Source organism: Stenotrophomonas sp. 05L413 (assembly GCF_056397945.1).
This window is the reverse complement of the sequence record NZ_JBFTOL010000005.1, coordinates 56,716-171,244: the sequence shown is the minus strand read 5'-3', so window position 1 is coordinate 171,244 and position 114,529 is coordinate 56,716. Positions and strand designations below refer to the sequence as shown.

94 protein-coding genes (1 of these 94 cut by a window edge) are annotated in these 114,529 nt (G+C 67.5%); 36 read left to right on the top strand and 58 right to left on the bottom strand.

The genetic code is table 11. The features are described from left to right. The 3 genes in view from AC1DIQ_RS12780 to AC1DIQ_RS12770 are tightly spaced (each overlapping or abutting the next) and all read left to right on the top strand, a layout consistent with a single transcriptional unit that may run on beyond the window. Positions 1-532: the final stretch of a BatA domain-containing protein gene (locus AC1DIQ_RS12780; protein ID WP_478050167.1), read on the top strand. It extends 587 nt beyond the left edge of the window; the window shows 532 of its 1,119 coding nt (coding positions 588-1,119); its start codon lies off the left edge, out of view; its stop codon occupies positions 530-532. Further along, entirely contained in the window at positions 529-2,706 is a 2,178-nt protein-coding gene (locus tag AC1DIQ_RS12775) for a hypothetical protein (RefSeq protein ID WP_478050166.1), read from the top strand. Before AC1DIQ_RS12780 ends, AC1DIQ_RS12775 begins: the two co-directional genes overlap by 4 nt. After that, on the top strand, positions 2,703-4,532 hold the full coding sequence (locus tag AC1DIQ_RS12770) for a hypothetical protein (RefSeq protein WP_478050165.1): 1,830 nt from the start codon (positions 2,703-2,705) through the stop codon (positions 4,530-4,532). The genes AC1DIQ_RS12775 and AC1DIQ_RS12770 overlap by 4 nt, the downstream gene beginning before the upstream one ends. Positions 4,533-4,575: 43 nt before the next feature. Here the strand turns inward: AC1DIQ_RS12770 and AC1DIQ_RS12765 are convergent, their stop codons facing one another. Then, on the bottom strand, positions 4,576-5,013 hold the full coding sequence (locus AC1DIQ_RS12765) for a hypothetical protein (protein WP_478050239.1): 438 nt from the start codon (positions 5,011-5,013) through the stop codon (positions 4,576-4,578). 228 nt (positions 5,014-5,241) lie between these two features. Between AC1DIQ_RS12765 and AC1DIQ_RS12760 the strand changes: the two genes are divergently transcribed. Genes AC1DIQ_RS12760 through AC1DIQ_RS12750 form a run of 3 tightly spaced genes read left to right on the top strand, consistent with a single transcriptional unit; the run spans position 5,242 to position 9,224 of the window. Next, positions 5,242-7,722 carry a DEAD/DEAH box helicase gene (locus AC1DIQ_RS12760; RefSeq protein ID WP_478050164.1) on the top strand — a complete coding sequence of 827 codons (2,481 nt, stop codon included), beginning with the start codon at positions 5,242-5,244 and terminating at the stop codon, positions 7,720-7,722. After that, positions 7,719-8,840: a ribonuclease H-like domain-containing protein gene (locus tag AC1DIQ_RS12755; RefSeq protein ID WP_478050163.1), complete on the top strand. Its 1,122-nt coding sequence runs from the start codon at positions 7,719-7,721 to the stop codon at positions 8,838-8,840. The genes AC1DIQ_RS12760 and AC1DIQ_RS12755 overlap by 4 nt, the downstream gene beginning before the upstream one ends. Before the next feature lie 48 nt (positions 8,841-8,888). Next, entirely contained in the window at positions 8,889-9,224 is a 336-nt protein-coding gene (locus AC1DIQ_RS12750) for an I78 family peptidase inhibitor (RefSeq protein ID WP_478050162.1), read from the top strand. A 53-nt stretch (positions 9,225-9,277) separates the two neighbouring features. Here the strand turns inward: AC1DIQ_RS12750 and AC1DIQ_RS12745 are convergent, their stop codons facing one another. Both AC1DIQ_RS12745 and AC1DIQ_RS12740 read right to left on the bottom strand, forming a co-directional pair. Beyond that, positions 9,278-11,131 carry a M56 family metallopeptidase gene (locus AC1DIQ_RS12745; RefSeq protein WP_478050161.1) on the bottom strand — a complete coding sequence of 618 codons (1,854 nt, stop codon included), beginning with the start codon at positions 11,129-11,131 and terminating at the stop codon, positions 9,278-9,280. Positions 11,132-11,146: 15 nt separating this feature from the next. Next, complete coding sequence (locus AC1DIQ_RS12740; protein WP_019184134.1) at positions 11,147-11,533, bottom strand: BlaI/MecI/CopY family transcriptional regulator; 387 nt, start codon at positions 11,531-11,533, stop codon at positions 11,147-11,149. 207 nt (positions 11,534-11,740) lie between these two features. Between AC1DIQ_RS12740 and AC1DIQ_RS12735 the strand changes: the two genes are divergently transcribed. Next, positions 11,741-12,886 (top strand): serine hydrolase domain-containing protein, encoded by a 1,146-nt coding sequence (locus AC1DIQ_RS12735; RefSeq protein WP_478050160.1) that lies wholly within the window; start codon positions 11,741-11,743, stop codon positions 12,884-12,886. Here the strand turns inward: AC1DIQ_RS12735 and AC1DIQ_RS12730 are convergent. Next, on the bottom strand, positions 12,843-13,976 hold the full coding sequence (locus tag AC1DIQ_RS12730) for an SDR family oxidoreductase (RefSeq protein ID WP_478050159.1): 1,134 nt from the start codon (positions 13,974-13,976) through the stop codon (positions 12,843-12,845). The two genes, AC1DIQ_RS12735 and AC1DIQ_RS12730, sit on opposite strands and share 44 nt — an antisense overlap. Before the next feature lie 207 nt (positions 13,977-14,183). On the opposite strand from AC1DIQ_RS12730, the gene AC1DIQ_RS12725 reads away from it, so the two are divergent. Next, positions 14,184-14,525 carry a hypothetical protein gene (locus tag AC1DIQ_RS12725; protein ID WP_478050158.1) on the top strand — a complete coding sequence of 114 codons (342 nt, stop codon included), beginning with the start codon at positions 14,184-14,186 and terminating at the stop codon, positions 14,523-14,525. Positions 14,526-14,534: 9 nt separating this feature from the next. On the opposite strand, the gene AC1DIQ_RS12720 is transcribed toward AC1DIQ_RS12725, so the two are convergent. Continuing rightward, complete coding sequence (locus AC1DIQ_RS12720) at positions 14,535-15,599, bottom strand: DNA topoisomerase IB (protein ID WP_346468085.1); 1,065 nt, start codon at positions 15,597-15,599, stop codon at positions 14,535-14,537. A gap of 134 nt (positions 15,600-15,733) precedes the next feature. On the opposite strand from AC1DIQ_RS12720, the gene AC1DIQ_RS12715 reads away from it, so the two are divergent. The 3 genes from AC1DIQ_RS12715 (at position 15,734) to AC1DIQ_RS12705 (ending at position 22,333) form a co-directional block, all read left to right on the top strand. Continuing rightward, on the top strand, positions 15,734-16,135 hold the full coding sequence (locus AC1DIQ_RS12715; protein WP_478050157.1) for an I78 family peptidase inhibitor: 402 nt from the start codon (positions 15,734-15,736) through the stop codon (positions 16,133-16,135). Positions 16,136-16,306: 171 nt separating this feature from the next. Next, positions 16,307-20,761 (top strand): glutamate synthase large subunit, encoded by a 4,455-nt coding sequence (gene gltB, locus AC1DIQ_RS12710; protein WP_478050156.1) that lies wholly within the window; start codon positions 16,307-16,309, stop codon positions 20,759-20,761. A 126-nt stretch (positions 20,762-20,887) separates the two neighbouring features. Beyond that, positions 20,888-22,333 carry an FAD-dependent oxidoreductase gene (locus tag AC1DIQ_RS12705; RefSeq protein ID WP_121043910.1) on the top strand — a complete coding sequence of 482 codons (1,446 nt, stop codon included), beginning with the start codon at positions 20,888-20,890 and terminating at the stop codon, positions 22,331-22,333. 26 nt (positions 22,334-22,359) lie between these two features. Here the strand turns inward: AC1DIQ_RS12705 and AC1DIQ_RS12700 are convergent, their stop codons facing one another. Beyond that, entirely contained in the window at positions 22,360-22,656 is a 297-nt protein-coding gene (locus tag AC1DIQ_RS12700) for a hypothetical protein (protein ID WP_478050155.1), read from the bottom strand. 173 nt (positions 22,657-22,829) lie between these two features. Between AC1DIQ_RS12700 and AC1DIQ_RS12695 the strand changes: the two genes are divergently transcribed. After that, positions 22,830-23,702 carry a methylglyoxal synthase gene (locus tag AC1DIQ_RS12695; RefSeq protein WP_478050154.1) on the top strand — a complete coding sequence of 291 codons (873 nt, stop codon included), beginning with the start codon at positions 22,830-22,832 and terminating at the stop codon, positions 23,700-23,702. A 114-nt stretch (positions 23,703-23,816) separates the two neighbouring features. On the opposite strand, the gene AC1DIQ_RS12690 is transcribed toward AC1DIQ_RS12695, so the two are convergent. From AC1DIQ_RS12690 to ttcA, 3 genes are read right to left on the bottom strand one after another with little or no spacing between them, the layout of a single operon-like run. Next, on the bottom strand, positions 23,817-24,605 hold the full coding sequence (locus AC1DIQ_RS12690; RefSeq protein ID WP_478050153.1) for a M48 family metallopeptidase: 789 nt from the start codon (positions 24,603-24,605) through the stop codon (positions 23,817-23,819). 57 nt (positions 24,606-24,662) lie between these two features. Continuing rightward, positions 24,663-25,568, bottom strand: a complete 906-nt coding sequence (locus tag AC1DIQ_RS12685) for a recombination-associated protein RdgC (protein WP_121043899.1) — start codon at positions 25,566-25,568, stop codon at positions 24,663-24,665. A 50-nt stretch (positions 25,569-25,618) separates the two neighbouring features. Beyond that, positions 25,619-26,530 (bottom strand): tRNA 2-thiocytidine(32) synthetase TtcA, encoded by a 912-nt coding sequence (gene ttcA / locus AC1DIQ_RS12680; RefSeq protein WP_121043896.1) that lies wholly within the window; start codon positions 26,528-26,530, stop codon positions 25,619-25,621. Between the two features lie 96 nt (positions 26,531-26,626). On the opposite strand from ttcA, the gene AC1DIQ_RS12675 reads away from it, so the two are divergent. After that, on the top strand, positions 26,627-26,830 hold the full coding sequence (locus AC1DIQ_RS12675; protein ID WP_461769760.1) for a YdcH family protein: 204 nt from the start codon (positions 26,627-26,629) through the stop codon (positions 26,828-26,830). Between the two features lie 69 nt (positions 26,831-26,899). Here the strand turns inward: AC1DIQ_RS12675 and plsB are convergent, their stop codons facing one another. Both plsB and AC1DIQ_RS12665 read right to left on the bottom strand, forming a co-directional pair. Further along, positions 26,900-29,614 (bottom strand): glycerol-3-phosphate 1-O-acyltransferase PlsB, encoded by a 2,715-nt coding sequence (gene plsB / locus AC1DIQ_RS12670; protein ID WP_478050152.1) that lies wholly within the window; start codon positions 29,612-29,614, stop codon positions 26,900-26,902. Then, positions 29,614-30,582 (bottom strand): hypothetical protein, encoded by a 969-nt coding sequence (locus tag AC1DIQ_RS12665; protein WP_478050151.1) that lies wholly within the window; start codon positions 30,580-30,582, stop codon positions 29,614-29,616. The genes plsB and AC1DIQ_RS12665 overlap by 1 nt, the downstream gene beginning before the upstream one ends. On the opposite strand from AC1DIQ_RS12665, the gene AC1DIQ_RS12660 reads away from it, so the two are divergent. Next, positions 30,581-30,706 (top strand): hypothetical protein, encoded by a 126-nt coding sequence (locus tag AC1DIQ_RS12660; protein WP_282263404.1) that lies wholly within the window; start codon positions 30,581-30,583, stop codon positions 30,704-30,706. The two genes, AC1DIQ_RS12665 and AC1DIQ_RS12660, sit on opposite strands and share 2 nt — an antisense overlap. 26 nt (positions 30,707-30,732) lie before the next feature. Here the strand turns inward: AC1DIQ_RS12660 and pyrF are convergent, their stop codons facing one another. After that, positions 30,733-31,458: an orotidine-5'-phosphate decarboxylase gene (gene pyrF / locus AC1DIQ_RS12655; protein ID WP_282263405.1), complete on the bottom strand. Its 726-nt coding sequence runs from the start codon at positions 31,456-31,458 to the stop codon at positions 30,733-30,735. Further along, the gene (locus AC1DIQ_RS12650; protein WP_478050150.1) at positions 31,455-32,378 is read right to left on the bottom strand and encodes a 5'-nucleotidase, lipoprotein e(P4) family; all 924 of its coding nucleotides are present in this window, start codon (positions 32,376-32,378) and stop codon (positions 31,455-31,457) included. The genes pyrF and AC1DIQ_RS12650 overlap by 4 nt, the downstream gene beginning before the upstream one ends. 111 nt (positions 32,379-32,489) lie before the next feature. Here AC1DIQ_RS12650 and AC1DIQ_RS12645 point away from each other — a divergent pair, with 111 nt between their 5' ends. Then, positions 32,490-33,158, top strand: a complete 669-nt coding sequence (locus AC1DIQ_RS12645) for a YceH family protein (protein ID WP_121043881.1) — start codon at positions 32,490-32,492, stop codon at positions 33,156-33,158. Positions 33,159-33,237: 79 nt separating this feature from the next. On the opposite strand, the gene AC1DIQ_RS12640 is transcribed toward AC1DIQ_RS12645, so the two are convergent. Both AC1DIQ_RS12640 and AC1DIQ_RS12635 read right to left on the bottom strand, forming a co-directional pair. Continuing rightward, entirely contained in the window at positions 33,238-33,774 is a 537-nt protein-coding gene (locus tag AC1DIQ_RS12640) for a GNAT family N-acetyltransferase (RefSeq protein ID WP_121043878.1), read from the bottom strand. A gap of 73 nt (positions 33,775-33,847) precedes the next feature. Then, a complete protein-coding gene (locus tag AC1DIQ_RS12635) occupies positions 33,848-35,824 on the bottom strand; it encodes a UvrD-helicase domain-containing protein (RefSeq protein WP_121043875.1) in 1,977 nt (658 codons plus the stop codon). A gap of 162 nt (positions 35,825-35,986) precedes the next feature. Between AC1DIQ_RS12635 and AC1DIQ_RS12630 the strand changes: the two genes are divergently transcribed. Together AC1DIQ_RS12630 and AC1DIQ_RS12625 are read left to right on the top strand one after the other, a co-directional pair. Further along, positions 35,987-36,676, top strand: a complete 690-nt coding sequence (locus AC1DIQ_RS12630) for an SEL1-like repeat protein (protein WP_152153871.1) — start codon at positions 35,987-35,989, stop codon at positions 36,674-36,676. A gap of 45 nt (positions 36,677-36,721) precedes the next feature. Beyond that, positions 36,722-37,342 (top strand): thymidine kinase, encoded by a 621-nt coding sequence (locus tag AC1DIQ_RS12625; protein ID WP_282263414.1) that lies wholly within the window; start codon positions 36,722-36,724, stop codon positions 37,340-37,342. Here AC1DIQ_RS12625 and AC1DIQ_RS12620 read toward each other — a convergent pair whose 3' ends face one another. From AC1DIQ_RS12620 to AC1DIQ_RS12595, 6 genes are all read right to left on the bottom strand, one after another. Beyond that, positions 37,343-38,944: an OpgD/OpgG family glucan biosynthesis protein gene (locus AC1DIQ_RS12620; RefSeq protein ID WP_478050149.1), complete on the bottom strand. Its 1,602-nt coding sequence runs from the start codon at positions 38,942-38,944 to the stop codon at positions 37,343-37,345. Positions 38,945-39,036: 92 nt separating this feature from the next. Then, positions 39,037-41,868 carry a protein kinase domain-containing protein gene (locus AC1DIQ_RS12615; RefSeq protein WP_478050148.1) on the bottom strand — a complete coding sequence of 944 codons (2,832 nt, stop codon included), beginning with the start codon at positions 41,866-41,868 and terminating at the stop codon, positions 39,037-39,039. A 30-nt stretch (positions 41,869-41,898) separates the two neighbouring features. Further along, positions 41,899-42,462: an ECF-type sigma factor gene (locus AC1DIQ_RS12610; protein ID WP_088435324.1), complete on the bottom strand. Its 564-nt coding sequence runs from the start codon at positions 42,460-42,462 to the stop codon at positions 41,899-41,901. 65 nt (positions 42,463-42,527) lie between these two features. Further along, positions 42,528-43,340 (bottom strand): bifunctional DNA-formamidopyrimidine glycosylase/DNA-(apurinic or apyrimidinic site) lyase, encoded by an 813-nt coding sequence (gene mutM / locus AC1DIQ_RS12605; protein ID WP_121043860.1) that lies wholly within the window; start codon positions 43,338-43,340, stop codon positions 42,528-42,530. A 77-nt stretch (positions 43,341-43,417) separates the two neighbouring features. Beyond that, positions 43,418-43,795: an EF-hand domain-containing protein gene (locus tag AC1DIQ_RS12600; RefSeq protein ID WP_183073826.1), complete on the bottom strand. Its 378-nt coding sequence runs from the start codon at positions 43,793-43,795 to the stop codon at positions 43,418-43,420. 3 nt (positions 43,796-43,798) lie between these two features. Continuing rightward, positions 43,799-45,001, bottom strand: coding sequence for a DesA family fatty acid desaturase (locus tag AC1DIQ_RS12595; protein ID WP_176990302.1), 1,203 nt, complete (start codon positions 44,999-45,001; stop codon positions 43,799-43,801). A 150-nt stretch (positions 45,002-45,151) separates the two neighbouring features. Between AC1DIQ_RS12595 and AC1DIQ_RS12590 the strand changes: the two genes are divergently transcribed. Beyond that, entirely contained in the window at positions 45,152-45,982 is an 831-nt protein-coding gene (locus tag AC1DIQ_RS12590) for an ABC transporter ATP-binding protein (protein WP_121043854.1), read from the top strand. Between the two features lie 2 nt (positions 45,983-45,984). Here AC1DIQ_RS12590 and AC1DIQ_RS12585 read toward each other — a convergent pair whose 3' ends face one another. Beyond that, positions 45,985-47,190 (bottom strand): DUF4785 domain-containing protein, encoded by a 1,206-nt coding sequence (locus AC1DIQ_RS12585; RefSeq protein ID WP_478050147.1) that lies wholly within the window; start codon positions 47,188-47,190, stop codon positions 45,985-45,987. Positions 47,191-47,204: 14 nt separating this feature from the next. Next, the gene (locus AC1DIQ_RS12580; protein ID WP_478050146.1) at positions 47,205-48,086 is read right to left on the bottom strand and encodes a lipase family protein; all 882 of its coding nucleotides are present in this window, start codon (positions 48,084-48,086) and stop codon (positions 47,205-47,207) included. A gap of 257 nt (positions 48,087-48,343) precedes the next feature. On the opposite strand from AC1DIQ_RS12580, the gene AC1DIQ_RS12575 reads away from it, so the two are divergent. Next, positions 48,344-49,192, top strand: coding sequence for an acid phosphatase (locus AC1DIQ_RS12575; RefSeq protein ID WP_478050145.1), 849 nt, complete (start codon positions 48,344-48,346; stop codon positions 49,190-49,192). A 215-nt stretch (positions 49,193-49,407) separates the two neighbouring features. Here the strand turns inward: AC1DIQ_RS12575 and AC1DIQ_RS12570 are convergent, their stop codons facing one another. Next, the gene (locus AC1DIQ_RS12570) at positions 49,408-51,678 is read right to left on the bottom strand and encodes a TonB-dependent receptor (RefSeq protein WP_121043841.1); all 2,271 of its coding nucleotides are present in this window, start codon (positions 51,676-51,678) and stop codon (positions 49,408-49,410) included. A 239-nt stretch (positions 51,679-51,917) separates the two neighbouring features. Between AC1DIQ_RS12570 and AC1DIQ_RS12565 the strand changes: the two genes are divergently transcribed. After that, the gene (locus tag AC1DIQ_RS12565) at positions 51,918-52,913 is read left to right on the top strand and encodes a patatin-like phospholipase family protein (RefSeq protein WP_121044033.1); all 996 of its coding nucleotides are present in this window, start codon (positions 51,918-51,920) and stop codon (positions 52,911-52,913) included. 30 nt (positions 52,914-52,943) lie between these two features. Here the strand turns inward: AC1DIQ_RS12565 and AC1DIQ_RS12560 are convergent, their stop codons facing one another. Next, a complete protein-coding gene (locus AC1DIQ_RS12560; RefSeq protein WP_478050144.1) occupies positions 52,944-53,426 on the bottom strand; it encodes an Lrp/AsnC family transcriptional regulator in 483 nt (160 codons plus the stop codon). A 127-nt stretch (positions 53,427-53,553) separates the two neighbouring features. Here AC1DIQ_RS12560 and phhA point away from each other — a divergent pair, with 127 nt between their 5' ends. Further along, a complete protein-coding gene (phhA, locus tag AC1DIQ_RS12555; RefSeq protein ID WP_282264156.1) occupies positions 53,554-54,450 on the top strand; it encodes a phenylalanine 4-monooxygenase in 897 nt (298 codons plus the stop codon). Positions 54,451-54,562: 112 nt separating this feature from the next. Here phhA and AC1DIQ_RS12550 read toward each other — a convergent pair whose 3' ends face one another. The 10 genes from AC1DIQ_RS12550 to AC1DIQ_RS12505 all read right to left on the bottom strand — a co-directional run bounded on the left by AC1DIQ_RS12550 (position 54,563) and on the right by AC1DIQ_RS12505 (position 65,251). After that, on the bottom strand, positions 54,563-55,666 hold the full coding sequence (locus AC1DIQ_RS12550) for a GDSL-type esterase/lipase family protein (protein WP_478050143.1): 1,104 nt from the start codon (positions 55,664-55,666) through the stop codon (positions 54,563-54,565). A gap of 101 nt (positions 55,667-55,767) precedes the next feature. Beyond that, the gene (gene kduD, locus AC1DIQ_RS12545; RefSeq protein ID WP_019184096.1) at positions 55,768-56,523 is read right to left on the bottom strand and encodes a 2-dehydro-3-deoxy-D-gluconate 5-dehydrogenase KduD; all 756 of its coding nucleotides are present in this window, start codon (positions 56,521-56,523) and stop codon (positions 55,768-55,770) included. Between the two features lie 66 nt (positions 56,524-56,589). Then, a complete protein-coding gene (kduI, locus tag AC1DIQ_RS12540) occupies positions 56,590-57,438 on the bottom strand; it encodes a 5-dehydro-4-deoxy-D-glucuronate isomerase (protein ID WP_478050142.1) in 849 nt (282 codons plus the stop codon). Between the two features lie 268 nt (positions 57,439-57,706). Continuing rightward, on the bottom strand, positions 57,707-58,765 hold the full coding sequence (locus tag AC1DIQ_RS12535; protein WP_121044030.1) for a LacI family DNA-binding transcriptional regulator: 1,059 nt from the start codon (positions 58,763-58,765) through the stop codon (positions 57,707-57,709). A gap of 43 nt (positions 58,766-58,808) precedes the next feature. Continuing rightward, positions 58,809-60,389, bottom strand: coding sequence for a family 43 glycosylhydrolase (locus AC1DIQ_RS12530; RefSeq protein ID WP_478050141.1), 1,581 nt, complete (start codon positions 60,387-60,389; stop codon positions 58,809-58,811). A 38-nt stretch (positions 60,390-60,427) separates the two neighbouring features. After that, positions 60,428-61,585: a pectate lyase gene (gene pelA / locus AC1DIQ_RS12525; RefSeq protein WP_121043823.1), complete on the bottom strand. Its 1,158-nt coding sequence runs from the start codon at positions 61,583-61,585 to the stop codon at positions 60,428-60,430. Continuing rightward, a complete protein-coding gene (locus AC1DIQ_RS12520) occupies positions 61,558-62,841 on the bottom strand; it encodes a TRAP transporter large permease (protein WP_121043820.1) in 1,284 nt (427 codons plus the stop codon). Before AC1DIQ_RS12520 ends, pelA begins: the two co-directional genes overlap by 28 nt. A gap of 3 nt (positions 62,842-62,844) precedes the next feature. Next, positions 62,845-63,375, bottom strand: coding sequence for a TRAP transporter small permease (locus AC1DIQ_RS12515; protein ID WP_478050140.1), 531 nt, complete (start codon positions 63,373-63,375; stop codon positions 62,845-62,847). A gap of 12 nt (positions 63,376-63,387) precedes the next feature. Further along, positions 63,388-64,392, bottom strand: a complete 1,005-nt coding sequence (locus AC1DIQ_RS12510; RefSeq protein ID WP_121043814.1) for a TRAP transporter substrate-binding protein — start codon at positions 64,390-64,392, stop codon at positions 63,388-63,390. Positions 64,393-64,429: 37 nt separating this feature from the next. Further along, a complete protein-coding gene (locus tag AC1DIQ_RS12505) occupies positions 64,430-65,251 on the bottom strand; it encodes a 2-keto-4-pentenoate hydratase (protein WP_121043811.1) in 822 nt (273 codons plus the stop codon). A gap of 174 nt (positions 65,252-65,425) precedes the next feature. On the opposite strand from AC1DIQ_RS12505, the gene AC1DIQ_RS12500 reads away from it, so the two are divergent. The 5 genes from AC1DIQ_RS12500 to AC1DIQ_RS12480 all read left to right on the top strand — a co-directional run bounded on the left by AC1DIQ_RS12500 (position 65,426) and on the right by AC1DIQ_RS12480 (position 70,500). Next, complete coding sequence (locus AC1DIQ_RS12500; protein WP_478050139.1) at positions 65,426-66,394, top strand: alpha/beta hydrolase; 969 nt, start codon at positions 65,426-65,428, stop codon at positions 66,392-66,394. Continuing rightward, the gene (locus AC1DIQ_RS12495; RefSeq protein ID WP_478050138.1) at positions 66,387-68,009 is read left to right on the top strand and encodes a carboxylesterase/lipase family protein; all 1,623 of its coding nucleotides are present in this window, start codon (positions 66,387-66,389) and stop codon (positions 68,007-68,009) included. The genes AC1DIQ_RS12500 and AC1DIQ_RS12495 overlap by 8 nt, the downstream gene beginning before the upstream one ends. Further along, on the top strand, positions 68,009-68,872 hold the full coding sequence (locus AC1DIQ_RS12490; protein WP_478050137.1) for a rhamnogalacturonan acetylesterase: 864 nt from the start codon (positions 68,009-68,011) through the stop codon (positions 68,870-68,872). The genes AC1DIQ_RS12495 and AC1DIQ_RS12490 overlap by 1 nt, the downstream gene beginning before the upstream one ends. A 116-nt stretch (positions 68,873-68,988) precedes the next feature. Beyond that, positions 68,989-69,579, top strand: coding sequence for a cysteine dioxygenase family protein (locus AC1DIQ_RS12485; RefSeq protein WP_152152764.1), 591 nt, complete (start codon positions 68,989-68,991; stop codon positions 69,577-69,579). Between the two features lie 81 nt (positions 69,580-69,660). Beyond that, positions 69,661-70,500, top strand: a complete 840-nt coding sequence (locus AC1DIQ_RS12480) for a PhzF family phenazine biosynthesis protein (RefSeq protein WP_478050136.1) — start codon at positions 69,661-69,663, stop codon at positions 70,498-70,500. Positions 70,501-70,545: 45 nt separating this feature from the next. Here the strand turns inward: AC1DIQ_RS12480 and AC1DIQ_RS12475 are convergent, their stop codons facing one another. The 3 genes from AC1DIQ_RS12475 to AC1DIQ_RS12465 all read right to left on the bottom strand — a co-directional run bounded on the left by AC1DIQ_RS12475 (position 70,546) and on the right by AC1DIQ_RS12465 (position 80,732). Next, on the bottom strand, positions 70,546-74,364 hold the full coding sequence (locus tag AC1DIQ_RS12475; RefSeq protein WP_478050135.1) for a LamG-like jellyroll fold domain-containing protein: 3,819 nt from the start codon (positions 74,362-74,364) through the stop codon (positions 70,546-70,548). A gap of 151 nt (positions 74,365-74,515) precedes the next feature. After that, positions 74,516-77,695 (bottom strand): TonB-dependent receptor, encoded by a 3,180-nt coding sequence (locus tag AC1DIQ_RS12470; RefSeq protein WP_478050134.1) that lies wholly within the window; start codon positions 77,693-77,695, stop codon positions 74,516-74,518. A 262-nt stretch (positions 77,696-77,957) separates the two neighbouring features. Next, on the bottom strand, positions 77,958-80,732 hold the full coding sequence (locus AC1DIQ_RS12465) for a TonB-dependent receptor (RefSeq protein WP_121043795.1): 2,775 nt from the start codon (positions 80,730-80,732) through the stop codon (positions 77,958-77,960). 271 nt (positions 80,733-81,003) lie between these two features. On the opposite strand from AC1DIQ_RS12465, the gene AC1DIQ_RS12460 reads away from it, so the two are divergent. After that, the gene (locus AC1DIQ_RS12460) at positions 81,004-82,020 is read left to right on the top strand and encodes a sugar kinase (protein ID WP_478050133.1); all 1,017 of its coding nucleotides are present in this window, start codon (positions 81,004-81,006) and stop codon (positions 82,018-82,020) included. After that, positions 82,007-82,645, top strand: coding sequence for a bifunctional 4-hydroxy-2-oxoglutarate aldolase/2-dehydro-3-deoxy-phosphogluconate aldolase (gene eda, locus AC1DIQ_RS12455; RefSeq protein ID WP_088435287.1), 639 nt, complete (start codon positions 82,007-82,009; stop codon positions 82,643-82,645). Before AC1DIQ_RS12460 ends, eda begins: the two co-directional genes overlap by 14 nt. 19 nt (positions 82,646-82,664) lie before the next feature. On the opposite strand, the gene AC1DIQ_RS12450 is transcribed toward eda, so the two are convergent. Then, positions 82,665-84,548 (bottom strand): sigma-54-dependent Fis family transcriptional regulator, encoded by a 1,884-nt coding sequence (locus tag AC1DIQ_RS12450; protein WP_478050132.1) that lies wholly within the window; start codon positions 84,546-84,548, stop codon positions 82,665-82,667. 238 nt (positions 84,549-84,786) lie between these two features. On the opposite strand from AC1DIQ_RS12450, the gene adh reads away from it, so the two are divergent. From adh to AC1DIQ_RS12430, 4 genes are all read left to right on the top strand, one after another. Further along, positions 84,787-86,316 carry an aldehyde dehydrogenase gene (gene adh / locus AC1DIQ_RS12445; RefSeq protein ID WP_282260119.1) on the top strand — a complete coding sequence of 510 codons (1,530 nt, stop codon included), beginning with the start codon at positions 84,787-84,789 and terminating at the stop codon, positions 86,314-86,316. Positions 86,317-86,402: 86 nt separating this feature from the next. Next, positions 86,403-87,431, top strand: coding sequence for an alcohol dehydrogenase AdhP (gene adhP, locus AC1DIQ_RS12440; RefSeq protein WP_046272245.1), 1,029 nt, complete (start codon positions 86,403-86,405; stop codon positions 87,429-87,431). 81 nt (positions 87,432-87,512) lie between these two features. Next, positions 87,513-87,890, top strand: a complete 378-nt coding sequence (locus AC1DIQ_RS12435) for a DUF779 domain-containing protein (protein ID WP_461769740.1) — start codon at positions 87,513-87,515, stop codon at positions 87,888-87,890. 56 nt (positions 87,891-87,946) lie between these two features. After that, on the top strand, positions 87,947-88,342 hold the full coding sequence (locus AC1DIQ_RS12430) for a hypothetical protein (RefSeq protein WP_152152778.1): 396 nt from the start codon (positions 87,947-87,949) through the stop codon (positions 88,340-88,342). Here the strand turns inward: AC1DIQ_RS12430 and ligD are convergent, their stop codons facing one another. From ligD to AC1DIQ_RS12415, 3 genes are all read right to left on the bottom strand, one after another. Then, positions 88,343-90,904, bottom strand: coding sequence for a DNA ligase D (gene ligD / locus AC1DIQ_RS12425; RefSeq protein WP_478050131.1), 2,562 nt, complete (start codon positions 90,902-90,904; stop codon positions 88,343-88,345). Between the two features lie 6 nt (positions 90,905-90,910). After that, the gene (gene ku, locus AC1DIQ_RS12420; RefSeq protein ID WP_152152782.1) at positions 90,911-91,852 is read right to left on the bottom strand and encodes a non-homologous end joining protein Ku; all 942 of its coding nucleotides are present in this window, start codon (positions 91,850-91,852) and stop codon (positions 90,911-90,913) included. A 95-nt stretch (positions 91,853-91,947) separates the two neighbouring features. Next, positions 91,948-92,343 carry a hypothetical protein gene (locus tag AC1DIQ_RS12415; protein ID WP_121043771.1) on the bottom strand — a complete coding sequence of 132 codons (396 nt, stop codon included), beginning with the start codon at positions 92,341-92,343 and terminating at the stop codon, positions 91,948-91,950. A gap of 144 nt (positions 92,344-92,487) precedes the next feature. Between AC1DIQ_RS12415 and AC1DIQ_RS12410 the strand changes: the two genes are divergently transcribed. Continuing rightward, a complete protein-coding gene (locus AC1DIQ_RS12410; RefSeq protein WP_102788774.1) occupies positions 92,488-92,829 on the top strand; it encodes a hypothetical protein in 342 nt (113 codons plus the stop codon). 16 nt (positions 92,830-92,845) lie between these two features. Here the strand turns inward: AC1DIQ_RS12410 and AC1DIQ_RS12405 are convergent, their stop codons facing one another. Beyond that, positions 92,846-94,975, bottom strand: a complete 2,130-nt coding sequence (locus AC1DIQ_RS12405) for a TonB-dependent receptor family protein (RefSeq protein WP_478050130.1) — start codon at positions 94,973-94,975, stop codon at positions 92,846-92,848. A 176-nt stretch (positions 94,976-95,151) separates the two neighbouring features. Between AC1DIQ_RS12405 and AC1DIQ_RS12400 the strand changes: the two genes are divergently transcribed. From AC1DIQ_RS12400 to AC1DIQ_RS12390, 3 genes are all read left to right on the top strand, one after another. Continuing rightward, on the top strand, positions 95,152-96,354 hold the full coding sequence (locus AC1DIQ_RS12400) for an amino acid aminotransferase (RefSeq protein ID WP_282260103.1): 1,203 nt from the start codon (positions 95,152-95,154) through the stop codon (positions 96,352-96,354). Between the two features lie 131 nt (positions 96,355-96,485). Further along, positions 96,486-97,502 carry a class 1 fructose-bisphosphatase gene (locus AC1DIQ_RS12395; RefSeq protein ID WP_152152788.1) on the top strand — a complete coding sequence of 339 codons (1,017 nt, stop codon included), beginning with the start codon at positions 96,486-96,488 and terminating at the stop codon, positions 97,500-97,502. Between the two features lie 109 nt (positions 97,503-97,611). Then, the gene (locus AC1DIQ_RS12390) at positions 97,612-98,322 is read left to right on the top strand and encodes a 2OG-Fe(II) oxygenase (protein ID WP_478050129.1); all 711 of its coding nucleotides are present in this window, start codon (positions 97,612-97,614) and stop codon (positions 98,320-98,322) included. Here AC1DIQ_RS12390 and AC1DIQ_RS12385 read toward each other — a convergent pair whose 3' ends face one another. From AC1DIQ_RS12385 to dnaN, 15 genes are all read right to left on the bottom strand, one after another. After that, positions 98,323-98,688, bottom strand: coding sequence for a hypothetical protein (locus tag AC1DIQ_RS12385; protein ID WP_152152792.1), 366 nt, complete (start codon positions 98,686-98,688; stop codon positions 98,323-98,325). Between the two features lie 101 nt (positions 98,689-98,789). Further along, positions 98,790-99,881 carry a PA0069 family radical SAM protein gene (locus tag AC1DIQ_RS12380; protein ID WP_121043751.1) on the bottom strand — a complete coding sequence of 364 codons (1,092 nt, stop codon included), beginning with the start codon at positions 99,879-99,881 and terminating at the stop codon, positions 98,790-98,792. 285 nt (positions 99,882-100,166) lie between these two features. Then, entirely contained in the window at positions 100,167-100,910 is a 744-nt protein-coding gene (locus AC1DIQ_RS12375; RefSeq protein WP_478050128.1) for a pyridoxine 5'-phosphate synthase, read from the bottom strand. A gap of 4 nt (positions 100,911-100,914) precedes the next feature. Continuing rightward, entirely contained in the window at positions 100,915-101,175 is a 261-nt protein-coding gene (locus tag AC1DIQ_RS12370) for a hypothetical protein (RefSeq protein WP_070474188.1), read from the bottom strand. Positions 101,176-101,243: 68 nt separating this feature from the next. Next, positions 101,244-102,704 (bottom strand): cardiolipin synthase, encoded by a 1,461-nt coding sequence (cls, locus tag AC1DIQ_RS12365; protein WP_152152796.1) that lies wholly within the window; start codon positions 102,702-102,704, stop codon positions 101,244-101,246. A gap of 115 nt (positions 102,705-102,819) precedes the next feature. After that, positions 102,820-103,233: an ExbD/TolR family protein gene (locus AC1DIQ_RS12360; RefSeq protein WP_046272258.1), complete on the bottom strand. Its 414-nt coding sequence runs from the start codon at positions 103,231-103,233 to the stop codon at positions 102,820-102,822. 3 nt (positions 103,234-103,236) lie between these two features. Further along, positions 103,237-103,662, bottom strand: coding sequence for an ExbD/TolR family protein (locus AC1DIQ_RS12355; RefSeq protein ID WP_046272259.1), 426 nt, complete (start codon positions 103,660-103,662; stop codon positions 103,237-103,239). 57 nt (positions 103,663-103,719) lie between these two features. Next, positions 103,720-104,478, bottom strand: a complete 759-nt coding sequence (gene exbB, locus AC1DIQ_RS12350; protein ID WP_019184055.1) for a TonB-system energizer ExbB — start codon at positions 104,476-104,478, stop codon at positions 103,720-103,722. Positions 104,479-104,564: 86 nt separating this feature from the next. Beyond that, complete coding sequence (locus AC1DIQ_RS12345; protein ID WP_088435269.1) at positions 104,565-105,233, bottom strand: energy transducer TonB; 669 nt, start codon at positions 105,231-105,233, stop codon at positions 104,565-104,567. Between the two features lie 146 nt (positions 105,234-105,379). Next, positions 105,380-106,576 (bottom strand): heme biosynthesis protein HemY, encoded by a 1,197-nt coding sequence (locus AC1DIQ_RS12340; RefSeq protein WP_121043745.1) that lies wholly within the window; start codon positions 106,574-106,576, stop codon positions 105,380-105,382. Positions 106,577-106,718: 142 nt separating this feature from the next. Further along, the gene (locus AC1DIQ_RS12335) at positions 106,719-107,525 is read right to left on the bottom strand and encodes a M48 family metallopeptidase (RefSeq protein WP_121043740.1); all 807 of its coding nucleotides are present in this window, start codon (positions 107,523-107,525) and stop codon (positions 106,719-106,721) included. Positions 107,526-107,598: 73 nt separating this feature from the next. Next, on the bottom strand, positions 107,599-108,450 hold the full coding sequence (locus tag AC1DIQ_RS12330) for a CPBP family intramembrane glutamic endopeptidase (RefSeq protein WP_121043737.1): 852 nt from the start codon (positions 108,448-108,450) through the stop codon (positions 107,599-107,601). Between the two features lie 73 nt (positions 108,451-108,523). Continuing rightward, positions 108,524-110,983 (bottom strand): DNA topoisomerase (ATP-hydrolyzing) subunit B, encoded by a 2,460-nt coding sequence (gene gyrB / locus AC1DIQ_RS12325; RefSeq protein ID WP_121043734.1) that lies wholly within the window; start codon positions 110,981-110,983, stop codon positions 108,524-108,526. A gap of 113 nt (positions 110,984-111,096) precedes the next feature. Continuing rightward, the gene (gene recF / locus AC1DIQ_RS12320) at positions 111,097-112,194 is read right to left on the bottom strand and encodes a DNA replication/repair protein RecF (protein ID WP_121043731.1); all 1,098 of its coding nucleotides are present in this window, start codon (positions 112,192-112,194) and stop codon (positions 111,097-111,099) included. Positions 112,195-113,357: 1,163 nt separating this feature from the next. Next, positions 113,358-114,458 carry a DNA polymerase III subunit beta gene (gene dnaN, locus AC1DIQ_RS12315; protein WP_121043728.1) on the bottom strand — a complete coding sequence of 367 codons (1,101 nt, stop codon included), beginning with the start codon at positions 114,456-114,458 and terminating at the stop codon, positions 113,358-113,360. Between the last annotated feature and the right edge of the window lie 71 nt (positions 114,459-114,529).

Here is a 114,529-nt window from a genome sequence, read left to right as displayed (position 1 = left end):
AGGCGAGCAACGCGTGTTGGCCGCGTTCCAGCGCGCATGGTCCAACCAGGGGTTGTCTCCCGCACGCGGTGCCGGTACCGCCCCGGACGCCGGGCAGATCGGCGTGTGGCTCGCCGCTGCGCCGCTGCCTGCCGCCTGGCAAGCGTGGGTGCGCCAGGGCGGCAGCGCGCTGGTCGCGTCGGGTTCTACTGGGGAGGGTTGGACTCCCGCCCTGCGCGATGCGGACGGCACGTTGGTACTGGAACAGCGGCTCGAGGGCAGTGGTCGCCTGCTGCGTTTCACTGCGCCGCTGACGCCGACGGCGCTGCCGGTGCTGCGCGATCCCGGCTTCCCGCGCCAGTTGCTGGCGGTCGTCGCCGCACCCGCCACGCCCACGCTCGCAGCCGCGGCGACACAGCAGCCAGTGCGCGGTGGCGCCACGCCGCGTCCGCTGCCGCGTGAGCTGACCCCCTGGCTGCTGGCGCTGATCGTGTTGCTGTTTGCGCTGGAACGGGTGGTGGCCACCTCGCCGCGCCGTGGAGCAGGGGCATGAACGCCATCATCCAGCGCGGCTGGCAGCGCGCTCGCCGGCGCCAGTGGTGGATCACCGCCGTCGTCGCGGTACCGATCGCGCTGGCACTCAGTGCTGTTGCATGGCGGATCGCGGGGTTCAATGCGTTCACCGTGATCCTGCTGCTGACGTTGCTGGTCGGCGTCGGGCTGGCCACCTGGCGCGCGCGCCGCCTCGATCGCCACTGGCTGGTTCGCCGCCTGGATGAACACGCGGTGGCGCAGGACAGTGCCGACCTGCTGTTCGCGACCCCCGACACCTTGAACCCGTTGCAGCAGCGCCAGCGCTCGCATGTCGAGGCGGCACTGCAGTCGCGCCTGCCCGAGCTGCGGCCCCGCTGGCCGTGGCGCTGGGTACTGGCGCCGGCGGTGATGTCCTTGCTGGCCATGGCCCTGGCCTTCGGCTGGCCGCGCGACCAGAACGCGGCGCCACTGTTCCCAAGCGCCGCGGCACCGCCGGCCACACCGGCGCAACCGCCGCAGCTGCGTTCCACCCGGCTGGAGATCACCGCCCCTTCCTACACCGGGCAGCCCGCGCGCGTGCAGAGCGCGCTGGATGGCAAGGTCCCGCAGGACAGCCGCCTGCACTGGTCGCTGCGTTTCTCCGCGCAGCCGAAGACCGCGACCCTGCAGTTCCACGATGGCCAGCGCATCGCCTTGCAGCGCGATGGCGAACAGTGGACCGCACAGTGGACCGCAACACGTCCGGCGCTGTACCGCGTGGTCACCGAACCCGCCCTGCGCGACACCCGCCTGTATCGACTTGATGTGGTGCCCGATCGCCCCCCGGTGGTGCGTGTGATCGCCCCGGACCGCAGCCTCGTGCTGGGCACGCCCGGCCAGCGCCAGTGGCCGCTGCAGTTCGAAGCCAGCGACGACTACGGTGTGGTCGCCACCGCACAGTTGAAGGTCACGTTGGCCCAGGGCAGCGGCGAGAACATCACCTTCCGCGAGCAGACCTTCACCCTGACCGGCACCGGCCCGGCAACGCAGCGGCGCTTCGCCCGCACGCTGGATCTCGCCGCGCTGGGCGCCACCGAAGGCAACGACGTGATCGCCCAGTTGACCGTGCGCGACACCCACACGCCCACCGCGCAGACGGCTCAGAGCAGCAGCGTGATCCTGCGCCTGCCCAGTGCCGCGGAGATCCAGGGCACCGACATGGAGGGCATGGTCAAGAAAACCCTGCCGGCGTACTTCCGCAGCCAGCGCCAGATCATCATCGACGCCGAGGCGCTGATCAAACTGCGCGGCAAGCTGCCGGCCGAGGAATTCGTCAAACGCGCCGATGCGATTGGCGTGGACCAGCGCATCCTGCGCCTGCGCTACGGCCAGTTCCTCGGCGAGGAAAGCGAAGGCGGGGCCAAGCCACCGCCGACCAGCGATGCCCTGCCGACCAGCGACACGCCGCCGGCCGCGCACGACGACGATCACGGCCACGATGCCGACCCTGCCAAGGCCCAGGCGCAGGGCGGGCACGATGATCACGGCCACGACCACGGCGCCACGACCGACGGCAGCGCTGCGGTGTTCGGCAGCGCCACCGATGTGCTCGCCGAATACGGCCATACCCACGATCACGCCGAGGCGGCCACCCTGCTCGATCCCAAGACGCGCGCCACGCTGAAGGCGGCGCTCGATCAGATGTGGTCGTCGGAAGGCGAGCTGCGCCAGGGCCAGCCCGAGCGCGCCCTGCCCTACGCCTACAAGGCGCTGGGTTTCATCAAGGAAGTGCAGCAGGCCGAACGCATCTACCTGGCGCGGGTCGGCCCGGAGCTCCCGCCGATCGACGAGGGCCGGCGCATGACCGGCGAGCGCGCCGACCTGGCCAGCCGCACGTTGCCGTTGCGTGCGCTGGAAGCACCCGACCAGGCCATCGTGCAGGTCTGGCAGCAGCTTGCCGATCCCGCCAGCGCGCCGGATCTGGATGCACTGACCCAGTGGCTGCGGCGCAATGAAGCACGCCTGCCAGACCCGCTGGGCCTGGCCGCCGCCATCGAAACACTGCGCATCACCCCGGACTGCGCCGACTGCCATCAGGCCCTGCGTGCGCAGCTGTGGCGTGCGCTGCTGCGGCCGCTGCCGCAGGTCCCTCGTCGCATCGCACCGGATGCCATGGGTCAGCGCTACCTGGATGCCCTGGAGGCCTCACCGTGAGCGAACCGCGCTGGATCCTGATCGCGCTGCTCGCCGTACTGGCGCTGGCCAGTGCGCGTCTGTGCTGGCAGCAGTGGCGTGGACCGGCGCGGGCAAGCGGCGTGTTCGTCACCCTGCTGTTGTTGCAGGCCGTGGTGACCGTACTGCTCTACCTGACCCTGGTGCCACCGATGCAGCGCATGGCCGGTGGCCAGCTGAGCGTGCTGACTGGCGCGGCCGATCAGGTGCGCTGGTCGGCGGCGCCGGGCGAGACCGTGGTCGCGCTGCCGGAAGCGACGAAGGTGGCAGACGCCCTCGCAGCACCCGACCTGGCCACCGTGTTGCGCCAGCATCCGGGTGCCACTTCCCTTCGGCTGATCGGCGATGGCCTGTCGGCCCGCGATCGCGATGTCGCGCTGCCCCGTGGCGTGCGTATCGAATCGCCCAACGCGCCGCAGGGCTGGATCGCGCTGCAGCCGCCGGCGGTCACTGCGCCCGGTGCGGTGTTCACCGTGAGCGCGCGTACGCAGGGCGTGCCAGGCGCGCGCGCCGAACTGGTGGATCCCGCCGGTGTGGTCATCGACAGGGCCACGCCGGATGCCGAAGGGAAGGTGCAACTCAGCGGTGTGGCCCGCGTTGCCGGACAGAGCGTGTTCGGCCTGCGCCTGCTCGACGCCGAACAGCATGTGATCGATACGCTTGCCGTTCCCGTGGACACCGCCGCCGCCGCAACGCCTCGCCTGTTGCTGCTGGCCGGTGCACCCGGCCCGGAGTTCAAGTACCTGCGCCGCTGGGCCACCGATGCCGGGCTGCGGGTGCAGGCGCAGGCCAACGCGGGCGGTGGCGTATCACTTGGCGATGCACCGATCGCACTTACCGCTGCCACCTTGGCCGAGACCGATGTGGTGCTGCTGGATGAGCGCAGCCTGGCCGGGCTGTCGGCCGCGCAACGCAGCGCACTGCAGCAGGCGATCCGCGCCGGGTTGGGCGTGCTCGTCCGCACCAGTGCCCCCCTCAGCGACAGCGCGCGCCAGGCGCTGCGCGGCTGGGGCATGCCCGTCAGCGGCAACAACCAGGCCGCCCCCCTGACCCTGCCGGCCGACGCCGATGCCGCTCTGCTGCAGGCACGCCGTGGCCCCCAGCGGCCCGCGTCGGACACCACCGCCTACGTCGATGAAGCCGACACCGCCTCGCATCAGGCTGCGCTGCCAGTGTTGGAGCAGTTGACTGTCAAGGCCACCGATGCAGCCGCCCTGCTGCACGATGACAAGGGCGCTGCCGTCGGCGGCTACCGCGTTCTCGGACGCGGCCGCGTTGCGCTCCTGCCCATCACCGACAGCTATCGACTGGTGCTGGCCGGCCGCGACGATCGCCACGCTGAGGTGTGGAGCAGCGTGCTGGCCAGCGTGGCGCGCCCGCTTCCTGCCGCGGATGTGCCACGCATCGGCACCCACACGCCGTGGGCCGGCGAGCGCATGGCGCTGTGCCAGCTGCAGGTGACTGCACAGGTGCGTGCACCGGATGGCGCGCTCATCCCCCTGCAGCTTGATCCGGCGAGCGGTCCCGAGCGCTGCGCCGGCTACTGGCCGAACCAGCCGGGCTGGCATCAGCTGCAGCAGGGCGAACGCCGCCACGCGTTCTACGTGTTCGATCCGGCCAGCGCGCGACCGCTGTATCGTCAGCAGCTGCGCGATGCGACTGCCCAGCGCCTGGCCACCGGCGCCGCCGCTTCATCGGCTGTCGTGGTCGAGACGCCGGGCGCACGGTGGCCGTGGCTGCTCGCCTTCGTGCTGGCGGCAGGGTTGCTGTGGTGGCTGGAGCGACGACGGGGGGTGACAGCAGGCTGACGCGCGCACAGCGTTGAGTCCCACAGTGCGAGTGGGGTAACCGTCAGGGTGTTCCGCCGGGCTCCGGCAGCGCCGGGCACCCACCCTGCTGCACACACACCTCCTGCGCGCGACGCTGCTCTTCCTCGGTCAGCTCCGGCGGTGGGCGCGCGGTCGCGGACTGGATCTGATCGGGTCCGCCAGTAAGTTTGTTCACGCCCTGGGCGGCGGCGGCCAGCCCCTTGTTGATGCCCATCATCAGATAGCCACCGCTCATGCTGACCTGCTCGGGCGACGGGGGCTCGCTCCAGGTGCGGCTGAAGCGGTTCGGCTGCACCTGCACCGGATTCTTGAAGCGGTACAGATCCAGCGGTTCGTCGTCGGGCTTGAGGGCGCGCACCTCGCCCAGCGTGGTGACATCCCCCTGCGTTGTCGCGGGCGGCGGTTCCACGGGTTCAGGTACGGCGGCCTGCTGGGCCTGCCCGGCAGCGGCCAGCAGCAAACCCGCAAGCACTGCCAAGCCTTGATATTCACGTAATGCCACAGCGACTCCGTCCGTGTTGGTAGCGGGCTGCCACCAAGGATACGGATGCCGGTGTCAGATTTCGTTGCTGGCAGCTGTCCAAGCGACGCCGGCAGGCACTGAACCATTCACCCCGGCGCAGCGCAATGTCTCAGACATTGAGACGCGGTCATGTTTCCATAGCGCCCTTTGCAGACCGTTGTGACCATGGCTTACGAACTCGCCAAGCGCACCGAGGACGCCGAGCGCCGCCTCGCCACCACCGAAGGGCTGCCCTCGCGCGATGGTGCGCTGCTGACCTCGCGCCTGCAGCGCCGCTACCACGACCGCATCACCGGCAGCTTCACGATTCCCGCGCGCGAGGGCCGGTACGCGCCGATCCCGACCGATGTCCCCGATGCCTTGGTCAGCGCACTGAAGGCACGCGGCATCGAGCAGCTGTACAGCCACCAGGCGGAGGCCTGGGAGGCCAGCCAGCGGGGCGAGCACGTGGCCATCGTGACCCCGACCGCCAGCGGGAAATCGCTGTGCTATACCCTGCCGGTGGTCAGCGCCGCCATGCAGGGCAAGGCCAAGGCGTTGTACCTGTTCCCGACCAAGGCGCTGGCCCAGGACCAGGTGGCCGAGCTGCTCGAGCTCAACCGCGCCGGCGACCTGGGGGTCAAAGCCTTCACCTTCGATGGCGATACGCCGGGTGATGCGCGCCAGGCGATCCGCCTGCACGGCGACATCGTGGTCTCCAACCCGGACATGCTGCATCAGGCGATCCTGCCGCATCACACCAAGTGGGCGCAGTTCTTCGAGAACCTGCGCTACGTGGTGATCGATGAGGTGCACACCTACCGCGGCGTGTTCGGCAGCCACGTCACCAACGTGCTGCGCCGGCTCAAGCGGATCTGCGCGTTCTACGGGGTGGAGCCGCAGTTCATCCTGTGCTCGGCCACCATCGGCAACCCGCAGGCGCATGCCGAGGCACTGATCGAAGCGCCGGTCACCGCGATCACTGAATCCGGCGCGCCGACCGGGCCCAAGCACGTGCTGCTGTGGAACCCGCCGGTGGTCAATGCCGATCTCGGCCTGCGGGCCTCGGCCCGCTCGCAGAGCAACCGCATCGCCCGCATCGCGATCAAATCCGGGCTGAAGACCCTGATCTTCGCGCAGAGCCGGTTGATGGTCGAAGTACTGACCAAGTACCTCAAGGACATCTTCGACCACGACCCGCGCAAGCCGGCCCGCATCCGCGCCTACCGGGGCGGTTACCTGCCCACGGAGCGGCGGGAGACCGAGCGGGCGATGCGCGCCGGGCAGATCGACGGCATCGTCAGCACCTCGGCACTGGAGCTGGGCGTGGATATCGGCAGCCTTGACGTGGTCATCCTCAACGGCTACCCGGGCAGCGTCGCCGCGACCTGGCAGCGTTTCGGCCGCGCCGGCCGCCGCCAGCAGCCCGCACTGGGCGTGATGGTGGCCAGCTCGCAGCCGCTGGACCAATACGTGGTGCGGCATCCAGACTTTTTCGCCGAAGCCTCGCCCGAGCATGCGCGCATCGCGCCGGACCAGCCGTTGATCCTGTTCGATCACATCCGCTGTGCCGCCTTCGAGCTGCCGTTCCTGGCCGGCGATCCGTTCGGCCCGATCGACCCGCTGGTGTTCCTGGAAGCTCTGGCCGAGACCGAGGTGGTGCATCGCGAAGGCGACCGCTGGGAATGGATCGCCGACAGCTACCCGGCCAACGCCGTCAGCCTGCGCTCGGTGGCCGATGGCAACTTCGTGGTGGTGGACCGCAGCGACGGCAAGCAGCAGATCATCGCCGAGGTGGATTACTCCGCCGCCGCGCTGACGCTGTATGAAGGCGCCATCCACATGGTGCAGTCCACCCCCTACCAGGTGGAGCGGCTGGATTGGGAAGGCCGCAAGGCCTACGTCACCCGCACCCACGTGGACTACTACACCGACAGCATCGACTTCACCAAACTCAAGGTGCTGGACCGCTTCGACGGCTGCATCGCCGGGCGCGGCGATTCACACCACGGCGAAGTGCACGTGGTGCGCCGCGTGGCCGGCTACAAGAAGATCCGCTATTACACGCACGAAAACATCGGCTATGGCCCGGTCAACCTGCCCGACCAGGAGCTGCACACCACGGCGGTGTGGTGGCAGTTGCCGCAGGCGCTGCTGCTGACCGCGTTCGACAGCAAGCAGGAAGCACTGGACGGTTTCCTCGGCGCGGCCTACGCGCTGCACATCGTCGCCACGGTGGCGGTGATGGCCGATGCGCGCGATCTGCAGAAGGCCGTCGGCAATGGCGATGGCGCGTGGTTCGCGGTGGCCGACCAGAGTGGGCGCGGGCAACTGCGTGGCGCCGAGTTCGATGCCAGCGCGATCGAGTTGCAGCAGCAGTTCGTGCCGACGGTGTATCTGTACGACAACTTCCCCGGCGGTGTGGGCCTGAGCGAGCCGCTGTGGGTGCGCCAGGCCGAGCTGCTGCTGCGCGCGCGCGAGCTGGTGCAGGGCTGCGACTGCAAGGCCGGCTGCCCGGCCTGCGTCGGCCCGGTGCTGGCCGGTCAGGAGGACGATGCCACCACGCCCAAGGCGCTGGCGTTGAAGGTGCTGGCTCTGTTCGACAGCGCCGCGCTGCCGTCTGCTGAAGAGCAGGAGCACCGTAGCGCCGAGGTGGTGAACCCGTGAGCCTGAGCCTGGACAAGCTGCGCCTGCTGCGCCGGCAGGCCGGTGATGCGACGGCGGCGCCTGCCTCTGGTCCGGCCATCGCCCCTGGGCGCGGATCCGCTGCCGCTGACACGGGCGCTCCCGGCGGCACGGGCAGCGCCCCGCTTCCGGCCGCCGCCAACGATGCGCGTGCGCGTACGCCCGCACCGGCCTCCGTCTTCGGCTGGGTCGAGCAGGAGATCCGCCACAAGCCAACCGGCGCGGCCGCACGCGAGACCGCACCGGCAGTTCCCGCTGTTCCTCCTGTTCCTGTTCCTGTTCCCGCGCTGCGCAAGCCGGAGATCGCTGGCCTGCGCCGTCTGCTCGGCCTTCGCGATCGCGGCCTCAGCACCGCCACCCCGCGCGAGAACGCCAAGGATCGGCATGTGCCCGGTGAGGAAATCGCGCCGGGCCTGTTCCTGATCGAATCGTTCGTTACCCAAGCCATTCCGACCGAGCCGTTGTCGCTGGCCTTCGCCAAGCGCGAAGGCGAGCAGGTGCAGCCGCAGGACCTGCTGTTCTTCGATACCGAAACCACCGGCCTGGCCGGCGGCACCGGTACCCGCGCCTTCATGATCGGTGCGGCGGACTGGCACACGCATCCCGACCGCGGCGACGGCCTGCGCATCCGCCAGCTGCTGATGACGACGATGGCCGCGGAAACCGCGATGCTGCGCGAGTTCGCCGGCTGGCTGCAGCCGAGCACGGTGTTCTCCAGTTACAACGGGCGCTGCTACGATGCGCCGTTGCTCAAGACGCGCTATCGGCTGGCCCGGCAGCGCTGCCCGATCACGCCACTGGATCACGTCGATCTGCTGTTCCCGACGCGCCGCCGCTATCGCGGCACCTGGGAAAACTGCCGGCTGGCCACGATCGAGCGCCAGCTGCTGCAGATCGTGCGCGAAGACGATCTGCCCGGCTCGGAGGCCCCGGCTGCGTGGCTGAACTACCTGCGCGGCGGCAGTGCGGTGAACCTGCGCCGGGTAGCCGAGCACAACCACCAGGACGTGGTGACCTTGGCGCTGCTGATGCGGCGGCTGGTGGCCGAGGAACAGCGCGACCGGGAGACGTTGGCGCTGCAGGCCATTGACGCGGTGTAAAGGCCGGCCCACGGACACTGCGGGTACTTACCGTGGGAGGACCACCACATGCGCCTGAACCTTCTGTTCGCCCTGGGCTGTGCCCTGCCGCTGGCCGCCTGCAGTCCTCCGGCCAAGACCGCCGCGACGCCGCCTGACAGCCCGACCTCGACCGCCCCACCCGCAGTAGCCGGCAGTGGCGGCCAGTGCGATCCGGAAAAGCTCACCGGCCTGGCCGGGCAGGCCGCCACCGAGGCGGTCATCCAGAAGGCGGTGAAGGACAGCGGTGCCCGCAACGCCCGCGTGCTCAAGCCGGGCATGGCGATGACCATGGATTACCGCGAAGACCGCCTCAGCATCGAAGTGGACGAACAGAACAGGATCGTGCGCGCCAACTGCGGGTGATCGGTTGCAACCGGCGGCCTGGCATGCAGGCCGCCGTGGCTGGCGTGTGCCGATCAGTTGCGTACGCGCTGCGCTTTTCCGTTGGCCAGCGCCTGATCGATCGCGGCCCGCACGTCGCGCACCGCACGCGCCGAGGCCACACTCTGCTGCTGTGCCAGGCGCGCCTGTTCCTTGCCGAGTTCAGCCTGCTCACGCGCCACCAGCGCAATCTGTCGGGCGTCTACGGCCCTGGCCGAGGCGGTACGTGCCTCGCGTGCGGCCTGGCTGGCAGCGGAGGCAGCGGCGCGTGACTGGCGGGCACCCTGGCGCGCCGCCCGGTCGGCTTCGACAGCGGCGTCGAGGCCGGCCTCGCGGATAGCGTTGTTGACCACCGCGCTGACATCCACCGAGGCCATTGCATCGGCCGTGATCTGCATCGATGCCGCCGCGATCTGTTGGCCGACCACCGCTTGGCGGTTGCCCAGCTCGGCCTGTGCCGTTCCCAGCTCGGCGACCTGCGTCTGGGCCTGCCCCAGCGCCTTGAGTACTGCGGGATCGCGGATCAGATAGCGATCCTGACCTCGGCGCACCCACAGGGCCGGTTGATCGTTGCCGGCATCGCGTCGGGCCTGTTTCAGATCAGCGACGGAGGCGTCGACGAAATTGCTCTCGCCACCGATCAACACGAAGGCCTGCGCGGGTTGCCGGCTGATGTCGAGTTTACCGTGGGTCACGAAGGACATCCCGTCATCCAGGTCCTTCGGCGGTTCCGGCGCAGCGGGCGCGGCGGGCGGTTCCGGAGCAGGCAACGGTTCTGGTGCCGGCATCGGCTCGGGCGCGGGGACCGGCGCAGGTGCCGGCCGGGCCACAGGTGCGGGCAGGGGTGTCGGCGCGGCCGGCGCGGTCGGCGCGACCGGTGCCTGGGGCGCGGCCGGCGGCGGCGGTGCAGCCACCAGACGCAACGGTGCAATACCGATCACCACGAACAACGCGGTGATTGCCAGCGAGGCCACCCGCGGGACGCTGCGGGTCTGCTGCAGCGTCCGCAGCCGGCGCTTGAGACTGCGCAGGTTCGGCGAAGCGCTGGCCACGCCGACGGCGGGACGGGGCGCCACACCCAACTGCACCAGCAGGCGACCGTAGTCATGGCGGCAGTGATCATGTCCGGCCACCACCGCACCATCGCAGGCTTCTTCGCGCGCCAACGCATATTCGCGGGCCGCCACGTGGACCAGCGGGTGGAAGAAGAACAGGTGCTGGGACAGCGCCGGCAGCAGGCCCCACCACAGGTCGCGACGCTGCAGATGGATCAGCTCGTGGGTCAGCGCCATGTCCAGATCGTCCGCCGACATGGTCGGCAGCTCGCGCGCCGGCAGCAGCAGCACCGGCCGCCACGGGCCGATCAACTGCGGCGACCGGATCTGCGCGGAGAGTTTCAGCTGCGGCGAGCGCCGCAGGCCATGCGCTTCGGCGGCCAACTGCAGCGCCTGCTGCAGGCCGGCGTCCGTGCACTCTGTGGCGCTGCGCACCAGCGCGCGGCTGGCGCGGTAGCCGCGCAGGCTGTGCACCAGCATCAGCAGCACACCGGCAGCCCACACGGCCAGCAGCAGCAAGGGCCAGGACGCTGTCATTGTCGCCGTCTCGACCGCATTGGCGGCGTAGGTGACCGGCGCAGCCTGCACGGCGGCATCGAACGCGGGCAGCGCCATCGCCGGTGCCGTCACGGCCGCCGGGGCCGGCAACACGGCCAGTTCCAGCGGGCTGCTCCAGACCAGGCCCAGCACGGCCTGCGCGGCCACCAGCCACCATAACCGGCAGCGGGTGGCCGCCGGCAGCTGCGGCACCAGCCGGCACACGCCCCACACCAGCGCCGCCAGTACCGCGCTCTGCACGCTGGTCCAGCCCAGCCGCATCAGCACTTCACTCATCATCATGTCCATCGCTCAGCCCTCCCGCTTGCGTGACTGCAACTGTGCGACCAGCGCTTCCAGCTCGGCCAGTTCCTGATCGCTGACATCCACCTTGTGCGACATGAACGCCACGAACGGCGACACCGAGCCCTGCAGCGTCTTCTCCACGAAGCTGGCCACGGCGCCCTGCACCACGCTGTCCTGGCCGCTGGTGGTGGCATAGCGGTAGACGCCGTCCACCTGCTTCCGGCTCAGGTACGACTTGGCGCGCAGGCGCTCCATCATGGTCAGCACGGTCGAGCGTGCCAGCCCGCGCGGCTCCCCGAAGCCAGTGGCGACCTCCCCGACACTGGGGCGGTCCTGTTCCGCGATGTACTGCAGCAGGGCCAGTTCCTGGTCCCCGATGGTCTTGCCGCGCATGGCGCACTCCCTATGACTACACGTGTCGCTACCGTGCCAGTGACTACAGGTGTCGTCAAGTGCCGGACGGACCGTGCCGACGAACGGTAGGCGCTGCGCGATGGGCATGCCGTGGGCCTTAAACCTTTTCGCCCCGGCCCGCATCCAAGCCTTCGAGCTGGGGCATTCCGCCCTGGCATCGCGCCCTCTTCGCCAAGGACCCGCCGCATGCGTTCCACCCATCGCGTGATCATGATCGTCGCCCTGTTGTTCCCGCTGGGCGTGCACGCGCACCCCGGCAGCGTGGAGACCGCCAACCAACAGACCCGGCAGTTCATCGGCCAGACCATGGACGCGCTGCGTATTCCCGGGTTGCAGATCGCCGTGGTCAAGGACGGGAAGGTGGTGCTGTCCGACAGCCACGGGCTGGCCAATGTCGAGAACGCGCTGCCGGCCACGCGCGCCACGCGTTTCCCGCTCAACTCGGCCACGAAGTCATTCACCGCGGTGGCGATGATGCAGCTGGCCGAAGCAGGCAAGGTGAACCTGGATGCGCCGATCTCGGCCTATCTCGCCGAGCTGCCCGACGCGTGGCGCAGCGTGCGGGTGCGCCAGTTGCTGGCGCATACCTCGGGACTGCCGGACATTCTGGATGCACAGGGCCTGCTCGGCGGCGGGACCGAGGCGGCCGCCTGGACCGCCGTGACGCAACGCCCCGTAGACGCTGCGCCCGGCACGCGCTTCACCTATAACCAGACCAACTACGTGCTGCTGGCACGAATCATCGCCGCACAGGCCGCGATGCCGTACGACCGGTACGTGGCCACGCGCCAGTTCGATGTGGCCAGGATGCCGTCATCCACGTTCGGCGACAGCTACGATCTGATCGCCAACAACGCGACCATCTACAGTTGGTTCCCGCGCCGCACCGATGCGCCGGACGCCCCGCCACGGCTCTCGCACTGGTTCTACGACATGACTCCCGGCCTGTGGGCTGGCGGCGGCATGCTGACCACTGCCGACGACGTGGCCAAGTGGCTGGTCGCATTGACCGGCAACCGCTTGGTCAACGCCGCCAGCACCCGCCGGATGTGGACCCCGGAACGGCTCAATGACGGCAGCGACGGCGCATGGGGCGCCGGCTGGGCGGTGCTGCAACGCGCACCACAGCGTCAGGTGGCCGGCATGGGCGGTGCACGCTCGGCGTTCATCGTGTACCCCGACCAGGGGCTGGCCATCGTGGTGCTGACCAACCTGGTCGGGGCCAACCCGCAGACCTTCATTCCGCAGATCGCCGCGTTCTATGGTGCCGGTACGCAGGCGCCGGCGGTCAGCCGCGCGGCCCGCCCATCACCGGCAGGATCACGCCGCTGATGTAACTGGCGGTGATCGGCGAGGCGAGGAAGACGTACGCCGGCGACAGTTCTTCCGGCTGCGCCGGGCGACCCATGTCGCTGTCCTGGCCGAACTCGGCGACATCCGGCGCCTTCTTGTCGGCCGGATTGAGCGGGGTCCAGACCGGGCCCGGCGCCACCGCATTGACCCGGATGCCGCGCGGCAGCAACTGGCTGGCCAGCGCCTTGGTGAAGGCATGGATCGCGCCCTTGGTGGCCGAGTAGTCCAGCAACGATTTGCTGCCGAACAGGCCCGTCTCCGAGCCGGTATTGATGATGCTCGCGCCTTCGCCCAGGTGGGGCAGCACCGCGCGCGCCATCTGGATGTAGCCGCCGATGTTGGTCTGCAGGGTTTCCTGCAGGTGCTCGTCCTCGAGGTCTTCCAGACGATCGCAATGCAGCTGGAAGGCCGCGTTGTTGACCAGGATGTCGACCCCGCCGAATGCCTTGACGACCTGCTTCACCGCCTTGTTGCAGAACGCCGGATCGCGCACGTCGCCCGCGATCACCACACAGCGGCCGCCTTCTTTCTCGACGTGCTCGCGGGTGATCTTCGCGTCCTTCTTTTCATCCAGGTGGAGCACCGCCACATCCGCCCCTTCGCGGGCAAACAGCACGGCCACCGCGCGGCCGATGCCGGAGTCGGCGCCGGTGATGATCGCGCGCTTGCCCTTGAGCTTGCCGCTGCCCTGGTAGTCCGGCGCGAGGAAGCGTGGGGCCAGCTGCATCTCGTGTTCGTAGCCGGGTTTGGCCAGCTGCTCGGCCGGCATTTTCTCAGGCTGGCGACGCGTGCCGGCCTGGGTGGCCTTCTTGGCGGCCTTCGTGGTGGTCGCCTTCGCAGCCTTCTTCGCCGCACGCGCGTCCTTGGCCTTTTCCTGGTCCTGCAGACGGCGCTGACGGGCCGCCACGCGCGCAGCGCGCGGATCGGTGGCGGCGGCCTTGCGGGTCGCGGTTTTGACGACCGGGGTACGGGTGCGCGGTTCGGCCGCCGCAGCAGCCGCCTCCGCCGGACGCGCACGCTTGCGGGAGGTGGGGGTCTTGGTGGTCTTACGGGTTTTGGCCGTGGCCATGCTCGACTCCTGTTGCCGGATCAGATGCGTGGAACAAACTCGAATGCGCGCCGTGTGGGGAATCCCGGGTCGGCCGTGCGCACCTCCACTATGGTCATCCATGCGGCCAGGCACGGTGAATGGAGCGTGCCCATACCGTGTAGAGGATTCATGCGCCGCATACGGCCACCGATGCACCCTGAGCGCAATTCCCATGGAGTGCGTCGCATGCTTCGTTACCTGTCCGCGGCTGTGGCCGTCCTTGCTCTTTCCGCCTGCAGCAGCACCCCCGTCGCGCAGGTCCAGCCGATCGACGGCGTCATTTCCGGCCAGTGCCACGTGGATAAGGTCCGCGGCGCCGTGGGCCTGGCGGCATCGCAAGCCACGGTCGAACGTGCCCGCGTGGACAGCGACAGCTTGCAGGTCCTCGTCGTGCGCAGCGAGCGTGCCGCAAGTGGCGCCACTGCCAGTGGCGCGGCCAATCCCACCCCGGGTGCAGAGCAGGGCGGCGAACGGCTGACCATCGAAACCGGTCGTACCAACAACATCACCGCCCTCTACTGCGGCTGATCGCTGCGCTCATCCCGCGCGGGCACGCCGGACGGTGCGCCGCGCGGCTTTGAGTACTTTCAGCGTGGCCAGTTCCCACTGGCGCTCGCCACGCAGGCCGGCAAGGGCCTTCAATGAGCCGGCCCGCCAGCCATCGAATACGCAAGGATCGATATAGGCCTTGCGGCACACCGACGGTGTGTTGCCCAGCAGGTTCGCGACCTCGCATACCACCTGTTTCTGCAATGCCGCCAGCGCGCGCTCACTGGAGGGTTCGGGCAGCTCGGTCACGGCAAGCTGACGGATCGCCTCCAGCGTGCCGCCCCAGGTGCGGAAGTCCTTGGCGCTGAAATCCTCGCCCATCGCATCGTGCAGATAGTCATTGACCATGCCCGAATCCACCGGTTGGACCGCGCCATCATCATCGCGGTACTGGAACAGCGCCTGCCCGGGCAGCTGCTGGCAGCCACGGATCAGCTTGACCAGTTCGCGGTCATCCACGTCCACCTCATGCGCCTGCCCGGACTTGCCCCGGAAGCGCATCTGCGCCCGGCCGCCCTTGACCAGCGCGAGGTGGCGGTTGCGTAGCGTGGTCAGCCCGTAAGAGCGGTTGTCACGTGCATAGACTTCATTGCCAACGCGCACCAGCGTCTGCGCCAGCAGCGCCACCACGATCGCCAGCACCTTGTCGCGCGGGAAGCCGGGCAGCTTCAGATCGCGGCGCAGGCGCCGGCGCAGCGTGGGCAGGGCGGTACCAAAGGCAATGATGCGATCGAACTTGCCATCGCCCCTCACCCGCGCCCAATCAGCGTGGTAGCGGTACTGCTTGCGCCCGCGCGCGTCACGCCCAGTGGCCTGCAGATGACCGTTGGGCAGTGCGCAGATCCACACATCAGTGTAGGCCGGCGGGATCGCCAGCGCGCGGATCCGGGCCAGGGTGGCGGCATCGCGGACCGCCGCACCATCGGCATCGCGGTAGGCAAAGCCCTTGCCGGCCTTGCGGCGGGCAATGCCGGGCAGTTCATCGCTGACATAGCGCAGGCCGGCCTGGCGGGCGGCGGCGACTTCGGGGGTGGCGGTGCGGCTCGGGCTCATGGAGGCGACGCGGATCAGGGAAGCGCAGTGTTACCGGTCCCGGTGCGGCACCGCGTCAATAACGCAACACAAACACCTCACACCGCGCTTGGCGATATCCTCCAGCGTTTACTGGCTCGCTCTCTGGAGTACTGATGTCGTCCCTGTCGTTCCGCCGCGCGCGGCGTCCTTTCGGGCTGATTGCCCTGTTCCCCGCCCTGTTGGTCCTCGGTGCGTGCAGCGCTCCGCCCATGGACGAGCAGGAAGCGGTTGCCACCCATGCACAGAAGGCGGCCGAAGCAGCTGCCGCACCGACCGACGAGGCCGGCAAGGCAATGGAAGCACCGCCCGTAGGCAGCTGCGATGCGACCCAGGTGCAGAGCCTGGTCGGTCAGCCCTACACCGACCAGATCGGCAGCCAGGCCCAGCAGGATGCCGGCGCCACCACCCTGCGCGTGCTCAAGCCGAATGACATGACCACGATGGAGTTCATCGGCGAGCGTCTGAACGTTGAAGTGGATGCCAAGAACGTGGTCGCCGGCGTCCGCTGCGGCTGAACAGGCGGCGGGGAAACCCCTGAAACACAAGGGTTTGGTTGCGGCTGCAACCGTGTATTGCGGCGTTGCAACAACTGTGATCTAGTCGGGTCATCCGGTGCTTCGACCCGCGCTGCAAGGACTGAGCGGGGACGAGTGTCGCCGCTCACCTGACATCGCATCGAGGCACAGATGGCCCCCCGCAACCGCCAAGGGCTTTACGACCCGCAAGATGAGCGAGATGCCTGTGGTTTCGGCATGGTCGCCCAGCTCGACGACCAGCCGTCACGGCTGCTGGTCGACACGGCCATTGCCGCACTCTCGCGCATGACCCACCGCGGTGGCGTCGCCGCCGACGGTATCACTGGTGACGGCTGCGGCCTGTTGCTGCGCCGCCCCGATGTGTTCCTCAAGGCGCTTGCCGCCGAGGCGGGCCTCACGCTTGGCGCGCGTTTCGCTGCCGGCGTGGTGTTCCTGCCGCATGACGCCGCCGCCGCACAGGCCTGCCGCGACACGCTGGAACAGCAACTGCGCAACGCCGGCTGCCAGCCGGTCGGCTGGCGCGTGGTGCCGACCGACCCCAGCGTCTGCGGTCAACTCGCCCGCGACACCCTGCCGCACATCGAGCAGCTGTTCGTCGATGCCGGCGCCGCGCAGGACGAGGCCGCCTTCACCCTGGCCCTGTTCCTGGCCCGGCGCCGCAGCGAACAGCTGCTGCGCGAGCACGCCGATTACTACGTCACCACGCTCAGCCCGAATGCGATCAGCTACAAGGGCATGGTGCTGCCGGACAAGCTGAGCCGCTTCTACGTGGATCTGCAGCGCAACGATCTGGCCTCCAGCGCGATCGTGTTCCATCAGCGCTTCTCCACCAACACGCTGCCGCGCTGGCCGCTGGCGCATCCCTTCCGGATGCTCGCCCACAACGGCGAGATCAACACCATCGAGGGCAACCGCCGTTGGGCGCAGGCGCGCAGCAAGGTGTGGAAGACCCCGCGCTTCGACATCGGCGAGTTCGATCCGGTGATCTCCATGCATGGCTCGGACTCGCAGAGCCTGGACAACATGCTCGAGCTGATGGTCAGCGCCGGCATGGACCTCATCCAGGCACTGCGCATCCTGGTGCCGCCGGCGACCCAGTCGCTGGAGTTCAAGGATCCGGACCTGGCCGCGTTCTACGAGTTCTACGGCCTCAACAGCGAGCCGTGGGACGGCCCGGCCGGGATCGTGGCCTGCGATGGGCGCTATGCCGCCTGCACGCTGGACCGCAACGGCCTGCGCCCGGCGCGCTGGATGCTGACGTCCGACCGCCACTTCCTGGTCGCCTCCGAAGCCGGCGTGTGGGAAGTGCCGGCCGAGCGCGTGGTGCGCAAGGGCAAGCTCGGCCCGGGCGAGATGATGGCCATCGACCTCAAGCGTGGCGACCTGCTCGACTCGGACGCCATCGACCGCATCAACCGCGGCCGCGCGCCGTACAAGCAGTGGCTGCAGCAGGGCGTGACCTATCTGCAGACCGAGCTGATCGATCCGTCGCTGGTCGAGGAGCCCTTCGACGAGCGCACCCTGCGCAGCTACCACAAGCTGTTCCAGCTCAGCACCGAGGAAGTGGAGCAGATCCTGCGCCCGCTGGCCGAGACCGAGCAGGAAGCCACCGGCTCGATGGGCGATGACACCCCGATGGCGGTGCTCAGCCAGCACAGCCGTCCGCTCTACGATTACTTCCGCCAGGCGTTCGCGCAGGTCACCAACCCACCGATCGATCCGCTGCGCGAAGACTGCGTCATGTCGCTGTCCACCCAGCTCGGCAAGGAGACCAACATCTTCCATGCCGGCGCGGAAACGGTGAACCACGTCATCCTCAACTCGCCGGTGCTCAGCCAGCGCAAGCTGCGCCAGCTGATCAAGATGGAGCAGTACGCCGACAAGAACCGGCTGATCGATCTGTCCTACAGCCTGGACGAAGGCCTGAAGGCCGGCATACAGCGCATCTGCGCCGAGGCCGAAGCCGCTGCGCGCGAAGGCATCGTCATGCTGCTGCTGAGCGACCGTTACCCGGTCGCCGACCGGCCGATGGTGCATGCGCTGCTGGCCACCAGCGCGGTGCATCACCACCTGTCCAACGCCGGGCTGCGCTGCGACGTCAACCTGATCCTGGAAACCGGTACCTCGCGCGACGCGCACCACATGGCCTGCCTGCTCGGTTTCGGCGCCACCGCGGTGTACCCGTACCTGGCCTACCAGACCCTGTTCGATCTGGGCCGGCGCGGCATCCTGCAGCTGAGCAAGGGCGGCGAGCAGTCGCAGATCGGCCGCCGCTACCGCAAGGGCATCTACAAGGGCCTGTCCAAGATCATCTCCAAGATGGGCATCTGTACGGTGGCCAGTTACCGCGGCGCGCAGCTGTTCGAGATCGTCGGGCTGGATGACGAGGTGGTCGACCTGTGCTTCCCGGACACCGCCTCGCGCGTGGCCGGTGTCGGCTTCGCGCGTCTGGACGACGAGGCCCGCGAACTCACCGTGCGCGCCTGGAACGACCTGCTGCGCCCGGATGTGGGCGGCGTGCTCAAGTACGTGCACGGCGGCGAATACCACATGTACAACCCGGACGTGGTCATGACCCTGCAGCGCGCCGCGCGCAGTGGCGATGCCGCGGACTGGCAGCGCTACTGCGAGGCCGTGCACGGCCGCCCGGTGTCGGCGCTGCGCGACCTGCTGCAGCTCAAGGCCGCGCCCACGCCGACCCCGTTGGACGAGGTGGCTCCGGCCGAAGACCTGTTCCGCCGCTTCGATACGGCGGCGATCAGCCTCGGTGCGCTGTCACCCGAAGCGCATGAAGCGCTGGCCATCGCCATGAACCGGCTCGGCGGGCGCAGCAACTCCGGCGAAGGCGGTGAAGACCCGGTGCGCTACGGCACCGAGAAGCGCAGCAAGATCAAGCAGGTGGCCTCGGGCCGCTTCGGCGTTACCGCCGAGTACCTGGTCAATGCCGAAGTGCTGCAGATCAAGGTCGCGCAGGGCGCCAAGCCCGGCGAAGGCGGCCAGCTGCCCGGGCACAAGGTCAACGAACTGATCGCGCGGCTGCGTTATGCCAAGCCGGGCATCGGCCTGATCTCACCGCCGCCGCACCACGACATCTACTCCATCGAAGACCTGGCCCAGCTGATCTATGACCTCAAGCAGGTCAACCCGACCGCGCTGGTCTCGGTGAAGTTGGTCAGCCATGCCGGTGTCGGCACCATCGCCGCGGGCGTGGTGAAGGCCGGTGCCGATCTGATCACCGTCTCCGGCCATGACGGCGGCACCGGGGCCAGCCCGGTCAGCTCGATCCGCTATGCGGGCGTGCCGTGGGAGCTGGGCGTGGCCGAATCGCACCAGGCACTGGTGGCCAACGACCTGCGCGGGCGCACCCTGCTGCAGACCGATGGCGGCCTGAAGACCGGCCTGGACGTGATCAAGGCCGCACTGCTGGGTGCGGACAGTTTCGGCTTCGGCACCGCGCCGATGATCGTGCTGGGCTGCAAGTACCTGCGCATCTGCCACCTCAACAACTGTGCCACCGGCGTGGCCACCCAGGACGAGCGCCTGCGCGCGCAGTACTTCACCGGCCTGCCCGAGCGCGTGGAGAATTTCTTCCGGCTGCTGGCCGAGGAAGTGCGTGGCTGGCTGTCCTACCTGGGCGTGCGCTCGCTGGACGAGATCGTCGGCCGCACCGACCTGCTGCAGCAGCTGGAGGTCTCCCCGCGCCCGGGCGTCAAGGTGGATCTGTCGCGCCTGCTCAACCCGGCCGAGTACGCCGGCAGCCACTGCGCCGCGCAGCGTCTGTACGAATCGCCGGACAGCCTGGCCACGCAGATGGACGGCCTGCTGGCCCCGGCGATCGCCGGCAAGCTCGGCGGCGAACACCGCTTCCTGATCCACAACACGGACCGCTCGATCGGCACCCGCCTCTCCGGCGAGATCGCGCGCACGCACGGCAACCAGGGCATGAGTGATGCGCCGCTGACCCTGCGCTTCCGCGGCACCGCCGGTCAGAGTTTCGGCGCGTTCAACGTGGGCGGCCTGCAGCTGGAGGTCGAAGGCGAGGCCAACGACTACGTCGGCAAGGGCATGGCCGGCGGCCGGCTGGTCGTGCGCCCGCCGCGTGGCGCGCGTTTCGAGGCGCGCAACACCGCGATCATCGGCAACACCTGCCTGTACGGCGCCACCGGTGGCGAGCTGTTCGCCGCCGGCCGTGCCGGCGAGCGCTTCGGCGTGCGCAACTCCGGCGCGCTGGCGGTGATCGAAGGCGCCGGTGACCACTGCTGCGAATACATGACCGACGGCATCGTGCTGGTGCTGGGCAAGGTCGGGCTGAACTTCGGTGCCGGTTTCACCGGTGGGCTGGCCTACGTGCTGGATATCGACCGCGACTTCGTGGACCGCTACAACCACGAACTGATCGACATCCACCGCATCTCGGCCGAAGGCTTCGAGAACCATCGCCAGCACCTGCATACGCTGATCAGCCGCCACCGCGAACTGACCGGCAGCATCTGGGCGCAGCAGATTCTTGATGAGTTCCGCGATTACGTCGGCAAGTTCTGGCTGGTCAAACCCAAGGCCGCCAGCATCGAATCGCTGACCGACTCACTGCGCCGCGCTGCGTAAGCGCGGAGAAGCGCCGGTATCGACCGGCGCCTCGTGTTCCCACCGCTGTAGTGCCGGCCGCTGGCCGGCAACCTCACATTGTAGTGCCGGCCGTTGGCCGGCAACTCACCACCGCAGGGCCCACCCATGAGCCGCAAGCAAGCTTTCCAGTTCCTCGATCTGCCCCGGACGATGCCGCAGCGCATCCCGGTCGAACTGCGCACCTCCGGCGACTGGGGCGAGCTGTACGGCAAGTTCGGCAAGGAAGACGCGCAGTTCCAGGCCGGTCGCTGCCTGGATTGCGGCAATCCGTACTGCAGCTGGAAGTGCCCGGTGCACAACGCGATCCCGCAATGGCTGCAGCTGGTGCAGGAAAACCGCATCCATGAAGCGGCCACGCTGTGCCATTCGACCAACCCGCTGCCGGAAGTGTGTGGCCGGGTGTGCCCGCAGGACCGGCTGTGCGAAGGCAGCTGCACGCTGGAGGAATTCGGCGCGGTCACCATCGGCGCCGTGGAGAAGTACATCGTCGATACCGCGCTGGCCACCGGCTGGCGACCGGACATGAGCGCGGTGGAAGCCACCGGCAAGCGCGTGGCGGTGATCGGCGCCGGCCCGGCCGGGCTGTCTTGCGCCGACAAGCTGGCGCATGCCGGCATCCAGGCCGTGGTGTACGACCGCTACGAACAGATCGGTGGGCTGCTGCAGTTCGGCATCCCCAGTTTCAAGCTGGACAAATCGGTGATCAGCCGCCGCCGCAACGTGCTGGAGGGCATGGGCGTGCAGTTCCGCCTCGGCGTGGAGATCGGCCGCGATGTGAGTATCGATGCGCTGCTGGCCGAGTACGACGCGGTGTTCGTGGGCACCGGCGCATACCGCTATACCGATGGCGGCCTGCTCGGCCAGGACCTCAAGGGCGTGCTGCCGGCGCTGCCGTTCCTGGTGCAGAACAGCCGCATCGTCAGTGGCAGCGATGCCCATGGCCGGCCGATCGCTGGCTGGGAGGACCAGATCGCCCTGCCCGATCTGGAGGGCAAGCGCGTGGTGGTGCTGGGCGGTGGCGATACCGGCATGGACTGCGTGCGCAGCGCGATCCGGCTCGGCGCGGCCAAGGTGACCTGCGCCTACCGCCGTGACGAAGCCAACATGCCCGGCTCGGCACGCGAAGTGGCCAACGCCCGCGAGGAAGGCGTGCGCTTCCTGTTCAACCGCCAGCCGTTGTCGATCGAGGCGGGTGCCGATGACGAAGTGATCGGGGTGATGGTGGTCGAGACGACCCTGTCCGATCCGGATGCCCAGGGCCGCCGCAGCGCGGTGCCTATCGAAGGCAGTGAATCGCTGCTGGAAGCGGACGTGGTGATCATCGCCTTCGGCTTCTCGCCGAGCGCACCGGGCTGGCTGACTGACCACGGCGTAGAGGCCGGCAACAACGGTCGCATCGTGGCCGGCGGCAGTGGCCGCCTGCCGTTCCAGACCGCGCACCCGCGCCTGTTCGCCGGTGGCGATGCGGTCCGCGGCGCGGATCTGGTGGTGACGGCGGTGGCCGAGGGCCGCGATGCGGCCGGCAGCATCGTGCAGCTGCTTTCGGCGTAACGGCGGGCCCTACCCAGGCGCGCCTCTCAAGCGGCGCGCGCTACCGCGGGTACCGGCGTGTGACGCACGYCGGCCCGCTCGATCTCCAGCGCCATCAGCAGCTCGATGTTGTCGAGCTGGTCGCGGATGCAGCGGTTGCTGACCACATCATCGTGGCCGCGCCCGATATGCGCATCCAGCATGCGCGCCAGCCCGGCCAGCAGCATCTCGGCATCGGCCTGGGGTGCCTCGCGCAGCACGGCGGCCAGCGCGCGGATGCGGCGGCCCGTCTCCGAGGCAGCGGGCGGGGATGAGGTGGTGACGGGGGAAGGGAAGAGAGTCATGGCAGGGGTTTCCTGATTGACGGGCGACCACCACTGTCGGATACGGCCCCTGTCGACACCATGCAACAACTACGAAAATGCGTGAAGGCGCGTGAACCACATCACATTTTGCAGCTTGCATCGATGCAACCTGAACGGCTTACACTGGCGACGACTCCCTTTGGACTGCCCCCATGCGCATCGGCCTGGCCGCGAACCGCCTGCACCACCATGACAAGCACGCCGCGTTGTTCCGCTGGCTGCGCGCCAGCGACACCGGCCTGCGCGAACTGGGCGTCGAGCTGCATGCGGTCGGGCGCACCTTCGATGCGATCCAGCGGCTGGGCTTCCTGCAGGACTTCGCCCCGCTGCGGCGCTACCCGAACGGCCGCGAGGGCGGCCTGATGAAGCTGGTGGCCGAGGTGGTCGGGATGGGCACGCCGGAGCGCACGCTGGACGGCGCGATCTACCTGATGGACCCGGTCGATCCTTCCTCGGTCTTTCCGGAAGCCACCGCGCTCAAGCGCCAGTGCGTGATCCACGGTAAACCCTTCATCTCCACCGTCGCCACCGCGCGCGACTGGGTCGAGGTGGAGCGCCTGCATGCCGGCCTGGCGCCGGACCCGGGTGCCGATGACCTGCATGCCTTCGAACAGCACACGCTGGCCCTGATCGCGCATGACGCGATGAAGCCGGCGATGCTGGCCTTCGCCGATGAACACTTCGCGGTGCTGTCGCGGTTCCGCAGCCGCATCGGCACCGGCACCACCGGGCAGCGCCTCAACGAGCTGGCCTGGGGCCGCGGCTGGCCGCAGGGCGAGGAATGGGTGACGCGCTACCAGAGCGGCCCGATGGGCGGCGATGCGCAGATCGCCGACCGCGTGCTGGAAGGGCATTGCCAACGCGCGATCTTCTTCGAAGATCCGCACGTCGCCCGCCAGCACGAAGCCGACATCCAGCTGCTGGAGCGTGCGGTCACCACCGTGACCGATCAGGCCGTGTGCATCACCGCGCCACGGGTGGCGGCGCGGTGGGCGCAGGCTGCGGCGGTGCGGATGGGTAACTGACGGCACACCGCTCCGGTAGTGCCGGCCGCTGGCCGGCTCCTCATCAACTCACCCTCGCGTGATTGCCGGCCAGCGGCCGGCACTACCGATCAGGAGCGAGCGTTGCCGCCACCGTTACGGTGCCGGGGTCAGCAGCTGCCGCAGCATCGCCTTGAGCCGCCGCCCTTCGAGCTGGAAATAGTCCCGCTCGGCATGCCACGCCGGGAAGCGCTTTTCCACCTCCGCCCAGAACGCCGGCGAGTGATTGGCCTGGATCAGATGGCAGAGCTCGTGCACCAGCACGTACTCGAACGCCGAAGGCCGCCCCAACACCAGGGCCAGATCGAGCGCCATGCTGCCATCCGGCGCCAGCGAGCCCCATTGCGAGGACATCACCTTCAGCCGCAGCCGCGCTGGTGCACGTGGCAGACCAGACAGATAACGCGGCAGCCACTGGCCGACATCGGCACGGGTCTGGGCTTCGTAGAACTCGCGCAGGGTACGGCGCAGCGTGGCATCGGTGCCGCGTGTGGGCCAGTGCAGGCAGGCGCCCTGCTCATCCACGTGCATGTGCGCGTAGCGGCCGGATTCCCAGCGCAGCGGCAGCAGCGCACCGCGCAGTGGCAGCACCCCCGGCTCGCCGATCACCAGCGGTGGCGGCAGGTTGGTGGCCTGGTAGCTGCGCAGTTGTTCGGACAACCAGCCGCGATGCTGGTCGAGAAAACGCTCGCCCATCACCAGGCTGGCGCGCGGTGGCAGGGTCAGGCGTACACCGCGCTCATCGACGCTGAGCTTGATCCGGCGCGCACGCGGATCGCGCACACGCAGGACATCGATCTCGGCATCCTCCAGGCGCAGCCGTACCGTATCGCGCTGCAGCGTGCTGACAGCCGGCGAAATCAGGCGGCGGAGGAATCCGGACATGGGTACAGCATAGCGCCGGCCGTGACCGGCGCATGACTGGGGACTGATCGGAACCGATCAGTCCGCCTTGCTCAGCTTGAAGGCCTCTTCCAGCAGCAGGAACAGGCGGCGCACTTCGCCGCTCTGCAGGGCGAAACGGGCATCCAGTTCGGCGCGGCGGCCGTCATCGTCGGCGTGCTCGAGCTGGTCCAGCGCGCCATCCAGGAACTTCAGCTTGCGCACGATCAGGTCGTCGCCCAGCACGAAGGACAGGTTGTCCTCGAAGACCAGGGCCAGCTTGGTCACCTGCTTGCCGGCGTCCAGATGCTTGTCGATCTCGTCGCAGCGCAGTTCCTGGTGCTGGCACTTGACCACTGCACCGCCCTCGGCCGGGTCCTTCATCTCGCACTCTTCGCCCAGGCTCAGCCCGGTCGGCAGGGTTTCCCCGGCGATCCAGCCGGTCAGGATCGAGCGCGGCGCCACTTCGGCATTCAACGGCATCGCCGGGAAGCTGCCGAGCAGGCCACGGATGTCGGACATCATGTTCTCGCCCTTCTTGCTGCTCGAGCAGTCCACGGCGACGTACCCGTGGGTCAGGTCGATCAGCGCGTCGGTACGCGAGCTCTTCACGAAGGCGCGCGGCATCAGTTCGTGCAGCAGATCGTCCTTCATGCGCTTGCGCTCGCGGCCACCGGGCTTGCGGCCTTCCTTCTCTTCGATCTCCTCGAGCTTGCGCGCGAGCAGATCGTTGACCACCGCGCCCGGCAGGATCTTGTCCTCACCGCCCACGGTCAGCCACAGCGCATCGCCCACGCGGTGCGAGAACACGGCCTTTTCTTCACGGCCGAACGGCGAGATGAAGCCGCGCGAATTCATTTCAAGCGGACCGACCGGCTTGAGCAGCACCTGCGGCAGCAGGGTGTCTACGTCGGAGAAATCGGTGGCGGTCGGGAAGCGGAACAGCGTCAGGTTGCGAAAGAACATGGACGTCCAGAGTAAGAGCGTGAAAGGGAGGGCGGGCGCGCCGGCGTGGCTCAGGCCGGGCCGGGGGCGTGGCCGGGGTCGTGGGCAGTGCCGGCCCAGGCCGGCGGGTCGGGCAGCGGGGCCGCAGTGGCGCGCCCCAGTGCCATGAAATCAAACAGGGCCGGATCGGCCAGCTGCGAGGGATGGATGTTGCCCAGCGCGCGGGCGATCTGGTCGATGCGGCCGGGCTGCTCGCGTTCCCACTGCTGCAGCATCTGTTCCACCTGGCGGCGCTGCAGGGTGTCCTGGCTGCCACACAGCGTGCAGGGAATGATCGGGAAAGCGCGCGCCTGCGCGTAGGCGCTGATGTCTGCCTCGCTCACGTAGGCCAGCGGGCGGATCACGATATGCTGGCCGTCGTCGCTGCGCAGCTTGGGCGGCATCGCCGAGAGCTTGGCGTGGTGGAACAGATTGAGGAAGAACGTGGCCACGCTGTCATCGCGGTGGTGGCCCAGCGCGATCCTGGTGAAGCCGTGTTCGGCCGCATGCCGGTACAGCGCGCCACGGCGCAGACGCGAGCACAGCGAACACATCGTGCGGCCTTCGGGAATCACCCGGCTGACCACCGAATAGGTGTCCTGCTCGATGATCTGGAACGGCACACCGATCGAGGCCAGGTAGGTCGGCAGCACGTGCTCGGGAAAACCCGGCTGCTTCTGGTCCAGGTTCACCGCGACCAGCTCGAACGGTACCGGCGCTTTTTTCTGCAGCTGCAACAGGATGTCGAGCAGGGTGTAGCTGTCCTTGCCACCGGACAGGCACACCATCACTTTGTCGCCGGCCTCGATCATGCCGAAGTCGGCGATGGCCTGGCCGACCTGGCGGCGCAGTTGCCGCGCCAGCCGGTCCTGCACGCCGCCGGGCGCGCGCGGATCGCGGGCGCGCGGGACGGGATCGGGCAGGCGGATGACAGCAGCGCTCATGCACGCATTCTACCGGCTGCAACGCGCCCTCACAGGGGCCGGGAAGTGACTGCGTTCACTCCCGGCGGTCATCGGGGATGTGTATGCTCGGAGCCTGTGGACACCATGACACCCGCCGATATCACTGCCCGCCTTGCCGTCCTTCGGCAGGAGCATCGTGCGCTGGATGATCAGATCCTGCGCATGGCCGCCAACGGCGACGATGAGCTTGAAGCCAAGCGCCTGAAGCGGCGCAAGCTGCAGTTGAAGGACTGCATCGCCAAGCTGGAAGACATGCTGATTCCGGACGAGCCGGCCTGAGCCAGCCACGCATCGCGTGGCTCTACCCGTAGGCAAGGACGGTGCGTCCGGATTGACGACGTGCCGTCGTCAATCCGTGGCGACCGGCTCTTCCGGCTTTGCCGCTTCCGGGCTGACACGCTCGATGGTATGGCGCAGCTCGCGGCCGAGGATGAACTTCGCATCCTTCGCCCACGCGTCCAGGCGCGCATCGAACAGCAGCTTGCTGTTTTCATCCGGCCACACCAGGCGCAGTTCGCGCAGCTTCTGGATGAAGCCGCGGAACAGCGTGCGGTCGAAGAACTCCGGCGCGGCCGGCGCATAGAGCAGGCTCAGGCGCTGCGCGGCCTGCTGGCACAAGCTTTCCAGCTCGGCCGCGCCCAACGTGCCGGGGCCGTTCTTCACCAGCACCGAGATCGCGATGTAATAGCGCTCGAACGCCTGCTGCAGCGAATGGCCGATCGCGCGCAGGCGGAAGACTTCGTCGGTCTGCCCGGTGTTGCGCGCCAGAATGCCGCCGTCGTCATCATTGATGTTCTGCAGCAGCCCTTCGCGCACGAACACGTTGATGGTCTGCTCGATGCGCTGGGCGAACTCGTCTTCGGTCCACGGCAGGAACAGCTCGGCCTGCAGGAACGGATACACCGTGCGGCCCAGCTGGACCAGCCCGGTGCGGCTCATGCGGCGGTTGTTCTGGAAGCAGCAGGCCACCCACGACGAGGCCGTGAACAGGTGGATGACGTTGTTGCGGAAGTAGCTCAGCAGCACCGCGGTGTCGCCACTGACGCTGAGCACGTCACCCAGCGGGTGCTTGATGCGGGTGAGGACGTTGATTTCCTCGGCGTGGGCGATGATCCGCTCCGGCGAGTGCGGGGTCACCGTCACCCGGTCCGAGTACGGCATCTCGACCAGCAGGGTCTTGCACAGTTCGATCTGCGCGATCAGGTCCGCCTCGCCCATCGCATGCTTGGGCGTGGACAGCAGCGCCAGCGCGAGCAGGTTGATCGGATTGACGTCGGCAGCACCGTTGATATGCACCTGGATGCGTTCGGCCAGGTGATCCACCGTGCCGGACAACCACGAGGGCTTCTCGTCTTCGCCCACCGGCTGGCCATTCCAGTCCGGTGCACGCTGGGCGAGCACGTCGTTGAGCGCGATCGGCTCACCGAAGTTCACCACGACCTGGCCGTAGTTCTGCTTGAGCACCTTCGGGATCGACCACAGCAGCGACCAGATCGATTCCTTTTCCTTCGGCCGGCCGGACAGTTCGTCCAGGTAGCTGCCGCCCTCCATCAGCTTTTCATAGCCGATGTAGACCGGCTGGAACAGCACCGGCTTGCGCGGCTGGCGCAGGAAGGCGCGCAGCGTCATCGAGATCATGCCGCCCTTGGGCTGCAGCAGGCGCCCGGTGCGCGAGCGGCCACCTTCGACGAAATACTCGATCGAGTAGCCGCCGGCGACCAGCTGCGCCACGTATTCGCTGAGCACCGCCGAGTACAGCGCGTTGCCGCGGATCGAGCGGCGGATGAAGAACGCACCGCCCTTGCGCAGCAGCGTGCCGACCACCGGCAGGTTGAGATTGATGCCGGCCACGATGTGCGGCGGCACGATGCCGCGGTCGTACAGCAGGTAGGACAGCAGCAGGTAATCCATGTGGCTGCGGTGGCTGGGCACATAGACCACTTCATGCCCGGGCGCGGCGGCCTTGAACTTGTCCAGGTGGTGGACCAGCACGCCGGCGTAGATGCGGTTCCAGACATGGCTGAGCATGAAGCTGGCCGAGCGCACCACCGGACTGGAGTAATCCGCGGCGATTTCCCACGCGTAGGCGTGGGCTTTTTTCCAGGCATCGGCCGGCTTGGAGTTGTCGCGCTTGGCCTGCGAGGCGATCGCTTCGCGCACGGTGTCCGCGTCGAGCACCTTGTCCACCAGCAGGCGGCGGGTCGACAGATCCGGCCCGATCACCGATTCGCGGATGCGGCGGAAATGGGTGCGCAGCACGCGCTGCAGCTTGCGCACGGTGCGTTCGGGGTCCAGCCCCTCATCGACCGTGGTGCGCAGCGAGATCGGCGGGGCGAAGCGCACGATCGTGCTGCGGCCGTTGAGCAGCACCGCCAGCAGGCGACGGAAACGACCCACCAGGGCCCAGTTTTCCGAGAACAGCACCGCGAACCAGCCGCTCTGCTTGTCCGGCGCGCGGCCGACGAAGATCGACACCGGCACCAGGTGCACGTCCAGCTCGCCGCGGGCGCGGTGCGCCTGCAGCACCTTGGCCAGCGAGTCCGAGTGGGTCTTGGCGCCACGCTGCTCGGGGATCAGCGAGTTGCTGCTGCTCCGGCGCGACAGGGCCAGGTAGGCGCGCCTGCGCCCGGTCGGATCGCCGGCGATCGGCACCAGCGGCGAGGGCAGGCCGGCTTCGCGGCAGGCCTTGTCCAGGATCAGCGCGTTGGACAGTCCGTAGTCCTCCAGCACGTAGACCACCGGGCGGCCGTCGTTGTACTGGCCGGGGTGTTCGGGCTCGATCTTCAGCGACAGCCACGGCTCGACCAGGCGGCCGAGCAGGCGCGCCCACCACGGCGGGCGGCCACTGGGCGGACGGGTGCCGGGCACGATCGCGGACGGCACGACGGTGGCAGGCTCCGCATCGACGGCAACGGCCTCCACGGGCGCGCCAGCGGCCGGCGGAACCGGGGCGGCAGCACCGTCGGACGGCACGGTAGCGGGCGACGAGGACATGGCGTCCGGCGTCTTGGGCGGCTCTTCGCCGGGGAAAGGCAGGGGATTCTGGTTCGGCATCGGCTTCATTATGGCTTAGGCGGTGCAGAAGCACCGTCCTTGACCGTCGCCGCCGCMTCTGCTTCAGCGGCTTGGCGGGCGTCATGTTCAGCTTGTGCGGCGTCGGCGGCCTGCAGCAGCGCATCGGTGTCTTCCAGCGTGCGGGTCACGTACCAGTGACCGTCGCGCCGTGTCATCCGCACCTGGGCGTCGATCTGTTCGCCGGCCAGCGTGTACTGGATCCGCACCACCGCGTCGTCGCCCAGCGCGGACGTCAGCTCGCCGCGCAGCTCGGTCAACGCCGCGTCCAGCGACAGCCCGTAACTGGCCAGGGCCGTCTTGAAGGCTTTGATGAAGGGCCCGAGCCGGCGCAGGCTTTCTTCCATGCCCGCGGCCTGCAGTTCGGCATCCGTGGACAGCCCGGCAGTGCGCGCAGTAGCGGTGAGCAGGGTGATGGTCGTCTTCGCCCGCTGCTTGTCAGTCAGTGGCGCCGCGGCGGCCCAGCGGCTGAGCGCGTTCACCACCTGGGTGTAGTGGGCGCGCTCGCTGTCGCTGTACTCGCTCTGGTTGCGCAGGTACTGCTCGCCGAACAATCCCATCGAATGGGCCGCCTGGCGGACCTGCGTGGCCTGGCCGGCGATCTGGGTATCGAACGAACGCTGCAGCCGCTGTGGCGCGTCCGGCCGCGACAGCGCAGTGAGCATCGGCAGCAACTGCCCATCCAGCGGCAGCTCGGTCAGCGGCCAACGGCTGTGGCCCTGGCTCCAGGCGCCCTGCAGGCGCGCGTACTGGGCCGGCGGCACCGCTGCCTTCGCGTAGCCGACCAGATCGTTGTCGGCGACCCGCTGCGCCAGCTGCTGCAGGGCCGCGACCGGCTCGGACGCCGGTGCATCGGGGTTGATCTGCTTGTCCTTGCAGGCACTGAGCAGCACCAACCCGCACAGGGCCAGCGCCAACGCCTGCCCTCGGTACTGCCACGGCTTCAACGACATGGACATGAATTCGGACTCCCCGGACCGGTCCGCATCTTGCGGCCTGTTCGGTGACAGCGGCAAGCCGGCAGACCTGCCGACCCTGCGCTCCGTGCGCAAGCCCTTGAATGTACAGAAAAACCAGCTGTGACGGGGCGGTGCCGCCCCGTCACCGCCTCAGCGCGCGGCGAGCGCCTGGGCGATCTCGGCCTGGATGGCGCGCGCGGCGGCCTGCGGGTCGCTGGCGAGCCGGATCGGGCGACCGACCACGATCGCATCGGCGCCATCGGCGAACGCCTGGGCCACGCCCACGGTGCGCTTCTGGTCATCCCCGACCGGGCCGCCGGGGCGGATGCCCGGGCAGACGATCGAGAAGCCGGCGCCGGTGGCGGCGCGGATCGGCCCGGCCTCCTGGCCGGAGGCAATGACGCCATCGATGCCGGCGGCCTGGGCGGCCAGCGCGCGTTCGACCACCACCTCGACCGGCTCGCGGTCGATGCCCATCTGGGCCAGGTCGCTGCGCCCCATCGAGGTCAGCACGGTCACCGCCAGCAGGCGCATGTCGCTGCCGTTGGCGGCCGCGCAGGCCTCCATCATCGCCGGGTGCCAGCCATGGATGGTGGCGTAGCTCACCGGCCACTGCGAGAGGCGCTTGATCACCGCCGCAGCGGTGGCCGGGATGTCGAAGAACTTGAGATCGACGAACACCCGCTTGTCGCGTGCGGCGAGTGCGTCAAGCACCTGGAAGTACTCGCCGGAGGCCAGCAGTTCCATGCCGATCTTGTAGAACGACACGGCATCGCCGAGGCGATCGACCCAGGCCAGCGCGTCGGCGCGGCCGGGCACGTCGAGCGCGAAGATCAGGCGCTCCTCGTCCCGCAGCGGCAGCGGCGCGCGGCTCACGGTGCGTAATCCAGCGCGGCGCGCTTGGCGTCGTGGCGGGCCTGGCGCGACTGGCTGTAATCGTTGTTGAACTGTGCCGGCTCGAAGCCGCCGTAGGTCGGGTTGGGCAGCATCCACCAGCGCTCGCCGAACCAGTCGTGGTACTGCTGCAGCAGCGCATCGCGGCCATCGTTGGTGTTGGCGGTGACTTCCACGAAGTCGCCCAGCTGGTCGCCGAACTGCATCAGCACGCGGTAGTTCTGGCCGGCCAGGCGGCGGCGGCAGTTCTTCTCGCTGCCGGCCTGCTCGCAGCCGTCCACCACGGTGCCCAGGCCGAGGAACACGCTGTCGTCGGCCACCGGCAGGCCCTGCTCGCGCAGGTTGGCCAGGGTGGCGTCCTTGAGATGCACGGCGCGGTTGGAGATGTACAGCAGGGTCACGCCCTTGGCGTTGGCGGCCTTGGCGAAATCGACCACGCCCGGGATCGCCTTGGCCTTCTTTTCTGCCACCCACTGGTCCCAGCTCACCTCGTCGTATTCCTTGCCATCGCGCACCAGGCGCGCCTGGTAGGGCGAGTTGTCCAGCACGGTTTCGTCCACATCCAGCACCACGGCCGGCTTCAGGCCCTTGGCGGCATTGCCGCGTTCTTCAGGCACCAGCGCGTCCCAGTTGGGTTCCTTGAGGGCCTTGTCCAGGTGATCGGCGGCCGAACGGTAGGTCTGCTCGGTGATCGCCCGGTACTCCTGCGAACGCTGCATCCACAGCACGGCATTGAGGTTGTCGTTGGCAGCCACGGCGGCATCGCCGGTGGCGGCCGGCGCACTCGCCGCGGCAGCGGCGGCCGGCGGGGCGGCATCGGCCGGGGTTTCAGTGCGCTTGCAGGCACTCAGCGCCATAACGGCGCAGGCAAGCACGGACAGGGAAACAGCACTAAGACGCATGGCATTCACCGGCAACAGATTCGCGCCAGTTTACCGGCTTGTCCCGCGGCATTCATGCCGCAGGCGGGGCTCGGCTATGCTGCACGCCCCTGAAACACCCCGGAGCGCCCCATGACCGACGACACCCAGACCCCTGCCCTGCCCGTGCTCAGCGCGGCCCAGGCCCGCGCGTTGGGCTGCCTGATCGAGAAGGAGGCGACCACCCCGGACGCCTACCCGCTGACGGTCAACGCCGCCCAGGTGGCGGCCAACCAGAAGACCGCCCGCGAGCCGGTCATGGCCCTGTCGGCCGGCGATGTGCACCACGCGCTGCGCCAGCTGGAGACCCTGGGCCTGGCGCGCCAGCAGTACTCCTCGCGCGCCGAGCGCTACGAACACCGCGCCGGTGCCGCGCTGGACCTGACCCGCCAGCAGCTGGCGATCCTGGGCCTGTTGCTGCTGCGCGGCCCGCAGACCCTCAATGAACTGCTGACCCGCAGCGAGCGCCTGGTCCGCTTCCAGGACGTGGACGAACTGCGCCACCACCTGGAGCGCATGATCCAGCGCGGCATGGCGGTCCAGCTGCCACGCGCCAGCGGCCAGCGCGAAGACCGCTACATGCACCTGCTGGCCGGCCCGGTGGACGTGCAGGCCTTGGCCGAGCAGTACCGGTCGGCGCCGTCCGGTGCCGGCGGCGGCGGTGCCACTCCGGTACTGGAGTCCCGCGTGCAGCAGTTGGAGGCCACCGTGGCCGAGCTGCAGGAACAGCTGGCAGAGCTGCGCGCACAGTTGGGGGGCTGAGAGCAGCCGACCAACGGTCGGCTCTACCCAGTGGTGCTGATTGGCTGGCTTGCGGAGCGCAGCCGAGCGACGGTCGGCTTTACCGTTGGGGGGCCGGCGCGCCCGGCGTGGCAAACAGCAGCACCACTTCTTCGTGTGGCGGCGGCAGCAGCAAGTCGCCGCGATCCTCCATGCCCAGCTTGCGCAGCAGCGCGGCGGAGCGCACGTTGTCCGGCGAGACGATGCCGTACAGATCGGCATGGCCGAGTACATCGCGCGCGTAATGCAGCACCCCGCGCGCGGCTTCCAACGCGTAGCCGTGGCCTTCGTACTGCGACAGCAGTGCATAGCCGATGTCCGGTGCCGGCAGCCCGGCGCGGCGGACCAGACCGGCGTTGCCCAGCCATGCGCCGTCCTCGCGGCGGATCACGGCGTACATGCCAAAGCCATTGAGGGTGTAGCTGCCGAGCACGCGCTCGGCGGTGTAGTCACGCGCCTGCGCCAGGGTGCGTACGCCGCGGTCGGCGATGTTGCGGATGAAACCGGGCTCGTTGAGCAGGGCCAGCATGTCGGCCGCGTCATGGTCGGGGTCGATCAGGCGCAGGTGCAGGCGGTCGGTCTGGATCACGGCGGACATGCGGGTACCGGTGAAGGGTGATAGGCCGATTGTGCCGTAGAGCCACCCATGGGGTGGCTCTACCCGACGATGCTCAGTCGAACAGTGCCTGGATCGCCGCCAGGCCCGCGCTGGCACGCTCTTTCTTGCGCGCGGCATCGGCGACGGGATCTGCACCATCGCGCTGCATTTCCTCGGCCGGTATCTCATCGAAGAAGCGGCTGGGCTTGAGCCGCACGTGCTCGCCGAACTTGCGGGTGAGCTTGCTGTAACTCATCCACAGCTGCACCTTGGCGCGGGTGATGCCCACGTACAGCAGGCGCCGCTCTTCCTGCAGGTTGCCTTCGTCCAGGCTGACCTGGTGCGGCAGCACACCGTCTTCGCAGCCGATGATGAACACGTACGGGAATTCCAGGCCCTTGGAGGCGTGCATGGTCATCATCCGCACCTGGTTGCCGCCGTCGTCCTTGTCGTTGCGTGAAAGCAACGCCAGCTGCGCGGCCAGATCCGCCGTGGAGGCACCCCTCGGGCCGCCTTCGAACCATTGCGCCAGTTCTTCCAGGTTGCCAAGGCGGCGCTGGTAGACAGACTCTTCCTTGCATGCACTGCGCAGGTCCGAGACCAGCCCGGAGTCCTTCACCAGCTTGCGCACCAGATCACCGGAGCTGAGCTTGGGCATCTCCGCGCGCAGGTCGCGCAGGATGTCGGTGAAGCGGCTCAGCCCGTTGGCCGCGCGCGGCGGCAACTGCGAGAGCGCACCGATCGCTTCGGCCGCATGCGCCATCGGCAGATCTTTTTCCGAGGCCAGCTCGGCCAGCTTGGCCAGCGTACCGGCGCCCACTTCGCGCTTGGGCGACTGCACCGCGCGCATGAACGCCGTATCGTCATCCGGGTTCACCAGCAGGCGCAGCCAGGACAGCGTGTCCTTGACCTCCTGCCGTTCCAGGAACGCGGTGCCGCCGGTGATGTGGTACGGCGCACGCACCAGCTGCAGCGCTTTTTCCAGCGGCCGCGACTGGAAATTGCCGCGGAACAGGATGCAGAAATCGCTCCACGGAATCTTCTTGGAGGTGGCCAGGAAGGCGATTTCCGCCGCGACCTTTTCCGCTTCGTGCTCGCTGTTGCGGCACTCCCACACACGGATGCGCTCGCCGTCGGCCTGGTCGCTCCACAGCTTCTTCAGATGCTCGTGCGGGTTGTTGGCGATCAGCGCGTTGGCCGCGCGCAGCACGCGGTTGGAGCAGCGGTAGTTCTGCTCCAGCTTGATGATTTCCAGCGCAGGATAATCGCGCGCCATCTGCTGCAGGTTTTCCGGGTTCGCACCGCGCCAGGCGTAGATCGACTGATCGTCATCGCCCACGCAGGTGAAGTTGCCCTTGCTGCCGGCCAGCTGCTTGAGCAGCCGGTACTGCGCATCGTTGGTGTCCTGGCATTCGTCGACCAGCAGGTAGCCGATGCGTTCGCGCCAGGCGATGGCGATCTCCGGATTCTCTTCCAGCACCTGCACCGGCAGCCGGATCAGGTCATCGAAATCGACCGCGTTGAACGCGGTCAGGCGCAGCTGGTACCGCTCGTAGACGCTGGCCGCTTCCTTCTCGCGCGTGCTGCGCGCCGCGGCCATCGCCTGCTCGGGTGAAAGGCCGGCGTTCTTGGCGCGCGAGATCAGGTTCTTCACGTCCTCGATGTCGTCCGGCTTGGCCCCGTACATCAGGTCCTTCACCTGCGCGGTCGAATCGTCTGCATCGAAGATCGAGAACCCGCGCTTGAGCCCGACGGCCGCATGTTCAATCTGCAGGAACTTCAGCCCCAGCGCGTGGAACGTACAGATCGTCACTTCATCGGCGTCGCCACCGCGCAGGCGCTTGGCCACGCGCTCGCGCATTTCCTTGGCCGATTTGTTGGTGAAGGTGATCGCCGCGATCCGCCGCGCCGGGTAGCGCTTGCTGGCGATCAGCTGGCCGATCTTCTCCACGATCACGCGCGTCTTGCCGCTGCCCGCGCCCGCAAGCACCAGCAGAGGACCTTCGCAGTGCATCACTGCCGCGTGTTGGGGAGGATTGAGACCGTGCATGCCATCTCCAGGGGAGGGGCATTGTACCGGCCTTGCTCGGCCTGCATCGACGCGCGACCGCGCGGAGTTGACGCCTTCACATCAGTGGATCGAACATGGCGCCCATCGACGCAACGGAGGCGACGTGACGTGACTATCAGGAAGGCGTGGCAGATGGGGGGCATGATCGCCGTACTCGTGACCGTTCCGGCATGGGCGCAGTCCAGCCAACCGGATCTGCGCGCCCAGGACGCACAGGAGACCGATGCGTTCCTGGTCAGCCACCCCGACCTGCGCTACCGCAAGCACGGCAAGGAGGCCCAGGCCCGCGGCCGCTTCGAAGACGCACGGCGCTACTACCGCCTCGGTGCCCGCTACGCCGACAAGTTGTCCCAGGCCGCGCTCGCCGAGATGTGGTGGAACGGCCAGGGCGGCGCCCAGGACCGGGCCGTGGCCTATGCGTGGATGGACCTCGCCGCTGAACGCGGGACCGGATTTCTGCTTGGGCTGCGCGAACGCTACTGGGCCGGGCTGGAGCCGGCCGAACAGGCCCGTGCTCTGCAGGTGGGCCCGGCGGTGTACGCCGAGTTCGGGGACAAGGCGGCCCAGCCGCGGCTGGAGCGCGAGTTGCGTCGTGGTCTGCTCAACGTCACCGGCAGCCACACCGGCGCGGTCGGCGGCATGCGCATGGTGGCCCGGGATGCGCGCGGCCTGCGGTACCTGGAGCCGGATGTGTTCTACCGCGACGAATACTGGCAGCCAGCCCAGTACTGGCAATGGCAGGACCGGCAGTTGGAGGCGGCTGGCCGTGCCATCGGCACCGGTTCGGTCGAGGTTGGCCTGCCGGCCACGGTGCCGGGTCATCAGGACTGAGGCGACAAGGGCATGCCGGGACCGCCGAAGGGATAAAATCCCGGCATGGCCAAGCTCTATTTCTATTATTCGGCGATGAACGCCGGCAAGACCACGACCCTGCTGCAGTCGGCGCACAACTACCGCGAGCGGGGCATGCGCGTGGCCATCCTGACCCCACGGCTGGACGATCGCGCCGGGCGCGGCGTGGTCGCCTCGCGGATCGGCCTGAAGGCCGACGGGATCGCGTTCCAGCAGGGCACCGACCTGCAGCAGCTGATCGCCGAGGACATCGACACGCACGGCCCGCTGGGCTGCGTGCTGGTCGATGAAGCGCAGTTCCTGACCCGCAGCCAGGTCTGGCAGCTGAGCGAAGTGGTCGACCAGATGCGCATCCCGGTGCTCTGCTACGGCCTGCGCACCGATTTCCGCGGTGAGCTGTTCGAAGGCAGCCAGTACCTGCTGGCCTGGGCCGATGAGATGCAGGAGATCAAGACGATCTGCCACAGCGGCAAGAAGGCCACGATGACCGTGCGCGTGGACGAGCACGGCCACGCGGTGCAGGACGGCCCGCAGGTGGAGATCGGCGGCAACGAGCGCTACGTGTCGGTGAGCCGCGCGGAGTTCAAGAAGATCACGCGCGGCGAGGGAAGAATCGACCCGGCACAGGTCCCATTGCCGCTTTGATCAATACAACGTGCGCTCCGGCGCACCCTTCGGCGGCGGGCTGTACTGATACAGCCAGGTTTCGGTCAGGGTCTTGCCGCCGCTGCGCAGGTACAGGCGGATATCGATCTGCTCGGTCGAGTCATCCGGTGGCACCACGTCGAACATCGCGCGGTAGCCCTTGATCTCGCGCAGCGGGCGCGCCGAGACGATCTCGGTGCGGCCACGGCTGACCTGGACCACGGCTTCCACTTCGTCCTTGTCGATCAACGCGGCCAGTTCGCCGCCTTCGAAATCGACCGCGAAGCGCCACGAGAAGTACTCGCGCTTCTTGCCGATCACCCCGCCCAGGCCGGTACGGCTGGCCACGCAGTGCGCCAGCGGGGTACGCGCCGGCGGCTGCGCGCCCCAGTACAGGCGGTAGCCGAGCAGCAGCTCCTGGCCCGGCTGCGGCTTGGCCTCGGGATTCCAGAACGCCACGATGTTGTCGAAGGTCTCATCCACGGTCGGGATTTCAACCAGCTGCACCGAGCCCTTGCCCCACTGCCCTTTCGGTTCCACCCACAGGCAGGGGCGCTTCTCGTAGAAGACGCCGTCGTCCTGGTAGTGGTCGAAATTGCGGTCGCGCTGCAGCAGGCCGAAGCCGCGCGGGTTGTTGTCCACGAACATGTTGAAGCGCAGGTGGTACGGGTTGCACAGCGGGCGCCAGATCCATTCACCGGCCCCGGTCCACATCGACAGGCCGTCGGTATCGTGGATCTCCGGGCGCCAGTCCCAGGCCATGCGGCGGTCGTTCTCGCCCACCTGGTACATGCTGGTGCACGGGGCGATGCCGAGCCGCTCGATCGCCTTGCGCGGGTACAGCGCGCAATCGATGTCCATCAGCAGCACATCACCGTTGGTGATCGCGAACCGGTAGGCGCCGGTGGTGCTTGGCGAATCCAGCAGGGCATACACCACCAGCGTGTTGGAGTCGGCCGCCGGCTGCTCCAGGTAATAGGCGATGAAATCCGGGAATTCCTCGGGCTTGCCCATGCCGGTATCGATCGCCAGGCCGCGCGCGGACTGGCCGTACTGGCCCTCCTTGCCGACCGCGCGGAAATAGCTGGCACCGAGGAACGCGGCGAAATCGCGGTCGGTGTCCTTGCGGGTATTGAGCCGGAAGCCGGCAAAGCCCAGGTCGGCCGGCAGATGGCTGCCCTTCAGGCCACTCTTGCCGTAGTCGAACGCCGCGCCGTCGTAGGCCAGTTCCTGCGCCTTGCCGTCGGTCACGTCGAACATCCGCACCGGCGAATGGAAGTACAGGCCGAGGTGGAAGAACTTGGCCTGGTAGCGGCCGGGCTGGTCGGCCCACAACGCATGGTCCTGGCGGTACTGGATGGACTGGTACTGGTCCCAGTCCAACGCTTCGACCGGACCCGGCAGGGTCCGCTTGTGGCTCTGGTAGGCGGCTTGGGACAGCGCGCGGGCCTGCCCTTTCAGCGAGGCGAAATCGAACGGCTGCGGCTCGCCCAGCCGGCGCAGGCCGACCTGGTTGCCCTGCGCGGCACAGGCCGGCAGTGCAGGCAGGCCGAAGGCGGCCAGGGCCACGGAGGCATTGCGGAGGAAGTCGCGTCGTTGCATGCAGGCAGCGATGGCAAGGGAGGGCCGGCCATCATAGGCACGCAGACGTTAATTCGCCGAGGTGAATGCGGGGCGGCGTTCAGCCAGCGTGCTCACGGGCTGGCCGCGATCTGCGCCGGTGCGCACGCCTCCCGCACCCGGTTCACCTCCTGCAGCAGTTGCCCACCCTGCGGCCACTGCGCCTGCAGTTCCTGCTGCAGCTGCACCAGCGCCTCACGCGCACGCGCCGGTGCGCTCGTGCAGTCCAGCTGCGCCATCGCGGCACGGGCGCGCCAGCGCAGGACGCGGCTGCCCTGATCCGCGGCGTCGCCCACCAGCAACGGGGCCAGCGCGCGGCGTGCTTCCACCGCCTGGCCCATGCGGCCCAGGTTCCGGCCCCAGGCCAGTTGCAGCGCGCGCTGCAGCGCCGGGCTGGACGGCCCCGCCCGGCCCACCCGTCGCATCAGCGCCGCCAGCTGCTCGCCCGCCTGATGCGGGTCGCCGAATGCGCTGACCAGTTCGGCCATGCGCCGATCCGCCTGTTGCACCGACGCATCGTCGTCGCCCCGTTGCGCGGCCTGCCACTGCCGTCCCTCGTGCAGGGCAGCCAGCGCCGCCTGCCAGCGCCCCGCCTGGGCCAAAGCTTCGCCCAGGTCATACAGGCCCTGCGGCAGCAGCCCCACGCAGTCGGGTTGCCGCCAGATCGCCACCGCCCGGGCGAAGTCGTCGATCGCCAGGGTGCTGTCACCGCGCTCCAGTGCCGACCTGCCCAGCGCGTGCCAGGTCAGCCCGGTGTCGCGGTGTTGCTCGCCCAAGGCCTGCCGGGTCAGGTGATGGACCTGCTGCAGCTGGGTGTCGGCCTGCTGCAGATCACCGCGCTGCATCGCCAGCAGGGCACGCAGCCGGCGGATCGACAGGGTTTCCGGGTGATCCGGCCCATACATGCCCACCGCATCGGCGCTGGCGATCTTCAGGGCCCGCTCGGCCGCCTCCAGATCGCCCTGCGCAGCCAGGGTCTCGCCCATGTGCCGGCGCAGCGCGATCAACTGGGGATACCGCACGGTGTCACCGGCCTGCAGCAGCTGCAGCGCTTGCTGGTAGCCGGCCAGTGCCGCCGGGCCGCGGCCATCGTCGCTGTCCAGTGCGGCCAGGTCAGCCAGGCTCTCCGACGTGCCGGGGGTATCGCGCAGTACATCGCGCCGCAGCACCAGGGCCTGTTCGAAGGCGGCGCGGGCGTTGTCGCGGTACCCCAGGAGTTGTTGGCAGCGCCCGAGCTGGGTGTGGTACTCGGCCACGGCCGCCGGCAGCCGCAGGCGATACTCGGCGGCCAGCGCCTGCATCGGGGTGAGGTGGGTCACGCAGTCGCGGGAGCGGCCGAGCATGCGCAGCGCACGGCCGCGCTGGGTCACCGCTTCCAGCTGCAGGGTCGGCGGCACCTCGCCGGCCTCCTCCAGCAGCGCGCGCTGGCGGTCCAGCGTCTGCAGCGCCAGCTGGTAGTCGCCCATACCGATCCGCAACCGGCCGATCACGCCTTCCAGCTCGGCCAACGACAGCGGTTGATCGCGCAGTTCCGCCTCACCGCGTTGCTGACCGGTGGCCAGCAGCTGGCGCAGATCGAAGCTGCCATGGCGCACGCTGGCGGCGCGGTCGAACAGGCCCACGGTGAAATCCTGCATGGCCTGCGCACGCGCGATCTCGCGCCGCGCCTGCTGCATCTGCCACAGCGCGGTCAGTGCCAATGCGAGCAGCGCCAGCACCGCCATGGTGCCCAGCGCGACGCCCCAGCGATGCCGGCCCAGGTATTTGCGCAGCCGGTAGCCCACGTGCTGGGGGCGGGCGTGGATCGGGCGGCCCTCGAGGAAGCGACGCAGGTCCTGCGCCAGCGCTTCCACCGAGGCGTAACGCTGCGCAGGCTCCTTCTGCAGGGCCTTGAGCAGGATCGTATCCAGATCGCCACGCAGGCGCCGCGACAGGCGCCTGGCCGCCCCGGCCGGCTCGCCGCCGGCGGCGGCCACGCGCGCCATGACGGCCGAGGCGCGCGGTGCCTGCACCTCCAGGATCGAGCGTTCCCACTCGGCATCACTGTGCCGGCGCAGCCGATAGGGCTTTTGCCCGGTGATCACCTCGAACAGCACCACCCCCAGCGAGTACACATCGGTCAGCGTGGAGACCGGCTCGCCGCGCACCTGTTCCGGCGCGGCGTAGTGCAGGGTGAACGCCCGCGCTTCGGTGGGGGGATGCACGGGCGGTTTGCCCTCGTCATCGTCGAGCAGTTTGGCGATGCCGAAGTCCAGCAGCTTCACCTCGCCCTCGGCGGTGACCAGGATGTTGGAGGGCTTGAGGTCGCGGTGCACGATCAGGTTGGCATGCGCATGGCTGACCACCGCACAGACCTGCAGCATCAGCTGCAGACGCCGCTCCAGCGGCAGCGCCAGGCGCTGGCAGTGCTCGGTGATCGGCTCGCCTTCCACATAGGCCAGCGCAAGGTAAGGCTGCCCCTGCAGATCCACGCCGGCATCCAGCAGATGGGCCAGGTTCGGGTGCTGCAGCCGGGCCAGGATCTCGCGCTCGCGGCTGAAGCGCTGGCGCAGGCCGGGATCGGCGTAGCCGCTGCGCAGCAGCTTCAGCGCGACCTGGCGCTCGTACAGGCCATCGGCGCGCTTGGCCAGCCAGACCTCGCCCATGCCGCCCTCGCCGAGAGGCCGGAGCAACCGGTACGGGCCGACCCGTGTGCCCACCCGGCTGTCTTCCGGCGCAGCGGTCCACAACGGCTGGGCGAGGAACTCGTGGCTGTCGCGCTCATGTGCGAGCAGGCGCTCCACATCGTCGGCCAGGCTCGGATCGTCCTCACGCAGGCGCAGCAGCCGCTGCTCTCGCGCCGGTTCGGGCAGTTCCAGCAATTGATCCAGCAGGCAGGACAGCTGCCGCCAGCGTGACGCCTCCATCGGTCCTCTCCCCGGACGATGCGTGGCCTTTCAGGGCTCCCCGACCGAGGCCAGCAGGAACATACGCGCCTTCTGCCAGTCGCGGCGGATGCTGCGCTCCGAGCGTTGGCATAGATCGGCAATCTCCTGCTCGGACAGGCCAGCGAAGTAACGCAGTTCCACCACCTTGGCCAGGTGTGCATCCACCGCATGCAGCTGGGCCAACGCCACATCCAGCGCCAGCAGGTCTTCATCCAGACGCACGCCGCTGCTGCTGTTTTCGGGCAGCTCCACCCGCTTGAGATCACCGCCGCGTTTGCGCGCCAGCCGGTTGCGTGCGTAATCGACCACCACGCTGCGCATTGCCGAGGCGGCGTAGGCGAAGAAATGCGCGCGGTCTTCGAAGCGGGCCGCGCCGCGGGAGCCGAGCAGCTTCAGGTAGGACTCGTGCACCAGCGAGGTGGCATCCAGGGTGCGCCCCTGCTGCCCGGCAAGCTGCCGGCGGGCCATGCTGTGCAGCTCGTGATAGAGCAGGGTCAGGACCCGGTCGAGCGCGGCGCGGTCGCCCGCCCGGGCTGAATCCAGCCACACGGTGATATCCGGTCCTTCGTCCATCGCACACCCCCGCCGGTGACGTTGGGCGGACTATACCGCCGGGCAGGCGACAGGCGCGCGACGATTCAGCGCTGGCAGTGCCCGCACCAGACGCTGGCGCGCTGGCCGATGGTGGCGTGGCGGAGCAGCCGGCCACACTGGCGGCAGGGCTCGCCTTCACGCCCGTAGACCAGCAACTCCTGCTCGAAGTAGCCCGGCGCCCCGTCCGGATTGATGAAATCGCGCAGGGTGGTGCCGCCGCGGGTGATGGCATAGGTCAGGATCTGTTTCACCGCATCGGCCAGGCGCTGGTAGCGCGCGCGGGAGATCTTGCCGGCCTCGCGCAGCGGGTTGATCCCGGCCATGAACAGGCTTTCGGCGGCGTAGATGTTGCCCACCCCGACCACGATGCCTTGGTCCATGAGGAAGGTCTTCACCGACGCGCTGCGACCGCGGCTGCGGGCGAACAGATAGTCGCCATCGAAGGCCTCATCCAACGGCTCCGGGCCGAGTCCGGCCAGCAGCGAATGGGTTTCTCCGGCCGGCTGCCAGAGCAGGCTGCCGAAGCGGCGCGGGTCGTTGAAGCGCAGCAGGCGCCCATTGTCCAGGCTGATGTCGACGTGGTCGTGCGCGCGCACCGGGGTGTCGCCGGGCAGCACGCGCAGGCTGCCGGACATGCCCAGGTGCAGCAGTGCGCTGCCCACGGCGGTATCGAGCAACAGGTACTTGGCACGCCGGCGCACGCCTTGGATGGCCTGCCCGGGGAGCAGCGTGCTGATCTCCGGCGGGATCGGCCAGCGCAGGTCGGGCCGGCGCAGGATCACGCCGTGGACGTTGCGGCCTTCCAGGTGCGGGGCTAGGCCGCGGCGGGTGGTTTCTACTTCAGGGAGCTCGGGCATGGGGGAATTCTAAGGGGTCCGCCGATGAACCACGGTGTAGCGCGGGGCGCTGCCTCGCGGCGGTCCGAGCGCGACGCTCAGCGCGGCGGCGCAGCCAACTCGCGCGCACTCAAATACCCGTCGCCATTGGCATCCTGCTTGTGGAACCGCTGGATCAGCGTCTGCCGCTGCTGCTCCCGCGTGATCGGCGGACCTTTGCCACCGGGCAGCTCATCGGCGCTGAGCACGCCATCGCCGTTGCGGTCCATGCGATCGAAGGCGTACAGCAGCCACTGCACGTATTCCTCCACGCTGACCCGGCCGTCGCCGTCGGTGTCCATGCGCTGCAGGTAACTGCCGGTATCAGTGACCTGGGCCTGTGCCGTCGTGCCCAGCACGCCAACGGCCAGGCCCAGACACGCAAAACGCCGCACAAGGCGGCGTTTTGCGGATGCGTTCCCGGTCGGGAAGCGCATCGATCAGTGCGCCGTCAGCGCGTAGCCCTTCAGGCGCGCGGCGTAGTTCTGCAGCGCGGCGATGCCACTGGCTTCGGCTTCGTGGCACCAGGCCTGCAGCAGCTTCAAGCGCTCGGCGGCGTCGTTGCCGCGCGCTTCCAGCAGGGCGGCCAGACGGGCGCGGTGTTCCACCAGCACGCGGATGCGCGGGCGCTGCTCGACCCAGGTACTGAGCTGGGCGCGGCAATCCGGCTTGAGCCAGCGGCCGTCGTTGACCAGGCCACGGCGCATGCGGCGCGGCAGCAGCTTGCGCAGCTTGGCGCCCGCCATCGCAGCTTCTTCGCGCAGGGCCGGGACGAACACATTGCGCTGGTAATCCGTCATCGCCTGGAAGCGGTGCGACAACAGGGCCTTGAGCGTTTCCGCATCCGGCACGGCGATGTTCGGGCGCACGTCCATGCTTGGCGCCACGCGCAGCACCTTGGCCAGGCGCAGGGCCTGCAGGCCGCGGATCACGGCCCAGCCGATATCGAACTCCCAGCGGCGCATCGAGAAGCGCGCCGAGCTCGGAAAGGCATGGTGATTGTTGTGCAGCTCTTCACCGCCCACCCAGAACGCCCACGGCGTCAGGTTGGTGGAGGTATCGGCAGATTCGAAGTTGCGGTAGCCCCACCAGTGGCCCAGGCCATTGATGACGCCGGCCGCCCAGAACGGGATCCACGCCATCTGGATCGCCCACAGGGCCACGCCGGGCAGGCCGAACAGCACGCTGTTGATGACCAGCAGTGCGACCGGGCCGAGGTTGGCGTGCGGGGTGTACAGGTGGCGCTCGATCCAGTCATCCGGAGCGCCGCGGCCGTACTGCTCGATATCCGCACGCATCGCGCGGGCCTCGCGGTACAGCTCCACGCCCCGCCAGAAGACCATGCCGATGCCCTTGGTCACCGGGCTGTGCGGGTCCTCATCGGTTTCCACCTTGGCGTGGTGCTTGCGATGGATCGCCACCCACTCCTTGGTGATCATGGAGGTGGTGAGCCAGGTCCAGAACCGGAAGAAGTGCGCGATCACCGGGTGGAAATCCACCCCCCGGTGCGCCTGGCTGCGGTGCAGATACAGGGTCACGGCGAAGATGGTCAGCTGGGTGAACACCAGCAGCACCAGGCCCATGCCCCACCAGCCGAGGCCGACGACACCGCCGGTCAGGAAGTTGAGGAGCGTATCGAACATCGCAGGACTCCGGGCCGCACTCGGCCGTCAAGGAAACAGGGATACCTTCGGACATGATGGGGCCTGACGTTGCAAACTTCATCCCTTCGATGCCATTTTTGCGCAGTCATTCAGTTCTTCCCTTACCTTCGTGAGCATGCCCCCGCATTCATGACAGTCGCAGCCTCGCCGGCGGTGCCGGCCTCCCCCGTCCCCCTGATCGAGCTCGACCGCGCCTGCGTCATCCGCGGCCAGGTCCGGGTCCTGCACGATCTCAGCCTGCGCATCGAACAGGGCCAGCACACCGCCCTGCTTGGCCCCAATGGCTGCGGCAAGTCGTCCTTCATCAAGCTGATCACCCGCGAGCTGTATCCGCTGGCGCACGGTGATGGCACGGTGGCGGTGCGCGTGCTCGGCCAGAACCGCTGGCAGGTGGACCGGCTGCGCTCGCAGCTGGGCATCGTCACCGGGGACCTGAGCAGCAATCTCTCCGACATGCCCGGGCTGACCGTGGAAGAGGCGGTGCTGACCGGCTTCTTCGCCAGCTTCGTGGTGCCGGCCTTCCGCGAGGTGAGCCCGGAGATGCGCGAACGCGCGCGTGAAACCCTGGCCATGACCGGTGCCCTGCCGCTGCTGCAGCGCGGCTATGCCGAACTCTCGGCCGGCGAAACCCGGCGCGTGCTGATCGCCCGGGCGCTGGTGAACCGGCCGCAGGCCCTGCTGCTGGATGAACCCTCCACCGGGCTGGACCTGATCGCCCGCGAGCAGCTGATCGCCACCATGCGCGAGCTCGCCCGCCAAGGCATCACCCTGGTGCTGGTGACCCACCACATCGAGGAGATCATTCCCGAGATCGAACGGGTGGTGATGCTGCGCGGCGGCAAGATCCTCGCTGACGGCCCGCGCGCGGCGCTGCTGCGCGATGCACCGTTATCCGAGCTGTTCGGCGGCCCGATCCGCGTGGTGGATCAGGCCGGCCGGTTGAGCGCGTTCGCGGGTTGAACTCAGAACCTCACCGCCACCGCACGTGATTCGATCGATGCCATCCGGCTCTGGTCCTGCAGCTGCAGGTCACGCACCTCGAACGGGGCGGCATAGCCGCTCGGCAACGCCACGCTGGCGAACGGCAGCCGCAGCTCACCCGCCCCTACCGTCGCGAACCACGCCGCACTATGTGCCTGCGCTACGGGCCGCAGCGTCCCGTCCGGGCCGGTGGCATACAGGGTGCCACGCGCCTCATAGCGGCCCGGCGCACCGATCTGCAGCGGCAGGCGCACCTCGCGGCGGCTGGCATCCGCCTCGACCTGGCCCTGGAAGCGCGCCGTCGCCTGCGCCACCGCGAACGCCACCTTGGCATCGCGCTGCACGCCGTCGGCACTGACGAAGGCCTGCAGTTCCCACAACCCCTGCGCCGTGCCGATGTCCTGCGGCACCGTCACCTGTGCACGCAGACCGTCTCTGGCGGCGACCAGCGGAACCGGCCAGCTGCGGCCATCGGGCGCCACCAGCAGGGCCTCGCCTACGGCCGGCAGCGGCCGCGGCCGCGCACGGGCGGCCTGCGCCGCTGCCAAGCCACCGTCGTTGACCAGCCGCGCGCTCAGCGCCAGCGTGCCACCGGCCAGCACGCGGTCGCTGCTCGCCTGCAGCTGCAGCGCGATCGGGCTGTTGGGTTCGAGTACCTGCACCACGTAGCGGCCTTGGGCCTGCGTGCTCTGCAGCCGGTAGCTGCCTGCCGCGGAGGTGGCGCCCGTGCGGACCATCGCCGTGCCCGGGCCGACCGACATCCCCGCCGCACGCAGTTGCTGGTCATCGACCACCTTGTCCACCGCCAGCGCACCGGAAGCATCACGCACCTGCCATTGGGTGGTATCCAGCGCACGGGCGCCCTGCACGGGGCTGACCTGGATCACCGCATCGGGCGCGGTCAGCGGCAACGCCAGGCCCCGTTGCAGCGCCGGTGCATCCACCATCTCCCAGTAGCTGCGGCTGCTGGCCATGAAGGTCGGTGCGGGGGTCAGTACCTGGCCTGGATCCAGCGCCCAGGCAAAGCTCAACGGCGCCTGCTCCACCGGCCCGGCCGGCAAGGGCGCACGCTCTACCGCGCGTGGCACCTGGTCACTGGCGCGGGCGGCCAGCAGCGGCTGTGCCGCCTGCAGTGGCAGCGCTGCCAGCGCGGCGAGCAGGGCCGCCGCGATCGTCGTCTGTCGCATCATTGGGGGGCTCCTCACAGGGTCAGGTCGTTGCGCAGGATCGTGCCCAGGCCGAAGCACTCGCGCCGGCTCTGGTTGTGGCTGAGTGGCTCGGCGCCTTTGGTGCGCTGCGTGTCGGTGAACCAGGTGGTGCCGGCCGCCTTCTGGCTGCTGCACTCCAGGAAGCCGTCCGAGCAGCTGCTCAACCAGTTCTGGGTGAACTCCAGGCCCACGTTCTGCGCATAGCCACCGCAGTAACTGTTGCTGTCCCACACCGCCGATTCCACATCCGAGCCGACCACCGCGCGGAACGGCCTGGGCAATGCGGGGCGGCCGGCCGTGCCGTACAGGTTCTGCGCGTTGTAGGTGGCCATGTGGCCCACCTGCTGCTGGCGAACGGCATCGCTCTTGTAGCCCAGCAGCCAGCCCACCGAGGTTTCGAACACGTTGCCGTTGAGCACCGCGTCGGCCAGCGGTGTACCGGCCGAGGACGGCGCCAGTGCGGTGACCTTGCTGACCGTCTGGATGATCTTCGGATAACGGCTGTCATAGGTGGGGTTGGAGAGGATCCAGCGCACCACGTTGCCGCCGTTGGAATGGGTGATCACCACCAGCCTGGTGATGCCACGGCCGTTGATGAAGCTGGTCAGCTGCCCCGCCAGACAACCGGCCGCTTCGGGCGTCCACATGTACTGCTCGAAATCGCAGTTGATGACGGTGTAGTTGCTGCTGTTGGGCAAGCCCTGGCGCACCGTATCGATGATGCCCGGCTGCCAGTAGTCCGCGCGCGCATCGGTCTGTTTGCCGGTGCCGTGCACGAACGCCACCCCCACTACATCGGCCGCGTGCACCGTGCCGCACGCCAGCATCAGACCCAGGGCGAGACTGCCCCCCCACCTTCCCGCGCTGCTTCGCATCCGCTGTCTCCTTGCAGGTGATCCCCCTGATGACCGGCGCTGCCGCGTTGCCATGGGTGCATGTATCCATGGAGATATGACGAACGATGGCGCCTGCGATGACGCTATGTCGTGCCACCCATGAAATCCGTGAACCAGTCGCGGGTTTCCGTCATCCGGGGCACGGCCATGCCGGATCTGGCCGGATCACCAACCGCCGCTGTCGTCGCCATAGGAAGCTGCGATCATGCGGCTCCCCCCCTTTTCGAGACCTGCCGATGTCCTCGTCCCTGCGCTCCGCTGCCGTTCGCCCGATGCTGGCGACCGCCCTGCTCGCCGCCCTGGCCGGCTGCGCGTCAACGGCCGAACCGGGCACCACGCCGGTGGAAGCCTCGGTCACCACCAAGGCGGTGGGTTACCTGCAGGGCAGCGCCGTGCCGGACAGCCTGGCACTGGTACCGGCACCGCCGGCCGCCGGTTCGGCCGGCTTCGCACTGGACGAACAGGTCAGCCGTGAAGCCCGTGCCCTGCGCGGCAGCCCGCGCTTCGAACAGGCACACCGCGACGCCGAACTCGCCTTCCCGGCCGGCGCCAACCAGTTCTCCTGCGCGATCGATGTCGACGTGGATGCGGTGAAGACGCCGGCCCTGTACCGCCTGCTGGAACGCAGCCGGATCGATGCCAGCGCGGCCACCCGCACGGCGAAGAAGCACTACCAGCGCGCGCGGCCGTTCATGGTCAATGGTGAGCCCACCTGCTCGCCCGAAGACGAGCAGGACCTGCGCGGCAACGGCTCATATCCGTCCGGCCACACCTCGATCGGTTGGGCCTGGGCCCTGATCCTCTCGGAGATCGCCCCGGACCGCGCCGATGCGATCCAGGCACGCGGCCGCAACTACGGCGAGAGCCGCCTGGTCTGCAACGTGCATTGGCAGAGCGACATCCTGGAAGGCCGTTTCATGGGCGCCGCCGCCGTGGCACGCCTGCATGACAATGCCGCGTTCAACAGCGACCTGCTGACCGCCCGCAGGGAGATCGCCGCGGCACGCAAGTCGGGGCTGCATTCCGCGCGGGATTGTGCGGCTGAAGAAGCGGTGTTGAAGGTGCGCCCGGCGAGCGCGTTGTAAGGCGGCGCCACCTGTCGATGGCATTGTGGGTAGTGCCGGCCGCTGGCCGGCTCTCCGCGATCTCGATCAGGACGATGCAGAGCCGGCCAGCGGCCGGCACTACCCATCCGCGTTCAACAACATCAGCTCAGAACAGAAAACGGCGCGGATCTCTCCGCGCCGTTTTCGTTTTTCAAGATGCCCACCTACGCTGGGCACCTACCGCACGTCGTGGATCAGAACTTCGCGGTGAACTCCAGACCGAACGTGCGCGGCTCGTTGAGGAAGCCGGTCAGGTTGTTGAAGTCGATCGCGCCGACTACACGGACCTGGTCGGTCAGGTTGCGGCCGTACGCGGCCACGTCGTACTGGCCGTAATCCCAGTTGTAGCCCAGGCGCAGGCCCCCTTCCAGCGAGGAGCGGCTGCGGAACTCCGGCGACTCGTACAGGAAGAAATTCACCGGGCTGCGGTACGCCCAGTCGGTGTAGACGTAGAACTCGCTGGCATCGTTGACCGGGAAGCCGGCGCGCAAGGTCAGGTTGTGGATCCACTTCGGCGCCTGCGGCAGCGGGTTGCCGTTGACCAGCGCGTAGGTACCGCCATCGATGACCGTGGTCGGGTCAGTGATGGTGCAGCCGCCGCCACAGATCGCCACCGCCAGATCCTTGTCCTTGATCTCGGTGTCGTTGTAGCTGCTGCCCAGGGTCAGCAGGACGTGGTCGGTCAGGTAGGCCTCGAAGTCCAGCTCCGCGCCCTGGCCGAGGGTCTTGTCGGCGTTGAGCAGGGTCGCGGTGTTGTTGGTGCCACCCACGGCGATCAGCTGCTGGCCGTCGACGTTGTAGCGGAACACGTTGAAGCCCAGGCGGGCGCGGCGGTCGAACAGGTCGGCCTTGATGCCGGCCTCGTACGAGATGACCTTCTCCGAGTTGGCCTGCGACAGGCCGGGCGAGAATGCCAGGCGGCCCTGGATCGACGGGGCGCGGAAGCCCTTGGCCACGCGGGCGTACGCGTTGAGGTTGTCGGTGATCTGATAGACGCCGCTCAGGTCCCAGCTGACGTCGTTGACGTCGGTCCTGGCGATGTACGGGCCACTGACCGGGGTACCGAACGGCACGGCCTGCAGCACGCTGGCGCTGAAGTCCTTCTTGTCCTGCGTGTAACGCACGCCACCGCGCAGCTTGAAGCGCTCGGTCACGTCAAAATCGCCGGAGGCGAACGCGGCCCACGCCTTGTTGCGCTGGTTCTGCACGACGTGGCCGGTCTGCGGGTTGCCGGGGGTCAGCGAGTCGTAGTTGAAGTTGTCGATGGTGACGTCTTCATCGAAGTAGAACACGCCGGCCTGCCAGTCGAAGCGGCCCCACTCGTTGGATTCCACGCGGAATTCCTGGGTCCACTGGCGGTGGTGCGGCAGGCCATCGGCCGATTCGGACGCGAACGGGATGTTGCCCGGGCCGTAGTTGCCGGCGCCCAGGAAGCTGGCACCGTAGCCGCCGTCGATGTCGCCACGGTTCAGCGATTCAGCGGTCTCGTACCCGGTGATCGAGTGCAGGGTGACGCGGCCCAGATCCCACTTCAGCCGCGCGCTGCCGCCCCAGGTTTCCAGGTCGGAGAAGTTCTGGCCATCGGTGGAGACTTCATCGCGGTCGAAGTTTTCGACCAGCTGGTTGGTGCCCGGCTTGAGGATGTTGGCGCGGAACAGGCGCGCGGTGCCGTTGAGCTTGCGCTTGTGCAGGTTGAACAGCGCTTCGACGTCGTCGCCTTCGTACAGGAACTGCACGCGGGCGGCGGCTTCGTCATAGCCCTCGAAGCCCTGCGCCGGGGCGCCCTGGCGGGTGTTGGTGACCCAGTCGTCGCGGCGCTGGTACAGCGCGGACACGCGCGCCGACCAGCGGTCGGTCAGCGGGCCGCCGTAGGCGCCCTGCGTGTTCCAGGTGTTGTAGCTGCCGTAGGCGACCTTGATGTACCCGTCGGCATCCTGCGAGGGACGCGCCGAATCGAACTTCACCACGCCGGCCGGGGTATTGCGGCCGAACAGCGTGCCCTGCGGGCCGCGCAGCACTTCCACACCGGCCAGGTCGAACAGCGGGAAGCCCTTCAGCAGCGGGCTTTCCTGCACCACATCGTCATACACCAGCGACACCGGCTGCGAGGCATTGAGGTCGAAATCGGTGTTGCCCAGGCCGCGGATGTAGAAACGCGGGAAGGCACGACCGTAGGACGATTCAATGTTCAGGCTCGGCACACGCGCCGACAGGAAGCGGATGTCATCGCCAGCCGAACCGAGTACGTCGAGCTTTTCACCCTGGATGGCCGAGATCGAGACCGGCACGTCCTTGGCGTTTTCGACGCGGCGTTGCGCCGTGACCTGCAGCGTATCGAGGGCGACCGGATCCTTGGTGGCGGGAGCGTCCTGGGCTGCGGCCGTCAATGGCAGCAGGGCGGCGAGGGCGACAACGAGCGGGTGCACGGACGGGAAACGGCCGTGGGCAGTGCGGTTCGGGAACATGGCGTTTAGGCTGTGTTGGGAGGGGTGGTGGACCGGCGCTACCAGACAATTGTTGCAGTACAGCAACAGAGCCGCAAACAACCGCTATTCATTACCCCCTTCCGGGAGCGCGCGTTGTGACGGCGGTCGCGGCCCGGCATCCCCGGTCATGGCCTGAATGCCCTGCCCCGCCGTCCTGCCGGGCTCGCCACCGCTTCGGTATGCTGGCGGCCCTCGATGCCCATTCAGTTGCCACGCCGATGACTTCACTGCGCCGTACCCGCCTGACGCTGTCCGTTGCCCTGCTCGGCCTGCTGGCCGGCTGCGGCGGTGATCCCGTGCGCCCGACCCCGCCGCCGGCGGCGATCCCGGTGACTCCGGCCAAGCCGGTCAAGATCGGCATCGCGCTCGGCGGCGGCGCGGCCAAGGGCTTCGCGCACATCGGGGTGATCAAGATGCTGGAGGCCAACGGCTTCGAGCCGGTGGTGGTGTCCGGCACCAGTGCCGGCAGTGTGGTCGGCGCGCTGTATGCCAGCGGCATGGACGCGTTCCAGATGCAGTCCAAGGCGGTCGCCCTGGATGAAGCCAGCATCCGCGACGTGCGGCTGTTCTCCGGCGGTCTGGTCCAGGGCCAGAAGCTGCAGGATTACGTCAACACACAGGTCGACAACCGCCCGGCCGAGAAGCTGAGCAAGCCCTTCGCTGCGGTTGCCACCCAGCTGGAAACCGGCGAGCGCACCGTGTTCGTGCGCGGCAACGTCGGCCAGGCGGTGCGCGCCTCCAGCAGCATCCCCGGCGTGTTCGAACCGGTGAAGATCGGCAAGTACAACTACATCGACGGCGGCGTGGTCAGCCCGGTGCCGGTGGATGCGGCGCGCCAGCTCGGCGCGGACATCGTGATCGCCGTGGACATCTCCAGCAAGGCCAGCGGCAAGGCGCCGACCGGCATGCTCGGCATCGTCAACCAGTCGATCTCGATCATGGGCCAGCGCCTGGGCGAGCAGGAACTGGCGCGCGCGGACGTGATCATCCGGCCGAAGGTGCTGGACATCGGCGCCGCCGATTTCGGCCAGCGCAACAACGCGATCCTGGAAGGCGAGAAGGCCGCTATGGCGGCGATGCCGCAGATCCGTGCCAAGGTGCAGCAGCTGCAGAAGGCGCGTGCCGCCGCGCTGGCCCCGCCGCCGGCCGCGCCCAAGTGCGATGAGCCTTCGCGCGTGGGCAAGCTGATGGGGCGCAAGGAAAAGTGCGTGTAACCCGGTAGTGCCGGGCGCTGCCCGGCGGCCTTACTCCAGCTGCGACAGCGGCAGCGCGCGGAAGTCCTTCACCGTGCGCAGCACGAAGCTGGAATTGACGTCGGCCACGCCGGCGGCATTGAGCAGCTTGTCGAGCAGGAAGCTGGAGAAGTGCTCCAGGTCGCGCACGTAGATGTGCAGCAGGTAATCCATGTCGCCGGTGAGCGCATGGCAGGCCACCACCTCATCCCATATCAGCACGCTGTCGGCGAACACGCCGATGGCGTGCTGGTCGTGCTTCTCCAGCTGCACCCGGACGAAGGCCTGCAGGCCCAGGCCGATCTGGCGCGGCTCCAKGCGGGCGCCATACCCGGCGATCACGCCCTCGCTTTCCAGCCGCTGGACGCGCCGCAGGCAGGCCGACGGGGACAGATTCACCCGTGCGGCCAGCTCGGCATTGGTCGCGCGGCCGTGTTGCTGGATTTCCGCCAGCAAGCGCAGATCCGTGCGGTCGAACTGGGTATCTCCGGCCATTGCTGCCCCGCAACATGAGGTGGACGCAATGATCTTGCGCCAGAAGCCCATATCCGCGCAACTTTGCAAACCTCTTGCGCGCACCCTGCCCTAGCATCGACAGATGACTTCCCAGGAGACCACCACGATGGAAACCGCCACCGCCCCCCGCCGCGTCGAACACCAGCAGACCGACAAGGGTTACGTGCCGGTCTATACCACCGCCATCGTGGAACAGCCCTGGGACAGCTACACCGCCGACGACCACGCCACCTGGAGCACGCTGTACCAGCGCCAGCGTGCGCTGCTGGAAGGCCGCGCCAGCAAGGAGTTCCTGCACGCGCAGGACGAGATGGGCATGAGCGCGCACATGATCCCGCGCTTCGACCAGCTCAACGAGGTGCTGGGCGCCGCCACCGGCTGGACCCTGGTCGGGGTGGAAGGGCTGCTGCCCGAGCTTGATTTCTTCGATCACCTGGCCAACCGCCGCTTCCCGGTGACGTGGTGGATCCGTCGCCCGGACCAGATCGACTACATCGCCGAGCCGGACATGTTCCATGACCTGTTCGGACACGTGCCGTTGCTGATGAACCCGGTGTTCGCCGACTACATGGCCGCTTACGGCCGCGGTGGCGTCAAGGCGCATGCGATCGGCCCGGAGGCGCTGCAGCACCTGACCCGCCTGTACTGGTACACGGTGGAGTTCGGCCTGATCAACACCGACGAAGGCCTGCGCATCTACGGTGCCGGCATCGTGTCGTCCAAGGGCGAGTCGCTGTACTCGCTGGAGTCGGCGGCGCCGAACCGGATCGGCTTCGATCTGGAGCGGATCATGCGCACCCGCTACCGCATCGACACCTTCCAGAAAACCTACTTCGTCATCGACAGCTTCGAGCAGTTGATGGCCGCGACCGCACCGGACTTCACCCCGATCTATGCCGCGCTGGAGGCCAAGGAGCATCTGCCGGCCGGTGAGGTGCAGGACGGTGACCGCGTGTTCCAGAAGGGCACGGGCGAAGGCTGGGAAGACGGCGGCGACGTGTAACGTCGTGACGCAATTCACCGGGGCGGTTGAAGTTTAGACACCTAACCTTCAAAAGCCTCGGGAGCTTTTGAAGGTTGGCAATGGGTGGAGCCGGGTCATGCGCTGCTGCTTTTCATCGCGGATACGCCAGCAGCACGACCAGATCCATCTCCCCCACCTGCTGCAGCGCATGCGAACTGCCCGTTCGCGCCAGCAGCGCATCCCCCGCCGCCACGTCGTACTGCGTCCCATCCAGCACGTAGCTGCCCTGCCCGCTGACGATGTAGTAGATCTCGTCCTTGTGCTGGGGATGCAGGCCGATGCCGGCCCCCTTGTGCAGCACGCGCTTGCGAAGCACGAACGGGAGGTCGGTGTCTTCGGCGAAAAACGGATACGCCGTGGTCGGCCCCGCTCCACCATGCGGGCCGGGCTGGGTCACCGCGATGTCACGCTCGTGGACCACGCGCGAGGGCCTGGCGGCCTCACCGCCCTGCCCCGCACTGCGCACCTCGCAGTCGATATCGCGCTTCAGCGCCGACGTGAGTCCGGGCTGCAACGCCACCCAGTCGCGCATCACCAGACACGCCACTGCGGTCGCCCCTGCCACACTGAAGTGCGTGCCATCGGCCTTGTTCTGCTCGGGCACGAACAGGAAGTACGGCTTGGCACCCTGCTCGCCCAGCCCGCGGATCCAGCGCGTGGAACTGTCGTTGAGATCGATCAGCGCGACCTGCTCGCGGGTGGCCAGCGCCTTCACCGCCTGGGTATACACACCGTGCGTGTCCAGCAGCGAACCGAAGTCATACAGCAGCCGCGCCACCGGGGTGATCAGCACCGGCGTGGCGCCCTTGTCGCGGGCCAGCTGCACGTAGCGCATCAGGAACTGCGGGTACGCGGTGGCAGGATCGGTGTAGCGCGTGGGGTCTTCGAACTTGGCGTCGTTGTGGCCGAACTGGATCAGCAGCACGTCACCGCGCTGAAGCTCGGCGGCGATCGCATCCAGGCGTTTCTCGTCGATGAAGCTGCGGGTGCTGCGGCCGCCCTTGGCGTGGTTACGGACCTCCCACACGGCGGGATCGAGATAGCTCTGCAAGGCCTGGCCCCAGCCGGCCTGTGGCGCGCGCTCCGGGCCGTACTCGGCGGCGGTGGAATCCCCGGCAATGAAGATGCGGTGCGGGGCACACAGCACGCTGGGGGCCGCGAGAAGCAGCGACAGGGACAACAGCAAACGCAGCATGGTCATGCTCCTGGGTGAAGAGCTGCCGGCCAGCGGCCGGCACTACCGGAGCCCACGATCTGCAGCGCAGATCGTGGGCGCGCCAGCGCGTCGCGATGGTGTTACCGGGCGAGCCAACCACCGTCGACCGGCAGCACCGCGCCGTTGACGTAGTCCGAGGCGCTGGAGGCCAGGAACACGGCGGTACCGCCGAGGTCTTCCGGGGTGCCCCAGCGTGCGGCCGGGATGCGATCGAGGATGGACTTGTTGCGGTCCTCGTCGGCGCGCAGCGCAGCGGTGTTGTCGGTCGCCATGTAGCCCGGGGCGATCGCGTTGACGTTGATGCCCTTGCTGGCCCATTCGTTGGCGAGCAGACGGGTGATGCCGGCGATGCCGCTCTTGCTGGCCGTGTACGACGGCACGCGGATACCGCCCTGGAAGGACAGCATCGAGGCGATGTTGATGATCTTGCCGCGGCCCTGTGCGATGAAATGCTTGCCGGCGGCCTGCGAGATGAAGAACGCGGACTTGATGTTGACGTTCATCACGTCGTCCCAGTCCTGCTCGCTGAACTCCACCGCATCGGCGCGGCGGATCAGGCCGGCGTTGTTGACCAGGATATCCAGGCCGCCCAGGCCTTCGATGGTTTCGCGGATGACGCGCTCGACCGGCTCGATGCTGATCAGGTTCGCTTCGATCGCCAGGCAGCGGCGGCCCAGCGCGGTGATCTTGGCGATGGTCTCGGTGGGCGGCGCGATGCCGGCCACGGCGACGTCGGCACCGGCCTGCGCCAATGCGACCGCGATGCCCTGGCCCAGGCCGGTGTTGCCACCGGTGACGAGGGCGACCTTGCCTTCCAGACTGAACGGATTAGCCATTGCGTATGTAGTCCTTGTCCAATGCGTAACAGACGCCGCCGGCGCGATGCCGGCGGCGCGTCGGGGTCACTTGAGCTGGCAGATGTCCAGCACGTGCATGTCGGTGTAATCCAGGTTCTCACCGCCCATCGCCCAGATGAAGGCGTAGTTGCTGGTGCCGGCGCCCATGTGGATCGACCACGGCGGCGACACGACGGCTTCGTTGTTCTGGATGACGATGTGGCGCTGCGCGTCCGGCTCGCCCATGAAGTGGTACACGCGGTCGTTCTGGCCCAGATCGAAGTAGAAATAGACCTCGCTGCGGCGGTCGTGAAGGTGCGGCGGCATGGTGTTCCAGACGCTGCCCGGCTTGAGCACGGTCAGGCCCAGCAGCAGCTGCGAGGACTGGCAGGTGGCCGGCACGATGTACTGGTAGATGGTGCGCTCGTTGCTGGTTTCCAGCGCGCCACGGTCCAGGGCCACGGCATCCTTGATCGACAGCGCCTTGGTCTCGAAGCGCGCATGCGCCGGGGTCGAGGCCAGGTAGAACTGGGCCGGAGTGGCGGCGTCATCGGACGCGAACACCACCTCGGTGCTGCCCATGGCCACGTACAGGCCATCCTTCGGCCCGAGCTTGAACACGGTGCCATCGACAGTGACGGTGCCGCCGCCGGCGCCGACGTTGATCACGCCCAGCTCGCGGCGCTCCAGGAAGGCATGGCCGGCGGCCGAGGCCGGTTCGGTCTGCTTGGGCAGCGAGACCGGGCCGTTGACCGGGGCCGCACCGCCGAGGACGAAGCGCTCGTAGTGGGTGTACTTCAGGGTCACCGCATCGGCGTTGAACAGACCGTCGAGCAGGTACAGATCGCGCAGGTCGTCATTGCTGGCGCCCTTGATGGCGTCGGGATGGGTGGCGTAATGGGTCTTGCAGTACATGGCGTCTCCAGAGCAGGGGTGGGGCGATGCGTCGGCCCCGGCACGATTCCAGGTGATTGTAGCCAGTTGGTAAACCGGTGTCATTTTGCAGCGCACGATAGGCCGGTTGGCCCGCGGACGGGGTCGGGACAGAAGGCGACACGACAGAACAGGGGGGACGACAGAACAGGGGGGACGACAGAACAGGGGGGACGACAGAACAGGGGGGACGACAGAAGAAGCGTCACGACCAACGGTCGTAACCTACCGAGGGTTGACGCCTTGGGCGTCAATCCTCGGGGGGCTGGCAGGAGTCGCGCACGATCAGGTGCGGGCGGACGCTGGCGTGCTGCATCACGGCTTGGCCGTCGGGCTGGATCAGCATCGCGGCCGCTGTGCGGCCGGTGTCGCGGGTATGCCGGCGCACCGAGGTCAGCGACGGCCACAGGCGCGAGGCCAGCGGGCTGTCGTCGTAGCCGATGATCGAGAGCTGGCGCGGGATGTTGATACCCGCGCGCAGCGCGACCTTGTAGATACCGGCGGCCATTTCATCGTTGCCGGTGAAGATGGCGGTCGGGCGCTGCTTGCCCAGCAGCAGCTTCTCGGCCGCGGCCACACCGGATTCGAAGGTGTAACCGGCCTCCACGATGCGTGCCGGGGGAAGCTCGATGCCGCGCTTGGCGAGGGCATCGATGAAGCCGGCGGTGCGTTCGTGCGCAGAGCGGTAGGCACTCGGGCCGGTCACCAGGGCGATGTCGCGGTGGCCCAGCGAGAGCAGGTAATCGGCCGCTTCGGCGGCACCGTCGCGGTCGTGGGTGACCACCATCTGCGAGGTATCGTCCAGCGGCAGCGAGGCGATCCGGGTGAAGCGGCAGCCGATTTCATCGAGCATGTCCACCAGCGCTTGGTCTTCGGAGGCACGTGGCACCAGGATCACGCCGTGCAGCTTCTGCTGCTGCACGAAGCGGCGCACACCGTCGATGTAGCCGGGGCTGCGCGAATCGCAGGGGTGCACGACCAGCTCGAAGCTGGAGCCGCGCAGCGCATCCAGCGCGCCGTACTGCATGTCCACGATGTACTGGGCGGTCGGGTTGTCGTACACCATGCCGATCAGGAACGAGCGCCGGAAGGCCAGCCCGCGGGCCAGCGGATCGGGCGTGTAACCGACCTCGCGCATCAGTGCTTCAACCTTCTCGCGGGTGTCCTTACGCACCAGCGGTGAGTTGTTGATGATGCGCGAAACGGTCTTCTTCGATACCCCGGACAGACGCGCGATGTCGTTGATCGTGGCGGCCTTGCCTTTGGTCAATCCGTGCGGCGACGGATCGGTTTTGCTGCGCAATGACATGTCGTTCAAACCGGGGATGAGTCAAGGGATTCTAGCGGGGAGCTCAATCGAGGGCGCGGTAGCGGAAATTCCGGAACTGGACCTTGCCGTCGCCAGCAGCATAGATCGCCGGCTTCAGGGCCAGGAACTTGCCTGCCACATTGTGATGGTAGCCGGAGACTTCCATCTGAACCGGGTACTTCTGCCAGGTTTTACCATCCGTGCTGGAGTGGATGGTGACGATATGGCGGTTGTTGGTCACCCGCAGCCACAGCGTGCCGCCGGTGGCGCTCGGGGTCAGCCGGGTGGGGCGCTCCTCGCCGTAGCGGTGCATGATGAACTTCTCGCCGTTGCTGCCCACGCCCACATACAGGCGGTCGCTGTAGTAGAGCAGGGCACCGCCCACCGCGCCCGGGGCGATCTCCATCTCGACCTCGAACTGGTAGGCCTTGTCGCCGGCGATGGCGGTCAGCGGCGAGCTGTCGCGCGGGGTGCTGCCCTTGCCCTGCAGCACCATGCCCTTGCCGGTGAAGGCCAAACGCTTGTACTCGTCCTGGGCCGGGTTGAAGAACGACCACTGCGCACCGAGCGTGCTGCCGCGGAAATCGTCGGACAAGGCCATGCCGTGCTGGCCGACCGAGGTGCCCGACGGTTTGGCGAGCGGCTGGCCGAGGTCACCGCCCTTGGCCACGAACCAGCCATCGGCGGTCCATTCGATCGGCTCCAGCAGCGCCTGGCGGCCCAGCGTCCAGTACCCGTTCTCGTAGCCGTGATACATCATCCACCAGCGCCCGTCGGTGCCTTCGATCACCGTGGCGTGGCCGCGCGACCACCACGGCTCGGCGGCCGACCGGGTGCGCATGATCGGGTTGTTCGGCGCATTCACCCACGGGCCGTGGATCGAGCGCGAGCGCGCGGTGATCACCATGTGCCCGGTCGGCGGGCCGGCGGTGCCGCCCACAGCAGTGGTCATGTAGTACCAACCATCGCGGAAATTGATCTTCGGGCCTTCCTGCGCATAGGCCTCCACGTCCCAGCTTTCCGGGTATTTCCAGCCGTCGTAGACGTGCTTGGGCGTGCCGACCACGCTCAGGCCGTCATCGGCCAGCTGCACGTAGTCGCCACCGCTGAGGAACAGATAGCGCTTGCCGTCTTCGCCCACCGCATGGCCGGGATCGATGTAGCCGCCCAGGCCGATGTCGATCGGCTCGCTCCACGGGCCGTTGATGCTGTCGGCCCAGACCACGAAGTTGCTGCGGGTTTCGCCGGTGCGGGCCGGGAAATAGACGTAATAGCGGCTGCCGTGCTTGACGATGTCCGGGGCCCAGATCGCACCTACGTTCTTGGTGATCGCGTGGCCCAGCGGCTGCCAGTTGACCAGATCGCGCGAGTGCCAGATCGGCAGGCCGGGGTAGGCATCGAACGAGGACAGCGTGAGGTAGTAATCCTCGCCATCCTTGAGCACGGAAGGATCCGGGCGATCACCGGCGAACACCGGGTTGAGGAAGGTGCCGTTGCCCAGATCGGCCTGGCGCTGGTTCTCGATCCCGCGCGTCCAGTTGGTGGCCGGCTCGGCGGCGTGGCCGGCGCCTGCCAGCAGCAGGCAGGCGGTGGCGAAGCTGGCCAGGGTCTTCCTCAGGTGCATCGTCTTTCTCCCTTGAACGTATCGTGGGCCGGCTGCGCTCAGCGCGCCCCGGTCCCGGCAAGACGCTGTTGCCAGCGTGGGTACTCGGTGGTGATCAGGGCCTGCGGCCAGGTGCCGTACCAGTGATAGCCGGTGCGGCGCTCGCGCGGGATGTCGTTGAACGTGGCGACGCGTTCGCCCTCGCGGTTGGCCAGCAGCACGCCACTGTCGTGCAGGTCGTGGAAGCGCCCCCACAGCGGCGGCGCGCCCGCATCGGCGACCAGGCGGCGGTCGACCGTGGTGCGGTGGAACGCGAACTGTTCCGGCGTCGTTTCGAAGGTCTCCAGCCGCCACCCGGTCAACGCGTGGGTCTGGAACCACGCCATCGCGGCGTTGACCGAGGCGACCACCTGCGGCGAAGGATCCGGGATCGACATCAGGTAGCGGACCACGCCGACACTCTCGTCGGTGACCAGCGCCGGCAGTTCGAATTTCCGCCCCTGCGCGGGCAGCAGGGTGGTGCGGTCGTACTGCCCGGCCCAGATCGTCGGCACGCCGTCCTGGCGCACCTGCAGGCGCAGCAGGCAGGCATCACCGGCGGTCACGGCCGCGTCCACGCGGGCACGTTGATCGGCGGTGATGAAGCCGAACGCCGGTTCACGCTGGATGCGCCGGAGCGTGGTCAGCACGCCGCTGGTGACGTCGTCAGCGAACGTGATGTGCCCGTGGTACGAGGTGCGCGAGGGCACCGAATGCGGCCAGCCGCCACAGCGGGGGACCTGCTCGGCGAGGATGAAATCCAGGCCGCGCACGGCCGCGTCGCGGTAGCGGGCATCGCCGCTGCGCGCGAAGGCCTCGGCCAGGTAGCTGACCTGGGTGTAGATGTTGCGGTTGTCGAAGCTGCCGCCCGGCGTGGCCTGGTCAGCCAGCACCTGTGCCTTGGCGGCATCGTCGAGGATCCGCTGCGGATCCTGGTTGACCGCCCAGCCGCCGCCATGGCGTTGCAGCGCCACCAGGGTGTCGGCGATCTGTCGGTACTGATCGGGGGCATAGCGCGGGTAGTCCGTGCCGTGCCCGCTCTGCCAATGGTTGATGCCGTCCTGGAAGCCGCGCAGCGGGATGTCCTGGCCCTGCGCCATGACGGCGCAGGGCAGGGCGATCCACAGCAGTACCGCGAGCCGCCGCACGCTTACGCGCGCAGCAGGGCGGGCAGCCACAGCGACATTTCCGGGAAGAAGGTGACGATCAACAGCACGCCCAGCGCAGCGAACCAGAACGGCCAGATCGAGCGCATGCTCTCACCGACGCTGATCTTGCCGATCGCGGTACCGATGAACAGCACCGAGCCCACCGGCGGTGTCACCAGGCCCAGGCCACCGGTCAGCACCAGCACCAGGCCGAAGTGGATCGGATCGATGCCGTAGGCCTTGGCCACCGGCAGGAAGATCGGCGTGCAGATCAGGATCATCGGCGCCAGGTCCATGAAGGTGCCCAGCAGCAACAGCATGACCACGATCATCAACAGCACCATGAACTGGCTGTGCGCGAACGACTGCAGGAAGTTGACCGCGGCCGACGGCACTTCCAGATACGCCAGCAGCCAACCGAACACGGCCGCCGTGGCGATCACGAACAGGATCACACCGGTGCTGCGCGCGGCATGGGTGACCGTGCCGAGGAACTCGCGCCAGTCCAGCTGGCGGTACAGCACGGTGGTCACCAGCAGCGCGTAGACCACGGCGATCGCCGCGCTCTCCACCGCAGTGAAGATGCCGGCACGGATACCGATGAAGATCAGCGCGACCAGGCCCAGGCCAGGCAGCGCCGAGACCAGGCGCAGCAGCACCGCACGCCAGCCCGGGAAGATCTCCACGCCGTAACCGCGGCGGCGTGCCACGAGATAGCCGGTGATCATCAGGACGACGGTCATCAGCAGCGCCGGCACGATACCGGCCGCGAACAGATCGGCGATCGACAGCCCACCACCGGCGGCGGCCGAGAACAGGATCAGGTTGTGCGACGGCGGTACCAGCAGCGCCACCAGCGCGGCGGTGATGCTGACGTTGACCGCGAAGTCGCGGTCGTAACCCCGCTTGACCATCTGCGGGATCATCGTGCCACCGACCGCCGAGACATCGGCGATGGCCGAGCCGGACACACCGCCGAAGAACAGCGAGGACAGGATCGACACTTGGCCCAGGCCACCGCGCATGCGCCCCACCAGCGAGGATGCCAGTGAGATCAGGCGCTCGGAGATGCCGCCGCGCATCATGATTTCACCGGCGAAGATGAACAAGGGAATGGCGATCAGTGAAGCCGAGCCGGTACCGGCGGAGATCTGCTGGACCAGCACCAGCGTCGGCAGATCCAGGTACCACAGGGTGGCCAGGGCGGCGGCGGCCAGCGCGAACGCGACCGGCACACCGAGCAGCAACAGCACCGCGAACACGGTGAAAAGAATCGTAATACCCATGACTCAGCGATCTCCCTCGGCAACGGCATCGGCCGGCCGTACAGCCAGCGCCATCTGGTTCGCGGCGAAGATCGCCATCAAGGCGCCACCGATCGACAGGGGCAGGTAGTTGATGCTCTGCGGCAGGTGGGCGCCGGCGGCCTTGATATCCAGGCCGTCCATCAGCAGCACGGCCGCCCACCAGGCGATGACCACGCCCAGCACGGCCACCACCAGCGCGGCGAACACGTCCACCGCACGGCGCAGGCCCGGGCCCATGTGCGCGGCCAGCAGGAAGAAGCCAAAGTGGCGGCGAGTATGCACGCCGGTGGCCGCACCCAGGCTCATCGCCGTGGCCAGCAGGAGCAGCGTGACCGGCTCGGTCCAGCTGGGCGAATCATTGATCACATAGCGGGCGAACACCTGCCAGCCCTGCACCACCACCAGGCCGAGCAGGGCGATGACGGCAATGTAGATCGCCACATCGGCGATCACGTTGAGCAGGCGCTGCGGCGCGGCGGGGGTGATGACGGTTTCGGAAGTCGAGTCGGACATCGCGTCGGAGCCTCAGGCGAAGTCGCGGATGCGACGGGTGAGGGCGGCCAGCTCCGGCTGCTGCAGGTAACGCTGCAGGAGCGGGTCGGCGGCCTTGCGGAAGGCCGGCATGTCGACCTCGTTGAATCTGATGCCGAAATCGGCCACGGCCTGGCGGGCGTTGTTTTCCGAGGCATCCCACTGCTCGCGCATCACCTGCACCGATTCACGTGCGGTCTCGATCACCAGGGTGCGGTCGGCCGGGCTCAGCGCATCGAAGCTCTGGCGCGACATCAGCAGCACGTCCGGTGCGTAGGAGTGATCGCTCTGCGACCAGTAGTGCGCGGCCTCGAAATGACGGCTGGAGTGGAAGCTGCGCATGTTGTTTTCCGCACCGTCGATCATGTGCGTTTCCATGCCCGAGAAGGTGTCGCCCAGCGACATCGGGGTCGGGTTGGCACCGAGCAGGCGCATCAGCTGGATGAAGATGTCCGAGGAGGCCACGCGCAGCTTGAGGCCGTGCAGGTCCTTGGGCTCCACGATGGGGTGCTTGGTGTTGTAGAAGCAGCGCGCACCGGAATCGTAGATGGCCAGGCCGACCAGATCGCGCGTTTCAAAGCCCTGCAGGACCGTATCGGCGACGCCGCCATCGAGCGCGCGGCGCATGTGCGCCACCGACTCGAACACATACGGCAGGCACAGGCCCTGGGTCAGCGGAAACGCGTTGTTGAGCGCGCCGGAGTAGACGCGGGTGATATCGATGGCGCCGAAGCGGGCCATGTCGATCGCCTCGGACTCACGGCCGAGCTGGCCGGAGTGGTACTGGCGCAGCCGCAGCCGGCCGCCGGTTTTTTCTTCCAGCGTTTTCCCGATCCATTTCACCGCGGTGACGGTGGGGTAATCGGCGACGTGGACGTCGGTGGCGGTCAACAGCTGCGCACCGGCCGGTGCGGCGTTGGATGACCGCGAACAGGCTGTCAGCGCGGGCGCGGCAAGCGCGCCCAGACTGGTAGCCAGGAAACTTCTGCGAGTGAACATCTGCGCCCTCCCAAGCGTGCTCGCCATGTCCGCGCGGTTATCCGGCGGCGATGGCCTTGCAGGTAATGTCGCCGTAGCCGACGAAACGGATCAATGCTTGCTGGCCCACGGCGATGTCGTGGATGCCGGTGGCGTTGCCACTGGCGATCAGATCGCCGGCCTTCAACGGCCGCCCACGCTGCGCCGAACGCCCCAGTGCGAACGCATAGGCGGTGCGCAGGCCACCGGGCAGCAGGGTCGCGCCACCGGTGCCGACCACCTCGCCTTCGATGCGGGTTTCCGCACGCAGGTCGGCGTCATCCAGGCGCGTCCAGTCCGCGATCTCGGTGCCGAGCACCAGGCCGTTGTTGTTGCCGAAGTCCGACACCACCACGCGCGGGCCGAGCTTGTTGATCGTCGCCAGCGGGCTGCTGGCCACTTCCACACCGATGAAAAGCCTGGCGGGCAGCGCCTCGGCCTCTTCGGGGGTCCAGTGCAGCTTGTCCGCCGGGGCGTCTTCCTGCAGCTGGATCACGTACTCGGCCTCGACCGCGCCGAACCCGCCGACGAACACCGGAATCTCGACTGTTCCACCGGTAGCATTCCAGAGCTGACGCGAGAAGATGGGGCCCAGCAGGCGATCATCGCCCGAGGCATCGCGGCGCTCGGCGGCGATGTAGCCGACTTTCCAGCCGACCACCTGGTCGTCCCACAGGCCGATGGCCTGGTCCTGTACCTGATAGGCGGTGACCAGGTCTTCCGGGATCGTTCCCGGGAAATCGGGCAGGGATTGGCCGTGTTGGCGGGCGCTGACGAAGTGCCGGGCGATCTCGCCCAACCCCTGGTCGGGCAGGTCCTGTTTGCCGTGGTCGTTGCTCAAGCGGGTCTCCCGGAAAAATTGTTGCACTGCCAATCGACAGCGGTTGGATGTGCTGTATATGGTAAACCGGTGTCATTGGCAATGTGCAGCGCATCAGAACGGCTGCCGGTCAGGCACGATGCCTGTTCCCATGCCCAAGGACGTACCCGGATGCGCCGCTTCCTCGCGTTGCCCATGCTGACTCTCCTGCTGCTGGCCGGCGGCCTGGCCCACGCGGCCGAGCGTGCCGTACCGGAAACCGAACCGGCCGCCGGCGCCCCCGATCGCATCGTGCTGTGGCCGGACGGCCAGGTGCCCGGCGAAGGCGGCCCGGCCACCGTGCCCAACGTGATCGAGCGCAGCCGCGATCCGGCGCTGCCGGACCGCTACATCGACAACGTCAGTGCGCCCTACCTGGTCGTATACCGGCCGGCGCGCCCGAATGGCAGCGCCCTGCTGGTGGTGCCGGGCGGCGGCTATCAGCGCATCGTGCTCGACAAGGAAGGCACCGCGCTGGTGCCGGCGTTCGTCGAGCAGGGTGGGGTGACCCTGTTCGTGCTGCGTTACCGGCTGCCCGCCGGCCGCAGTGATCGCCAGGCCGCACTGGCCGATGCCCAGCGTGCGATGCGGGTGATCCGCGCCGATGCCGCGCGATGGCAGATTGATCCGCAGCGCATCGGGGTGATGGGTTTCTCGGCCGGCGGGCACGTTGCCGCGCGGTTGAGCAACGGCTTCGATGCACCGGCCTATCCGCATCGCGATGCCATCGATGCGCTCAGCGCGCGGCCGGATGTCGCGCTGCTGATCTACCCGGTGATCGACATGGGCACGCATGCGCATACCGGCTCGCGTACCCGTCTGCTCGGGCCGCATCCGGATGCGGCGCTGCAGCGGCAGTTTTCGATGCAGGATCAGGTCCGCGCCGATACGCCGCCGACCTTCCTGGTGCATGCGCAGGACGACAACGTGGTCTCGGTGCACAACAGCCTGGTGTATTACCAGGCGCTGCTGCGCGCCGGTGTCACCACCGAAATGCATCTGTTCCCGTTCGGCGGCCATGGCTTCGGCGTGCGCATCCCGGCCGGTTTGACCGTCGCGCAGTGGCCTGAGCTGGCGCTGCGCTGGATTCCCTCGCGCCACACGGAGCCCGCGCGCCATGACTGATTCCCCCGCCGACCTGCAGCGGCGCCGTTTCCTGCGCGACAGCGCGCGCTATGCCGTGATGCTCGGTGCGACCAGCCTGCCCCTGCTGCCCGCCTTCGCGGGCGTGCCCGGCCCGCGCCACGATGCCGCGCCGCTGGCGCGCGTGCGCAGTGGCCGCGTGCGCGGGCAGCAGGAGCAGGGCATCCACGTGTTCCGCGGCCTTCCCTACGGCGCCGATACCGCCGCCCGGCGCTTCCAGCCGGCCGTGCAGGAATCGGCCTGGCGCGGCGTGCGTGATGCGCTGGCGTACGGCAATGCCGCGCCGCAGGGCGGCAGCGAAGGGCCGGGCAGCGAAGACTGCCTCTACCTCAATGTGTGGACCCCGGCGCTGCGCGATGGCGGCAAGCGCCCGATCGTGTTCTACATCCACGGCGGCGCCTACAACAACGGCTCGGGCAGCGACCCGCTGTACGACGGCAGCGCGTTGTGCCGGCGCGGCGACGTGGTGGTGGTCACGGTCAACCATCGCCTCAATGTGTTCGGCTATCTGTACCTGGCGCAGCTGGGCGATGCGCGTTTCGCCGATTCCGGCAACGTCGGCCAGCTCGATCTGGTCCAGGCGCTGCAGTGGGTGCGCCAGCATGCGCCCGAGTTCGGCGGCGATGCGGGCAACATCACCGTGGTGGGGCAATCCGGCGGCGGCGCGAAGATCGCCACGCTGATGGCCATGCCCGCCGCGCGCGGCCTGTTCCAGCGCGCGTGGACCATGAGCGGGCAGCAGGTGACCGCGGCCGGCCCGCGTGCCGCCACCCAGCGCGCGCAGATCGCGATGCAGGCGGTGGGCGCAGCCGATGCCGACGCGTTGCGCACGATGCCGATGGAAGCGCTGCTGGCCGCCACCCGTGCGCGCGACCCTTCGCGCGTGGAGAACAGCAGTCTCTACGTCGGGCCGGTGCTCGACGGGCGTTCGTTGCCGGTGCATCCGTTCTGGCCGGAGGCGCCCGCGCAGTCCGCCGGGATTCCGATGGTGATCGGCAACACCCACGATGAAACCCGCGCTTTCCTCGGCAACGACCCGGCCAACTTCGCACTGACCTGGGAGACGCTGCCGGCCAAGCTCGAAAAAGAGCAGTACGTGGACCTGCTGCCCTCGGTGGTGATCGCCGAGTACCGCCGCCTGTATCCGCATTACACGCCTTCGGAAGTGTTATTCGCGGCCACCACCGCCGGTCGTTCGTGGCGCGGTGCGGTGGAGGAACTGGAGGCGCGTGCGCGCCAGGGCGCCCCCACCTGGGCCTATCAACTCGATTGGGGCTCGCCGCTGGACGGCGGCAGGTTTGGCGCGTTCCACACGCTGGATATCCCGCTGGTGTTCGATACCACCGATCGGCCCGGCTCGCGCACCGGTGACAGCGAAGCGGCGACCCGCGTGGCGGCCACGATGAGCGAGGCCTTGATCGCCTTCGCCCGCCATGGCGATCCAAATCACGGCGGACTGCCACGCTGGCAGACCTATTCGCTGGCCCGCCGCGAAACGATGCTGTTCGATACCCCCCCACAGCAGGCCGACGACCCGCGCGGTGGCGAGCGTCGCCTCTATCAGCAGGCCCCCTTCATTCAACGAGGTACGTTCTGATGCGGTGTACGTCCTGGCTGCTGGGCAGCGCGCTGTTCGGCCTGATGAGCGCGGCGCAGGCCGCCGTGGATCCGGCGGTGCTGGATCGCCCGGCCCCGACCCCGATCCGGGCCAGCAAGATCGTGCTGGTCGGTGATTCCACCACGGCCGTGCAGGGCGGCTGGGGCCCGGCCTTCTGCGCGCGGCACGTGACCTCGTTCCTGACCTGCACCAACCTGGCCCGTGGCGGCCGCAGTACCTACAACTACCGCGCCGAGGGCTCGTGGGCGCTGGCCGAGGCGGAGATGCGCACGCCCGGCTATGCCACCACATGGGTACTGGTCCAGTTCGGCCACAACGACCAGCCCGGCAAGCCGGGCCGCTCCACCGATCTGCAGCGCGAGTTCCCGGACAACCTGCGCCGCTATGTGCGTGAGATCCGTGCCGCCGGTGCGCAGCCGGTGCTGCTGACCCCGTTGACCCGACGCCAGTTCGCCGATGGCGTGCTGATCGATGACCTGGCCCCCTGGGCCGAGGCGGTCCGCGCCGTGGCGCGCGAGCTGGAGGTGCCCCTGGTGGACCTGCACGCGCGCAGCCGCGCGGTGGTACAGGCGCTGGGGCCGGTCGCGGCCATGCCGCTGGCGCAGGCGGCCGCCACGCCCGCCCAGGTCAGCGCAGCGCTGGAGGGCACGACTGTGGGCGCAGCGCCCGTGGCTGGCGCACCGGCCGCGCAGAACAACGCCGTCACCGAGCCCATGGGGCAGGCCAAGGTCGCGTTCGATTACACCCACCTGGGCCCGGATGGCGCGGCGCTGTTCGCCACGCTGGTCACCGAGGAACTGGCCGGGCAGGTCCCGTCGTTGCGACCGTTGCTGATTCCCTGATCGATAGGCGGACCCTTCGAATTCTTTCGAATAGATTGCTACGTCGGGGATTGTGGGTCGATTGGATGTGATTCAGGTCAAACACGCTGTTCACCGGGATCGCCTAGACTCGGGGCATGCAAGACCAATGCAACCCGTTTCCTCCGTTCCATGGCCGTGATCGATTGATCGCCGCCGTCGACCATGCCGTCCAGCACGAGCACGCGCACCAGATCGCCGCCACGCTGCGCGCGGCGTTGCGCGAGGCGATCGCCGACAGCCGCATCCAGCTGCCGGCCTGCGTGCACCACCCGATCGAGGATCACTATGCCCGCCGCGAGCTGTATCGCAGCCCGGAGCACGGCTACAGCATCGTCGCCATGAGCTGGGGGCCGGGGCAGGGCACGCCGCTGCACGACCACAGCGGGCTGTGGTGCGTGGAGGGGGTCTGGCTGGGCCAGCTGGCGATCACCCAGTACCAGTTGCTGGAGCGCGACGGCGAACGCTTCCGTTTCCGCCCGGAGCCGCCCGTGCTGGGCGACTGCGGCAGTGCCGGCAGCCTGATCCCGCCGCACGAGTACCACACCATCCGCAACACCAGCGATGACGACCTGGCGATCTCGGTACACGTGTACCAGGGCGAGATGACCCGCAGCGCCGTCTTCGAACCCGAGGCCGATGACTGGTACCAGCGCCGCGTGCAGGTGATGGAAACCGACGCAGCCTAGGGTGCGACCGGGCGCAGCGCTCGACCCGACGCCGCGGTGCCGCGCATCATGCGCACTCCACCCGTTTCCCGACGTTCCGCCATGCCTACGCTGCCGTTCCAACAGGTCAATGTCTTCAGCCAGGATCCGCTGCGCGGCAATCCGCTGGCCGTGGTGCTCGATGCAGAAGGCGTGGACGACGCTCGCATGACCGCGTTCGCCCGCTGGACCAACCTGAGCGAGACCACCTTCCTGCTGCCGCCGACCGATCCGCAGGCGGATTATCGCGTGCGCATCTTCACCACGCTGGAAGAGCTGCCGTTCGCCGGGCATCCCACCCTGGGCAGCTGCCATGCGTGGCTGGCGCATGGTGGCGTGCCGAAGGGCGAGGAGATCGTGCAGGAGTGCGGGATCGGCCTGGTGCGGATACGGCGCAGCGCGTCCGGTCTGGCATTCCTGGCGCCGCCGCTGCTGCGCGGCGAGCCCTTGGCACCGGCACTGCGCGAACAGGTGCGCCGCGGTCTCGGCGTAGCCGCGGAGGACGTCGTGGACGCGCGCTGGGCAGACAACGGTACCGGCTGGCTGGCACTGCGCCTGCGTGATCGTGCGGCCGTACTTGCGGTCCAGCCGGACTATGCGCAGCTGGAGGGCGTGAAGGTGGGTGTGTTCGGGCCTTGGCTGCCCAGTGATGGAGACGAGGCCCAGTACGAGAGCCGCGCCTTCATTGCCGGCGACGGCGCGCCGGAAGACCCGGCCACGGGCAGCCTCAATGCCGGCATCGCGCGCTGGCTGCTGGCCACCGGCGAAGCACCGGATCGCTATGTGATCAGCCAGGGCACGGCGATCGGCCGTGCCGGGCGGCTGCGGGTGGAGCGGGTGGGCGATGCGTTGTGGATCGGTGGCGACTGTGTGACCTGCATCGAGGGGCAGGTCACGCTGTGAGCCAGACAGGGGCCGGGAGCCGGCAGCGCCATGCACCGCATGGCGTTACGGGTCCAGCGCCACCCCATTGTTGCGCTGGGTCACTTCGGCCGCACCGTCGGCCTGCATCACCCGTACGCGCAGGCCACCGCGATCCCCGGCCGGCAACGGCAGGCTGACAATCGTGGTCTTCGGCAGCAGGTCGCTCGGCGCCGCCAACCTCGGAATCTCGGCCCGGGCCAGCTCACGGCCCCTGGCATCTTCCAGCACTGCCACGCCCACACCGGTCGCGACATGGCCCAGGCTGTGCACGGTCACCTGCACCTGGCGCCCGTCCACGCGCACATCGCCGCGCCCGATGCCGAGGTCGGGCCGCTGTTCGACCGGCGTGCCGGCCTGCACCAGCTCGAACTCGAACACCTGGCTCTGGCCCGGCACGAACCGCAGCGTGGTCGAGGCACTGCGTTCCAGGGTGAGATCACGCGTGGTGGCCTTGCCGTCGATGGTGTCATCGCCGTTGCGGTCCACGCCGCTGGTCATCCGCCATTGCCCGGCGGTGACGTTCCAGGTGCTCATCTCCGCCTCCACCGCGTGCTTGCCCAGGTTGTAGGCGATCACCTTGAAGCGGTCCGGCGAGGGTGCATGTACCAGCAGCGCGACCTGCTCGGCGGCCTGCGGCTGGGCGAAGCGCCAGCTCACGGTGTGGCCCGGCCAGCTCTGGTTGCGCTTGAGCGCGATGCCGCCCAGGCGTGCACGCTGCAGGAATTCGCTTGGCGCTTCGACGCGGTCGGACCACCAGTGGCCTTCAGTGTTCATGTATTCGCGTTGCGCCTTGGCCTGGATGCCATCGGCATGCAGCGCCTCCAGGTACTTCTTGTTGCCGGTGGCCTGCCACGCCATCAGGCTGGCGAAGCCGGTGCTGCCACCCTCGGCATCGCTGATGAAGCGCGGGTTCCATTCGGCGCTGCGCCCCAGGGCCTCGACGTAGTTCTCGCCCAAGTTGGACAACGCCCCCGGCCCACCGCGCTCGACGCGGTAGTCCAGCGCCTTGAGGTACTTGTCATCGCCGGTCCAGCGCCATGCCGCCCAGAAGGTATGCATGATGTCGCCGCTGCCCGAGCCGTTGTTGAGCTCACCGCCGCGGGTCTTGCCGGTTGCCCAGTTGATCTCGTTCGGCAGTGCCCAGCGGCCCTTGTCGTCGGTGTAGGCGTGGGCGAGATAGCCATCGGCCAGGCCGGTGACCAGCTTGCGGCCGGTCGGATCGGCGTTGTACTGGCCGATCAGGAACGCCGGGTGCAGCACCGGGAAGGAATACGGCTTCTGCCATTGCCAGTTCGGTTCGCGGTAGACCTTGTTGCCGCCGAACCAGTTGCTGGAGAACAGCAGATGGCCCTGCGGGTTGGGCAGGATGATGCGTTCGTCGAACGCCTTCACCGTTTCCATCAGGCGCTCGATGGTGAGCGGATCGCCCCAGTTGAGGTAGAGCATCGCGCTGTTGGTGTTGATGCCCTCCTCGTAGGAATGCAGTTCGTCGGTCTCGATGGTGCTCAGGCCGTTGCTGAACATGCCATTGCGGTACACCGCATCGGACAGCGCGGTCAGCGAGGCATTGAGCTTGTCCGGCTGCACGCCCATCAGGGCCAGCCCCGGCCACTGCTGGGTCAGGTCGGAATCGTCGGAGATGCCGCCGCCGAAATCACCGTAGGCGATCTGGCGGTTATCGATCCACCATTCGATGAAGCGACGCACGTACTTGAGATCTTCGGTCTGCCGGAACGCCCACAGCGGCACGCCGTTGGGTGCCGCGGGCTGGGTGAACGGCGGTTTGCCCTGGCTGTTGTAGCTGATGTAGTTCCAGTACAGGCGGCCGAGCTCGTGGTCCGGGTCCACCCGCAGCAGGTCGCTGAGATCGGCGTACACGCGCGCGTACAGGCGCTGGCGCTTGGAAGTGGTGTGTTCTTCGACCAGGAAGCCCCAGTTGTCGCGCACCTGGTTGAAGCGGTCGGCGATGTGTTCTTTCTTCGCCTCGTCGCGGTCCTTGTAGACCATGCGGATTTCCGCACCGTCCAGCGAGGTGGCGTTGAACCCCGGTGCGGCCGACGCGACGGAGATCCACAGGCTGTCGGCGGTCAGGATGCGATCGCGCAGGTCCAGCCACAGCGTGCGCTTCTGGCCCGGCTTGACCGAGACCGACACGTCGATCATGTCGCGCGCCGGCCACAGCGGGTCCTTGATGCGGATGTTGAGCGGGATCAGGCCGTCATGGGTCGCGGGCAGATCCAGCTTCGGCAGATCGATCGCGATGCCGTCCAGGCCGTCATGCATGTTCTCCCAGCTGTGTGCCCAGCTGCGGATCAGCGGCTGTGCGGCTGGGGCGTCGCTCACGCCGGAAGGGATCAGCACGTGCACGATCGGCATCGGCTGCGCGGGCAGCGTATCGGCCGTGCGCTTGCGTGAGCCGGCGCCCTTGGGCAGCGCCATCACCGTGCTGCGTTCGGCAGCCGGGTAGCGGCCCTGGATGTACTCGCGCAGCGCCGCTATGTTGGTGTAGTCCGGCAGGGCCTGGCTGTCGATCAGGTAGCGCTGCTTGACCGTGCCCTCCGGCTCGGCGGCATCGCTGACCTGGTACGCCCAGATTTCCTGGATCGGGGTTTCCTGCGCGGTATTGCGGAAGTGCAGCACGCCGCCCGCCTGCGCAGGGATCTGGTTGACGCTGCGGACCACTCCCTGCGGGCGCTCGAACAGGGCCTGCGCTGGCTGGCCGTCCACACTGTGGCTCAACCCGCCGAAGGCGGCGCCGCGCACTTCGATGCGGTTGACGGTCTCACCGGCCGGCAGGGTCAGGTCGAGCTGCTGGCCACCCTCTACATAGGTATTCCAGTCCGGCAGCTGGAAGTAATCGTTGCGGCCCGGCAGCCGTGAACGGTTGTAGACACCCGGCCAGGTGGTTTCGGCGATACCGTCGGTCGCCTTCCACATCCACTGCTTGTGGTCCTTGGTATCGGCGAATTCGATCTTGCGGATCGTGGTGGTCGGCGCGGTCAGCGCCGGCGGCGGCGCAGCGTCCCAGCCATGGCGATGGCGCCAGGCGCGCATCGGATCCGGTTCGGCCACTGCCGTGCGGGGCGCGGCATTGCGGGCCAGCGCGGCCATGCCGGCTGGGTCGAGCAGGCGGTCATAGACGCGGATCTCGTCGAAATCGCTGCCGCGCAGGAAGTTGTAGCGGCTCTGCACCTGGTAGGGGGCCATCACGCGCGCGGCCAGGCCGAGCTGATCGAGTGCGGCATCGTAGTCGGCGGTGGTCTCCTGGCGGGCGACCTCCCTGCCATCCACGTACAGCCGCACGCCGTGGTTCTCATCCCAGCCGAAGGCGATGTGCTGCCACTGTTGCGGCGAGGGGTTCTGGTCGAGCTTGAACGACACGCGCGTGCGCGCCAGGTTGGCATCGGTGACGAAGGCATCGAAGCCGTGGCCATTCCAGTCGATGCGCAGCCAGGCCATGTCCCAGCTGCTGTGGTCGGCATAGCCGACCCGGAAGATCACGAACGGCGCTTCACCCACCGCATAGCGCGAGCGCCAGAAGAAGCCGAGTGTGCCGCGCTGTGCCTGGATGTTGCCCGGTGCGTTCCACGACAACACGCCATCATCCGCCCATTCGATCGCGCTGCCATGCGCGCCGTTGGGCACCCGCTTCACCTTGTCCACGAAGTTGGGGACCGGGTCACCCACAGCGGTATCGGCCTGCAGACTCTGGTCGGCCGACACGTGGAACAGCAGCTGCGGTGCGGTCTGCGCCCAGGCGGTACCACTGCCGGCGAGCAGCAGCGCCAGCAGGCTGGTGGACAGGCGGGAGGGACGGATCAAGGGGGCGACAGGGCGATGCATGGGACCTTCCTTTCGACAGCAGAAACAGTACAGCGGAACCACCAGCGGGCGTCAGCGGCTCACGGTGGCCTCCCGCCCCCGCACCGCGCCCGCCATCCCGGAGAGAAGGACAGGGACGGGCGCGATACAGGTGGCGGCAGGCGCAGCACGGTCAGAACTTGTAGCGCAGGCCGAGGTAGTACTGCCGCCCGGTATGCGTGTAGCGGTCCGGCAGCGACAACGCCGAATCGACATAGCGCTCATCGGCGGTGTCGAGCAGGTTGATCGCTTCGAAGGTCAGCGAGAGGTTCTTGTTGACCTTGTAGGACATGTTGAAATCCACGTTCTCCACGCTGTACTTGCCCTGCACATCAGCCGTGGCGAACTGGTTGCCGTCCAGGTCCCACACGTTCTCCTGCGACAGGATGGTGCTGATGTACGCGTCGCGGTAGCTGGTGGAGACGCGGGCGCTGAAGCGGCCGTCGTCGTAGTACAGCGTGGCGTTGTACGAGTTCGGCGAGAGATTCAGCAGGTCGTTCTCGGTGTAGGTGGTGACGATCGTGCTGCCGGTGCCCGAGCTGAACATGTACTTGATCTTGGATTCGACGTGCGTGTAGTTCAGCTGCACGCCGAAGTTGCGCCAGAAGCCGGGCAGGAAGCTGAAAGGCTGCTGGTAGGACACCTCATAGCCCTTGAGCGGGCCGCCCGGGGTGTTGAAGTAGCTCTGCACGTTGAACACGGTGTCCGGGCTGAAGCCGGTCGGCAGCAGATCCAGCGAGTAGCCCATGTCCGCCCAGGTGGTGAGCAGGCGGGTGCGCTGCACATAGCTCTCGATGTCCTTGTAGAACACCGCGGCCGACAGCAGCGCGCCTTCGTCGAAGTACCACTCCGCGCTCAGGTCGTAGTTGGTCGAGCGGAACGGATCGAGCTTGGGATTGCCCAGGTTGATCGAGTAGCTGCGGTCGTCATCGAAGTAGGCGGTGGGACCACCGCTGACGCTCGGCGACAGGTTGGACAGGGTCGGGCGGGCCATGGTCTTGGCCGCGCCGAAGCGCAGCACGAAGGTATCGCTCAGGTCCCAGGCCAGGTTCAACGAGGGCAGCCAGTCGTCGTACTTGTGGCCGACCCTGGTGCCGACCTGCAGGCGCTCGCCGGGATCGGCAGTGGCGCTGGCCACGCCGAAGAACGGCTCGCACGCCGAGGACAGATCATTGGCGTTGGTGGCCGTGCACGGCGCATAGCCATCGGCGGTGATGCGGGTCTGCACGTAGCGCACGCCCAGGTTGCCGCGGAACGCGCGGCCCAGCAGGTCGGTGTTGAAGTCCAACTGCAGGTAGCTGCCGTAGCTCTTCTCGTTGACGTCGAAGTTGTTGTTGGACGCCCCGAAGTGACCGACGCTGGCCAGGCGGTAATCACCGCCGAGCGTGCCGGTGTTGCAGTTGCAGTAGATGTCCAGCAGCTTGGCGATCTGGTTGAAGTCCGGCACCAGCCACGCGTTGGGCAGGTTGCCGTCCATGCCCTTGCCGAAGCCGCTCAGCGTGTTGCTCAGGTCACCCACGCCCACACCGGCCGGCAGCGCCTGCGAGAGGCGCCCGTAGCTGATGTTGCGGTACTCCTGCGTGCTCATGTCGTAGTCCTTGTAGGCCAGACCGCCGCGCAGGGTGAAGGTGGGATTGATGTTGAACGTGAGGTCGACCTTGGCCGTATCGAAGGCGTTGTCGACGTACTGCGGGTTCAGACGCACTTCGCTGATGTTGCCGCCGCGCGCCGTGCCGTTGGCATTGACCGGCGTGCTGCCGTAGCCCAGCCACTTCCAGTTATCCACGGCGTTGAGATCAAACGGGAAGGACATCGCAGGCACCTTGCCGTTGCGCATGTCCAGCACGAAGCCATCGAGGTTGCTGTTGTCGAAGCTGACCATCGAGAAGACGGGCCGCTCGTAGTTGGATTCGGAGTGGCCGATCACCGCATCCAGGCGCACCGCGTCGTTGAAGCGGTGTTCCAGGTTCAGGCTGAACTGCTTGAACTCGGTGCTCTCTTCAATCGCGGTGGACTCGGTGCGGAAGTCGACGTTGTCGAACACGCCGTAGGTCAGGCGGTTCTGCTCATCGGCCTGTGCTTCGCGGACCACGATCTGGGTCTTGCCGCCGTACTGCGCGGTGCGGTGCAGGTTGGCGCCGATGGAATCTTCGCGCACGTTCTTGTCGAGCTTGGAGTACAGCATGTCCAGGTTGAGCTGAGTGTCGTCGCTGACCTTGAACTGCAGCGCGCCGGTGACGCCCAGGCGCTCGATCTCATGTTCGGTGCGGATATAGCGCGGGTAACGCGGGATCCAGGCGTTGGTCGCGGTCTCGTAGGCGGCGATGTTCTCGGCCGTCGCAGCGGGGCGGTCCAGGCCGGGGCCGCAGTGGGTGGCATCGATGCCGTAGCTGCCCCAGCCGTTGCTGCGCGCCTGATTGGCGGCGCTGCCGACACCGGCGGCGGTCTCGTTGGCCAGCGGATTGCGCGGCGTCTGCGGGTTGTAGCCGGCCGGGCTGCAGAAGCCGTAGGTGCCGTTGTTGGCCGCGGTGCTCTGGTTGGAGTTGCGGTAGTTGCCGTGCTCCCAGCGGACCGGGTTGTAGCCTTCCTCGAAGATGGTGCGCTTGCTGTAGGCCACCGACATCAGCGCGCCGACGCGGCCGTCGGCCCAGGTGTTGCTGATCAGCCCGGAGATGCGCGGGTCTTTGTTCCTGGACAGCTCGTTGTAGCCGTACTGGCCGCCGAGCGATGCCTGGAAGCCCTCGAAATCGAACGGGCGCGAACCGCGCAGATCGACCGTGGCACCCAGCGAGCCCTCGTCGGTCTGCGCCGACTGGGTCTTGTTGATCTTGACCCGGCTGAACAGCTCCGAGGCGAAGGTATTGAAGTCGAAGCCGCGGCTGCGGTTGACGCCGGTGGTGCCGCTGCCGGCGGTGGACAGCGCTTCCAGACCGTTGATGCGCACGCGGGTGAAATCCGAGCCCAGGCCGCGCACGGAGATCTGCTGGCCTTCGCCACCTTCGCGATCGATCGAGACGCCGGCGATGCGCTGCATCGACTCGGCCAGGTTCAGATCGGGGAACTTGCCGATGTCTTCGGCGTAGATCGCATCGACCTGCTCGACGCTGTAGCGCTTTTCATCCAGGGACTGCTGCAGGCTTTCGCGGTACGTCGCTTTGACCTCCACTTTGTCCAGATCCACTGCATTGAGCGAGGCGGCCGCTTCGGGCGTCTGCTGTGCCGCGGCGATGCCGGCCACGCTCTGCAGCGCGAACGCGATTGAGACTGCAAGCAAGGTAACCGGTGTCTTTTTACGGGTGTCGAGCCGATCCATCGTGTGTAACCCCCTCCCAGGGTGCGCCGCCATGCGACTTTGATGTTGATGAGTCATGACGTCCGGCCTCCCCCGGAGCGTCTGTCGCGCATTGCCGCGTGACACCGCTGGTCATCCGAAACGTAACAAACCCTTCACGGGGCGGCATCTTGCGCCGCAGCAGCGTGCGTGTGCTGGCGAGGGTCGGGGGATGGCAACGATGGCGGCGTGCGCGCAGCCGGCGGCGTGATCGCTCACGCCGCCGGTGGGTACGGCCGTTGAATCAGAACTTGTAGCGCACGCCGAGCAGGAACTGGCGGCCGGTTTCGGTGTACTGCAGCGGCAGGCGACCGGTGGCCGGCGAGTAGACCCACTCGTCGGAGGCTTCGTTGGTCAGGTTGATGCCTTCCAGGCTCAGTTCGAGCTGGTCGCTGATCGTGTAGCGGATCGAGGCATCGAGGACCGTGGTGCCGGTCATGCCGTGATAACCATCGAGGTTGAAGCCGGTTTCCGTACCCGGTGCCTGGGTCAGGTAGTCATCGCGGTTGGTCGCCGAGACACGGCCGGAGAAGACCTTGCCTTCGTAGAACAATGTGGCGTTCCAGGAGGACTTGGACAGACCGGTCAGGTCGGTCTTCATCACCGGCTGGCCCGCGGCGTTGAGGTACTGGATCTGCGATTCCACCCAGGTGTAGTTCAACTGCACGCCGAGGTTGGACCACTTGCCCGGCAGGAAGGTGAACGGCTGGGTGTAGTTGGCTTCCACGCCGTGCAGTTCACCACCCGGGGTGTTGACCGGCCGGCTGTAGGTGAAGTCATCCGTGGGCGAGGCGCCGGTGCCGATCAGCAGCGAGGCAGGCAGGCCGCTGTCAGAGTACGGACGCACTTCGCGGGTGGTCTGCACGAAGCTCTCGATGTCCTTGTAGAACAGACCGATGCCGGCCATCGCGCCTTCGGCGAAGTACCACTCGAAGCCGAGGTCGACGTTGGTCGCGCGGATCGGCTCCAGGTCCGGGTTGCCGCTGGAGATGGTGCGTGCACCACCGGCCACGGCCACCGTTGCGCCAGGCGTCAGGCTGCCCAGGCCCGGGCGGCTCATCACTTTGGCCGCGCCGAGGCGGATCAGGAAGTCCGGGCTGACTTCGGCCACCAGGTTGAACGAGGGCAGGGTGTCGTTGTAGGTGCGGTTTTCGGTAGTGGCGACCGTACCGGTGGCCAGCGTGGACAGGCCGGTGGAGCTCTGCTTGGTGCGCACGTAGCGCACGCCCACGTTACCCGACAGCGGCAGGCTGCCCAGTTCGGTGGAGAACTCGCCCATCAGGTAGGCACCGCGGTCCTTCTCTTCGACGCTGCGCACGTTGTTGGCACGCGGGGCGACGGCGAAGATGCCGCTGTTGCTGTAGATGTCGAACTGATCGGCGATGGCGTTCAGATCCGGCACCACCCAGTTGGACGGGCTGCCGTTGATACCCTTCAGGCCGGCCTGCGCGGTCATGTCCACCGGCACGATCTTGGTGCCATCGGCGAAGTTGGGCACGGCCAGCTCGCTGGCGCGGCGCAGTTCGGTGGTCTTGAAGGTGTAGTCCTTGGCCAGCACGCCACCCTTCAGGCGGAAGCCGGGGCTGATGTTCCAGTTGAAATCCAGCTGGCCGGTATCAAAGTCGTTGTCCACGTACTGCGGACGCAGGCGGATCTCGGCCAGTTCCCAGCCGGCCGGGTTGGTCGGGTCGATACCGTAGTTCAGCGTCGGGAACCGGCTGTTGCCCCGGTAGTCGTAGCTGTAGTTGTCGACGTCGTACTTGTCCATGATGACCGTGGTCTGCACCGGGTTCTCGTGCTTGGAGCGCGAGATGCCGATCTTTCCGGACAGGGTGAAGTCGTCACCGAAGCGGTGCTGGCCGTTGAGGCTGAGCTGCTTGAACTCGGTGCTCCACTCGTCGTGACGGTTCTCCGAGCGGATGTCGACGTTGTCGAACTCGCCGTAGACCAGGGCGTTGTTTTCGATCACGCCGTTCTTGACGATCATCGACGGCTTGCCGTCGCGGTCGGGGCGACGCAGCGCGCCGGTGGCCGAATCGCGGTTGCGGCTGAAGGAAATCGCCTCGATGTAATGTTCATCGCGGGTGGCGTCGATCTTGGAGTAGAGCGCATCCAGCGAGAACTCGGTGGCGTCGCTCGGCTTCCACTGCAGGGTACCTGTCACGCCCAGGCGCTTCTGCTCATGTTCCATCTGCACATAGCGCGGGAAGCGCGGGTGGTAGACATCGGCCGAACGCGCCGCGGCGAACGGCGAGGTGGCGCTGAAGCCGCCGTTGCTGGGGCCATTGGCCCAGCGGCCGGTGTTGGAGCCTTCCTCCAGCGCCTGGCGCTCGGAATAGGCCACCGACAACAACGCACCGAAGGTGCCATCGGCAAAGGTGTTGGAGATCAGTGCGGCCATGCGCGGGTCGGCCTTTTCGGCCATCGCGTTGTAGCCGGCCTGGCCGCTGGCGGCGAAGGTGAAGCCGTCATAGTCGAACGGGCGCGCGGTGCGCAGGTCGACCGTGGCCCCGAGCGAGCCTTCCTCGACATCGGCCGAGGCGGTCTTGCGCACCAGCAGCTGCGAGAACAGGTCGGAGGCGAACACGTTGAAATCGAAGCCACGGCCGCGGTTGGTGCCGCCGCTCTGGTCACCGGCGCCGACGGTGGTCAGCGCTTCCATGCCGTTGATGCGCACGCGGGTGAAGTCCGGGCCCAGGCCACGCACCGAGATGTTGCGGCCTTCGCCGGCCTCGCGGGTGATGACCACGCCGGGGATGCGCTGCAGCGATTCGGCCAGGTTCAGATCCGGGAACTTGCCGATATCCTCGGCGACGATGGCATCGACCACGCCGGCTTCGCCGCGCTTGATGTCCAGCGCCTTCTCGACACTGGCGCGGTAGCCGGTGACGGTGACGGTATCCAGGTCGGTGGGGTTGGTGCCCGCATCCTGGGCCAGCGCGGTACCACTCAGCGCCAGGCCGATCGACAATGCCAGCAAGGTAACCGGTGTCTTTTTCTGCGTGTTCTGGACTTGCATGTTTTCCCTCTCCCAAGGTGCTACATGAAACAGCTATCCAACGACATGTCAGTGCAATGACACCGCTGGTCAGGGCGGACGTTAACAGCCCGTTACTGATCCGGCATCTTGCACCGCAGCAGACCTTGAATGTCCCGCAGACGCTTGCAGGACAATGGTTCCGACATTCGGGACAGGTGGACGGGGCGGCGTCCATCGCTAGAATGACACCGCTAGCCATTGCTGCGGGGCGTCCTTGCGGCGTCCGCAGCCCTCACAAGGATCCAGGACCATGAGTCGTGTTGTCTGTTTCGGAGAGTTGTTGCTGCGCATGAGCGCACCCGGCCGCGAGCTGCTGCTGCAGCGCGGCCAGCTGGCGGTCCAAGCCGGGGGCGCGGAGGCCAACGTCGGTGTCTCGCTGGCCCATCTTGGGCATGCGGTGGCGGCGGTCAGCACGGTGCCGGCGAACCCGTTGGGCGAGTTCGCGCTGGGCGAGCTGCGCCGGCATGGCGTGGACACCAGCGCCGTGCGCCGCACCGACGGCCGCATGGGCCTGTACTTCCTGACCACCGGCGCCGTGCAGCGCGCCAGCGAAGTGGTCTACGACCGTGCCGATTCGGCCTTCGCCAACAGCAGCGCCGCCGATTACGACTGGGACACGCTGCTGGCCGGCGCCGACTGGCTGCACCTGTCCGGGGTCAGCCCGGCGCTCAACCCGGCCATGGCCCAGGCCACGCTGGCCGCGGCCCGTGCGGCATGCGCGCGGGGCGTGAAGGTCTCCTTCGACGGCAACTTCCGCCCGTCGCTGTGGGCGCGCTGGCAGGGCGATGCGCCCGGCATCCTGCGCGAGCTGTTCGCCTGCGCCGATCTCGTCTTCGCCGACTACCGCGATATCGGCGTGGTGCTCGGCGGGGAGTTCGAGCAGGCCGATGTGCGTGAGCGCGTCGACGCGGCCGCGGCGCAGGCCTTCGCCGCGTTCCCGCGGTTGCAGTGGATGGCCTGCACGCAGCGCACGCCGCACAGCGTGGACAACCACGCACTCGGGGCGATGCTGATCGGCCGCGACGGCACCCGCGCGGTGGCGCCGACCCGCGAGATGATCGGCATCGTGGACCGCATCGGCGGTGGCGATGCCTTCGCCGCCGGCATCCTGCATGGCATGATGCGCGGCTTCGCGCCGGACGCGATCGTGCGTTTCGGCCTCGCCGCAGGCTGCCTGAAGCACTCGATCCCCGGCGACTTCAACCCTGTCAGCGAGGCTGACATCATGGCCCTCACGGGCGAGGAGCGATTCGATGTCCGGCGCTGATCCGCGCGTACGCGCAGTCCTGAAACTGGCCCCGGTGATTCCGGTGTTCACCCCGGAAAACGTCGACGATGCCGTCGAGGTCGCACGCGCACTGTTCAACGGCGGCCTGCCGGTGATCGAAGTGACGCTGCGCACGCCGATGGCGATGGACGCGATCCAGGCGATGGTGGAGGCGGTGCCCGATGCCGTGGTCGGCGCCGGCACCGTGCTGACCGCCGCGCAGATGGAGAAGGTCAAGCAGGTGGGCGGGCGCTTCGCGGTGTCGCCGGGCGCGACCCCGCGCCTGTACGCCGCCGCCCGCGATACCGATCTGCCGTTCCTGCCGGGCGTGGCGACCTCGTCGGAGCTGATGCTCGGCCTGGAGCACGGCCTGGATACCTTCAAGTTCTTCCCGGCCGTGCAGGCCGGCGGCGCGGCCATGCTGTCGGCATGGAACGGCCCCTTCGGCGATGTGCGCTTCTGCCCGACCGGCGGCATCAGCGCGCAGACCGCACGCGATTTCCTGCACCTGCCCAACGTGCTGTGCGTGGGCGGGTCCTGGCTGACCACCCGGGCGCTGTTGCAGGCCAGGGACTGGGCCGGCATCGAGCAGCTGGCGCGCGATTCGGCCGCGCTGGTCGGCTGAGCCCACACGGCCTGCCGTCTCAGTGACGGCGGGCCGTCGCCCCGACACGGCGATACAGCGTGCTGCGGCTGATGCCCAGCGCGCGCGCCGCCTGGGCGACATTGCCATGGCTCGCGCGCAGTGCCTCGCGCATCGCGGTTTCGGTCATCGCCTCCAGCCCCTCGGCCGCGGACGGCATCACCGGGGCAGGCGCGGCCTGCAGATAGGCCGGCAGCATCGCGTGCCGGATCACCTCACCCGGATCGCTCAGCGCCACCAGCGTGCGCAGGCAGGAACACAGCTGCCGCAGATTGCCCGGCCAGGCATACCCGGCCAGCGCCTCCAGCGCCGCGCTCGCCAGTTGCCGGCCCTGGCCGAGCCGTTGCCACAGCCCCTGCACCAGCGCCACGCGTTCGGCGTGCTCGCGCAGGGCCGGCAGGCGCACGCTGTGGTCGGCGATGCGGTAGTAGAGGTCGCTGCGGAAGTCACCGGCGGCCATCGCCTGATCGAGATCGCGGTGGGTAGCGCAGATCAAGGCGAAATCCAGTTGTACCGGCTTGCCGCCACCCAGCGGTGACAGCGTGCGCTCCTGCAGGACGCGCAACAGGCGCGGCTGCAGCGCCAGCGGCATATCGCCGATCTCATCAAGGAACAGCACGCCGCCCTGGGCCTGGCGCAGCAGGCCGGTATTGCCGCTCTTGCGCGCCCCGGTGAAGGCACCTTCCTCGTAGCCGAACAGCTCGGCTTCGATCAGGCCTTCCGGCAGCGCCGCGCAGTTGACCGCCACGAACGGTTTGTCGGCACGCGTGCTGCGCCGATGCAGTTCACGTGCGAACACCTCCTTGCCGGTGCCGGTCTCGCCCTGCAGCAGCACGGGCAGCTGCGCATCCAGCACGCGGCAGGCGCGCTCGAGCACCTGCTGCTGGGCCGCGTCGAACAGGGGGCTGGCATCCGCCCGCACCGCCGCTGCGGCGGCACGCGCGGGTGCGGCGGGGGTCGGACGCGCGGGCAGCGGCGAGCGGACCGTGGCGCCGCCGGCAGGGCTCACGTGGCCGTACAGCGCGCGGCCCTGGCGATCCACCAGCGCGCCGTCATCATGCAGCCGTGAGAGTGGACCATCGAACAGCGCCTCGTAGGGCGCCCTGCCGATGTCGCCGTGGTCCAGCCCGAACAGGGCCAGCCCGGCACGGTTGGCGGCCACCAGGCGGCCATTGCGGAAGCCCAGCACGCCTTCGCGCGCGGTACCGAGCAGGCCGGCGTCGTGATGCAGGCGGACCACCTCGCAGTCGCCCAGTCCCGCCTCGAAGTAGCGGTGCTCGATATGCGCCACCGCCTGCCGTGCCAGCACGCGGGCGTGCAGGTGCTGCTGGCGCGCGTCGCCGGAGATGTCGAGCACGCCCACACGCTGCCCGTACGGATCGAAGATCGGTGTTGCCGAACAGGTCAGGATCGCGTGCGGCGCGAAGTAGTGCTCGCCGCCACGTACCTCCACCGAGCGACCTTCGACGATGGCGGTGCCGATCGCGTTGGTGCCCACCGTGGTTTCATCCCACCGCACGCCTGGCATCAACGCCACCCGCCCGGCTTTGTCGAGGAAACCCGGGTTGCCCTCCGCATCCAGGATCCAGCCGGCTTCGTCGGTCAGCAGCGCGATGCTGCCGGTCGCGGCGATGTCGGCGGCCAGGCCATCCAGCTCCGGTCGCGCCAGCCGCCACAGCGTTTCCTGGCGCTGGCGCAGCTCGCGCAGGCGGGCGTCCGGCAGCGGTTCGACCTCCGGCTGTGCATCGACCGATAGCCCGCCGCGCTGGCAGCGCTGCCACGACTGCAGGATGGTGTCGGGCACGCTGCCGACCGGCGCCGCGCCACGCTCGAAAAAGGAGCGTCGCGCATTGCCGACACGGTGCTGGAGCGGGAGCTGGGACACCTGGATTCTCCAGTGTCGCAATCTGCGACAGTTGTAGCGGGGCCTGTTCCGATAAACACCACACCCGGCGTTACCGTGCAATGACTGGCCGTGGTGCACCGCATCAGTTTCCGAGCCCCGCTCCAATCGGTACGCCGGGTGACGCCTTGCCGCACTGCACCACACGGAACCTGGCATCGTCCTTGCGCCATGGAACAGACCCTTATCGGGCCTGTCCACCGCCATCCGGAGATGCACCATGAATGCCGTCACGTCTGCCAAGCCGCACGCCACCGACCCGCAGTCCATCTTCAAGCCGCGCTACGGCAACTACATCGGCGGGGAGTGGGTGGCCCCGCGCAGCGGCCAGTATTTCGAGAACACCACGCCGGTGACGGGCAAGGTGTTCACCGAGGTCGCCCGTTCCAACGCCGAGGACATCGAAGCGGCGCTGGACGCCGCCCACGCGGCCAAGACCGCCTGGGGCCAGACCTCGACCACCGAGCGCGCCAACATCCTCAACCGGATCGCCGACCGCATCGAAGAGAACCTCGAGCTGCTCGCCCATGCCGAAACCTGGGACAACGGCAAGCCGATCCGCGAAACGCTCAACGCCGATGTGCCGCTGATGGCCGATCACTTCCGCTACTTCGCCGGCGCGGTGCGCGCGCAGGAAGGCAGCCTGTCGGAGATCGACAAGGACACCATCGCCTACCACTTCCACGAGCCCCTCGGCGTGGTCGGGCAGATCATCCCGTGGAACTTCCCGATGCTGATGGCGGCCTGGAAGCTCGCGCCCGCGCTGGCCGCCGGCAACTGCGTGGTGCTCAAGCCGGCCGAGCAGACCCCGGCGTCGATCCTGGTGCTGATGGAGGTGATCGGCGATCTGCTGCCCAAGGGTGTGCTCAACGTGGTCAACGGCTTCGGCGTGGAGGCGGGCAAGCCGCTGGCCTCCAACCCGCGCATCGCCAAGATCGCCTTCACCGGCGAGACCACCACCGGCCGCCTGATCATGCAGTACGCCAGCCAGAACCTGATCCCGGTGACGCTGGAACTGGGCGGCAAGTCGCCGAACATCTTCTTCGCCGATGTCATGGCCGAGGACGATGACTTCCTCGACAAGGCCGTGGAGGGTTTCGTGCTGTTCGCCTTCAACCAGGGCGAGGTCTGCACCTGCCCCTCGCGCGCGCTGATCCAGGAATCGATCTACGAGAAATTCATGGAACGTGCGCTCACGCGCGTGGCCGCGATCAAGCAGGGCAATCCGCTCGATCCCAACACGATGGTCGGTGCGCAGGCCTCCTCCGAGCAGCTGGAGAAGATCCTTTCCTACTTCGACATCGGCCGGCAGGAAGGGGCGCAGGTGCTGATCGGCGGTGAGCAGGCCAAGCTGGAGGGCGACCTGGCCGGCGGCTTCTACGTGAAGCCGACCGTGTTCAAGGGCCACAACAAGATGCGCGTGTTCCAGGAAGAGATCTTCGGGCCGGTGGTCTCGGTGACCACGTTCAAGACCGAGGAAGAAGCCCTGGAGCTCGCCAACGACACCCTGTACGGCCTCGGTGCCGGTGTGTGGAGCCGGGACGCCTCGCGCCTGTACCGCATGGGCCGTGGCATCCAGGCCGGGCGCGTGTGGACCAACTGCTACCACGCCTATCCGGCGCATGCTGCGTTCGGTGGTTACAAGCAGTCGGGCATCGGCCGCGAGAACCACAAGATGATGCTCGACCACTACCAGCAGACCAAGAACCTGCTGGTCAGCTACTCGCCCAAGAAGCTGGGCTTCTTCTGAGCCTGCCCCGGGCTTGATCCCGATCAAGGCGCCGGCATGCGGCCGGCGCCACAGTGCTGTCATTGGCCATCCACGGAGATCCACGCATGAACAAGACCATGAAGGCCGCTGTTGTCCGCGAATTCGGAAAGCCGTTGCGTATCGAGGAAGTCGAGGTGCCGCGTCCGGGGCCCGGCGATATCCTGGTGAAGATCGAAGCCTGTGGCGTGTGCCACACCGACCTGCATGCGGTGGACGGGGACTGGCCGGTCAAGCCGAACCCGCCCTTCATTCCCGGCCACGAGGGCGTCGGCCACGTGGTCGCGGTCGGCGCCGGGGTCAGCCATATCCGCGAAGGCGACCGTGTCGGCATCCCGTGGCTGTATTCGGCGTGCGGCTACTGCGAGCACTGCCTGGGCGGCTGGGAAACGCTGTGCGAAGCGCAGCAGAACACGGGTTACTCGGTGAACGGTGGCTTCGCCGAGTACGCGTTGGCAAACGCTGCGTATGTCGGGCTGCTGCCCAAGGGCGTGGGCTTCATCGAGGTGGCGCCCATCCTGTGCGCCGGCGTCACGGTCTACAAGGGCCTGAAGGTCACCGATACCAAGCCCGGCCAGTGGGTGGTGATCTCCGGCATCGGCGGGCTCGGCCACATGGCCGTGCAGTACGCCAAGGCGATGGGCCTGAACGTGGCCGCGGTGGATATCGACGACGGCAAGCTCGCCCTGGCCGAGCGGCTGGGAGCGACGATCACCGTCAACGCGCGCAACACCGATCCGGCCGCGTTCCTGAAGAAGGAGATCGGCGGGGCACACGGGGCGCTGGTCACCGCGGTCTCGCCGAAGGCCTTCGAGCAGGCACTGGGCATGGTCCGTCGCGGCGGCACCGTCTCGTTGAACGGCCTGCCGCCGGGCAACTTCCCGCTGGATATCTTCGGCATGGTGCTCAACGGCATCACCGTGCGTGGCTCGATCGTCGGCACCCGTCTGGACCTGCAGGAATCGCTGGAATTCGCCGAGCAGGGCAAGGTGGCCGCGACGGTGACCAGCGATTCGCTGGAGAACATCAACGACATCTTCGCGCGCATGCAGGCCGGCAAGATCGAAGGCCGCGTGGTGCTGGACATGAGCGCGTAAGCACACGGCGCGCTGCCGAGCCATCGGCAGCGCCTGTTTCACGGTAGTGCCGGCCGCTGGCCGGCTCGGAGAGCCACGAGCATGACCGACCTCCCGCTCCAGGTATTGGCCACCCTCCCGGCGCTGCAGCTGATCGAGACCCTGCAGGCACGCCACGGCGATCTGCTGTTCCACCAGTCCGGCGGCTGCTGCGACGGCTCCTCGCCGATGTGTTTCGCCCAGGGCGATTTCATCGTGGGCGACCGTGACGTGCGCATGGGCGAGATCGGCGGGGCGCCGTTCTACATCAGCCCCGCGCAGTTCGAATACTGGAAGCACACCCAGCTGATCATCGACGTGGTGCCCGGCCGGGGCGGCATGTTCTCGCTGGAAAACGGCGAGGGTGTGCGCTTCCTGGTCCGCTCGCGCTTGTTCAGCGATGAGGAGTTCGCCCAGCTCCAAGCCGCCGGCCGGGTCTGAAATTCCCTGCGGCAACCCGTCCATAATGGCGGCTCTCCCGCCGTGACGCCCCTGCCATGCCTGTGTGGTCCGCCCTGAAGAATCCACTGCTGTCGGTGCTGGCCGTCGTGTTCGCGTTCGCGGTGATGGTGCTGGTCAACAGCCTCGGTTCGTGGCTGGTGCCATTGCTGCGCATTCCGCCGGGCGGCGAGCCCCAGCTGGCCTGGGACCTGGCCTGGACGATCCTCAGCGGCATCGCCGCGATCGCCTTTGCCAGCCGTTATGCGCCGACCTGGCCCCGTAGCCACGGCGGCGTGGTGTGGGCGGTGATCGCGGCCGCATCGATCTACACCGCCTGGGATTTCGGCAGCGATTTCCCGTTCTGGTTCGTGGTGATCCTGCTGGTCTCGCTGCCGGTGCAGGCATTCTTGGGGGTGTGGGTGGGCACGCGGTTCCGGCCAGGGCGCGCCTGATCAGCTGCCAGGCAGCACCTGCTTCACCTGCTCGATGCCCGCCCACGGGTCCTGCTTCAACCGCTTCGCGCGCTGCAGCGCCTTCGCCATCGGGAAAGCGTCCGGCGCCGCGATGCGACCCAGTTCTTCCCAACGCAACGGCACCGCCACGCCGGCACCCGGCCGCGCCCGCAGCGACCACGAGCTCACACTGGTGGCGCCGCGCGCATTGCGCAGCCAATCGATGAAGATCACCCCGTCGCGCTTGGCCTTGCTCATCGTCGCCACGTAGCGCTCCGGTGCCTGCGTGGCCATGGCCTGCGCGAAGGCCTCGCAGAAGTCCTTGGCGTGCGCCCAGTCGGCCTTGGGCTGCAGCGGCACCACCACGTGCACACCCTTGCCGCCGGAGAGCCGGACGAAGCTCTCCAGCCCGGCTTCCTGCAGGCGCGCGCGCACATCGCGTGCGGCGGCCTTGATCTGGGTCCAGTTCACGCCTTCGCCGGGATCCAGATCGAACACCAGCCGGTCCGGATGTTCGGGATCCTCGACGGTGGCCCCCCAGGGATGCAGCTCCAGGGTGTTCATCTGCACCAACTGCAGCAGCCCCTCCACATCCTCGATGTAGAGGTAGTCCTCGCGCCCGCTCTTCTGCTCCAGCGGGATCGCCTTGACCGCACCGCCCAGCCCGGTGCCATGGTGCTTCTGGAAGAAGCAGGGCTTGTCCACCCCGTCCGGGCAGCGCAGCACCGACAGCGGACGGTGCGCCACCTCGGGCAGGATCCAGCGCGCCATGCGCCGGTAGTAGTCGGCCACTTCGCCCTTGGTGATCTTCGCCTTGGCGAACACCACGCGTTCGGGATGGCTGATCGCCACGGTGCTCTCTTCCTGCGCAGCCGCGGCCTTCTTCCGGCCGCTGGTTTTCGCCGCCGGGGCGGAGGCGGACGCAGCGACGGTAGTGACGTTGGCTGCCGCGCCCAGATCCTTCGGCTGTTTGTCTTCGCGCAGCCGCTTGAAGCTGGCCTGGCGCAGCAACCCTTCCTTGGCCCAGCCGCGGAAAGCGACCTCTGCCACCAGCACCGGCCTCACCCAGTGCACGCTGCGCGCGGTGAACGGCACATGCGCGGGCAGCTCCACCACCGCGTCCTTCACGGTCAGCGGCGTCAGTTGCTTGGTCAGCGCGCGCAGCGCGGCATCATCGAAGCCCGTGCCGACGCGGCCGACATAACGCAATCCGCCCTTGTCCGGGGTGGCCATCAGCAGCGAGCCGAAGCCGCTGCGCGATCCCTTGGGCTCGGTATAGCCGACGATGAGGAACTCATCGGTGTTCTCGTGCTTGATCTTGATCCAGTCGCGCGAGCGTGCGTTGACGTAGGGCGCATCGATCCGCTTGCTGATGATGCCTTCGAACCCGGCCTCGCCACTGGCGGCGAACACCGCCGGGCCGTGGTCGCGCACATGGTCGCTGTAGGCCAGGGTGTCCGGCTTGCTGCCCAGCAGATCCTTGAGCAGCGCCTTGCGCTCCAGCAGCGGCACCCGGCTGACATCCACACCGGCGATGCCCGGCATATCGAACACCACATAGCGCAGTGGCTGTTTCGCGGTGCCGTCGATGACCTTCTGCAACGCGGTGAAGTCACTGCGGCCCTGCGCATCCAGCACCACCAGTTCACCGTCCAGGCGTAGATCGCGCACCGGCAGCCGTTCGATCGCCTGCACCACCTCGGGGAACTCGTCGGTCCAGTTCAGCCCGCCACGCGAGCGCAGCGCAACCACGCCTTCGCGCACGTCGGCGAGCAGGCGATAGCCATCCCATTTGATCTCGTGCAGCCACTGCTCGCCGTCCGGCGCGGTGGCGCGATGGTCGGTCAGCTGCGGCTTGAAATCGTGCGGGTAGGGCCTCTCGCGTGCGCCTTCAAGCGCCAGCGCGCGTTTGGACCAGCGCGCATCGGCCTTGCGTGCGACGCGGGTCGTCACGGCCTTGGCGGGGGCGGTTTTCCTGGCCGGGGTGGCCTTCGTTGTGTTGGCAGCGGCGGCCTTCCTGGTGCCCGTGCGCTTGGCGGCCTCCGGTGGCGCCTCCAACAGATCATCGGCCTCCATATCCCTCGCCTCATCATCATCGCGTTTGATCAGCAGCCACTGATGCTGCTTGCCCTTCATCGCGGTGCGCACCAGTTTCCAGCCGCCCTTGAGGCGCTCGCCGTGCAGCACGAAGTCCACCTTGCCGGCCGCGATCGCCTCCAGGGGGTCGCCATCGCAGGCCCAGGTGCCGTGGTCATAGACATCCACATGGCCAGCGCCGTAGTGCCCGCTGGGGATATCGCCGGCGAACGTCGCATAGGACAGGGGATGGTCTTCCACCTCCACGGCGAGCCGTTTTTCGCCGACACGCAGCGAGGGGCCCTTCGGTACCGCCCAGCTCTTGAGCACGCCGTCAGCTTCGAGCCGGAAGTCGTAATGGCGCGAGCTGGCATGGTGCAGCTGCACCACGAAGATCGGCCGCCGCGCCGGCGCACCGCGGCGCTCGGCGTCCGGCTCGGGGGTGCCGTCGAAACGGCGTTTACGGCGGTATTCCTGCAGGGACACGGCGGCTTACCCGGCCTTGCGCGCGGGTGCACGCTTGGTGGTTTTCTTGGTCGCTTTGCCTGCTGTCTTGGTCGCCTTTTTGGCCGCCGTGGGTTTGGCGACCTTGGCCGTGGCCTTCTTCGCCGCTGTCTTTCTGGCGGCCGGCGTGCGCTTCTTGGCATCCAGGCTCTTCTGCAGCAGCGACATGAAGTCGACCACGTTGGTCGCATCGTCCTCGCGCGGGACCGGCTCTTCCTCCACCTTGGTGGTGCCGCCCTTGGCCTTGATCCGCTTCTTCAGCAACGTGTGCAGGCGCTCGCGGAATTCATCGTGGTACTCGTCCGGCTTCCACTCGCCGGACATCGAGGCGATCAGCTGCTCGGCCATGGCCGTTTCCTTGCTGTTGATGCGGTACTCGGACAGGCTGCCGCTGGGCAGCTTGTAGTCTTCCGGGTCCACCAGTTCCTGCGGATAGCGCAGGATCATCAGCACCAGCGCATCGCCGTGCGGCATCACCGCGCACAGGTACTCGCGGGTGCGCACCACGACCCGCGCGATGCCGACCTTGCCGGTGCTGCGCAGCGTTTCGCGCAGCAGCACGTAGCCTTTTTCGGCTTTCTTGGCGGGCACCAACAGGTAGGGCTTCTCGAAATAGCGCGGATCGATGGTGCCGGCATCGACAAACGTTTCCACCTCCACCGCCTCATGGCTTTGCGGTGCGGCCGAGCGGATGTCGTCTTCCTCCAGTACGACGTAGCTGCCCTTGTCGTACTCGTAGGCTTTGACGATCTCTTTCCACGGCACTTCTTCACCGGTATCGGCGTTGACCCGTTCGAAGCGGATCGGCTTGCGGTCGCGCGAATCGAGCATCCGGAAGTGCAGATCGACATTGCGTTCGCCGGACATCAGCGACACCGGGACATTGAGCAGCCCGAATGACAGCGTGCCGGTCCAGATCGGTCGGGCCATGGTGGCGCCACTCCAACGCTACAGGGAGGGCAGCTGTACCGCGCAGCACGTGAAACGCCTGTGTCCGGGCTGTGCAGGCCGGCTGCACGCCGCAGCTACTGCAGCAGGCCGTGCACCGCCGCGGCCGGCATGTGGTCCAGCGCCAGCCACGCGTCTTCGACCACGGCGCGGGCCTGGTGCCAGCCCAGTCGCGACTGCCCGCGCATCTGTTCCCAGTGCTCGGCCAGCTCGCCATCGGTGTCATCGGCACCGCGCGGCCAGTCCGCATAGTGCGTGGTCAGCGCGAAGGCGTAGGCGGGATAGAGGTCGCGCCAGCTGCGCCGGCCGTGACTGCGGCGCTGCTCGTAATCGCTGCGCATGTACTGCAGGTAGTCCTGTGCAACCGCCTGCGCGTCCTCGGCACGGTCACGGCGCGCACGGCGCCCGCTCCGTTCCGGCTGCAGGTAGGCGTTGAACAACGCGGGTGCGGCACGGCGGTCCAGGCGGGGCATGACACGACTCCGACAGCGGCGGGGCAGGCAGGAATAGACCCGCCACCGTTATCGAGCCGTGACAGATTCGTTGATGCACCGGGATTCGCGGCGACTTCACCCGCCGCGCGCTGTAGTGGGGTGCACAGCTACTGGAGAACTCCCATGCCCCGCGATCCCCTGCGCGACGCCACCGCCCCGGTCCCCGGCGAGCAGCGCGCCAAACATGACAATCAGGACGCCGAAGACCGCGGCGCCGGCATGTCCGTGCCCGACGACGCACCCGATCACCTGCCGGTGGCGGTTACGCCGGATCCCGTTCCGCGCGACCGCAAGGATTCGGCGGCCGGCGAGAAAGGCCCGGCCGGTCATCATCGCCGCGAAGATGAATACCAGCGCCGACAGCGCAAGGAGCACGCCAGCGACAACCAGGACGAGGCGCTGGAAGAGACCTTCCCGGCCAGCGACCCGACCTCACCGTTCGTGCCGGCCAAACCGCCCCGGTAGGTCCAGGTCCAGTGGATCAGGGCGCCCACTGCCACTGCAGGCCCACGTTGTAGCGGCGGTCCGGCCCCGGCTCGAAGAAGCGCTGGTTGCCGTCGTTGACGATCACCGAGCCGATGTAGCGCTGGTCCAGGGCGTTGTCGATCCGCGCGAAGGCACGCAGCGTGCCTTGTCCGGTGGTCCAGCGCCGCGATAGTTCCAGATTCAGCAGCGCGTAGCCCGGCGCGCGCTCGGTGGCCAGATCGTTGACCACGGTGTCGCTGGAGGCCACCACCTCGGCGGCCCACTGCCACGGGCCCGGGCGGTACTGCACCCGCGCGTTCCACTGCTGCCTGGGCACGCCGGGCAGGCGTGAGCCGGCGGTCACCGTGTTGCAGCCAGCGGCCGCGCACAGCGCGTACGGATCACGCACGGTGGCTTCGAGCCAGGTGTAGGCCAGCGAAAGATCCGCCTGCGCCCCCAGCGGCTGCACATAGCTGGCCTCCGCGCCCTGGCGGCGCGTGCGGCCGATGTTGCGGTAGGTGCTGCGGCCGCCGCTGTTGCTCGCCACGGCCAGCTCGTCATCGGTATCGGCGCGGAACAGCGCGGCTTCGACCTGCGCGCCATTCTGTCCATGCCACTTGCTGCCGACTTCCAGGTTGCGGCTGCGGGCCGCCGAGAGATCCAGCGCCAGCCCGGCCTGGCCATCGGCGCGATAGCCCAGCTCGTTGAAGGTCGGGGTCTCGAAGCCACGCCCGGCCGAGGCATACAGCCGCCAGGCATCGGTGGCGCGGAACACCACGCCGGCCACCGGGGTGGTCGCCTCGTAGCGACGCGACCCGCTGTCGTCGGGATTACCCGCGGTGATGTAGTGGTCGTTGGAGCGGAAACGGACCGTGCTGTGGCGCACCCCCAGCAGCAACGACCAACGCGGCGCCCACTGCCACCACGCCTGGGCGAACTGGTCCACGTTTTCGACCCGGTCGCTCTGGTCGCGGCGCAGGCGGCCCTTGATACCTACCTGATCACCCACGAAATTCTCGTAACCGCGGCGATCCTGCTGCTGGCGGTCGGCATTGGCGCCGATCACCACATCCAGCGGGCGACCGGCCCAGTCACCGTGCCACGCCCAGCGCGCGTCGAGCCCACCGTAATCGCCGTCCAGATCGATCACCCCACCAGCGTGCAGCGGCGAATTCAGCTGCGGCCCCGGCGGGATCGCCAGGTACTGCTCCACGCTGCGCTGACCGGCATAGCCCATCGCACGCCAGGTCTGCGCGCCTTCCGTTCGGGTGAACACCAGCCCGGCCTGGGCCTGGCGCACGGATTTGCGGGTGTTGTACTGGGTCGCCACGGCGGTGGCCTGGCGCGGGTTCTCGCGCACCTGCGCGCGGGTCAGGCCGAGCGGATCCTGTGCGTCGGGCGCATCGAAGTAGTTCAGGACCAGATCCAGCTGGCCGCCACCGACATCCGTGCCGAGCCGGGCGTTGAGCGACTCGCGGCGGGCCTGGCTGTGGTCACGCCAGCCATCGGTGCGGAAGTGGTTGGCGGCCACGTTGTAGCGGACCGGGCCCTGCACGCCGCGCAGCTGGGCGCCGGCGCTCACGGTGTTGTCGCTGCCGGTATCCACCCGCAGGCGCCATGGGTCGCCTTCGGCGCCGTCCGCGCTCCAGACCTGGACCACGCCGCCGGAGGAGTTGCCGTAGAGCGCCGAGAACGGCCCGCGCAGCACTTCCACGCGCTGCGCCGAGAGCAGGCTGGCGTGGGAGAGCTGGCCCTGGCCGTCGGGCATGGTGGCCGGTACACCGTCCACCAGCACGCGCACGCCGCGCACGCCGAAGGTCGAGCGCGCGCCGAAGCCGCGGATCGAGAGCTGGGTGTCCTGCGCGTAGTTCTGACGATCGCGGGCAACCACCCCGGGAATGCCGTTGAGCGCCTCGGAGAGCTGCGCCAGCGGCCCGGTGCGGTCCTCGTCCACCCAGACCGTGGTCAGCGAGGCCGGCAGGTCGATATCGGCCACCTGTGCCACGCGCGCGGCCTGGACCTGGACCGTGGGCAGCCGCTCGATCGGCGCGGACGGGGCGGGAGTGTTCTGGGCCTGCGCCAGCGATGGCAGCAACACGGCCGAGGCCAGCGCACAGTGGCGGGCCAGCGGGGTAAGACGGAGCATGCGGGGCGGGATCCTCGGTGAATGGGCGTGCCGCACGCCATGGTACGGAAGCGTACGTGACGACAGCCTCGGCGCCCTCGGCGGGGCTTTGTTACGATGGGTCGGTTTTGGCTGATTCTGCCGCCAACTCCGCGTCGCGCCACCCTCCCCCTTCCGTCATCCGAATGAGTACCGCCGTGTCCTTCTTTGCAAATGTGGAACTGGTCCCAGGCGACCCGATCCTGGGCCTGACCGAGGCTTACAACGCCGACAGCCGCCCGATCAAGGTCAACCTGGGCGTGGGCATCTATTACGACGAGAGCGGCCGCATCCCGCTGCTCCGCGCCGTGAACAAGATCGAACAGCAGCTGGCCAATGACGCCAAACCGCGCGGCTACCTGCCGATCGACGGTCTGCCGGCCTACAACCAGGCCACCCGCGAGCTGGTCTTCGGCAAGGACTCGCCGCTGCTGGCCGCCGGCCGCGTGGCCACCTCGCAGACGATCGGCGGCAGCGGTGCGCTTCGCATCGGCGCGGACCTGCTGCACAAGCTGTTGCCGCACGCCACCATCGCCATCAGCAACCCGAGCTGGGAAAACCATCGCGCGGTATTCGGCGCGGCCGGCTTCGACGTGGTCGATTACACCTACTTCGATGCCGCCACCCACGGCGTGGACTTCGACGGCATGCTGGCCGACCTGGCCAAGCTGCAGCCGGGCACCGTGGTGCTGCTGCACGCGTGCTGCCACAACCCGACCGGTGCCGACCTCACGGTCGCGCAGTGGAAGCAGGTGGCCGAGCTGCTGAAGGATCGCCAGCTGTTCCCATTCATCGACATGGCCTACCAGGGCTTCGACAAGGGCATCAGCGAAGACGGCGCCGCCGTGCGCATCATCGCCGAGGCCGGCATCGACAGCTTCGTGGTCGCCAACTCGTACTCCAAGTCGTTCTCGCTGTATGGCGAGCGCATTGGCGCGCTGTCGGTGGTCGCCCCGGACGCGAACGCGGCCAAGGCCGTGCAGTCGCAGGTCAAGCGCATCATCCGCACGATCTACTCCAGCCCGTCCAACCACGGCGCCGCGCTGGTGGCCGGCGTGCTCAACAGCGTTGAGCTGCGCCAGGTGTGGGAAGCGGAACTGACCGAGATGCGTGAGCGCATCCACGCCCTGCGTCATGGCCTGGTGGAGAATCTGGTCGCCGCCGGCGCACCGGAATACGCCTTCATCAACGACCAGGCGGGCATGTTCTCGTACTCGGGCCTGAGCCGCGCCCAGGTGGACCGCCTGCGCGACGAGTTCGCAATCTACGCCGTCGGTACCGGCCGCATCTGCGTGGCCGCACTCAACCAGGGCAACCTGGCATACGTGGCCAAGGCCGTGGCGACCGTCAGCAAGGGCTGAGCGATATCGCCCCTCTGAAGCAGAACGGCCGCCATGCGCGGCCGTTCTGCTATCTGGCGCCGCCCGCGCCTCGTAATGGCTCCGGCGAAGGGCGACAATAGGCGCTTCTCCTCTGAAGGCCGCCTGATTCCATGTCCCAGACGTCGCTGACCCGCTATCTGATCGAAGAGCAACATGCCGGCCGCATCAACGCCGATCTGCGCCAGCTGATCGCTGTCGTCGCCCGCGCCTGCACCAGCATCTCCATCGCGGTCAGCAAGGGCGCGCTGGGCGGTGTGCTCGGCGAAGCCGGTACCGGCAACGTGCAGGGCGAAGCGCAGAAGAAGCTGGACGTGATCAGCAACGAGATCCTGCTGGAAGCCAATGCCTGGGGCGGCCACCTCGCCGCCTGCGCCTCGGAAGAAATGGACCACTGCCAGCCGGTGCCCGACACCTACCCGCGCGGTGACTTCCTGCTGCTGTTCGATCCCCTCGATGGCAGCTCCAACATCGACGTCAACGTGTCGGTCGGCACCATCTTCTCGGTGCTGCGCTGCCCGCCGGGCACCGAGCAGCCCAGCGATGCCAGCTTCCTGCAGCCGGGTACCGCGCAGGTCGCGGCCGGCTACTGCATCTACGGGCCGAGCACGCAGATGGTGCTCACCGTCGGCCACGGCACGCACGCGTTCACCCTGGACCGCGAGAAGGGCGAGTTCGTGCTGACCACGCCGGACATGCAGATTCCGGCGGACACCCAGGAATTCGCGATCAACATGTCCAACCAGCGGCATTGGGAAACCCCGATGCAGGGCTACGTGCAGGACCTGCTGGCCGGCAAGGAAGGTGCGCGCGGCAAGAACTTCAACATGCGCTGGATCGCCAGCATGGTCGCCGACGTGCATCGCATCCTGACCCGCGGCGGCATCTTCATCTACCCGTGGGACACGAAGGATCCATCCAAGGCCGGCAAGCTGCGCCTGATGTACGAAGCCAACCCGATGGGCCTGCTGGTCGAACAGGCCGGCGGCGCCGCCACCACCGGCCGCGAGCGCATTCTCGACATCCAGCCCGATCAGCTGCACCAGCGCGTGCCGGTGTTCCTCGGCTCGCGCAATGAGGTGGAGCAAGCCACCCGTTACCACCGCGAACACGACAGCGCAGCGGGTTGATTTCCTACACAGGGCTGGCCGTCCGGTCAGCCCTGTTGTGACGTGGCAACGGCGTGACATCGGCCACGGCAGCGGTCACCATCGGCCATTCGTGCCCACGGATGCCCCCATGACTGCCGACGCGCCGCTCGATTTCATCGAAGTAATCCACAACGCCGTCCCCAACGAGGTCTGCGCGGCCCTGCAGGCCCAGATGCGATCCAGTGCGCAGTTGCAGCCGGGCGAAGTGGGCAGCGGTGTGTTCCCGGAACTCAAGCACAGCAAGGATCTTCGCATCAGCGGGCGGCCCGAGTGGCGGCAGGCCGAAGCGGTGCTGCAGCAGGCGGTTTTCAAGGGTTTGCTGACTTATCTACGCCGTTATCCACAGGCCCTGATCTCGCCGTTGATGTTGCAGATCCAGGACAGCGACGGCCAACCGCGCCGGTTGGCAGCCGAGGATTTCCCCGACATGGACGACGCCACGCTGTCCGACCTGGCCCGCACCTGCCTGCGGCCCGGTGCCATCAATCTGCAATGGTATGCGGCGGGCGAGGGCGGCTATCCGTACTGGCACTGCGAGCTGTATCCGCGCGATCCAGCCGGCGAAACACTGCACCGCCACCTGCTGTGGACGCTCTACCTCAACGACGATTTCGATGCCGGCGAAACCGAGTTCCTGTTCCAGGGCCGCAAGGTCGCGCCGCGCAGGGGCAGCCTGTTGATCGCACCGACGGCGTTTACCCACACACATCGGGGTAACCGGCCGCAGGGTGGGGACAAGTTCATTGCAACGAGCTGGATTCTTTTCCAGAGTGCGCAGAAATTGTTTGGTGGGAATTGATCAGCGCGCCCACACCAGCAACACTGCACCGACCACCACCACCATGGCCAACACCATCACCGTGATCAGCACATTGCGCCCGGTACGCTTCGCCTTCGCCTTCAGCCCGGCCAGCACGTCCAGATCCAGATAGAGACGATCACCGCCCGCCTCGCGGATGACGCCGTTGTCGCGGTAGTGCGTCAGCGGCACCTGCAGTGCAGGATCGATGGTGTCGGCAGCGATCGCGCTCTGCGGTGACAACGCCTGATGGCCGGTGAAGTGTGCAATCAACGCGTCGCGCTGCTGCTGCACCGCTGCGGTGATGGCGGCGTTGATCGCGATGTTGGCCGCGTTCGCCGCGGCCGAGGTGGCTGCCGATGACATGTGGTTCCCCTTGGATATCCGATATGGACGTCAGGCGACCGCGGCGCGGCGCCTTGGCCCGATTGTTGGTCGGGCGCATCCCAAAGTCCATCGGGGGCTGATCAGAACAACGAGCCCTGCGGTGACTCCGCCCGCGGCGGCAACGGGCGCAGGAAGCGGGTGCAGTCCAGCTTCGGCCAATGGCTGTGCTGCGCATCGAAGCCCAGGCGCTTGCGGGCCAGCTTGAAACGGTTGGACAGCAGATCGGCGTAGACCCCTTCGCCGCGCATGCGCGTGCCGAACTGGCTGTTGTAATCCTTGCCACCGCGCAGCTGGTTGATGGTGCTCATCACGTGTGTCGCGCGGTCCGGATGGTGGGTGTCGAGCCAATCGCGGAACAGCGGCGCCACTTCCAGCGGCAGGCGCAGCAGCACGTAGCCGGCGGTGGTGGCACCGGCATCGTGTGCGGCCTCGAGCACAGCTTCCAGTTCGGCATCGTTGATCCACGGGATCACCGGCGCGACCATCACCCCGACCGGGATGCCGGCATCGCTCAGGCGACGCATCGCGCGCAGCCGTGCATGCGGGGCCGAGGCGCGCGGTTCCAGTTTGGCCGACAGGTGGGGGTCCAGCGAGGTCACCGAGAAGTGCACGCTGACCAGGTGCTTTTCGGCCAGCGGCGCAAGCAGGTCGATGTCGCGCTCGACCAGCGCATTCTTGGTGATCAGCGAGAAGGGATGCTGGGTTTCCAGCATCACCTCGATCAGCTGGCGGGTGAGTTTGAGCTTGCGCTCGATCGGCTGGTAGGCGTCGGTATTGATGCCCAGCGCGATCGGCTGCGGCACGTAGCCGGGGCGCGAGAACTCCTTGCGCAGCAGCTGCGGCGCATTGGTCTTGGCGAACAGCTTGGTCTCGAAGTCCAGACCGGGCGAGAGATTGAGATAGGCGTGCGAGGGCCGGGCGAAGCAATAGGAGCACCCGTGCTCGCAGCCGCGGTACGGATTGACCGACTGGCTGAAGCCGACGTCCGGCGACTTGTTGCGGCTGATGATGCTGCGCGCGGTCTCGGCGCGCACTTCGGTGCGCAGGCGCGGCGCGGCGAACTCCTCGCTCTCGTCCGGCGCCCAGCCGTCGTCCATCGCTTCGCTGACGGTGACCTCGAAGCGGCCCGCCAGGTGCGTCCGGGAGCCCCGGCCTTTGATCGCAATACCCATGGTCAAAGGCTATCGCCGCGAGGTCTCAGGGAATGAGACGTCGTGGCGTGGCAACGGCGGGGATAGGGAATAGCCATGGTTAGTAGTATTACTAACCACAGGCGTAAAGGGAAGTGAAACCCTTGCGAGTCAAGGGCTGCAAGGGGAGGTGATCGGTTTGATCCCCTAGATTATCCACAGGGCTGGAGCGTGCGCCGGGAGTGCCGTGTCACCGGGGCGAACGAGCCCACCAACGGTCGGCTCCTACCGGATCCCGGGCGCCTTGGCCGCAGGGTATGCGCCGCATCACAGCAGCCGCAGATATCCCTTCACCGTGGCATCCAGCCCGTCGTACAGCGCCTCGCTGATCAGGGCGTGGCCGATCGAGACTTCCAGCACGTCCGGCACGGTCCGCAGGAAATCGGCCAGGTTGTCCTGCGACAGGTCGTGGCCGGCGTTGACGCCCAGGCCGGCCGCCTGGGCGCGGCGGGCGGCATCGGCAAACACCGCCAGCATCGCGGTGGCATCGCCGGCGGCATGCGCCTCGGCGTAGGGGCCGGTGTAGAGCTCCACGCGGTCGGCACCGATGGCCGCGGCTTGGGCGATGTCGGGGTTGCCTGCGTCCACGAACAGGCTGACCCGGCAGCCGTACGTCTTCAACTCGGTGATCAGCGGGCGCAGGCGCTGTGCATCACGGCCGAAATCAAAGCCGTGGTCGGAAGTGAGCTGGCCGTCGCTGTCCGGCACCAGGGTGGCCTGGGCGGGGCGGGTCTGCGCGCACAGCGGCAGCAGCCCGGGGTAGCCCTCACGCGAGGGCGCGAACGGGTTGCCCTCGATGTTGAACTCCACGCCTCGCTCGGCCGTCAGCGCGGACAGCGCCAGCACGTCCTCGGCATGGATGTGGCGGCGGTCCGGGCGCGGGTGCACGGTGATGCCGTGCGCGCCGGCATCCAGGCAGGCACGGGCGGCCTGCAGCACGTCCGGGTCGGTGCCACCGCGCGAGTTGCGCAGGACGGCGATCTTGTTCACGTTGACGCTGAGTTGGGTCATGGCACTACGAGGGGTCGGATTCACCCTGAGCGGCCGGGGTACGCGCCTGAAGGGCGAGCTCCCGCAGCCGACGGAGTTCGTTGGGATCGGTGATGGCCGCGCGGGTGGGCTGCACATCGCCGAAGCGGGCCACGTAGAGGCCGCGGACCCACGCCAGCAGGAACACCAGGGTGCCCAGCAGCGACAGCGCCATCAGCCCCATGTGGGGGGTCTTGAGCGCCATGCCGAAACAGGCCAGCGCGAACAGCAGAAACAGCCAGTACATGTCGTTCTCCCCGATTGACCGGGCCAGTGTAGCGCTGGCGCCGGGTGCGGTTCCACGGGGAGCAGTGGCTACAGCAGCGGCGAGGCCAGGCGGGCGAACGCCTCGGGCACACGGTGCCGCCACAGCGAACGCTGGCGGTCGTTGTAGACCGGTGAGGCGCTGCTGTATTCGGCGAGCAGGATCTCGGCCAGCGCGGCAACGCGGCCGGTATCGCTGATCATCATCGAGAGCTCGAAGTTGAGCCGGAAGCTGCGGTGATCGAAGTTGGCACTGCCAACGATGCACACGTCATCATCGGCGATGAAGGCCTTGGTATGCAGCATGCGCGGGCCATACTCGTAGATCTTGACCCCGGCCTGCAGCAGCTCGTCGAAGTAGGAGCGCGCGGCCTGGGTGACGAACCAGGAGTCGCTCATCTTGGGCACCAGCAGGCGCACGTCCAGGCCGCCGAGTGCGGCCGAGGTCAGTGCCATGCGCGCGGCTTCGCCGGGCACGAAGTAGGGCGTCACCAGCCAGACGCGCTCCTTGGCTTCGTGGATCGCCGCCACGTGCAGGCGGTGGATGGTCTCCCACGACGAATCCGGCCCGGAGACCAGCACCTGCGCATTGATGCTGCCCTCGCTGCGGCTGGGCATGGTCTCCGGCCACAACTGCGCGATGTTGAAGCGCGCCGGCTCCTGGCCGGTGGCGTAGATCCAATCCTCGATGAAGACCAGCTGCAGGCTGCGCACCACGTGGCCACGCAGGCGCATGTGCAGGTCGCGATACGCATCCGGGCGGACGCTCTCGTCTTCCTCATCGGTGATGTTGATGCCACCGGTGAACGCCTGCAGGCCATCGATGATGACCAGCTTGCGGTGCGTGCGCAGGTTCAACCACGGCCGCTTGAACGGCTTGAGCAGCTGCCGGGGATGGAACCACACCACTTCGGCACCGGCATCCAGCAGCGGCTGCAGGAAGCGCTTGCGGATGGAGGAGGAGCCGACCGCGTCGAGCAGCAGGCGCACCCGTACACCCGCCGCGGCACGCTCGGTCAGCGCATCGCGCAGCGCGGTGCCGGCGTGGTCCGGATTGAAGATGTAGTACTCCAGGTGCAGGTGATCCTGCGCCTTGGCCACGGCCGCGAGCAGCGCGCTGTAGGTGGCCGCACCGTCGACCAGCCACTCCACTTCGGTGGCCGAGCTGGGTGACAGCCCGGTGGTGGCCTGGGCGATCTTGGCCAGCTCGGTGCAGTCCGCGTCCGGTGGGCAGACGCTGCTGTAGTGCTCCATGCCCGAACGCGAACGGCCACGGCGCAGGCGCTGCCGCTTCACCTTCTGCGGGCCGAGCAGGTAGTAGATGAAGAGCCCGAGGTAGGGCAGGGCGGCCAGCGACAGGATCCAGCTCAACGTGGCGACCGGCTCGCGCTTCTGCAGCATGATCCAGCCGGTCAGCCACAGCAGATAGAGAATGTAGGCCGCCACCATCAGGGGGCGCAGGTGGGGGATGGCATCGAGCCAGTCCCCGAAGACGTCGAAGGTTGCGAGCATGGCCGGATGATAGCGGGCGGCGTGGCGCTGGCGCGTATCCACGGCCGGCGGCACAAAAAAAACGCCCCTGTTTCCAGGGGCGTTTTCCAGTCGCGTCATGACTGCGTATTGCGTATTACTGCTGTACGAAGCCGATCTTCTTCATCTGAGCATTCTTCGCGGCAGCCAACACCTTGGCCATCACGTCGTACTCGGAGTCCGGGCTGGCATCGATGCGCAGTTCCGGCTGGTTGGTCGGATCGCGCTGCACTTCCTGTTCCATACGCTGCTGCAGTTCGCCCACAGCCACGGGGCTGTTGTTCCACGACACCTGGTTGCTGGCGTCCACCTTCAGCTCGATCGGCGGCGGCGGTTCGACCGTCACCGGCGGTGGGTTGAGCACGCGCTGCGGCAGGTCAACGGCGATCGGGTACGTCATGATCGGCGCGGTGACGATGAAGATGATCAGCAGCACCAGCATCACGTCCACCAGGGGCGTGACGTTGATGTCGGCCATGGGGCCTTTGTTACCACCAGTACTGAACGCCATGGCTTACTGCCCCTTTACTTTGGTGGCGACGAAGCCCACGTCGAGCATGCCCTGTTCCTGCGCGACCTTCGTCATCTCATTGATGACGCGCATCTTGGTGGTGCGATCACCACGCAGGTTGAGGGGCGGCTGCGGGGTCTGCTGGGCGGCGGTCGCCAAGCGCGACTCAAGAGTCTGCTTGTCGATTTCCTCGTCGTTCCAGTAGATCGAGCCGTCTTCCTTGACTGCCAAGGTGATCGGGCTCGCCCGCTTTTCAGCGTCTTCCGGATTCTGCACCAGGTTGGCCTCAGGCAGATCCACCTTGACCTTGTGGGACATCAGGGGCGCCGTGATGATGAAGATGATCAGCAGCACCAGCATCACGTCCACGAGGGGCGTAACGTTGATGTCGGCCATGGGGCCGCCGCTGTTACCACTACTGAAAGCCATAACGGGCTCCGTCTAGATCGTGTTGACTACGTTCTCGCTGGGTGACGCGCGTCGCTATTAGCGAACGCGCGAACCGGTGGCGAAGAAGTCGTGCAGGTCGTGAGCGAACGTATCGAACTTGCTGATCGTGGCGCTGTTGATCTTGCTGAAGAAGTTGAAGGCGAACACGGCCGGGATAGCCACGAACAGACCGATGGCGGTCATGATCAGTGCTTCACCCACCGGGCCGGCAACGGCGTCGATCGAGGCGGAACCGGTGGCACCGATCTTGATCAGCGCGCCGTAGATGCCCCACACGGTACCCAGCAGACCCACGAACGGAGCGGTCGCGCCGACGGTGGCCAGCAGGGTCATGCCCGACTGCAGGTTGTTGCTTTCGCGGGTCACGGCCTGACGCAGGGCGCGATCGACGAACTCCGAACGGCTCAGGTTTTCACCCAGGCCACCCGAGGTGCCGCCTTCCGAACGCTGGTGGTGCGCAGCAGCCTGTGCAGCGTCCAGAGCGATCTTGGAGAAGGGCTCCGAAGCCGGCTGTTCTTCCATCGCACGGATGGCGTCCTGGGCGTTCGGGGTATCCCAGAACAGGCTCACGACCTTGTCGGCAGCAGCCTTCAGACGGGTGGCGCGGAAGATGTTGATGACGGTCCAGTACCAGGACATGGCCGACATGATGATCAGGGTCAGCAGCACGACCCAGGAGACGGCGAAGTCACCCGGCTGGGTGGTCATCTCGTGGATCAGGTGCTCGAAGCCCATCTGCGACAGGGCGTTGGAGTTGCCCCCGGCAGCAGCGGCGATGAAAAGTTCCTGCAGCATGACGCTTACCTTTGTTGTGTGTGGTGATAAAGGGTATTGCTAGAAATAACCGCTAGGGTCGGTGGCCGGCGGGCCACCGGCCACTATCAGTTCAGCGCAAAGTTGACCGGGACGCGAACGCGACCTGCGACCTTCTTCCCGCCCGATTCCGCGGAACGGAAGCTCCACTTGCGAGCTGCGTCCATGGCGGCGCGATCGAGGTCACGGTTACGGCTGGACTTCTCGACCGACACATTGGTGACGTTGCCATTGGCATCGACGTCAATGATCAGGATGACTTCACCCTGGATACCAGCACGGAACGCGGCCGGCGGGTAACGCGGGGGGTTCATGTTCTTCGACGAGATGTCGACGCTTGCCTCAATGGTGCTCGGCGGCTGCGGCGGCGACGGCGGCGAAGGCGGCGTGACGATGTCGGTCGGACGCGGGTCCGGGATATCGACCACAGGAGCCTGCGGCGGCGGCGGAACCGGGGACGGCTTCGGCGGCGACAGGTTCTTGACCGGCGGCGGCGGGGTGTCATCCGGCGGCGGCGGCGGCGGCGGCGGTGGTGGCGGCGGCGGAGCGTCGACCAGGGTCACCATGATGTTGCGTTCTTTCTCCGCGACGGCCTTGGGAGCCACGGCGGGGATCAGAAGCATCATGAAGGCGGCGAGATGCAGTGCGATTACAAAAGCGATACCCACGATACGCGGCCAGGAGAGGCCGGTGTCATCGCGTTGTTCGTACCTGTGAACGACTAGTTGTTCCGTCATGCGCCAAGAGCTCATTAGTGGGGCCGGGATACCCGGGGACAGGTAGCCCATGATCAGCGGTGCATGACACCGCAGGAACCTCCAAGCTTATACCAATCCTGAGCGCCTGCGCATCACTTATGCAGGCGTTCAGGCGTTATTCCTACTTACTTCAGGTTGATGATTTTCTTGGCATCCGCCTGGTTCTTCACACCCTTCGCCAGCGCTTGCTGGGCGGCCTGCTTGGCCTCCGGAATGCGACCTTCCGAATGCAGCACGCGTGCCAGATTCAGGTAGGTCTCGCCGTCCTTGGAAAGCGGGGCAGCCTTCTGCCACGCCTCGATCGCCTTGTCCGTCTGCTGCGGGTCGGAGTAGTAGTACGCCTGGGCCAATGCCAGGTATACCTGATAATCCGGCTTCAGGATGTTTTTCTGCAGGCCATCATTGATAACGGCAATGACGTCCTTTTCTTTGTTCTCGCTGTTGGCGTAGATCGAGTACAGCTGCTTGTACTCGCGCTCGTCGGTCAGCTGGCCGGCAGCGTACAGCTTGGCCATGACAGCGCCGGCCTGGTCCATCTGGTCGGCCTGCATGTACATGCTGGCCAGATTCAACTGCACCTTCTTGTCGTTCGGGTTCTTGGCGGCCAGCGCTTCGGCCTGCTTGACCGCTTCACCGGTCTGGCCGGCTTCGGCCATGGCAGCCATCAGCAGCTGGTTCCAGTTGTCCTTCGGCTCGGGCGAGCCGGCGATGGCCTGCTGCAGCACCGGGATGGCCTCGGCATAGCGCTCGGCCTGGTACAGCGCCTGGCCCTTGGCGATCAGCTCTTCGGGCTTGTTCGACTTGGTCTCGGCGAAGTACTTGTCCAGCGTGGCCAGGCCTTCGTTGATCTGATCGTCCTGCAGCTGCAGCTGCCCGAGCATCAGCATCGACTGATAGTGGCCGTTGTTGTCCAGGCCGCCGAGCTGCAGCGCCTGCTCGAGGTACTTCTTGGCCGAGGCGACGTCGTCCAGCTGGTAGGCCGCCTGCGAGGCGAGCTGCGCGGCGAGCGACTTGTCGTAGGTGTTGGCGGCCGGGTTCGCCAGGATTTCGTCAGCCTGCGCGCGCGTCTCCGGGAACTTCTGGTCGTTGTAGCTGTCAATCATTTTCTGCAGCTTCGGGCCGACCTTGGCCGAGGACTTCTGCTCCGGCTCCTGGCGGGTCGCATTCGGGTAGAGCACTTCGGCCTTGGCCTGCTTCTGCCCACCCCGCGCGCCACGCTCCGCCGAGCGGGCCTGGGCGAAGGCATCGGTGATCATGGCGCCACTTACAGCGGTCGCGATGAGGACGGAAAGGACGGCTTGCTTGTGGTTGCTGAAAATCATCTTTCACCTCGATCGAACCGCCGCAGCGGCATCAAAACGGACTGTCAGAAAAATCTGAGCCGCCAAACGTATCAGAAACTGATGGCGTGAGAAATCGTTTCCGATGCTGCAATACAGCATCTTTGGGCCATCTCCGGGCGCGTCAACCGCACTTCGGCCTGCGCCCGGCCGCCTGGGCTTGTTGGTATACACCACTCAGGGACGGCGCGTCTCGCTGAAGTTCGCGGATACGGTTGGCCGGATCGGGGTGAGTGGACAGCCATTGGGGCGAGCGACCACCACTGGCGGCCATCATGTTCTGCCACAGATCCACTGCCTGGGCGGGGTTGAAACCGGCCTCGGCCATCAGCCGCTGGCCGACGATATCGGCTTCGCTTTCCTGGGTCCGCGAGCCGGGCAGCAGGAACGCGGCCTGCGCACCGGCGCCGCCAAGCTGGCTGACGGTACTGGCCGCGCCCTCACCGTACGCGGCGCCCGCCAGCGCGCCCAGAACCGACAAGCCGGTCTGCGCCCCCATCTGGCGGGTGATGCGTTCTTCGTGGTGGCGGGAGATGACGTGCCCGATCTCGTGGCCGATCACAGCGGCCAGCTGATCCTGGTTCCTGGCGACCGTGAAGATGCCGGTATTGACCCCGACTTTGCCGCCGGGCAGGGCGAACGCGTTGGGCTCCTTGTCGACCATCAACGCCGTCTCCCACCGTACGCCACGGTACTGAGGCGGCAACTGGGCGACCAGCGCATTGACCACGCACTGCACGTACGCGGTCTGCTTCGGGTCCTTGCTGAGGGTTCCCTTGGACTTGGTCTCGGTGAACGCCTGCGCGCCCAGCTGGTCCAGCTCGGCCTGCGAAACACCGCCGACCATCTGGCGGCGGCCGGTAGGTGAGGTCGTGGTGGCGCATGCGCTCACCAGCATGGCGATGGCAATTCCCAACAGCACTGGTTTCATGTGCGATCCCCCCGTGTTCATGTGCGCAGTGTGGAACGCGGCGACGTAAATTTTCGTCAAGCCGCGTGATCGATCAATGGATGCCCAGGAACATCAGCGCGACCAGGGCGATGCCGTTGTTCAAGCCATGCGCGGCGATCGGCGCCCACAAGGTTCCGGTGCGTTGGTAGAGCCAGGCGAAGGCCGCACCCATGCCGCCATAGACGAGCCATAGCTGGGCGATTTCCCACGGGCCATTGGCACTGGTGCCGGGGATTTCATGTACCAGAGCGAAGGCCAGGCTGCTCAGGACGATGCCCAACACCGGGCGACCGGCCTGCCACAGGCGACCGAACAGGACACGGCGGAACAACAGTTCTTCATAGGCCGGCGCGAGCACGACGGCAAACAGGGCAAGGAACCAGGGGAAACGCGTGATTGCCTGTTCCATCAGCGCCAGATTGGTCGGCACCGGTTCGATGCCCCCCTGCTTGGCCAACCATGCGATCAGGTTGCTGCCGATGATCACACCGGTGGCCACCAGCAATGTCCACCCCCATGTCGAGGGGCGACGTGCCGCCTGGAAGGACAGCACACGTTCGGCGGGCGTGGCCCGGCGACGGAAGAAATACAGCACCAGCGCGGCACCACCGGTAGCAACGAGCGCCATCAGGATCTGGGCGAGCGCCCCGGGTTGGCCCAGCTGCTGGGCAAGACCGGCAACGGCCGAAGCATCCGCACCGTCGCGTGCGGCCTGGTAGCCAACGATCGCACCGCGGTACAGCCCCCAGACCAAGCCGCTGATCAGGCTCAGCGACAGCAGCACCAGCACGCCAATGCCCAGGTCGATGAAGAAGCCCGCGAGCGGGGAACCCGGCTTGCGCGGCGATGACGGGACGGCAGGGGGCAGCGGAGGCGTCATGGACGCCGGGGGGGTAGCGGACATCGGATTCCTGGCATCGGGGGGCGATGGCCGGCCAGGGTGCAGGTCGCACCCGGCCGGCCCGTCCCCGATTGTGTCAGATATCCAGGTTGGCGACCTTCAGGGCGTTGTCTTCGATGAAGTCGCGGCGCGGCTCGACCACGTCGCCCATCAGGGTGCTGAAGATCTGGTCGGCCGCCACGGCATCCTCGATCCGCACCTGGAGCAGGCGACGGGTGTCGGGATTGACCGTGGTGTCCCAGAGCTGCTCGGGATTCATTTCACCCAGACCCTTGAATCGCTGGATCTGGCGGCCCTTCTTGGCTTCGTCCAGCAGCCAGTTGCGTGCTTCGGCGAAGCTGGCCACCTCGGCCGACTTCGCACCACGGCTGATCTTCGCACCGGCACGGACCAGGCCGTGCAGCAGGAGGGAAGACTGGTGCAGGGCACGCAGTTCACCGGTTTCAAACGCACCCAGCGGCAGCACCTGGATCAGCTGTTCGCCCATATGGCGACGCGTGACCAGCACCGCGGCCGGACGCTCCTCGGTGGGTTCCTGCAGTTCCAGCGTGTAGCGCGGCGAACCCAGGCTGCCCTGGTTGAGGCGGGTCGCCAGTGCGGCGAGGCCTTCGTCGGCGCCGGCCTTGCGCAGGTGCTCCAGATCCATCGGGGTGAAATCGATCAGTGCTTCGAGCACCTGGCGATCATAGCGATGGCCGTTGCGCGCAATGGTTTCCTGCGCTGACGCATAGGAGAGCAACAGCTTCTCCAGCGCGACGCCTTCGATGCCCGGCTCGCTTTCGGCCGGGATCAACGACGCGTTCTCCACCGCACTACTGGCCAGGTACGCGTCCAGCGCCGGGTCGTCCTTCAGGTACAGCTCCTGCTTGCCCTGCTTGATCTTGTACAGCGGCGGCAGGCCGATGTAGATGTGGCCACGCTCGATCAGTTCCGGCATCTGACGGTAGAAGAAGGTCAACAGCAGCGTACGGATGTGCGCGCCGTCGACGTCGGCATCGGTCATGATGATGATGCGGTGGTAGCGCAGCTTGTCCGGGTTGTACTCGTCCCGGCCGATGCCGGTGCCCAGCGCGGTGATCAGCGTACCGACCTGATCCGAGGCGAGCATGCGGTCGAAGCGGGCACGTTCCACGTTGAGGATCTTGCCGCGCAGCGGCAGCACCGCCTGGTTCTTGCGGTTGCGGCCCTGCTTGGCCGAGCCACCTGCCGAGTCACCCTCGACGATGAACAGCTCGGACAGCGCCGGATCCTTTTCCTGGCAGTCGGCCAGCTTGCCCGGCAGGCCGGCGATATCCAGCGCCCCCTTGCGGCGGGTCAGATCGCGCGCCTTGCGCGCCGCTTCACGTGCACGCGCCGCGTCCACGATCTTACCGGCGATCGCCTTGGCTTCGTTCGGGTTTTCCTGCAGGAATTCTTCCAGGCGCTGGCCGAAGGCACTTTCCACCGCCGGGCGCACATCCGAACTGACCAGCTTTTCCTTGGTCTGGCTGGAGAAGCTCGGGTCCGGCACCTTCACCGACAGCACCGCGATCATGCCTTCGCGCATGTCATCGCCGGTCAGGTTGATCTTGGCCTGCTTGGCGATGCCGTTCTGCTCGATGTAGTTGTTGAGCACACGGGTCAGCGCGCCGCGGAAGCCGGCCAGATGGGTACCGCCGTCCTTCTGCGGAATGTTGTTGGTGAAGCAGTACATCGTTTCCTGGTAGGAATCGGTCCACTGCAGCGCCACGTCCACCACGATGCCGTTGGATTCGCCGGTGACCGAGATCACGTTCGGGTGCAGCGGCGTCTTCAACTGCGCCAGATGCTCCACGAAGCTGCGGATGCCGCCTTCGTAATGGAAGTCGTCGCGGCGGCCATCGCCGCGCTCGTCGACCAGCGCGATCTTGACGCCGGAATTGAGGAAGGACAGCTCGCGCAGGCGGCGGGCCAGGATGTCGTAGTGGAACTCCACGTTGTCGTGGAACGCCTTCACCGACGGCCAGAAGCGCAGGGTAGTGCCGCGCTTGGTGCTGGCTTCGACCTGCTTGAGCGAGTTGACCGCAGCACCGTCAGCGAATTCCTGCTGGTAGTGGAAGCCGCCCTGGTAGATATCCAGCAGCAGCTTCTGCGAGAGCGCGTTGACCACGCTGACACCCACGCCGTGCAGACCACCGGACACCTTGTAGCTGTTGTCATCGAACTTGCCACCGGCATGCAGCACCGTCATCACGACTTCGGCTGCAGAGACTTCGCGATCGAGCTTCTTGCTCATCTGCTCGTGCTTGCCGGTGGGAATGCCGCGCCCGTTGTCCGACACCGAAACCGAGCCATCGGCGTGGATCATGACCGAGACATTGTCGGCGTGGCCGGCCAAGGCTTCGTCGATGGAGTTGTCGACGACCTCGAACACCATGTGGTGCAGACCGGTGCCGTCATGGACGTCGCCGATGTACATACCAGGACGCTTGCGGACAGCCTCGAGGCCTTCCAGGGCGGTGATGCTGTTGGCGTCGTAGTTGCCGCTGTTTGCGGGGATGTTCTGTTCTTCAGTCATTGCGCTTGCCGTAGGCTCCGCAGGTCGGGCCGCCGCGGTGAGGCGGGGCGCCGAGTAATAAGGGGTTGCAACAGCAATTATACCAGCCGGGCACCGTGACCCCTGGGGGACCACTATGGCACAGCCAGGACCTGTCCATGTTCCACGTGGAACCGGGTGATATCTGTCGCGTCGACCAGCGCCGCCGGTACCTCGGTGGCGGTGATGAATATCTGCGCCGGGCCGGCCTTGAGCCGTTCCAGCACCCGCGCCTGGTGATGGCGATCCAGCTCTGACGAAAGATCGTCCAGCGCGATCACCGGCCATTCGCCGCGCTGCTCAGCATAGTCCTCGGCCTGCGCCAACAGGCAGGTGAGAGCGGTCAGTTTGGCCTGGCCGCGCGAAAGCGCATCCCGACCCGGGATGGTCTCGAATCCGACGCTCCAGTCGGCCCGATGCGGGCCGACCGAGGTATAGCCGGCCATCCGGTCACGTTCCCGTGCCAGCAGCAGCGCGTCGGAGAGCGATACCTCCTGCTTGCGCCACCCTGGACTCAAACTCAGCGACTGGATCCCCAGATTGGGCGCCAGTACGGTGGCCAGTTCCACGGTCCGTTCCTGCAGCCGTTCGAGGTAGTGCTGACGGCGGGTGGTCAGCGGCTCACCTGCCTCGGCGAGCTCCCGGTCCCACGCATCCAGCGCATGGGGGTGTCCACCTTGCTTGAGCAGGGCATTGCGCTGTTTTAGAGCCCGCGAGTACCGGCGCCACAGACCCATGAAGTCTGGTTCCACGTGGAACAAACCCCAATCGAGGAACCGCCGACGGGGCTCACCACCGCCACTCACCAGCGCATGGCTGCCTGGCTCGAAGGTGACGACCGCCAGTGCGGCACACAGCGTGCCGAGCTGAGCGACATCTTCCCCGTCCAGTCGGCCTTTCCACTCCTGGCCGCTATGGCGAAGACCGGCCTTGCGACGGGTCGGGGTATCGGCACCATCGCGCTGCTCATCCCATTCCACGAACACATCCAACGCCTCCCGGCCCTGGCGTACCAAGCCATCCCGGACACGGCCGCGAAAACTGCGTCCATACGCCATGACGTGCAGCGCCTCCAGGACACTGGTCTTGCCGGCGCCATTGTCACCGGTGATCAGGTTGATGCCCGGTTGTGGTGCCAGTTCGACGGTATCGAAGCGACGGACCTGGTGCAGGGACAAACGGCGGATGCGCATGCGGACGATCAACGCCGCACGGGGCGGCAGACGGGTAGGGGGAATCGATCAGCTTACTGCATTGCCCGGGTTCCACGTGGCCGGATGCGCCGCGCGCCGCGGGTGGGTACCTGACCCGTCGCCGAGGGCGGAAGGAGCCGATCGGTCTGTCCCGGTGTTCAGCGCGGTGGCGGCTCGGTCTGCCATGCGTCCATTTCGGGTGACGCCAACGGTCATTGGGACAGACAAGCGCGATGTCGGCCGCCGACGTCAGCGCCGCGGCCAGGACCGCCACGTGAAACCTCCGTTTACCGCCGCATGGCCCGCCGGAGGGGGGCTGAATTTCTTCAAATCTGCGACCTACGCAGCACTGAGGTGCTGCAGATTTCAACGAATTTGCACCGCTTTTTGCCCGCCTTGCGAGCCAGGGACGCGGCCGGTGCCCTGTTTTTTTTAAATCTGGACGTGAGGTTCAATCGCCCCAGGGTAGAACCCAAGCAGCGCGCGCAGACCCAAACGAGACTGTCCACACCCGCTCTGTATGGCTTATGCACAGCCTATGGGCAATCTGTGGATAAAAAAGGCCTCTTGCACCACCTCGAAAGATATCCACAGGATCACCCCCAGGCTTAGACCCCGTTTTACCGGGGGTTTCGAGCCTATATTTCTCTTTAAAAGCAAACACTTAACCTACTTTTCAACCAAATCTGGCCCTACCACCACCACCAAGCTTTAGATTTATATACAGTTTTTAAAAGCATAGAGCTGTGATCCAGCGGTCTGAAAGCCGGGTGCAACAGCGGTTCGGAGCAGACGAGCAATTTGCGCAGTTCGCTCGGTTGACCCAGGCAGAATCGACAAGCGCGACAGCAGTCGATCGCCATTTTTCGCTGACCCCGTCTGGTGTCGCACCAACCCAGGGAGCGGGAGCCGAACGTAATCACCGTCTCGTCGGATGGAAGGCGTGAAGGCTCGTTGCCAACGTGTCGCTTTGCTACTTGGCGTCCGGCCACGTGAGTTGGGCTGCGTCCGCAATCGATCAGACCAACAGTACGGCGACGGCGAAAGCCCAACCTCAAGACAAATGCTCCACGTGGAACATCGTTTCCCCGCCCAAAAAGAAACCCGGCAATGCCGGGCTTCTCAGAACCACTCGGTTCCACGTGGAACCTGCGCGTTTCAGGTCACAGGCGCAGCGGCATCACGACGTGACGGGACTTCTCGCTGCTGGCCTCACGGACCAGCGCAGAGGAGTTCGAATCGCGCAGCTGGATGACGACGTGCTCGTCGCGGAGTGCGGACAACGCGTCCAGCAGGTAGTTCACGTTGAAGCCGATGGCCAGATCGCTGACCGTGGTATCGGCCTCGATCTCTTCCTGGGCTTCTTCCTGCTCCGGGTTGTGCGCGCTGATCTTCAGGTTGCCCGGCGAGACTTCCACGCGGATGCCGCGGTACTTCTCGTTGGACAGAATCGCAGCGCGCTGCAGCGAGGCACGCAGGGCTTCGCGATCAACCTTCACTTCACGATCGGCACCGATCGGAATCACAGCCTCGTAATCCGGGAACCGGCCGTCGATCAGCTTCGAGGTGAAGGTCACGTCATCGCGTTTGACGCGAACGTGGCTGCGGCCGACTTCCAGCTCGATCTCACGATCGCCGCTTTCCAGCAGACGCTGCAGCTCGGTCACGCCCTTGCGCGGCACGATGATCTGACGCTTGGCGCCGCTGGCTTTTTCCAGCTCGGTTTCGCACAGCGCCAGGCGGTGACCGTCGGTCGCCACGGTACGCAGGGCATCGCCACGCAGGTCGAACAGCAGGCCGTTGAGGTAGTAGCGCACGTCCTGCTGGGCCATCGCGAACGCGGTGCGTTCGATCAGTTCCTTCAGGGTCGCTTCGCCGATGGCCACGCGTTCGGTTGCTTCGACCTCGTCGACAGACGGGAAGTCGTTGGCCGGCAACGTTGCCAGGGTGAAGCGGCTGCGCCCGGCCTGGACGGTGATCTTGTCACCGGCCTGCGAGACCGTGATCCGGCTGCCGTCGGGCAGGGCGCGGATGATCTCGAACAGCTTGCGGGCGGGGATGGTGGTCTCGCCGTCCTGGGCATCTTCCACCGCGATCCGCGACACCATTTCCACTTCCAGGTCCGTACCGGTCAGCGAGAGCTGTCCGTTCTGGACCTGAACCAGGAAATTAGCCAGAACCGGCAGGGTCTGGCGGCGTTCGACCACGTTGACGACTTGTGCCAACGGCTTGAGAAAGGCTTCGCGCTGCAGTGTGAAACGCATGTGGTTCCGTGCCCCTATGCTTTAAAAAAATGTGGAATAAATCAAAAGCTTGGTGGTGCTGGTAGGGCCAG

Bases quoted from the DNA above. Each gene is read 5' to 3' on its own strand.
- AC1DIQ_RS12775 (WP_478050166.1), top strand. From the start codon at position 529: ATGAACGCCATCATCCAGCGCGGCTGGCAGCGCGCTCGCCGGCGCCAG.
- AC1DIQ_RS12535 (WP_121044030.1), bottom strand. From the start codon at position 58,765: ATGTCATTGCGCAGCAAAACCGATCCGTCGCCGCACGGATTGACCAAA.
- AC1DIQ_RS12480 (WP_478050136.1), top strand. From the start codon at position 69,661: ATGCCTACGCTGCCGTTCCAACAGGTCAATGTCTTCAGCCAGGATCCG.
- AC1DIQ_RS12565 (WP_121044033.1), top strand. From the start codon at position 51,918: ATGACTTCACTGCGCCGTACCCGCCTGACGCTGTCCGTTGCCCTGCTC.
- eda (WP_088435287.1), top strand. From the start codon at position 82,007: ATGTCCGGCGCTGATCCGCGCGTACGCGCAGTCCTGAAACTGGCCCCG.
- AC1DIQ_RS12410 (WP_102788774.1), top strand. From the start codon at position 92,488: ATGCCCCGCGATCCCCTGCGCGACGCCACCGCCCCGGTCCCCGGCGAG.
- ku (WP_152152782.1), bottom strand. From the start codon at position 91,852: ATGGCCCGACCGATCTGGACCGGCACGCTGTCATTCGGGCTGCTCAAT.
- AC1DIQ_RS12760 (WP_478050164.1), top strand. From the start codon at position 5,242: ATGGCTTACGAACTCGCCAAGCGCACCGAGGACGCCGAGCGCCGCCTC.
- AC1DIQ_RS12640 (WP_121043878.1), bottom strand. From the start codon at position 33,774: ATGTCCGCCGTGATCCAGACCGACCGCCTGCACCTGCGCCTGATCGAC.
- gyrB (WP_121043734.1), bottom strand. From the start codon at position 110,983: ATGACTGAAGAACAGAACATCCCCGCAAACAGCGGCAACTACGACGCC.
- AC1DIQ_RS12515 (WP_478050140.1), bottom strand. From the start codon at position 63,375: ATGTCCGACTCGACTTCCGAAACCGTCATCACCCCCGCCGCGCCGCAG.
- AC1DIQ_RS12750 (WP_478050162.1), top strand. From the start codon at position 8,889: ATGCGCCTGAACCTTCTGTTCGCCCTGGGCTGTGCCCTGCCGCTGGCC.
- dnaN (WP_121043728.1), bottom strand. From the start codon at position 114,458: ATGCGTTTCACACTGCAGCGCGAAGCCTTTCTCAAGCCGTTGGCACAA.
- AC1DIQ_RS12375 (WP_478050128.1), bottom strand. From the start codon at position 100,910: ATGACCCAACTCAGCGTCAACGTGAACAAGATCGCCGTCCTGCGCAAC.
- AC1DIQ_RS12415 (WP_121043771.1), bottom strand. From the start codon at position 92,343: ATGCCCCGCCTGGACCGCCGTGCCGCACCCGCGTTGTTCAACGCCTAC.
- AC1DIQ_RS12730 (WP_478050159.1), bottom strand. From the start codon at position 13,976: ATGGCCACGGCCAAAACCCGTAAGACCACCAAGACCCCCACCTCCCGC.
- AC1DIQ_RS12615 (WP_478050148.1), bottom strand. From the start codon at position 41,868: ATGGAGGCGTCACGCTGGCGGCAGCTGTCCTGCCTGCTGGATCAATTG.
- AC1DIQ_RS12570 (WP_121043841.1), bottom strand. From the start codon at position 51,678: ATGTTCCCGAACCGCACTGCCCACGGCCGTTTCCCGTCCGTGCACCCG.
- AC1DIQ_RS12495 (WP_478050138.1), top strand. From the start codon at position 66,387: ATGACTGATTCCCCCGCCGACCTGCAGCGGCGCCGTTTCCTGCGCGAC.
- AC1DIQ_RS12530 (WP_478050141.1), bottom strand. From the start codon at position 60,389: ATGCACCTGAGGAAGACCCTGGCCAGCTTCGCCACCGCCTGCCTGCTG.
- AC1DIQ_RS12360 (WP_046272258.1), bottom strand. From the start codon at position 103,233: ATGGCGTTCAGTACTGGTGGTAACAAAGGCCCCATGGCCGACATCAAC.
- AC1DIQ_RS12645 (WP_121043881.1), top strand. From the start codon at position 32,490: ATGACCGACGACACCCAGACCCCTGCCCTGCCCGTGCTCAGCGCGGCC.
- gltB (WP_478050156.1), top strand. From the start codon at position 16,307: ATGGCCCCCCGCAACCGCCAAGGGCTTTACGACCCGCAAGATGAGCGA.
- AC1DIQ_RS12385 (WP_152152792.1), bottom strand. From the start codon at position 98,688: ATGTCATCGGCAGCCACCTCGGCCGCGGCGAACGCGGCCAACATCGCG.
- AC1DIQ_RS12695 (WP_478050154.1), top strand. From the start codon at position 22,830: ATGCGCATCGGCCTGGCCGCGAACCGCCTGCACCACCATGACAAGCAC.
- AC1DIQ_RS12430 (WP_152152778.1), top strand. From the start codon at position 87,947: ATGCCTGTGTGGTCCGCCCTGAAGAATCCACTGCTGTCGGTGCTGGCC.
- adh (WP_282260119.1), top strand. From the start codon at position 84,787: ATGAATGCCGTCACGTCTGCCAAGCCGCACGCCACCGACCCGCAGTCC.
- recF (WP_121043731.1), bottom strand. From the start codon at position 112,194: ATGCGCATCCGCCGTTTGTCCCTGCACCAGGTCCGTCGCTTCGATACC.
- AC1DIQ_RS12580 (WP_478050146.1), bottom strand. From the start codon at position 48,086: ATGCGAAGCAGCGCGGGAAGGTGGGGGGGCAGTCTCGCCCTGGGTCTG.
- AC1DIQ_RS12685 (WP_121043899.1), bottom strand. From the start codon at position 25,568: ATGTTCTTTCGCAACCTGACGCTGTTCCGCTTCCCGACCGCCACCGAT.
- AC1DIQ_RS12740 (WP_019184134.1), bottom strand. From the start codon at position 11,533: ATGCGCGGCAAGACCATCGGGGACCAGGAACTGGCCCTGCTGCAGTAC.
- mutM (WP_121043860.1), bottom strand. From the start codon at position 43,340: ATGCCCGAGCTCCCTGAAGTAGAAACCACCCGCCGCGGCCTAGCCCCG.
- AC1DIQ_RS12405 (WP_478050130.1), bottom strand. From the start codon at position 94,975: ATGCTCCGTCTTACCCCGCTGGCCCGCCACTGTGCGCTGGCCTCGGCC.
- AC1DIQ_RS12370 (WP_070474188.1), bottom strand. From the start codon at position 101,175: ATGTACTGGCTGTTTCTGCTGTTCGCGCTGGCCTGTTTCGGCATGGCG.
- AC1DIQ_RS12520 (WP_121043820.1), bottom strand. From the start codon at position 62,841: ATGGGTATTACGATTCTTTTCACCGTGTTCGCGGTGCTGTTGCTGCTC.
- AC1DIQ_RS12395 (WP_152152788.1), top strand. From the start codon at position 96,486: ATGTCCCAGACGTCGCTGACCCGCTATCTGATCGAAGAGCAACATGCC.
- AC1DIQ_RS12720 (WP_346468085.1), bottom strand. From the start codon at position 15,599: ATGAGCCCGAGCCGCACCGCCACCCCCGAAGTCGCCGCCGCCCGCCAG.
- AC1DIQ_RS12635 (WP_121043875.1), bottom strand. From the start codon at position 35,824: ATGCACGGTCTCAATCCTCCCCAACACGCGGCAGTGATGCACTGCGAA.
- AC1DIQ_RS12600 (WP_183073826.1), bottom strand. From the start codon at position 43,795: ATGCGCTTCCCGACCGGGAACGCATCCGCAAAACGCCGCCTTGTGCGG.
- AC1DIQ_RS12510 (WP_121043814.1), bottom strand. From the start codon at position 64,392: ATGTTCACTCGCAGAAGTTTCCTGGCTACCAGTCTGGGCGCGCTTGCC.
- AC1DIQ_RS12690 (WP_478050153.1), bottom strand. From the start codon at position 24,605: ATGTCCGGATTCCTCCGCCGCCTGATTTCGCCGGCTGTCAGCACGCTG.
- AC1DIQ_RS12660 (WP_282263404.1), top strand. From the start codon at position 30,581: ATGAATTCGGACTCCCCGGACCGGTCCGCATCTTGCGGCCTGTTCGGT.
- AC1DIQ_RS12380 (WP_121043751.1), bottom strand. From the start codon at position 99,881: ATGGGTATTGCGATCAAAGGCCGGGGCTCCCGGACGCACCTGGCGGGC.
- AC1DIQ_RS12335 (WP_121043740.1), bottom strand. From the start codon at position 107,525: ATGAAACCAGTGCTGTTGGGAATTGCCATCGCCATGCTGGTGAGCGCA.
- adhP (WP_046272245.1), top strand. From the start codon at position 86,403: ATGAACAAGACCATGAAGGCCGCTGTTGTCCGCGAATTCGGAAAGCCG.
- AC1DIQ_RS12650 (WP_478050150.1), bottom strand. From the start codon at position 32,378: ATGCGTCTTAGTGCTGTTTCCCTGTCCGTGCTTGCCTGCGCCGTTATG.
- AC1DIQ_RS12390 (WP_478050129.1), top strand. From the start codon at position 97,612: ATGACTGCCGACGCGCCGCTCGATTTCATCGAAGTAATCCACAACGCC.
- AC1DIQ_RS12340 (WP_121043745.1), bottom strand. From the start codon at position 106,576: ATGATTTTCAGCAACCACAAGCAAGCCGTCCTTTCCGTCCTCATCGCG.
- exbB (WP_019184055.1), bottom strand. From the start codon at position 104,478: ATGCTGCAGGAACTTTTCATCGCCGCTGCTGCCGGGGGCAACTCCAAC.
- AC1DIQ_RS12590 (WP_121043854.1), top strand. From the start codon at position 45,152: ATGACAGTCGCAGCCTCGCCGGCGGTGCCGGCCTCCCCCGTCCCCCTG.
- AC1DIQ_RS12620 (WP_478050149.1), bottom strand. From the start codon at position 38,944: ATGCAACGACGCGACTTCCTCCGCAATGCCTCCGTGGCCCTGGCCGCC.
- AC1DIQ_RS12355 (WP_046272259.1), bottom strand. From the start codon at position 103,662: ATGGCTTTCAGTAGTGGTAACAGCGGCGGCCCCATGGCCGACATCAAC.
- AC1DIQ_RS12575 (WP_478050145.1), top strand. From the start codon at position 48,344: ATGTCCTCGTCCCTGCGCTCCGCTGCCGTTCGCCCGATGCTGGCGACC.
- cls (WP_152152796.1), bottom strand. From the start codon at position 102,704: ATGCTCGCAACCTTCGACGTCTTCGGGGACTGGCTCGATGCCATCCCC.
- AC1DIQ_RS12610 (WP_088435324.1), bottom strand. From the start codon at position 42,462: ATGGACGAAGGACCGGATATCACCGTGTGGCTGGATTCAGCCCGGGCG.
- kduI (WP_478050142.1), bottom strand. From the start codon at position 57,438: ATGTACTGCAAGACCCATTACGCCACCCATCCCGACGCCATCAAGGGC.
- AC1DIQ_RS12460 (WP_478050133.1), top strand. From the start codon at position 81,004: ATGAGTCGTGTTGTCTGTTTCGGAGAGTTGTTGCTGCGCATGAGCGCA.
- phhA (WP_282264156.1), top strand. From the start codon at position 53,554: ATGGAAACCGCCACCGCCCCCCGCCGCGTCGAACACCAGCAGACCGAC.
- AC1DIQ_RS12490 (WP_478050137.1), top strand. From the start codon at position 68,009: ATGCGGTGTACGTCCTGGCTGCTGGGCAGCGCGCTGTTCGGCCTGATG.
- AC1DIQ_RS12465 (WP_121043795.1), bottom strand. From the start codon at position 80,732: ATGCAAGTCCAGAACACGCAGAAAAAGACACCGGTTACCTTGCTGGCA.
- AC1DIQ_RS12475 (WP_478050135.1), bottom strand. From the start codon at position 74,364: ATGCATCGCCCTGTCGCCCCCTTGATCCGTCCCTCCCGCCTGTCCACC.
- AC1DIQ_RS12485 (WP_152152764.1), top strand. From the start codon at position 68,989: ATGCAAGACCAATGCAACCCGTTTCCTCCGTTCCATGGCCGTGATCGA.
- AC1DIQ_RS12345 (WP_088435269.1), bottom strand. From the start codon at position 105,233: ATGACGGAACAACTAGTCGTTCACAGGTACGAACAACGCGATGACACC.
- AC1DIQ_RS12330 (WP_121043737.1), bottom strand. From the start codon at position 108,450: ATGTCCGCTACCCCCCCGGCGTCCATGACGCCTCCGCTGCCCCCTGCC.
- AC1DIQ_RS12595 (WP_176990302.1), bottom strand. From the start codon at position 45,001: ATGTTCGATACGCTCCTCAACTTCCTGACCGGCGGTGTCGTCGGCCTC.
- ttcA (WP_121043896.1), bottom strand. From the start codon at position 26,530: ATGAGCGCTGCTGTCATCCGCCTGCCCGATCCCGTCCCGCGCGCCCGC.
- AC1DIQ_RS12705 (WP_121043910.1), top strand. From the start codon at position 20,888: ATGAGCCGCAAGCAAGCTTTCCAGTTCCTCGATCTGCCCCGGACGATG.
- AC1DIQ_RS12500 (WP_478050139.1), top strand. From the start codon at position 65,426: ATGCTGACTCTCCTGCTGCTGGCCGGCGGCCTGGCCCACGCGGCCGAG.
- AC1DIQ_RS12715 (WP_478050157.1), top strand. From the start codon at position 15,734: ATGTCGTCCCTGTCGTTCCGCCGCGCGCGGCGTCCTTTCGGGCTGATT.
- AC1DIQ_RS12630 (WP_152153871.1), top strand. From the start codon at position 35,987: ATGATCGCCGTACTCGTGACCGTTCCGGCATGGGCGCAGTCCAGCCAA.
- AC1DIQ_RS12745 (WP_478050161.1), bottom strand. From the start codon at position 11,131: ATGAGTGAAGTGCTGATGCGGCTGGGCTGGACCAGCGTGCAGAGCGCG.
- AC1DIQ_RS12625 (WP_282263414.1), top strand. From the start codon at position 36,722: ATGGCCAAGCTCTATTTCTATTATTCGGCGATGAACGCCGGCAAGACC.
- AC1DIQ_RS12735 (WP_478050160.1), top strand. From the start codon at position 11,741: ATGCGTTCCACCCATCGCGTGATCATGATCGTCGCCCTGTTGTTCCCG.
- plsB (WP_478050152.1), bottom strand. From the start codon at position 29,614: ATGAAGCCGATGCCGAACCAGAATCCCCTGCCTTTCCCCGGCGAAGAG.
- AC1DIQ_RS12585 (WP_478050147.1), bottom strand. From the start codon at position 47,190: ATGCGACAGACGACGATCGCGGCGGCCCTGCTCGCCGCGCTGGCAGCG.
- AC1DIQ_RS12470 (WP_478050134.1), bottom strand. From the start codon at position 77,695: ATGGATCGGCTCGACACCCGTAAAAAGACACCGGTTACCTTGCTTGCA.
- AC1DIQ_RS12725 (WP_478050158.1), top strand. From the start codon at position 14,184: ATGCTTCGTTACCTGTCCGCGGCTGTGGCCGTCCTTGCTCTTTCCGCC.
- AC1DIQ_RS12550 (WP_478050143.1), bottom strand. From the start codon at position 55,666: ATGCTGCGTTTGCTGTTGTCCCTGTCGCTGCTTCTCGCGGCCCCCAGC.
- kduD (WP_019184096.1), bottom strand. From the start codon at position 56,523: ATGGCTAATCCGTTCAGTCTGGAAGGCAAGGTCGCCCTCGTCACCGGT.
- AC1DIQ_RS12435 (WP_461769740.1), top strand. From the start codon at position 87,513: ATGACCGACCTCCCGCTCCAGGTATTGGCCACCCTCCCGGCGCTGCAG.